The organism is Massilia sp. NBRC 108631 (genome assembly GCF_059704565.1).
In genome coordinates this window covers 1-114052 of sequence record NZ_BAAKJE010000102.1, presented here as the reverse complement: position 1 = coordinate 114052, position 114052 = coordinate 1, and the positions used below count along the sequence as shown (strand labels likewise).

The following is a 114052-nucleotide window of genomic DNA, read 5'->3' as shown; positions in this document are numbered from 1 at the left end:
CATCACGCACTACGAGCGTATCGAGTCGGGCGTGCTGGACGGCCGTCCGGTGAGCCTGGTGCAGTGCCGCCTGTCCACCGGCCGCACCCACCAGATCCGCGTGCACATGGCCCACCTCGGCTTCCCGCTGATCGGCGACTATGTGTACGGCAAGCCGCACCTGACGCACTTCTTCCCGCGCCAGGCGCTGCAGGCGCGCCGCCTGGGCCTGATCCACCCGGCCACCGGTGAGGCCTGCGAATGGCGCGTGCCGCTGGCCGACGATTTTGCCGAGCTGCTGGACAAGGTCGGCATCCACAATCCCGGCCTGGGCGACGTGGGCGGCGACATCGAAGACGACTACCAGGAAGACGACTTCGACTACGGCGACGACGACTGATGACAGTCTTCAGGCCATCCCTCCAATTGCTGGTGCCCGAGTGGCCGGGCCTGCCGCCCAATATCGGCACGCTGGCCACCACGCGGCGCGGCGGCGTCAGCCCGCCGCCTTATGACGACGGCCAGGGCAGCGGCGGCCTGAACCTGGGCATCCATGTCGGCGACCAGCCCCACAACGTGGCGCAGAACCGCGCGCTGCTGGCGGCCGAGTTGCCGGACGAGCCGGTCTGGCTGAACCAGGTGCACGGCGTGGCCGTGGTGGACGCCGGCAAGGTGCGTCCCGGCCAGGTGCCGACGGCCGACGCCAGTATCGCGCGCGTGCCGAATACGGTTTGCGCTATCCTCACGGCCGACTGCCTGCCGGTGCTGTTCTGCGACACCGCCGGCACGGTGGTGGCCGCGGCGCACGCGGGCTGGCGCGGCCTGGCCGATGGGGTGCTGCAGGAAACCACGCGCGCCATGCGCGACGCCGGGGCGGGGGAGATCATGGCCTGGCTGGGCGTGGCCATCGGCCCGGTGCGTTTCGAAGTCGGCAACGACGTGCTGCAAGCGTTCCTGAAGCAGGCCCAGCAAGCGGAGGACGCGGCGGCAGCCGAGGCGCTGGTGCGGGCGGCGTTCGCGCCCATTCCGGCCAAGCCCGGCAAATACCTGGCGGACATGTACGCGCTGGCGCGCGCCATCCTGCGGCGCGACGGGGTGACCCGCGTCGCGGGCGGGGAATACTGCACGGTGTCGAATTCCGGCCGTTTTTATTCCTACCGGCGCGACGGCGTGACCGGAAGGCAAGCGAGTTTGATCTGGATCAAATAACGTGCGGCCGCCTGGCCTTAGGCTTCGGGGGGCTGCTCGGGCGGCGCCGGGCGTGCGTCGCGTTCTGCGCGCGCACGCTTGCGCCGACCCGAACCCGTTAAATAGAATAGTATTCCCAATGGCAACATGCAATACAGCGAAAACGTCATAATCCCGGCAACCACGGTAGGTTCGGTGAACGCCATCAGCAGCACCACGTAGATCCAAGCAACAGCGACAATCAGCATAAGCAGTCTCGGTAAAAAACTCTTTTTATGGACTAAACATGAAATTGCCCGATCCTCAAGCCTTTGCCACCTCCTGGATGTCGCAGTTCAGCGACCCCGGCCAGTGGCAATCCTGGTTCAACATGGTGCCGGACGCCCAGTCCAACCCGGTGGGCGCGATCCTGCGCGACGCCGGCGCCACCATCAAGCCTGACACGATCGAGCAACTGAAAAACGACTACCTCGAGCAATTCGGCGCGCTGTGGCAGGAAGTCCTGTCGGGCAAGGCGCCGTCGCTGAGCGACCGCCGTTTCTCCTCGGCCGCCTGGCAAAGCAACCCGGTAACCGCTTTCAATGCCGCATCATACCTGTTAAACGCGAAGTTCTTGACCGCGATGGCCGATGCCATCGACGCCTCGCCGCACCAGAAACAGAAAATCCGCTTTGCTGTGCAGCAAGTGGTGGATGCCATGTCGCCCGCCAACTTCCTCGCCACCAACCCGGAAGCCCAGCAAAAGCTGGTGGAAAGCAAGGGCGAAAGCCTGACCAAGGGCCTGGCCAATATGTTGGCCGACATGCAGAAAGGCCACATCTCGCTGTCCGACGAGTCCGCCTTCGAAGTGGGCCGCAACCTGGCGCTGACGCCGGGCCAGGTGGTCTACGAGAACGACCTGTTCCAGCTGATCCAGTACACGCCCACCAGCGCCAAGGTGCACGAGCGCCCGCTGCTGATGGTGCCGCCTTGCATCAACAAGTTCTACATCCTCGACCTGCAGCCGGAGAACTCGGTGGTGCGCTACGCGGTGGAGCAGGGCAATACCGTGTTCCTGGTGTCGTGGCGCAATCCGGACCAGTCCATGGCCAAGGTCAGCTGGGACGATTACGTCGAGCGCGGCGTCATCAACGCGGTCGGCATCGTCAAGGAGATCAGCGGCCAGGACAAGATCAACGCCTTCGGATTCTGCGTCGGCGGCACCCTGGTCAGCACCGCGCTGGCCGTATTGGCCGCGCGCGGCCAGCAGCCGGCCGCCAGCCTGACCTTGCTGACCACCTTCCTCGACTTCGCCGACACCGGCGTGCTGAACGTGTTCGTCGACGAAACCCAGGTCCAGCTGCGCGAGCAAAGCCTGAAGCACGGCGGCCTGATGCCGGGGCGCGACCTGGCCACCACCTTCTCCAGCCTGCGTCCGAACGACCTGGTGTGGAACTACGTGCAGTCGAATTACCTGAAGGGCAACGAGCCGGTGCCGTTCGACCTGCTGTACTGGAACGCCGACAGCACCAACCTGCCGGGTCCGATGTTCTGCTGGTATCTGCGCAACACCTACCTGGAGAACAGCCTGAAAGTGCCGGGCAAGCTGACCGTGGCGGGCGAGAAGGTCGACCTGTCGGCCATCGACGCGCCGGCGTTTGTATACGCTTCGCGCGAAGACCACATCGTGCCGTGGACCTCCGCCTACAGTTCGCTCAGCATCCTGAACCCGAAAAAGCCCAAGGCCAACCGTTTCGTGCTGGGGGCGTCCGGCCACATCGCCGGCGTGATCAATCCGGCGTCGAAAAAGAAGCGCAACTACTGGATCAATGACGAGGCCACGCCGAAAACCGCCAAGGCCAAGCGTCCGGAAGCCGAAGAGTGGCTCAGCGGTGCCAGCGAGCATGCCGGCAGCTGGTGGCCGGAATGGGCCAGGTTCCTGGCCGAGCACGGCGGCAAGGATATCGACGCCCCCGCCCAGCCCGGCAACGCCAAATACCGGCCGCTAGAGCCGGCCCCGGGACGCTATGTCAAGATGAAAGCGGACTGAAGGAAAGCGAACTGGGCCGGACTAGTGTTTTAGTTGCGTTGCAATAAAACACGAAAGTTATAAGCCGGAACGTGCTGATGAGATTTTTTCACTCTATAATAGGCTTATAAGGCTTGTGAAAAAGCGGACCTGGTTCGCTTTTTTTTCGGATTAACGCGCTGCGGCGCAATACGTGGACTTGTGATGAGTAGTGCAAAAAAAAATGCGGAACGCTTGATCAAGAAATATCCCAATCGCCGTCTGTATGACACGCAGACCAGCTCCTACATCACGCTGACCGACGTCAAGCAACTGGTGCTGGACAACGAAGAATTCACGGTGGTCGACGCGAAATCGAACGAAGACCTGACCCGCAGCATCCTGTTGCAGATCATCCTGGAAGAGGAGGCCAGCGGCGTGCCGATGTTCTCCACCGGCGTGCTGGCACAGATCATCCGCTACTATGGCCACGCCATGCAGGGCATGATGGGCTCTTACCTGGAAAAGAACGTGGAAGCGTTCACCGACATCCAGCGCAAGTTCACCAGCGCCTCGCTGGACGGCAAGCCGTTCAGTCCGGAAATGTGGACCCAGTTCATGAACGTCCAGGGCCCCATGATGCAGGGCATGATGAATAACTACATCGACCAGAGCAAGAGCCTGTTCGTGCAGATGCAGGAGCAGATGCAGAACCAGAGCAAATCGCTGTTCGGCACCTTCCCCTTCGTTATACCGGTACCTCCTACCGACAAGAAATAATGTCCCCAACCCGGCGCTGCCGGGTTTTTTTTTACGCGGGCGTCTGCTTCGCCACCTCGCTGGCCGGCATGTTAGAGTGGACTATGCCGTTTCCCGTCGGTAAAGGAGCTGAAATATGACGATGCAAGCAGATGCAGGGTTTGACGATCCAGGCTTGGCCGAACGGCTGGAGGCCATGGACGAGGCGGCGCTGGACGCGCTGCAGTTCGGGGTGATCGGCTTCGGCCGGGACGGCCGGGTGCTCCGCTACAATACTTTCGAATCGCAAGCCGCTGGACTGAGCCCAGAGAGGGTGCTCGACAAAGACCTGTTCAGCGTGGTGGCGCCCTGCATGAACAATTTTCTCGTGGCGCAGCGTTTCGCTGACGCGCTTGACGCTGGCGAGGCGCTCGACGACACCATTCCCTACGTGCTGACGCTGCGCATGCGGCCGACCAAGGTCCGGCTGCGGCTGCTGTCCGCCCCGCAGGCGGCGCTCGCTTACGTGCTGGTCCAGCGCCTATGACGGGCCATGAGGCCGACAGCGCCTACGAGAGCCTGATCCAGTTTCTATACAGCGCGCCGGTGGCGCTGATCCAGCTGCAGCCGAACGGCGAGATCGAAATGCTCAATCCGATGGCCTCGCAGTTGCTGATGCCGCTCGCGCCCGATGGGGACTTGAGCAATCTGTTCCATGTGCTGCAACCGTTCGCGCCGGACTTGCAGCCGCTGTGTGCCGGCTTCGGGGGCGCGCACGGCGTGGTCTGCGAAGGCAAGCGCATCGTCCTGCAGCGCGATGCCTTGCGGCCGGATGGCGGGCGCGGCCAGTCCGCGCCTGCCGTGCTGTCGCTGGGCTTGCTGAAGGTGGACGGCAGCCGCCTGATGGCGGTGCTGCTGGACGCCACCCACGAGGTGCTGCGCGAACAGCGCACGCTGGCCACCCGGCTCGCCAGTGCGGCGCGGCAGGATGTGCTGACCCGGCTGCCCAACCGCGCCGGCGCACTGGACCTGCTGCGCGGCATGGTCCGGCGTGCGCGAACGCCGGCCGGCGACCATGGCGCCGTCCTGTCCATCAACCTGGACCGCTTCAAGCAGATCAACGCCACCTTCGGCAACGATGTGGGCGACCAGATCATGGTGCTGGTCGCCGAGCGCCTGCGCGCGACCGTGCGCTCCAGCAGCCGCGTGGCGGCACTGGCTGCTGCTGCCGAAGTGGCGGCCCGCACTGGCGGCGACGAGTTCGTTGTACTGCTGGACGGCCTGCCGGAGCGGGCCACCGCCGAAAGCATCGCCAATCGCTTGCTGGACCGCCTGAGCCGGCCCTACAGCGTGGCCGAGCATGAGCTGACGTGCACCTTCAGCATCGGTATCGTGCTGCTGGACCAGGACCAGGACCAGGATCGGGAGGGCAACGAGGATCCCGACGGGCTGTTGCGTGACGCCGCCATTGCCATGGGCGTTGCGAAGGCACAGGGTGGCGGCCGCTGCGCCTTGTTCCAGCGCCGCATGCGCGAGGAGGCGGTGCTGCGCGGCGGCATCGAGGCGGATCTGCGCAACGCGGTCGAACGCGGCGAGTTGTTTACCGTCTACCAGCCGGTGGTTGGCCTGCTGGCCGGTGGCGCCATCGACCGTGCCGCCGGCGTGGAGGCGCTGGTGCGCTGGCGCCACCCGGTGCGTGGCGTGGTGGGGCCGGTGGAGTTCATCGGCATTGCCGAGGACTGCGGCCTGATCGGCGCCATCGGCGAACAGGTGCTGGCCATGGCATGCGCCGACTTCGTGCGCTGGCAAAAACAGCTGGGAGAAGCGGCGCCGCGCCTGCTGGCAGTCAACCTGTCGCGCGCGCAGCTTAGCCAGGAGGGCTTGTGCGACAGGGTGGCAGCCATGCTCGCCGCCAGCGGCATGGCGCCGCAGAGCCTGCAACTGGAGATCACGGAGAGCCTCGCGGCGCAGGGCGAAAACGTGCGCGACCAACTGCTGGCGCTGAAGGCGCTGGGCATCAAGCTGGCGCTGGACGATTTCGGCACCGGCTATTCGTCGCTCTCGAGCCTGCATCTGCTGCCGGTGGATACGGTGAAGATCGACCGTTCCTTCATCACGCTGGCCGCCACCAGCCGGCACCACGAAGTGCTGATCGAGGCCACGGTGAAGGTGGCGCGCAGCCTGGGCATGAACACGGTGGCCGAGGGCATAGAAACCCCGCAGCAGGCGGCGGTGGTGGCTGCCCAGGGCTGCGACAAGGGCCAGGGCTATCTGTACAGCCGGCCGGTATCCAGTGCCGCCATCGAAGCATGGCTGGGCGGGGCCGGGCAGGGGGCTGGGCCAGCCTGAGATGGGGAAGGCCGGGAGGCGGCAATAGGGTATAATGTTCGATTGGTCTGAACTTTGATTGCTCTTCTATTACCATGCAAGAAATCTCCCGTATTCCCAAGGCTGCAACCGCAGCGGCACCCGCCGGCACCGCTCCCAAGGTCGGATTCGTTTCGCTCGGCTGCCCGAAAGCGCTGGTTGACTCCGAACAGATCCTGACCCAGCTGCGCGCCGAGGGTTACGAGACCGCCAAGTCCTATGATGGCGCCGACCTCGTGATCGTAAACACCTGCGGCTTCATCGACGCCGCCGTGCAGGAGTCGCTGGACGCCATCGGCGAAGCGCTGGCTGAAAACGGCAAAGTGATCGTCACCGGCTGCCTGGGCGCCAAGAAGGACGGCGAAGGCAATGACCTGATCAAATCCATACACCCGAAAGTGCTGGCCGTGACCGGCCCGCACGCGCTGGGCGAAGTGATGGCATCGGTCCACCACCACCTGCCGAAGCCGCACGAGCCCTTCATCGATCTGCTGCCGCCGCAAGGCGTCAAGCTGACGCCCAAGCACTATGCCTACCTGAAGATTTCCGAGGGCTGCAACCACCGCTGCAGCTTCTGCATCATCCCGTCCATGCGCGGCGACCTGGTGTCCCGTCCGATCGCGGAACTGATGCTGGAAGCGGAGAACTTGTTCAAGTCCGGCGTGAAGGAATTGCTGGTCATTTCGCAGGATACGTCGGCCTACGGCGTGGACGTGAAGTTCCGCTCCGGCTTCTGGAACGGCCGCCCCATCAAGACCCACATGACGCAGCTGACCGAAGCGCTGGGCGAGCTGGCCAAGTCTTACGGCGCCTGGATCCGCCTGCATTACGTCTACCCGTACCCGCACGTGGACCAGATCATCCCGCTGATGAGCGGCGGCCATGTGCTGCCTTACCTGGATATCCCGATGCAGCACGCCCACCCCGACGTACTGAAGCGCATGAAGCGTCCGGCCAGCGGCGAGAAGAACCTGGACCGCATCCTGGGCTGGCGCGCGATGAACCCGGAGCTGACCATCCGCTCCACCTTCATCGCCGGCTTCCCGGGCGAAACCGAAGCGGAATTCGAATACCTGCTGGACTTCCTGAAGGAAGCGCAGATCGACCGCCTGGGCTGCTTCGCCTACTCGCCGGTGGAAGGCGCTACTGCCAACGAAATCGCCAATCCGGTGCCGGAAGAAGTGCGCGAAGAGCGCCGCGGCCGTGTGATGCTGCTGCAAGAGGAAATCTCGCGCAAGCGCCTGCAGGCCAAGGTCGGCAAGACCGTGCGCGTACTGATCGACGAGCTGACCCCGAGCGGCGCCGTCGGCCGTTCCGCTGCCGACGCGCCCGAGATCGACGGCGTGGTCTACGTGAAGAAGCCGTACGAGCCGCACAAGAAGCTGAAAGTGGGTGAATTCTTCGACGTCGAGATCACCCGCGCCGACGCGCATGACCTGTGGGGCGATGCGTAAGCATATCGCTGTGCGGTAAAATCCAAAGGCGGACGCGCATCGGCGGTCCGCCTTTTTTCATTTCGAGCCATGACGAATCCAAAATCCCAGCAGACCGCCCTGATCCACACCGACTATGAGGCGCCGTCCGGCTTCGCCGCCTTCCCGACCGCCATCCACCACGCCTCGACGGTGCTGTTCAAAAACGTGGCGGCGCTGCGCTCGGGTGAATGGAAAGAGAAGAACGCCTATACCTACGGCCTGCACGGCACGCCCACCACGTTCACGCTGGAAGCGCGGCTGGCCGAGATCGAGGGCGGCTTGCACTGCCTGCTGGCGCCGAGCGGCCTGGCGGCCATCGCCATGATCGATTTCGCGCTGCTGAAAAGCGGCGACGACGTGCTGCTGCCGGACAACGTCTATAACCCGAACCGCGAACTGGGACGCTGGCTGGCCGACTTCGGCGTCAGCGCGCGCTACTATGACCCGCTGGTCGGCGCCGGCATCGCCGCGCTGATCCAGCCGAACACCAGGCTGGTGTGGACCGAGGCGCCAGGTTCGGTGTCGATGGAAGTGCCGGACCTGCCCTCCATCTGCAAGGCCGCGCACGAGAAGGGCGCGCTGGTCGCGCTGGACAACACCTGGGCCGCCGGACTGGCGTTGCGCGGCTTCGAGCTGGGCGTGGACATCGTCATGCAGGCGCTGACCAAGTACCAGTCCGGCGGCTCGGACGTGCTGATGGGCGCCGTCATCACGCGCGACCGCGCAGTGCACGACCGCATTGCGCAAGCGCACATGCGGCTCGGCATGGGCGTGGGGGCGGACGACACCTATCTGGTGCTGCGCGGCCTGCCGACCATGAAGCTGCGCTTCGAAGCGCACGACCGGGGCGCGCGCAAGGTAGCGGCATGGCTCAAGACCCGCCCCGAGATTACCAAGGTGCTGCACCCCGCCTTCGAGGACTGCCCCGGCCACGAGACGTGGAAGCGCGACTTCAGCGGCGCGGGCGGCCTGTTCTCCGTGCTGTTCGACGCGCGCTACACCGAAGAACAGACCGACCGCTTCGTCGACGAGCTCAAACTGTTCGGCATCGGCTACAGCTGGGGCGGCGCCAACAGCCTCGCGGTGCCATACCGCATCCAGGCCATGCGCCAGGGCTGGCAGCACGGCGGCGGCATCCTGGTGCGCTTCAATATCGGCCTGGAAGAGCCGGACGATCTGATCGCCGACATCGCCCAGGCGCTCGGCAAGCTGTAAGCGCGTGCGCCCGCCAGCCATTGCCGGTTTTATCGGGAACGCCGTCCTGCGGCGGGACAAGATCGGTGAATCGCCGTGCCAGGTGCACAGCTTCAAGCGCGGGAACGACCAGTTTTTCCTGAAGGCTTCCCCGGCGGTATTTGCGCCCACCACGTATAGCGTGCGGCGCGAAGCTGCGATCATGCGCTGGCTTTCCGGGCGGCTGAACGTGCCCGAAGTGGTGCTGGCCGAAAGCAGCGGCAGCCACGAATACATGATTACGCGGGCCGTCCCGGGTGTGCCGCTGTCCGCGCGCATTGATACCGGCCAGCCGGTGATGGCGCTGTTCCTTGAAGCGCTGCGCCAGCTGCAATCCGTGCCTGCCGCCGAGTGCCCGTTCGATGCCGGCGCGCGACTTCGCCTGCGCGAGCTGGACTACCTGCTCGGCAAGGGCCTCATCGACGAGGACTACGATCTTGAGCCGTGGCCCGGTCTCGCCACACCCCAGGACCTCGTCGCGCGCCTGCACGCCACGGTGCCGCAGGAGGACCTGGTGTTCGCCCACGGCGACCTGGGCGACAGCAACGTCCTGGTCGACAAGCGCGACCAGCTGTACTTTATCGACTTCGGCCGGGGCGGGCTGGCCGACCGCTGGATGGACATCGCCTTTGCGCACCGCAACCTGCGGGAAGAGGAGTCCGAGGCGGCGGCGGCACAACTGCTCGTCAGCCTGGGCATGCCCGACGCCGGTGCGAAACGGGAATTCTTCGCGCAGCTCGATGAACTCTTCTAGCGAACCGTCGCGAACTCTGGCCGGCCGCATCCTCAAAGTGAACCACGCCGGCGAGCAAGGAGCCGTGTGCATCTACGCCGGCCAGATCTGCATGGCGCGCTGGACCGCCAGGCCATTGCTGGCAGAGATTCGCTCCTTCAAGGCGCACGAGGAAGGGCACAGAAGCATCTTCCTGGCCGAACTGGAGCGACGCGGAGTAATGCGCTGCAAGAGCTACTGGCTGTGCGCCGTGGGCGGCTATGTGCTTGGTTTGCTTACCGGCCTGCTGGGTGCGCGCGCCATATCGTTGACGACCGTGGCGGTCGAACGCGTGGTGCTCAAGCACTTGCGCCAGCAACTCGTCGCCGTCGCGGACGACGCCCACGCGGTCGCGGCAATCAGCGCCATCCTCCATGAAGAACAGGGGCATCTCGATGCGGCCACCGCGCAGGTACTGGCCGGCGGCGTCTTGAGCCGGATGATAGGGTGGACCGTGTCCAGCGCAACCGAGTCTGTGATCTGGCTGGGCATGCGGCTTTAGCGTTTTCTGCCGGGCTCCTGCGTGGAATTGTGAAAACTGCTACGCTTGCAGGCACGCATATTTGAGGAAGCGCGAATGGAAATGCCTGAGATAGATTTGCCCTTGCTGGAACGCTGGCTGACGGGATGGAGCCTGTCCCGCGGGGTGCCGCTGCCGGTGAATGAGGAGGGTGGCTTGCGCGTTGAGGTGGGCATGCCGCTGCAATTGCGGCGCTATGTCTTTCTTGATGCCGGCCTGGATTTGCAGGCTTGCGCCGACCGGATTCATGCTCCCCACATTTATCTGAAGGCGCCTGTCGATCCCGCTGTGCTGCGGGCCGCGTTGCCCGCGCGCTGGAGCGTGGAATCGCCGGGCTATCTGATGTTGGGCCCGGCTTCGATGTCCGGGCACGTGGCGCTCCCGGCCGGCTATGTCATTGAAAGCTCCGCGGAACATGGCGCCAAGCTGGTGCAGGTCTCGCACGCAAGCGGAGAGCTGGCCGCCTCCGGCCGGGTTACGCTGGACCACGGTACTGCCGTATTCGACCAGATCGTCACGGCCGAATCCCATAGGCGCCTGGGCTTGGGGACCGTCGTCATGCAAGCCCTTGATGCGTTAGCCGCGCAAGCCGACGTGACCGAGCGCCTCCTGGTGGCCACTGACGACGGCAGAAGCCTGTACGCCAAGCTAGGCTGGCAGCTGCTCGCGCCGTGGTCGACGGCCGTGCTGCCGGCGCCAGCGCTGGAGCAAATTTAAACCACGGGAGACTGCCTATGAGCGATCCAGACTGGACTCCGGTCACGCATGCAAGCTGTGGCAATGTGAAAGGGCCGTTCTATCACGGCACCAAATACCGTCTCGAAGCAGGCGACTTGCTGGTGCCGGGTTTCGCATCCAATTTCGAAGAAGGCCGGATTTCCAACAATGTCTACTTCTCGGCCCTGTTGGAGCCGGCGGTCTGGGGCGCGGAACTGGCCACCGCACTCGCCGGCGGCGCAGACCGTGGCTACATCTATATCGTGGAACCCACCGGCTCGTTCGAGGACGATCCCAATCTGACAAACAAGCGCTTCCCCGGCAACCCTACGCAATCTTACCGGACACGCCACCCTCTGAGCATCGTCGGTGAGGTGAAGGATTGGGAAGGGCATCCGAAGGAAGTGCTGCAGCAAATGCTGGACGGGCTCAAAGAGAAAATACGGCAAGGGCTGGCTCCGATAGAGGACTAGTGCCGTCTGTGACAATTTGCCTGTTTGCTCATTAACATTATCGATATACTTGCTTCATTTCAACAGCTAGAGGCACGCCATGACGGTCGTCTGCCCCAAGTGCAGCCACGTGCGGCCATCGCTTGAGCGCAGGCAGAAGGCATCTGAGGGCGACAGCGTTGCCGTCGCAGAGGAGGAGCGCGAGAGCGGAGCCGGCGTGGCGGTCGCCAACGCAGCGCTGCAAGTGTCGGGCGCGGACGCCGGCATGTTGAGGGACTTGTCGGCCGCCTCCGGCCTGATCGATCTTCGCCGGGATGACTCTGTGCTCTCAAACCAGCATAGACTGCTGGGCGAAGATACCGGCCATCGCGCCCTGGGATGATGCCTGGGTGACCGAGGGCAAAAAAGGCGTCGTGAGGTCGCCGGCGGCGTAGATGCCAGGCATGCTGGTTTGGCGACGCTCGTCGACCTTGAGGATGATGCCGGAGGGCGTTTCGACCGTTGCGATGCCCAGTGATGCATGCAGGCTTGCGGACGGCTTGTTGCGCGGATGGGCGAACAGGACGTCGACCGCGACATTGCGGCGGGTATCGAGATTGACGGTGATGATATGGCCGTCCTGATGGGCGATCTCGACGATGCTGCCAAGGGCGACAGGTATGTTGCGGCGCGCCAAATCGGCCTGGATCTCGGGCGGGATGTCATGACCATCGGCGAAGACAGTCAGCTTGTCGGTCCAATCCCGGAATAGCCTTGCAGACTGGTGCGACTGCGGGCCGGACCAGACGAGGCCCCAATGCTGGCCGGCGACTTCAAAGCCGTCGCAATACGGACAGGGCACGATAGACGTACCCCAGCTTTCGGCAAAACCCGGAACATCCGGCATCTGGTCGGTGACGCCATAGCTCAGGATCAGGCGGCGTGCCTTTAGCTGTTCGTTATCGTCTGTGACGACGCAAAAATCGTCGATTGCGCCAGACACGCTCTCGGCTCGGGCATTGACCAGTCTGATCGTTGGATAGCGCGCCAGTTGCTGCCGCGCCTCTTCCAGAATGTCCAGCGGCGGTTTGTGATCATGGCCGAGCAGGCCATGCGAATGGCCGGCAAAGCGGTTGCGCGGGCGGCCGGTATCGAGAACAGTGACCTTGCGGCGAGCACGGCCGAGCTGCAGGGCGGCGGCGAGGCCGGCAAAGCTACCTCCGATGATGATGACGTCATTCATGGTATGGGCTCCGAGTTGCGGATGATGGTTGGGTTGAGGCTGGCTTGTACATTTGAGGTACTGAGTGGTATCATAAATTATGAATTTAAATACTGTCAAGTACTGGAATTGTCATGCCTAAAATTAGCCCAGGCCGTCGCGGGCGCCCCGCCAACGAGGCGCTTCGCCAAACGATAGTCGACGCCGCCTGCGAACTCTTTGTGGAACTGGGTTTTCAAGCGACGACCATGGACAAGGTCGCCCAGCGGGGGAAGATTTCCAAGCTAAGCATCTATCGACATTTCGAGAACAAGGAGGCGCTGTTCAGCGCGGCCATGGCGGCCCATTGCCATCCGTTTGCGCCACAGGCCTTTGTTGAAGGTGTCGACGGTTCGGCCCAAGATCAGCTCATGGCGGTGGGATCATCGCTGCTTCGCACGCTGTTGAGTCCGGACGTCCGCAGTGTCGAAGCCATGGTCTTGGCCGACAAGACGAATCAAAGGTCGTTAAGCAAGCTCCACTACGAAGCCGGGCCGGCCCATGTCATCGCCCAAATCGAGGCCCTGTTGCGTCAGCTGCACGCGAAGGCGGTCCTTAAGGTGCCCGATCCTCTCCGGTCCGCCCGCCTGTTTGCCGCGCTTTTCAAAGGATCTGATCTCCTGCTCATCGCACGTTTTGATGAGGCGAGGGCAGAGGACGAGGATGAAATCGAATCTTATTGCCGGTCGGCCGTCGCCATGTTCATCGCCGCGCACGGTGGCCTCTAAGATGCGCTATCGTGGGTCTGATCTTGCCCCCAGGCTGGGACGATGTCCGCTTAGGGAAAACTTGCCTGTGATGCCGGCCTGGCTACAGGTCCAAGTCCAATATAATTGAATTTCTTTAGACCTACAGAAGACATGATGGCTATCAAAAAGCAACGCGCACTTCAGGCGCTCGGGGTGGTCTTTTCGATTATTGGCCTGTTGTGTGCCTACTCTGCGTTTGTTTATTTTAAAGAAGATAATCATGGTGATGCACTCATCTTCGCAGGCACTGCGCTCAGTTTCTGTGTAATTCCCTATCTGACCTACACCAGAAGAATGTTCACGCAGCCGATGAGCGAGGTTGTCGCTGACGCGGTCCGCAACCCGTTGCCACTGAGGTTGCGGCTTGTGATTGGCCTTTGCTGGTTACTCTTAGTTGGCGGCTTCGTCCTGAAAATTTTCTGGGCCTAGCGGTTGCAGCTAATTCCGGCCCGAGCGAAACGCCAACCCATTGCCGCGCGCGAAGACATCTCGCGATCGCTGGTGCTTCTGTGCGCGTGCGCAGGCTTGGGACAGCAGAGGGCGAGCGGCCTCAAGAGCACGTTAGCGACTGCAAATGCCCCGGCGGCGGGCCGTTGGTCCGATCGTAGCGGGCGATGCAGCGCGATAGCCGGGTGTCGAGTTTTCGGGCCAGCAGTACGGTGGTGTCGCGGTAGGCGCAGCCGATCCAGAATTCGGGCGCTTGCGCGGGATTGAGGCGCCATTGCGTGACCACGCTCTTGTCACGGGAGCTTTCGTCCGGCCTCACTTGCACCTCCCCGCTGGGATGGCCGGAGAAGAGCTGGGCATGCTCGAGCTTGTATTCGGCCGCGCCGCCTACCGGCTCCCAGCCATCGGCCGTCGCCACCGTGGTGGACGCGAGAATGGCGGGCGGGCAGACGATGTCTTGTTTCTCGGCCTGGGTGACATTTCCAACCGCAGCCAACAGCACGCACGAAATTGCCAGCATGTATTTCATGTTGCCTCCCGGTTCCATGAGAACTCCCATGGTAGGCCGTGCCGGGACGACATGCCTAGACGGAGATCAAGCTCCCGTCAGTACATCGGTTCGCCCTTGTCCAGTGCGGCCCGGAAAGCTTGCCAGTCGAGGCGCACCTTGGCAGCGTAGTCGCAGGCAAAGCCGGTCAGCTCGGTGATGAAGCCGCTGCGGCTGGTGACTGCGTCGGTGACCTGCTTGTCGATGCTGACCTGGACCAAATGCGTATCATGGTCCTGGTCGGCCAGTGCGTGGGCGGACGCCAGCGCCATGCCGAGCGTGGCGGCTGCCTTGTTAAGCTCGGCGTCGGTGGCGATGTCGTCGTACTTGAAGTCCTTGTCGGTCGGGGCTTTCTCATGCACATGGAAGGGCATGCCGGCGATCGTTGCGTAGCCGGTCAGCACATCGGCGTTGAGCTGCATGGCCTGCTGGGCGCGGGCGATGCGCTGGCCGTCGTGCCCGCCATGGAATGAGCTCGGCAGCGCGCCAGGGTTGGCCAGTTCGACCGCGCTGGGGATGGCTTGCTTCATCTCCAGCATCACGTTGCCGTCGCCGGTGCCTTGCAGCAGGGCGTAGTAGCGCAGTTTCCCCAGGCTGCCCATGCCGGCGCCGAGGCGCTGGCGCACGTCAAGCACTTGATAGCAGGCGACCGCCTTGCGGCTGGACGGAGCGATCCGGCCCACGTAATCCGGCATTGCGGCAACGACCGCAGCGCGGATGGCATCCGCCACCGGCCGCGTGTCCGGGCCCTTGAACTTGGCCAGGAATTCCTTGCGGTCTGCCTTGGCCGCCTTCCTGATGGATTTCTGAACCAGGCCGCTGGTGTTGTCGCTGGTCAGCCGGAACTTCAGCTCGTCGTTGCTACCCTTGAAGTCGGCCATGCAGGCGAGATACGCCGTGGCCATGGCCGCGATGGCGGCGCGCCGCTCGGACAGGCTGATGTCCTTGGCATAGTCGGCCAGCAGCAGGCTCACGGCCAGGCGCCGCAAGTCCCACAGGTACTGTCCGATATAAGCTTCGTCGAAGTCGCTGACGCCGAAAACTTCCGTGCCGGCGGCGTCGCGCATAGCGCCGAAATTGGCCAGGTGGGCGTCGCCGGCCAGCCAGCAGCGGCCAGTCTGTGCGTTGGTGTACGGTGAGGACGGCAGCGCCGCCATGTCGCGGTAGAACAGGTGCGCGGTCGCTCGGTAGAAGGGAAATACGTGTTCCTTCATGCGCGCGACCTTGGTCACCAGGTCGGTGCTGTTGGTCTCCCGGAACTGGCGGTTGTGCTCCAGGATCTCTTGGGCGACCGTCCTCATTCCGGCATGGCGCGGTTGTCGTTCAAGTCCTTGATGCCGCGCACCAGGCGATAGGCCGACCACAGCCATGCCACCACCCAGATCGGGACGGCCACCACGATGCCGATGAAGGTCGCGGCCAGGATAATGCCGAGCACGAACCACACCAGGTACCACCAGAAGGTGCGGATCTGCCAGCTGTGATGGCTGTAGACGAAGGTACCTTCGGTGGCGGGCCGCTGCACGTAGTTAATGATGAGTATCAGCAACGACAGCGTACCCACGGAGAACACGAAAGCCACGCCATGCAGCAAGTACAGCCACCAGGCCGTGTTCTTGGCCGATTCCAGCCGGGTATCCAAAACGATTTCGCTTGCCATGCTTGCTCCTTGCAAAGTTGATATCGCCAGTGTAACGAATCTTTTGCGCTTTGGGCACACCTGTTAAAGTGCGCGGCATGGCTATCATTAATCTTCTGCGCAAACTGGACCTGACCACGCTGCAGCTGTTCCTGGCAGTGCAGGAGGAGGGCACGCTCACGCGCGCGGCCGAGCGGGAAGCGATCGCGGTCTCGGCCGCCAGCAAGCGGCTGGTGGACCTGGAGCAGGCGGTGGGCGTGGCGCTGTTTTCCCGCAAGGCGCGCGGCATGGAGCTGACGCCGGCCGGCCATACGCTGCTGACCCATGCGCGGCGCATGTTGCTGAGCGTGGAGAAGATGGGCGTCGAGCTGGCCGAACATGCGCAGGGCGTGCGCGGCTATGTACGCATGGTGGCCAACCTGTCCGCCATCGTGGAGTTCCTGCCGGAGGATTTGCGGGCTTTCCTGCAACAGCACGGACAGGTGAAGCTGGACCTGGAAGAGCGTCCCAGCGACAGCGTGGTGCGCGGAGTCGAGGATAGCTGGGCCGATATCGGCATCTGCTCGGGCGACGTGGACACGCGCGCGCTGCACACGGAGCTGTACCGGCGCGACCGCCTGGTGCTGGTGATGCGGGCCGACCATGCGCTGGCGCAGTGCGGCCGGGTGGCCTTCGCCGATACGCTTGACTCGGACCATGTGGGCCTGCATGTGAACAGCTCCATCAACTCGCGCATGCACCTGGCAGCGCGCGAGGCGGGACGGGCGCTGCAGGTGCGCATCCAGGTGCCGGGCTTCGACGCGGTGTGCCGCATGGCGCAGGTGGGCATGGGGCTGGGCGTGATTCCGTTCGAGGTGTTCCAGGCCATCGGCCAGCCGCTCGGGCTGGTGGCGCTGGAACTGGAGGATGGCTGGGCCCAGCGCGAGCTGAGAATCATCGTGCGCGATCCGCACGCGCTGTCGCCGGTGACCCAGGCGCTGCTGGAACACTTGCGCGGAGCCGAGGCGCGCGCGGGCTGAGGCAGCCGTGCCGCGCTGAGCGTTCGCGTTTCGCGAACGCTGCTTGAATTCTTACGGTTGGACGCTCGCGCCGCCGTTCTCTATCCTGACGTTCATTCATCAGGAGGAGACAATAATGAGTGGACCACTCGCAGGCATCAAGGTGATCGAGATCGGCACCCTGATCGCAGCGCCGTTCGCGGCGCGCATGATGGCCGAATTCGGCGCGGAAGTCGTCAAGATCGAGGCGCCGGTGGACGGCGATCCCATCCGCAAATGGCGCAAGCTGCACGAGGGGACTTCCCTCTGGTGGTATCTGCAGTCGCGCAACAAGAAATCCGTTTCCATCAATCTTAAATCGGCCGAAGGCATCGCCATCGTCAAGCAGCTTGCCGCCGGGGCCGACGTGCTGATCGAAAACCTCAAGCCGGGCGCGCTGGAAAAGCTCGGCCTGGGTTGGGACACGCTGCATGCGCTCAATCCCAAACTGACCATGGTGCGCATTTCCGGCTATGGCCAGACCGGCCCTTACAAGGACAGGCCGGGCTTCGGCGCCATCGGCGAGGCCATGGGCGGCATCCGCTACACCACCGGTGAAGCGGACGGCGTACCGGCCCGCGCAGGCGTCAGCCTGGGCGATTCGCTGGCCTCCCTGCACGCGGTGATGGGCGCGCTGATGTCGGTGCTGCGTGTGAAGACCGGGCAGGGCGTAGGCCAGGTAGTGGACGTCTCGCTGGTGGAGAGCGTGTTCAACCTGATGGAAAGCCTGGTGCCGGAGTACGACCTGCTGGGCCATGTGCGCGAGCGCAGCGGCGGCGCCTTGCCGGGCATCGCGCCCTCGAACACCTACCCAACGCGGGACGGCGCCTATGTCGTCATCGCAGGCAACAGCGATCCCATTTTCAAGCGCTTGATGAACGTGATCGGCCGGCCGGACCTGGCGGAAGATCCCGCCTTCGCCCACAACGACGGCCGCGCGGCCCAGTCGGCGCTGCTGGACGCGGTGATCGCGGGCTGGACGTCGGCCAATAGCATGGAAAACGTGCTGGCTGCGCTGGAGGAAACCGGCGTGCCGTCCGGCCGCATCTACTCGGCGGCCGACATCGTGGCCGATCCGCACTACCAGGCGCGCGGCATGATCCTGGACGCCGAGTTGCCGGGCGGCGCGTGCGTGAAGATGCCGGGTATCGTGCCCAAGCTGTCGGATACGCCCGGCGAGGTGCGTTGGCAAGGGCCGGCGCTGGGCGAACATACGGCCGGCGTGCTGGCGGAGCTGGGCATTGCGGCGGCGGACATTCAACGGATGAAAAACGAAGGAGTGGTGCAATGAAAGGCGAATTCATGGTGGTCCAGGAAGTGTCCCCGCGCGATGGCCTGCAGATCGAGCCGGTATGGGTGCCCACCGGAGAGAAGGTGGGGCTGATCGAGGCGTTGTCCGGCGCGGGCTTTTCGCGCATCGAAGCGGGATCCTTTGTCTCGCCCAAGGCCATACCGGCGCTGCGCGACGGCGAAGAAGTATTCCTGCGCATGCGCCGCCAGCCCGGCGTGATCTACGTTGCCCTGGTGCCCAACCTGAAGGGCGCGCAGCGCGCCATCATGGCCGGGGCCGATGAGCTGAACCTGGTGATGTCGGCCAGCGAGTCGCACAACTGCGCCAACATGCGCATGGACTGCAAACAGTCGCTGGCTGCGTTTGCCGACATCTGCGCCCACGCGCGGGACCGGGGCGTGCTGCTGAACGGTACGGTGGCAACGGCGTTCGGCTGTCCGTTCGAGGGCGCGATCGACGAGGGCCGCGTACTGGCGCTGGTGGACCGGTACCTGGACCTGGGCATCACCGGCATCACGCTGGCGGATACCACCGGCATGGCGCAGCCGCGCCAGGTGGCGCAGCTGGTGCGAAAAGTGCGTGCACGGCTGCATCCTTCCGCGCTGACGCTGCACTTCCACAACACGCGCGGCCTGGGCCTGGCGAACGTGCTGGCGGCTTATGAATCCGGTGCGATGCGCTTCGACGCGGCGCTGGGCGGCCTGGGCGGCTGTCCGTTCGCTCCCGGCGCGTCCGGCAACATCTGCACGGAAGACCTGGTAAACATGTGCGAAGAAATGGGCATAGAAACCGGGATCGACCTGCCCAAGCTGATCGCGCTGTCGCGCGGCCTGCCCGCGCTGCTGGGGCACGATGTGCCAGGCCAGGTTGCCAAGGCGGGCCGCAACTTCGACTTGCATCCCTTGCCTGAAACACTGGCGCGCCAAGCTGCCTAGAACCCGCTTTCCCCTCTTTCAAAATCAATGACCGGCCCCTGCGAGGCGGCCGGCAAGGAGACTCGCATGCCCAATCAAAATGCAATGGCAGCCGCTTCGGCTGCCGCGGACGGCGGCCATGGCGCCAGCAGCGACATCAACAGCGTGGACGCTGTTGTGCGCAAGGTGGCGTGGCGCATCATGCCGCTGATTATGATCTGCTATCTGTTCGCCTTCTTCGACCGCATCAACATCAGCTTCGCCAAGTTCCAGCTGCAGGGCGACCTGGGCCTGAGCGACACCGCCTACGGCCTGGGCGCCAGCCTGTTCGTGGTGGGCTATGTGCTGTTCGAAGTGCCCAGCAATATGTTTTTGTACAAGGTGGGCGCGCGGCGCTGGATCGCGCGCATCATGATCTCGTGGGGCGTGGCCACAGCGGCCATGGTGTTCGTCACCAGCGAATGGCAGTTCTACGCGCTGCGTTTCCTGATTGGCGCCATGGAAGCGGGCTTCGCTCCGGGCGTGCTGTATTACCTCACGTTGTGGTTCCCCGCCAAATTCCGTGGCCGCATTACGTCGCTGCTGTTCCTGGCGTCGGCCTTTGCGGGCCTGATCGGCGCACCGGTGTCGGGCCAGATCCTGGCGCACATGGAAGGCCTGTCTGGCATGCGCGGCTGGCATTGGCTGTTCCTGCTGGGCGGGGTGCCGTGCGTGGTCCTTGGCCTGGTGGTACTGAACCAGCTGAAGGACCGCATTGAAGACGCGCACTGGCTGACGTCCGCTGAACAGGCTTTGTTGCGCGGCAGCGTGGAGCAGGCGGCGCCCAAAGAGGGCGGCCACTCGCTGCTGGGCGCCATCAAAACGCCGGGCTTTCTTACCCTGGGCCTGGTTTATTTCCTGATCCAGATTGCGTCGTATGGCTTGAACTTCTGGGCGCCGCATCTGATCCGCAGCGCCGGCACGCAAAATCCGGCCGTCATCGGCATGCTCACGGCGGTGCCGTATGTATGCGGCGCAATCACCATGGTGCTGGTCGGCCGCCTGTCGGACGCCAGCGGCGAGCGCCGCAAGTTCGTGGCGGGCTTGCTGGTGCTCGCTGCGCTGGGCTTCGTCAGCGCGGGCTGGTTCGACAAGAACACGGTGCTGCTGATCGTGGCGCTGGGTGTGATGGGCGCCGGCGTGGTCGCTGCCATCCCTGCCTTCTGGGCGCTGCCTCCGAAGCTGGTGACCGGCGCGGGCGCGGCGGGAGGCATTGCCCTGATCAATACGCTGGGCCAGCTGGGCGGCATCGTCAGCCCGGTGATGGTGGGCCGCATCAAGGACATCAGCGGCAGCACAACTCCGGCGCTGTACGTCATCGCCGGGCTGGCGCTGCTGTGCGCGCTGATTGTCATGGCCGGCTTGCCGCAGGCGCTGCGAAACAGGGAGTAGCCGCCCGTTGCCGCCAAATTAGTCAAATTGTTGACGATTTGCGTGAATTGTTTGCGCCTATTATTGATTGCTCAAGGCGCATTTCACCTTGCTAGCTCACCAAAAAAAACTAAAGGGGACCTACGCATGCGATCGACCAGCAATACCCATTACCTCATCCGTCCCACCATTTGTGCCGCCGCCGTGGCCGGGGCGCTGGCCATGCTGGCCGCGCCAGCGGCCCTGGCCCAGGAAGCGGCGGCCGCCAGCCCCAGTGTCGTGGTCGTTTCCGGCACCCGGCAATCGGTTGCCAGCGCCATCGACCGCAAGAAGAACGCCAGCACGGTGGTCGATTCCATCGTGGCCGAAGACATCGGCGAATTCCCGGACAAGAATGTGGGCGAAGCGCTGTCGCGCGTCACCGGCGTGCAGCTGTCGCGCGACTTCGGCGAGGGCTCGCAGGTCAATATTCGCGGCGTGGAAGCGAATTTGAACCGGATTGAAATCAACGGCCTGTCGGTGCTGAGCACCAACGGCACCGCCGGCCGGGGCGCGGAACTGCGCGAACTGCCCGCTGAGCTGATCAAGTCCATCGACGTATTCAAGGGCGTCACCGCGGACCAGACCGAGGGCGGCATCGGCGGCACGGTCAGCATCAAGACCAATATGCCGCTCGACTTCAAGACCCGCGCGCTGGTGCTCAAGCTGGAAGGGGAGCACAGCACCAACCGGGGCGGCGTGCAACCGCGCGGCAGCCTGCTGTTCGCCGACAAATTCCTTGACGGACGGCTCGGCCTGATGGCCAACCTGGTGTACGACAAGGTGTACACGCAGAACGACTACGTGCGCAACAGTAACTGGCGTTACTTCCGCGACTGGGACCAGTCGCCCGAGAAGACCAACAGCAGCCTCAATCCGCGCGCCGCCGCAGTCGGCTCGAAAGCCGGTTGCGCTGCCCTGAGCGGCGCCGACAAGACCGCTTGCGACAGCCAGTGGTTCGACTACTCGCCCGGCGTGCCGCGCTATGGCATCTGGACCCGCGACCACGAGCGCTCCAGCGCCGAGCTGACCGCGCAGTACAAGGTCGATAACAGCCTGAACGTGTGGGCGCGCTACAACAAGAACAACCAGAAGCAGCAACTCAACGACCGCAACTACGTGACCGACTTTGGCGCCATAAAGCGCTTTTCCACCTCGGGCGTGGCGCCGGTGTACGGCGCCAACGGCGCGCCTCTGAGCACGCCGGCCGCGTCCTGCGCCGAGCCGACTGGCGGCGTCACGCCGGCGGGCATGTCCTTCACCAACCACGTGATGACGTCGTTCAGCGCCGGCAACTGCATCAACGTGCCGGGCGAAGGAGCTTCCTACAACTTCAACACCGCCGCGCGCGACTTCGCGCTGAATATCGATTCCAACTACCGCTCGGGCGGCTTTAACTGGAAGAAGGGCGCCTGGTCTGCCGAAGGCCTGGTGGCGAAGACCAATTCGTTCTACGAACTGCACACCAATAACATCGTGCTGGACGCGAACATCCCTGGCCTGCAGGTAAGCTTCGACGACCAGGGACTGCCGAAGTTCGTCTTCCCTGCCAACTTCGATCCGAACAAGAGCAGCAGCTACACCCGCATCCGCTCGCAATACCAGCCCTCGTTTACCGACAATACGGAAGACCAGCTCAAGCTGGACCTGAAGTACCGTCCGGACATGCCTTTCCTGACCACGCTGCACTTCGGCGGCCAGGGACGCAAGTCCACCTCCGAGCAGTACCGCTGGACCGGCTACCTGGCCAGCGCCGGCGCCAACCCGAACAGCACGGCCGACGATATCATCGTGCGCAGTCCGGAAGTGGTGCATGAGATCATCTTTGATCCGCTCAACACCAGCGGCGTGCTGCGCAACGGCGGCGCCACCATCCCTGGCGCGGGACTGACCGCCAACAACACCACGCGCTACGTGACCGCGCCGCAGATGGCCAACCTGGTGGACGCCATCCGGGTCAACACGCCCGGCACCTTCCTGAACGGCTACGATGGCCTGAGCGGCTATCCGTCGGGATGGATGGCGCCCAGTTTCGCCAATTCGGCGCAGTTCTTCGACCTGGGCCGCTACAACCACGACCTGCTGCGCGAATCGATCGGCAGCGACGGCAAGACCTACCCGATGCCGCCGCAGTTCGCCGTCTCGGAGCGCATCAAGGCCTTCTATGTGCGCGCCGACTTCGAGCACGAGCTGTTCGGCGTGGCGTTCGACGGCAATATCGGCTTGCGCTACGCTGGCACCGAAACCGAGGCGACCGGCCTGCGTTCCTACCGCGCGTACTCGCTCAACCCATCCAGCGGCGCGCGCGTGGAGACGGTGCTGGCGAACGAAATCGTCACGGTGAAGAACAAGTACAGCGACACGCTGCCAAGCTTCAACCTGGCCGGCTGGCTGGTGCCAAATACGCTGGTGGCGCGGCTGGGCTGGGGCAAGGTCATGTCGCGTCCCTTCATCGACCGCCTGACGCCGACCGTCAACTGTATCGCCAACAGCGGCCAGTCACAGTTCGGCGGCGACGGCAGCGCCGACGACTGCACCGGCGGCAACGTGAACCTGAAGCCCTTCCGCGCCACCAACAAGGACCTGAGCGTGGAGTGGTACCCTTCGCGCGACTCGCAGCTGTCGCTGGCGTTCTTCCGCAAGGACATCGCCAGCTACATCCAGAACGATGTGATCCTGCCGGGGCAGGACGTGTTCGGCGACGGCCGGCTGTGGGACCTGAAGACTTCCATCAACAGCGAAGGCGCCGTGACCAAGGGCTGGGAGCTGGCCGGCCGCACTGCGCTGACCATGCTGCCAGGCCTGCTCGGCGGCCTGGGCCTGGACGCCAACTACACCCGTATGTCGTTCGCCTATGCGCCGGGCAAGGAGCTGCTCAACCCGCTGGACAACACGGTGCTGCCGTATCCGGGCATGTCCCGCAACAGCTACAACGTGGGCATCTGGTATGACCTTGGACAGTGGAATGCGCGCTTGGCCTACAACTATCGCGACGCATATTACACCGGCTCGGTGGACGCCAACGCGTCGCTGCCGGTGTACGGCGAGGCGGTGGGCTTCCTGGACGCCAAGATCCAGTACCGCGTAAACGATAACCTGACCATCTCGTTTGAAGGCAAGAACTTGTCGGATGAAGCGCAATACCTGAACTCCGGTTCCACGTCGCGCCGCAACGAGATGGCTTGGTCGGGCCGGCGCTACTTCGTGGGTGCGACCTACAAGTTCTGATGCAGGTAGTTGCGCCTGCTGCTACAGCAGGCGCAATGACTGATTTCACTACATTCGGCCTTTGGCCGCGCGCCTTTCTCTCCGTGCTTCCTCGAACCGGGCGACCACATGGTGGCCAGCCTGCTGCTGATGGCCGTTACCGCCTCGCTGCCGCCGGCGCCTGTGGGCGTGACACGGAGGCCTGGCAGTTAAGCGAGCAGGTTAAGGATGCCGTCCAGGCCGACGAAGTTGAGGGCCACGCTGGCTTGCTCGCGCACCACCGGCTTGGCGCGGAAGGCGACCGACATGCCGGCCACGCTCATCATCTTCAGGTCGTTGGCGCCGTCGCCCATCACGATGGCTTCGCTGGTGCTGACGCCCAGCGAGGCGCAGCAGTGTTCCACTGTGCGCTTCTTGACTTCGGCGTCCACGATCTCGCCCAGCACCTGGCCGGTCAGCTTGCCGTCGATGATCTCCAGCTCGTTGGCCAGCGTGTAGTCCAGGCCCAGTCGCTCTTTCAGGCGCGCGGTGAAGAAGGTGAAGCCGCCCGACACCAGCAGCGTCTTCAGGCCGGCGCGCTTGACGGCGGCCAGCATGTTCTCGGCGCCCGGCGACAACTGCAGGCGCTCGTCGTAGACGCGCTCCAGCGCGGACGCGTCCAGGCCTTTCAGCAGCGCCACGCGCTTGCGCAGGCTGGCGGCGAAATCGAGCTCGCCGCGCATGGCCGCCTCGGTGATCTCGGACACTTGCGGCTTCAGGCCCTGCATGTCGGCGATCTCGTCGATGCACTCGATGGTGATCAGCGTGGAGTCCATGTCCATGGCCACCAGCTTGTACTCGTCGAGCTTGTGCACGCCCATCATGTAGGTGGCGTCCAGCTGGGCCGCGTGGGCGGCCACTTCGATGGTCTGGCGCAGCGCCACCGAGTAGGTGATGCCTTCGCAGCGGATGGCGTTGTCGGAAATGCGGACGATGCGCTGCGGCGCGGTCAGCGCGGCGATGCGCTCCAGGCGCGCCATGCAGTTGCCCAGGCCTTGCAGCACCAGGTTCATCGTGTGGTCGTTTGCGTTCTTCATCAGGCTACCAATTGTTTAATTGCGGTCTTGATTTGCGTAACACGCGCCGACAGATCCGGCATGTTCGCGGTGATCTTCAGTTTATCCTGCCCGTTGAGCTTGATCTGCTTGTTTTTTTGTATCAGCGTAATGATGCGCATCGGGTCGATCGGCGGCTTGGGCATGAACTGCAGCGTGGCTGCCTCGCTGTGTGCGTCGATCTTGACGATCCCGACCGTGGCCGCTGCGATGCGCAGGCGGTGGGTCTCGACCAGGGCCTTGGCCGCCTCCGGCAATTTGCCGAAGCGGTCGATCATCTCTTCCTGCAGGTCGTCGATCTTGTCCTGGGCAGAACAGTTGGCCAGGCGCTTGTAGATCGAAAGCCGCTCGTGCACGTCGCCGCAGAAATCGGCCGGCAGCAGGGCGGGCACGTGCAGGTTGATCTCGGTGGTGGTCGACAGCGGCGCCGCCAGGTCGGGCTCCTTGCCGGCCTTGAGCGAGCGCACCGCTTCATTCAGCATGTCGGTGTAGAGCTGGAAGCCCACTTCCAGCATTTCGCCGGACTGGTTCTCGCCCAGCACTTCGCCGGCGCCGCGGATTTCCAGGTCGTGCATGGCCAGGTAGAAGCCGCTGCCCAGTTCTTCCATTTGCTGGATCGCATCCAGGCGGCGCTGCGCCTGCTTGCTCAGGCTTTGCACGTCGTTTACCAGCAGGTAGGCATAGGCCTGGTGGTGCGATCGGCCGACGCGGCCGCGCAGCTGGTGCAGCTGCGCCAGGCCGAACTTGTCGGCGCGGTGCATGATGATGGTGTTGGCGGTCGGCACGTCGATGCCGGTCTCGATGATCGTGGTGCACAGCAGGATGTTGTAGCGCTGCGCCACGAAGTCGCGCATCACCTTTTCCAGGTCGCGTTCGTGCATCTGGCCGTGCGCCACGGCGATGCGCGCCTCCGGCAGCAGTTCGGTGAGCGCGGCCATGCGGTTCTGGATGGTTTCCACTTCGTTGTGCAGGAAGTAGACCTGGCCGCCGCGCTTCAGCTCGCGCAGGCAGGCCTCGCGGATGATGCCTTCGTTCTCGCTGCGCACAAAGGTCTTGATCGCCAGGCGCTTTTGCGGCGCGGTGGCGATGACGGAGAAGTCGCGCAGGCCTTCCAGCGCCATGCCCAGGGTGCGCGGGATGGGCGTGGCCGTCAGGGTCAGCACGTCCACTTCGGCGCGCAGGGATTTCAGCGCTTCTTTCTGGCGCACGCCGAACCGGTGTTCCTCGTCGATGATGACCAGGCCCAGGCGATCGAACTTCACGTCGTCCGACAGCAGCTTGTGGGTGCCGATGACGATGTCCAGCGTGCCGTCCGACATGCCCTTGATGGCTTGCGCGATCTCTTTGCCGGTGCGGAAGCGGGACATTTCGGCGATGCGCACCGGCCAGTCCGCAAAGCGGTCGGCAAAGGTTTGCGCGTGCTGCTCGGCCAGCAGCGTGGTCGGCGCCAGGATGGCCACCTGTTTGCCGCCCATGACGGCGATGAAGGCGGCGCGCAGCGCTACCTCGGTCTTGCCGAAGCCGACGTCGCCGCACACCAGGCGGTCCATCGGTTTGCCGGAGGTCATATCCTTGAGCACATTGCCGATGGCGGCTGCCTGGTCGGGCGTTTCGTCAAAGCCGAAGCTGTCGGCGAAGCGCTCGTAGTCGTGCGCCGAGTACGCGAAGGCGTGGCCCTGGCGCAGCGCGCGGCGGGCGTAGAGATTGAGCAGCTCGGCGGCGGTGTCGCGCACCTGTTCGGCGGCCTTGCGCTTGGCTTTTTCCCACTGGCCGGAGCCGAGCGAGTGCAGCGGCGCGTCGTCCGGCGAGGCGCCGGAATAGCGCGAGATCACGTGCAGCTGCGATACCGGCACGTACAGCTTGGTGTCCTTGGCGTATTCCAGGTGCAGGAATTCGGTTTCGCCTTCGCCAAGGTCCATGCTGGTCAGGCCCATGTAGCGCCCGATGCCGTGGTTGATGTGCACCACCGGGTCGCCGATCTTCAGCTCGGACAGGTCGCGCACCATGGATTCGACCTGGGTGACGCCCTCCTGCTTCTTCTTGCCTGCGCGGCGGCCGGAGCCGGCGTACAGCTCGGTTTCGGTAATGAATACCAACTGGCCTTTGCCGGCGGACCATTCGAAGCCTGCGTGCAGCGGGGCCACGCCCAGCATCAGTTTCGCATCCGACTGCAGGAAGCCGTCGAAGCCTTCCACCGGCGCCAGCGTGAGATCGAACTCGCCGAAGTACTGCTGCAGCGTTTCGCGCCGCCCGTTCGATTCGGCGCACACCATCACGCGGCGGCCGGATTGCAGCAGGTAGGCGCGCAGGTTGGTGAGCGGATCGTCCAGGTGGCGGTTGACGGCGATGTTGGGCACCGGCGCGGAGATCTCCGAAGCCTGTCCCAACTCTTCGCGGCTGATGCTGATGCGCGCGTGCGGCTTGGCCAGCGTGAAGAACTGCTCGTCGCCGAGGAAGATGGCCTCGGGCGCCAGAATGGGGCGCTCACGGTCCGACTTCAGGAAGCGGTAGCGCGACTGCGTATCGAGCCAGAAGCGCTTGATGGCGGCGTCGATGTCGCCCACCATGGCCAGCGTGGAGCCTTCGGGCAGGTAGTCGAACAGCGTGGCCGTCTGGTCGAAGAACAGCGGCAGGTAGTACTCGATACCGGCCGAGGCGATCCCGCTGCTGATGTCCTTGTAGACAACGGAGCGCGAGGGATCGCCCTCGAACTGCTCGCGCCAGCGGCTGCGGAAGGTGGTGCGGGCCGTTTCGTCCATCGGGAATTCGCGCCCGGGCAGCAAACGCACTTCGCTGACCGGGTACAGCGAGCGCTGGGTGTCGGCGTCGAAGGTGCGGATGGTCTCGATGGTGTCGCCGAACAGGTCCAGGCGGTATGGCAGCGCGGACCCCATGGGGAACAGGTCGATCAGGCCGCCGCGCACCGAGTATTCGCCGGGCGACATCACCTGCGTCACGTGGGTGTAGCCGGCCAGCGTGAGCTGGGACTTCAGCTTGGCCTCGTCCAGCGACTCGCCCTTCTTGAAGAAGAAAGTGTAGGCGGCCAGGAAGGACGGCGGCGCCATGCGCACCAGCGCGGTGGTGGCCGGGACGATCATCACGTCGCACTGGCCGGTCTGGATCTCGTGCAGCGTGGCCAGGCGCTCGGACACCAGGTCCTGGTGCGGCGAGAAGGCGTCGTAGGGCAGGGTTTCCCAGTCGGGAAGCAGGTGGCAGCGCAGTGCCGAGTCCGCGCCGTCGCCGGCAAACCAGGGGATTTCGTCGAGCAGGCGTTGACCGTCGCTGGCGTTGGCGACGATGACGGCCAGCATTTGGCCGCGCGCCTTCAGTTCAAGCGCGGCTTGTGCCAGCGCGCAGGCGTCGGCGGAACCATGCAGGGTAGGGAGCGCAAAGCGGTTGCCAGGCTTCGGAAGTGCTTTTTTTAAGTCAAAGGACATCGATGACATCTATGAATTGTTGAGCGCGCGGGAAGGGTCTCCGCGCGCTGCGGACATTATAGACGATGCCACTGTTTGGCGGGTTACGCCGCGGCGCAGCCAAGCCGCCCTACGGCCTTCCCGGCTTTCAGGTGCCGAGCTTCAGCTGCAGGCCGCTATCTGTATAGACAGGTTCGGCCTTGAAGCCGGGTACCGTGATGCTGTCGAACTTGCCTTTCAGGCCGGCGGCGGAGATCACGTTGAGCGTGTCGCCTGCGGCCGGCTTGTAGCCGTTCTGGAAGCTCACCGTGAGGGTGCCGCCCGCCACCGTCATCGTTCCCGCCACGGCCAGGCGGCCTTGCATGCCGCTGCCCAGCTTGAGCTCCAGGGCGCCGCTGGCCAGTTGCGTGTAGCCCCCGGCCAGCGCCAGGCTGGCCGGCGCGTTGCTGACCAGCGTGCCGCCGCTGACGTAGACATCGCCCTTGCCGAACGCGCCGGCGCTGTTGCCCTCCAGGCGGCCGCCTTCCAGCACGGTGCCGCCGGTCCAGCTGTTGTTGCCGCCCAGTTTAAGGGTGCCGCTGCCTTGCTTGGTCAGCTTGCCGCTGCCCGAGATGTCGTTGCGCCAGCGGTCGACGGCATGGAAGCCGCCCTTGGCCGCGTCCATGGCCACCACCACGTTGCCGCTGAAGACGCCGTAGCCATCGGCCGCGGCGAACAGGTTCAGGCGCCCCCAGCCTTCGGCGTCGTCCAGGATCGGATAGCCGGACGGCAGGGCGGTGGTTTTCAGCACCACGCGGCGCTGCGCTTCGCTCAGGTAGGGCAAACGGGTTTCCAGCAGCACTTCGGCACCCTTCGGCACCACGGCCGGCGCGTTGGTGGGCCCCGTGGGCGCGAAGCCGAAGGTCAGGCGGCGGAGGTAGGCGGCCTTGGTGGCCGCGTAGTCCGCAAAGCGGTCGTTGGCGGCCGTGCCGGCATGGGCATAGTCGTAGAACGTGTCGGCGGTGGTGCCGGTCTTGAGCATCAGCGTGGCGCGCGCCTGCGCCACGGCGGCTGACTTGGTGGCTGCCATGGCAGGGTCCAGCAGGTTGGCTGCCGCGACGGCCTGGGCCTGCACGCGGCCGCTGATCACGTCCAGCGGCGAGTGCATGCCGGCCAGGATGCGGTTTTCACCCAGTTCCAGGCCGCGCGCGATGATTTCCTGGTAGCGCTCCGGCAGCGCGTAGGCCATGCCCAACGCGCCGCGCACCGCTTCGGCAGAGTGACCGCTGGTGAAGCCGCCGTCGGTGGTGGGGGTGCTGCTCTTGGCCGGGACCAGCGCCGGCACCACCACCACGCTGCTGCTCCAGCGGTAAGGGCGGGCATATTTATAGAAGCGCTTGGCCGGTTCGGTCGAGCCGTTGTTGCCCATGGCGTTGACCAGCGCGACCACGTTGCCGAATTCGGCGTTAGCGCTACCGGCGACGCCTGTATTATTGCCGCTGTCGTTGTACAGCACCGTGGTGGCGTCGGCCGGGATGCCGGTGATGCTGGTGGTCTGGCGTGCGGCGCTGCGCCAGGCTTCGGTCAGCGGGCCCATGCCGTCAGTCAGGCTGTAGCCCTTGCCGCGCCGGTCGTCGAGGTAGGCAGCCAGTTCCTGCGCAGGGGTGCGGCTGGCGGTGGTTTTGACCACGTAGTCGATGTTGGCGTTGTGGACGGCGGCGTTGACGATGGTACCGCCCGGCGTGCCGTCGTTCGGCAGGCCGGTCCAGGCCGACGCGACAACGGCCGGGAAACCGGCGGCGGCCGGCGCGGTCTGGCCGGCATCGACGATTTCGGTAAGCGGCTTCCAGATGTCGAGCATGCCGATCAGAACGCGTACGCCGGCGTTGGTGGCGGCGGTGGCGTAGCGCGCGTCGCCGCGCTGGTTGCTGGCGACGTTGTCGACAAAGGCGGGCACGTTGGCCGGGACGGGCGCCGTATCGGCGGCGCCCTGGTCTGCCGGGGCGGCAGGGATGGCCAGGAGCTGCGGCGGGTTGTTGTCCGAGCCGCCGCAGGCGGCCAGCGCCAGGGCGGCGCTCACCGCAAGTGCCAGCGGAAGGCGGCGCAACAGATTCAGGTCTTGCATGGGATTCCTTGGGTAGTTAAGACAGGGCTAAAAAAACTACCCGCATGCTACCCATGCAATATGACGACCTTGTGACCGCTAACATTGCTTCCGGGGTGCTTAGTCCAGCACCGGCCGGCCGTTTAGCGCCTGCACCGGGCGGTTGTTCGGATGGTGGATCACTTCGGCGAACTCGGCCACCTGCGCTTTCGATACCGTCACCGGGTTCTTCATCACCAGCCAGCGCACGCCTTCGGAGCACGGCGGCGTGGTCAGCGAGCCGCTGAAGCGGTAGTAGGCATGCTTGGCGGGCAGCAGGGCCGCGGCCGACAGCGGTGTCGCCAGCGCGGTTTTCAGGCCGGCTTCCTTCGGCAGTTGCGGCCACAGCGCGGCCAGCGCCTTGTTCTCCGCGCCTTCCTTGAACATCACGGCCACCACGGCCAGGTTGCCGTCCTTGTCGGCATGCACCAGGTGCACTTCCAGCGGATAGGACACGCCGGCGATCAGGTTTTCGCTGGGGGCGTGGAAGTGGTACTGCTTCAGCTCGAAACGTTCGCCGTCCAGCCACAGCGCGCTGCCGGGCGTGAAGCCTACTTGCAGCGTGTGGCCGTTGTTCAGGACTTCATTGCCGCCTGCCTTGTAGTCCATCTTCAGCGGCTTGAGCGCCGCATGGATGCTGCCTTTCAGGTCCACCGGCGACTGGTTCTTGCCGCTCTGGCAGGCGTAGTTGTCCGGCGACAGCTTGGCCCACTGCTCCGGGCCTTCGGCGCCGGCGTAGCCCCAGTGGCCGGCGTCGGCTGCGAATGCGGTGTGGCCGATGCATGCCATCAGGGCCGCGAGTGCGAATCGTTTCATTTGTAAAGCTCCATGGTTTGATTGCGCCTTCTTATTTTGGTAGAGGCGTGCTGACGAATATACGCGGAAAGTTGCCGCTGGTAATTACGCCAGCCTTAAGAAGGTGCTAAACCTGTGCCGGATTCGCAACGCCGAAAGGCACGTGCACCATGGGGATGGTGCCGCCCTCGGACTTCAGGTGGCTGAGCTGGTCGTCGAAGAAGATGTGGGGCTTGAGGATGGACAGCACGCGCGCCTTGTCCATGCCGCCCAGGAAGAACGTTTCGTTGGCCGACACGCCCCAGTTCTTCAGGGTGGTGACCACCCGTTCGTGCGAAGGTGCGCTGCGGGCCGTGATGATGGCGATGCTCAGGATGCGCTTGTACGCCGGGTCGCTGCGCGCCAGCACGGCCTCGTAGCGCTGCATCACGTGCAGCTTGCGAAACAGGTCCGCCAGCGGGCCGGGACGGTGCGGGATGGCCACGCGCTCGGTTTCGTGGGCGTGAAATTCCAGCACGTCGTGGTTGCGTTTGTAGACGGTTTCGGATTCGTCGTCGGCGATCACGCCGTCGAAGTCGAAGGCCACGCGCAGCTCCATGTCGTCCTCGTCGTCCTCGATCAGGGACGGCAGCACCAGGCCGGCGGGATAGTTGTTGTCCAGCGCACTGCGCACGTCGGCCGCGTTCGCGCTCAGGAACAGCGAGGTGTTGAACGCGGGCAGATAAGTGTAGGGCGACTTGCCGGTGACGAAGGCGGCGCGCGAGATGTCCAGGCCGTAGTGGGCGATCGACTTCATCACGCGCAGGCCGGTTTCGGGCGAGTTGCGCGACAGGAGCACCACCTCCACCGGCATCTGGCCGGGGAAGTGCTTGTTGATGTTGAGGAAGCGCCGGATGAAGGGGAACGCCACGCCCTTGCCCAGTATCGTGTCGATGTGGGCTTCCTGGTACTTGCGGTATTCCTCTTCGCCGCTGTCGACATACACCTGGTGCGAGGCGCTCAGGTCGAACAGGGCGCTGGAGGCGATGCCGATCACCAGCTTGTTGTGGATGGGGTAGGACATCAGGGCTTCCGCAGCACGCCGCTGACCTGGAAGCGGATTTCGCCGTCCGCACCGGGCGTGGTGGTGATGTGCAGCTCGCTGATGCCGTGCTGCGCGGCGGCCAGCAGCAGCGGGCTGACGGCGTTGGCGATCAGCGCCTGCTCGACGCTGGGTTGCGCAGGGATGGGGGCGCGCGCCGGCCTGGCGACGATGGTGGCGTCGACATCCACCTCTGCCTGCTCATCGGCAGCGGCCAGGCCGGCAGGGCCTGGGACTGGCGCCGGAACTGCGGGCGAGGGCACGGAGGCCGGCGCGGTCGGCGCGGCGCGGGCGGCGGGCGGCGGCAGGGTGTCGGCCGGCGAGGCATCCGCCGCGCCGAAGAACTGGTTCACCATCCAGCCGAATTCGCGCCGCGTGGTTACGCAGTAGATCGGCGTGGCTTGCGGGAACACGCGCTGCACCGCGCCGCTGGCTTTGAGCTGGTCCGGGTCCACCGCCAGGATGAAGATGCCGTGCCTTCCTTCCTCGATCGGCATCCACTGGTTCTGCACCACGAATTCGCGGTTGAAACTGTCCAGCAGGCCTTGCGGGCGGCGCCGGTCCACCTGGAACATGAAGTAGGGCACGCCGAAGAAGTCGGCCAGCGCACGGCCCACCAGCGCCGGCTTGATCGCCAGTTCGTCCAGCAGGACGTCTTCGATATCGACATTGCGGGCCGCCGCGCTGCGCAGCGCCTGTTCCAGCTGCACGCGCGGCAGCGCCGCTTCGGACAGCATGGCGGCGAAGCGGCTGCGCTCGCGCGTGGGCGCCTTGTGGCGGTGCGCGAAGGCGATGGCGATCGAGTCGCACAGGTGCTGCACGCCTTCCTCCACCATGGCGTCGAAGGCGCCGCCCTTGTGGTTGTTGATCAGCTGGAGCACGCCCAGCACCGCGCCGTCGTCGGCCAGGATGGGCGCCACCAGCATCTGCTGCGTGCGGTAGCCGGTGCGCCGGTCCACGCCCTGCTGGAAGCACAGGGCGTCGTCGTGGCGCCGCAGTTCGGCCTCGTCGTACACGTCCAGCAGGTTGAGCGTCTTTTTCGACAGCGCGGCGTAGCCGGCGATGCTTTGCGCCGAGATGGGCAGCTTGAGCTGCTTGAACGAGGCCAGCCCGGTTTTCACCTTGGACACCATGCTGGCCTTGTCGTCCGACAGGGCGTAGACGGTGAGCCGGTCGCCGCTGAACAGCTCGCACAGCTCGGCCGACATCTCCAGCATGATGTCGTCGATGTCCTGCGTGGCGTGGATCTTGTTGGTCAGCAGCTGCAGGCGCTTGAAGAAGTGCAGCCGGTCTTCGGCCGAGCTAATTGCCGCGCTCATTGGCGCTTACCGCCGGGGCGGATGCCGGGTGGCGTGGTGACCACGGTGGCGTCCTGGTCCTGCGCGCCTGGCAGCGGCAGGCCCACGCCGGAGACCTGGGTGGCGTCCGGGTCCGCGCCGGGATCGCCGCGGGTGGCAGCCGGGGCGCCGCCCGGCTGGAACGGCGGCGGCATGGTGCTGTACGACTGGGCGCCTGGGGCCGGGGACAGGAAGGAGTTTGCCACGCGCGCCTGCGGCGGCATGGTGTCGTCCAGGCCCACTTCGTCGCCGTTCAGGGCGCGTTTCAGGTCTTCCTTGAAGCTGCGCGCGCTGGCATAGCGGTCTTCCGGGCGCTTGGCCAGGGCGCGCAATACCACGCGGTCGAACATGGGGCTGATCAGGGGATTGAGGGTGCTGGGCAGCGCCGGCTGCTCGTAGACGATCTTCTGCTGCACCTCGAACAGGCCCTTGCCGGTAAACGGCTTTTCGCCGGTGAGGAACTGGTACAGCACGATGCCGGCGGCGAAAATGTCCGAGCGCGGCCCGACCGCCTGGCCGGTGATCTGCTCGGGCGACATGTAGCTGGGCGTGCCGACCATGGTGCCCGCTTCGGTGTGCTTGGCGTTTACGTCCTGCATGCGCGCCACGCCGAAATCGGTCAGCTTCACCCGCAGCTGCCCGCTGAGCATGATGTTGGCCGGCTTGATGTCGCGGTGGATGATGCCTTGCTGGTGGGCGTAGTCCACCGCATCCAGCAGTTCGCACGTCATGCGCACCGAATCCTCCAGCGTGAAGTCGAGCGAGAACACCTGGCTGTCGTCGAAATAGCTGCCCAGCTCTTCGCCGGCGATCAGTTCCATCACCAGGTAGGCTTCGCCGTCTTCCTCGCCGAAGTCGTACACGGTGACGATGTTGGGGTGGTTCAGGCGCGCGACCGCCTGCGCCTCTTGCGTGAAGCGCGCGGAGTACTCGGCCCGCATGGCCGGATCGTTGATCCGGCCCATGTGGATGACTTTGATGGCGACCCGGCGGTTCAACTTGGGATCGACACCCTCATAGACCAGGCCCATCGCGCCGCGCCCAAGCACGCGCAATAATTGATACCGGCCCAGCTGCTTCAGTTCATTCATGTGGCTATGTGTGGTGTGGGACAAACGAAAGATTCAGTTTATAGCAGAAACGTCTCGTCGTATGATAAGCGAATGACAACCTTGTTATCCAGCGCCCATGCAAATAAATATCGGTAGCGTGGTGCCGGGCCATTCCGGCGGCTACCTGCTGCGGCGCGCGCTGGCCCCGGGCGTGTGGCTGGCCGACAGCCCGGAAGGCCGGCAGGTGGCGCTGAAGCTGGCGCCGCCGCCTGCTTTTCCGCCTGTCGGCGTGCGCCATCCCTGCATTGTGGCGGTGCTGGAGGCCGGCGCCGGCCTGGGCGGCGCGCACGCCGTTCCTTATATCGCCCTCGAGTATATGGATGGGCCGTCGCTGCCCGCGCTGCTGCAAGCCGGGCCGCTGCCGCCGGTGCGCGCCGTGGCGTGGATGGCACAGTTGCTCGACGGCTTGGCGTATGCGCACGGCCACGGCGTGGTGCATCGCGACATCAAGCCTTCGAACCTGCTGCTCGATGCCGGGGGCAAGCTGAAGATCTCCGACTTCGGCCTGGCCAGCCCGGCCGGCGCCGGCAGCGCGCACGGCACGCCCGGCTACATGGCGCCGGAGCAGATGCGCGGCCAGGCCGACTGCCGCAGCGACCTGTTTGCCGCCGCCGTGGTGCTGTACCAGATGCTTGCCGGCCGCCGGCCCTACGAAGGCACGCCGTTCCAGCTGATGCAGCAAGTGCTGCTGGAAGCGCCGCCGCCGCTGCCGCCGGCGCTGCGCGCTTTCGAGCCGGTGCTGGCGTGCGGACTGGCTAAAAACCCGTCCGGCCGCTATCAGCATGCGAGCGAATTCCGGGACGCCATCCTTGCGATGACTTATGCATAACGCGGCGCATCTTGCAATATATTTAGACCAACAAATGCGTGACAAAAAAGAATTATTTTCTGCAATATTTTTTGGAAATTCTAGTATAGTCGTGGTCGAAAACTGGACTGATTGCCAAGGGTGGTGGAGTGGATATTGATTCTTTGCTGGTGGACGTGGAGGCGGATGCGCCCTGCGGTCCCAATCTCGAGTACGACCCGGAATTCCTGGAGCTCGAACAGGCCATCCTGGGCAAACCCGAGGTTCAGTATGGCGACACCATCACCCCGGCCGTGCCTCCCGAATGGAAGGTGGTCAAGCGCCTGGCTGCCGGTTTGCTGGAGCGCAGCCGCGACCTGCGGCTGGCGGTGTCGCTGGCGCGCGCGCTGCTCGCGCTTGAGGGCATGCCCGGCCTGGCCAACGGCCTGGCGCTGATCGAGCGGCTGCTGGAGCAGCGCTGGGACAGCGTCCATCCCCAGCTCGACCCCGACGACGGCATGGACCCCATGCTGCGCATTAACTCCCTGGCCACGCTGGCCGACAACGCCTTCCTGCGCGAAGTGAAAGAGGCCACGCTGCTGATGCTGCCCGGACTGGGGCCGCTGTCGCTGCGCACGCTGGAAGTGGCCAACGGTGAACTGCAGCCAGCCGAAGGCGAGAGCAAGGTCGAGCTGCATTCGATTGCCGCCGCGCTGCAGGACGCCGATCCCGAACGGGTGGCCGCCAGCAGCGCCGGCCTGGCTGCCGCCTGCGACAGCGTGACGCAGATCGAGGTGACCCTGGTGCGCCAGGTGGGCAGTTCGCAGGCGCTGAACCTGGATGCCCTGGTGCGCCTGTTGCGGCGCGGCCGCGATTTCTTCGCCGGGCAGGGCGGCGGCGAGCGCGCCGGAGGCGCTGCTGCCGAGGGCGAAGCGGAAGGCGAGGATGCCGACGCAGTCTCCGGCGGCGCAGCTGCCGGCAAGGGCGGCACGCGCGCCGCCGCCATCAGCGGCGACGTCACCAGCCGGGCCGATGTGATCCGCATGCTCGACAAGATTAACAAGTATTACCAGCAGTACGAGCCGTCCAGTCCCGTACCTTTGTTGCTGGAGCGCGCCAAGCGCCTGGTTCCGAAGAACTTCTTCGAAATCATGGAGGACCTGGCGCCGGACGGCATGACGCAGCTGCTGGTGGTCAGCGGCCCGCGTGAAGAAGAATCACAGCAGAGCGAATATTAAATTCGAGAGTACCAGGCAGCAAACCGGGTCGTTTCTATCACTAGGAGGAGTAAATCGTGGGCAAAGAAAGTAGCCAGAAGTTCATCGCGCGCAACCGCGCGCCGCGCGTGCAGATCGAATACGACGTGGAAGTCTACGGCGCGGAAAAAAGCGTGCAGTTGCCCTTCGTGATGGGCGTGCTGGCCGACTTGTCCGGCCAGCCGGCCGATCCGCTGGCGCCGGTGGCGGACCGCAAATTCCTGGAGATCGACGTCGACAACTTCGACGAACGCCTGAAATCGATGAAGCCGCGCATCGCGGTGCAAGTGCCCAACACGCTGACCGGCGAGGGCAATATGGCGGTCGACATGACCTTCGAGAGCATGGACGACTTCACCCCGGCCGCCGTGGCGCGCAAGGTGGAATCGCTGAACAAGCTGCTCGAAGCGCGCGGCCAGCTGTCCAACCTGCTGACCTATATGGACGGCAAAACCGGCGCCGAAGAGCTGATCGGCAAGCTGCTGGCCGAACCGGCCCTGATGCAGGCCCTGACCTCGGCACCGAAGCCGCAAGAATAATCGACGGAGGAATTGATGGCACAGATCACTGAAGCACAACAAGGCGCCACCGGCACCCTGGAAATGAGCGACTTCGGCAGCTTGCTGCAGAAGGAGTTCAAGCCGCAATCGGACAAGGCCAAGGAAGCGGTCGAGAACGCGGTCAAGACGCTGGCCGAGCAGGCGCTGAGCGGCACCAACCTGATTTCGAACGACGTGCTGGGCACCATCGAGGGCCTGATCGCGGCGCTGGACAAGAAGCTCACCGAGCAGATCAACCTGATCATGCACACCGACGAGTTCCAGAAGCTGGAAGGCGCCTGGCGCGGCCTGCACCACCTGGTCAACAACACCGAGACCGATGAAACGCTGAAGATCCGCGTGATGAACATCTCGAAGAGCGACCTGGGCAAGACGCTGAAGAAGTTCAAGGGCACGGCCTGGGACCAGAGCCCGATCTTCAAGAAAATGTACGAAGAAGAGTTCGGCCAGTTCGGCGGCGAGCCGTTCGGCTCCATCGTGGCCGACTACTACTTCGACAACAGCGCGCCCGACGTCGAGCTGCTGTCCGGCATGGCGAAGATCGCCGCGGCCGCGCACGCGCCGCTGATCGCCGCTGCCGCACCGTCGGTGATGCTGATGGAATCGTGGCAGGAGCTGTCGAACCCGCGTGACCTGACCAAGATCTTCCAGACCCCGGAACATGCCGCCTGGCGTTCGTTCCGCGAGTCCGAGGATGCGCGCTACGTCGGTCTGGCCATGCCGCGCTTCCTGGCGCGCCAGCCTTACGGCGCCAAGACCGACCCGGTGGAAGCGTTCGACTTCGAGGAAGACACTTCGGCCGCCGGCAGCAAGAACTACACCTGGGCCAACGCGGCCTACGCCATGGCGGTCAACATCAACCGCTCCTTCAAGGAATACGGCTGGTGCTCGCGCATCCGCGGCATCGAGTCCGGCGGCGCGGTCGAAGGGCTGCCGGTGCACAGCTTCCCGACCGACGACGGCGGCGTGGCCATGCAATGCCCGACCGAGATCGCCATCTCGGACCGCCGCGAAGCGGAGCTGGCGGCCAACGGCTTCATGCCGCTGGTGCACAAGAAGAACACCGATTTCGCCGCCTTCATCGGCGCGCAGTCGCTGCACAAGCCGGCCGAGTACGACGACCCGGACGCCACCGCCAACGCCAACCTGGGCGCGCGCCTGCCGTACCTGTTCGCCACCTGCCGCTTTGCGCATTACCTGAAATGCATCGTGCGTGACAAGATCGGTTCCTTCAAGGGGCGCGATGAGATGGAACGCTGGCTGAGCAACTGGATCAACCGTTACGTCGACGGCGACCCGGCCAACTCCAGCGAAGGAACCAAGGCGATGAAGCCATTGGCGGCGGCCGAAGTGATCCTCGAGGAAGTGGAAGGCAATCCAGGCTACTACACCTCCAAGTTCTTCCTGCGCCCGCACTACCAGCTGGAAGGCCTGACCGTGTCGCTGCGGTTGGTGTCCAAGCTGCCGTCGGCCAAAGGCGGTTGATTTTTACAGTTTGTAGTCCACACACACTAGGAGAATAAAAATGGCAGTAGACATGTTCCTGAACCTGGGCGCCACGATCAAAGGCGAAACCCAGGATAGCGCGCAAAAAGCAGCCGGCGATATCGACGTGCTGGCATGGAGCTGGGGCGCGTCCAACTCCGGTTCCTTCCACGCCGGCGGCGGCGGCGGCGCAGGCAAGGCCAACTTCCAGGATATCTCGATCACCAAATACCTGGACAAGGCTTCGCCGGCCCTGCTGATCGCGCTGGCCAAAGGCGCGCACATTCCGGTGGCCAAGCTGCTGGTGCGCAAAGCCGGCGAGGGACAGCAGAAGTACCTGGAACTGACCATGACCAAGGTGCTGGTGACCTCGGTATCGACCGGCGGCAGCGGCGGCGAGGACCGCCTGACCGAGAACGTCAGCCTGAACTTCGCTGAAGTGAAGTTCGAGTACTTCCTGCAGAACGAAAAAGGCGTTACCGCTTCGGGCGGCGTGTTCAACTGGGACATCGCCGGCAACATCGCCAAGTAATCGCAAGCTGCCGGGGCCTGTGCGCCCCGGCTTTTTTCTCCTCTCGTTTTATCTCAGGGCTCCTTATGGACGCGCAACAGCTCATTTCCGAAGGCCGGCTTGGCGAGGCGCTCACCGCGCTGCAAGGCCAGATCCGTAAAGACCCCTCCAACGCGAAACTCCGAACTTTCCTGTTCCAGCTGCTCTGCGTGCAGGGCCAGTGGAACCGCGCACTGACGCAACTGAACGTGGCCGCCGAGCTGGATGCGGCCACCTTGCCGATGGCGCAAACCTACCGCGAAGCGATCCAGTGCGAGGCGCTGCGCGATGAAATCTTTGCCGGCAAACGCGTGCCCGTGGTGTTCGGCGAACCGGTGGCGTGGATCGCCCTGGTTGCCGAGGCGCTCAAGCTGGAAGGCGAGGGCAATGCCGCCGCCGGCGCGCAGGCCCGCGCGCGCGCCTTCGAGGACGCACCGGCCAGTGCCGGCCGCATCAACGGCGAAGCCTTCGCCTGGCTGGCCGACGCCGACGCGCGCATCGGCCCGGTGCTGGAGGTGATCATGAACGGGCGCTACATCTGGGTGCCGGTACAGCATGTGAGCCGCATCGAAATCGAAGCCCCGGCCGACCTGCGCGACAAGGTGTGGATGCCGGCCACCTTCACCTGGACCAACGGCGCCAGCACGGTCGGGCTGATCCCGACGCGCTACGCCGGCACGGTGCGCGAGGGCGCCGACGACGCGCTGCTGCTGGCGCGCCGCACCGAATGGCGCGAGGACGGCGTGGGACTGGGCCAGCGCATGTTCGCCACCGACGCGGCCGACTACGCGCTGATGGACGTGCGCAGCATCGAACTCGACGGCGTTGACGGCGCCGCCGGCGGCAATGGCTGAACTGGCGCCACGCGAGCGGCTCCAGCCTTCGCTGCTGGACCGCCTGACCGACGACGAGCCGGAGAGCAGCGTCGAGTCGCGCGAGCGGCGCGTGCTGTCGCTGCGCACGCTGCGCGAGAGCGTGCTGCGCGACCTGGCCTGGCTGCTCAATACCACCAATCTGCTGTCCGTCACCGAGCACCAAAAGCTGCCGCACGTGGCCAACTCCGTGGTCAACTACGGCATGCCGGACATCTCCGGCATCTCCGTGGCGGGCATGAACCTGACCGAGCTGGAACGCGGCATCCGCCAGGCCATCTGGGACTTCGAGCCGCGCCTGATACGGGCCTCGGTGACCGTCAAGGCGGTGCCGGCCGAGTCGGACCGCAACACCATCATGTTTGAAATCGAAGGCGATATGTGGGCGCAACCTTACCCGGAACGGCTGTACCTGAAAACTGAACTGGACGTGGACCGCGCCAGCATCCGCGTGACGGAGAACACTTCCGGCAAGGGATCGGCGGCATGAATCCGCGCCTGCTGCGCTATTACAGCCAGGAACTGCAGCACCTGCGCGAAGTGGGCGGCGAGTTCGCCAAGGAGTATCCCAAGATAGCCGGCCGCCTGGGCCTGGAAGGCTTCGACTGCGCCGACCCCTACGTGGAGCGCCTGCTGGAAGGCTTCAGCTTCCTGGCCGCGCGCGTGCAGATGAAGATCGACGCCGAGTTCCCGCGCTTTACGCAGCACATGTCCGAGCTGGTGTACCCGCACTTCCTGGCGCCCACGCCGTCGATGGCGGTGGTGCAGCTGCAGCCGGACCTGGGCAATCCCGCGCTCAAGCAGGGCTACGTGGTGCCGCGCGGCACCGCCATGCGCAGCGTGCTGGGCAAGGGCGACACGACCGCCTGCGAATACCGCACCGCGCACGACGTGACCATGTGGCCGGTGGAACTGCTGGAAGCCAAGTTCTTCACGCACAGCGGCGCATTGTTCGGCGCTGGTGCCGGGAACGGCGCGGCGCTGCCGGGCAGCGTCAAGGCCGGCATCCGCCTGAAACTGCGCACGGCCGGCGGCGTGCCGTTCCGCGCCTTGCCGCTGGATCGCCTGGCACTGAACCTGCGCGGCAGCGACGAGATGCCGGTGAAGATTTATGAACGCATCCTGGGCAGCGTGGAAGGGGTGCTGGTGGCCTCGGCCAGCGCCAGTACGCTGCTGCCGAGAAGCGCCGTGGCGCCGCTGGGCTTCAGCGAGGACGAGGCGCTGCTGCCGAGCGGGCGCCGCACCTTCCAGGGCTACCGCCTGCTGCAGGAGTATTTCGCCTTCCCGCAGCGCTTCCAGTTCGTCGAGCTGCGCGGCCTGCAGCAGGCGCTGGGCCGTTGCGCGGAAACCGAGGTGGAACTGGTGATCCTGCTCAACAAGGGCGACGCGCTGCTGGAGCAAATGCTGGACGCGTCCAACTTCGCGCTCAACTGCACGCCGGCCATCAACCTGTTCCAGCGCCGCGCCGACCGCATCAACGTCAGCGGCGACGAGTTCGAGTACCACGTGCTGGTGGACCGCACCCGGCCGATGGACTTCGAGGTGTTCCAGATCGACGAGGTGACCGGCTACGGCACCGGCCCCAACGCCGAGCAGGCGTTCCGGCCTTTCTACACCGCCAAGGATATCGGCGGCCTGCACCAGGACAAGGCCTTCTACCATGTGCGGCGCGAGCCGCGCCTGATCTCGCAGCGCCAGCGCAAGGTCGGTCCGCGCTCGAGCTACATCGGCAGCGAAACCTTCATTTCCATCGTGGACGCGGCCGAGGCGCCGTACCGCAGCGACCTGCGCCAGCTCGGCCTGTCGGTCTGGTGCACCAACCGCGACCTGCCGCTGTCCATGCCGCTGGGCGTGGGCAAGACCGATTTCATCCTGGAATCCGGCGCGCCCGTCACGGCGGTGCGCTGCCTGGCCGGCCCCAGCCAGCCGCACGCCTCGTTCGCCGAAGGCGCGGTGGCTTGGCGCCTGCTGAACCACCTGTCGCTCAACTACCTGTCGCTGACCGACAGCGACGCGCGCCAGGGCGCGGTGGCGCTGCGCGAAATGCTGTCGCTGTACTGCCATGCGGGCGACCTGAACGGACAGCGCCAGATCGAAGGCGTGCAGTCGATCGGCACCGCCAGCATCACGCGCCGCATGCCGTCGCCGGGCCCGATCACCTTCGGGCGCGGCCTGCAGGTGACCGTCACGCTGGACGACGCGGCCTTCGAGGGCACCGGCGCCTTCCTGCTGGGCGGCGTGCTGGCGCAGTTCTTCGCGCAGTATGTGTCCATCAACTCCTTCACCGAGACGGTGGTGCGCACCATCGGGCGCGGCGAGATCATGCGCTGGCCGGCCAAGGGGGGCGCATGCGCGATCCTGTAGAAACCGAGCTGGAACTGGAGCGCAAGGCTGCGCGCATGGACTTTTTCCAGGTGCTGCGGCTGATCGAGAATGCGCACCCGGAGCTGCCGCGCATCGGCGCTTCGCTGCGCCCGCGCGACGACGCGGTGCGCTTCGGCCAGGACCCGTCGCTGACCTTCCACCCCGGCGCGCTGGGGCAGTTCCTGCGCGGCGGTTCGAACGGCGCCGACGCGCGCGCGCGCCTGGCGGTGAATTTTTTTGGCCTGCTGGGCGCCAACGGCCCGCTGCCCATCCACATCACCGAATACACGCGCGACCGCCTGCGCAACGGCGGCGACGGCACCTTGCTGGCCTTTTTCGACGTGTTCCACCACCGCATGCTGTCGCTGTTCTACCGCGCGCGGGCGCAGGCGGAACCGGCCATCAACCTGGACCGCGAGGACGGCGACCGCTATGCGGAGTTCGTCGGCAGCCTGTTCGGCATCGGGGCGCCGGCCTTGCGCCAGCGCGACGACATCGGCGACTTCGCCAAGCTGCATTTCGCCGGCCTGCTGGCCAATAATGCGCGGCCCGCCTCCGGCCTGGTGTCCATCCTGCGCGAGTATTTCAAGCTGCCGGTGGCGGTGGAGCAGTTCACCGGCCATTGGATGCGGCTGCCGCCGGAGATCCAGTCGCGCATCGGCCGCGCCGAGGACGGCAACCGGCTGGGCGTGTCCACCGTCCTCGGTTGCAAGGTATGGGACTGCCAGAACAAATTCCGCATCGTCATCGGCCCGATGGGCTTTGCCGACTATGAACGCATGCTGCCCGGCGGCGACAGCATGAAGCGCCTGCTGGCCTGGGTGCGCAATTACGCCGGCACGGCCCTGGACTGGGACGTGCGCCTGATCTTGAAAAAAGAAGAAACCCCGCCGTTGCGGCTGGGCGCCGGGGCCGGCAGCGGCCTGCGGCTTGGCTGGAGCACCTGGCCAGCCGGCGCCGCGCCACTCCGCAATCCGGATCAATTGCTCATCAACCCAAGCGCCCATGCGGGCTAAGGAAAATCACCATGGCAGAAATCAGTCGCGTCGCCCTGTTCGGGAAATTGAACTCGCTGTGCTACCGCGCCATCGAAAGCAGCACCGTCTTTTGCAAGCTGCGCGGCAACCCCTACGTGGAACTGGTGCACTGGATGCACCAGATCCTGCAGTTGCAGGATTCCGACCTGCTGCGCCTGGTCAAGCACTATGAGCTGGACGCGGCCGGCCTGGCGCGCGACCTGACGGCGGCGCTAGACCGCCTGCCGCGCGGCTCCACCTCGGGCATCGACCTGTCCTCGCAGCTGGAGGAATCGGTGGAGCGCGCCTGGGTGTATGGCACGCTGATGTTCGGCGAATCGCAGATCCGCTCCGGCCATATCGTGGTTGGCATGCTCAAGACTTCCAGCCTGCGCAACGCGCTGTATGGCATGTCGCCGCAATTCCAGAAGATCAAGGCCGACGACCTGAGCGAGAAGTTTGCCAGCCTGCTGAAGGAATCGCCGGAAGCGCAGATGGCGGCCACGGACGGCTTCCAGGCCGGCGGCGGGGCCGCGCCGGGCGAGGCCTCCGGCGCCATCGCGCCTGCCGCCATGGGCAAGCAGGAAGCGCTGAAGAAGTTCACCGTGGACCTGACCGAGCAAGCCCGCAGCGGCAAGATGGACCCCATCGTTGGCCGCGACGACGAGATCCGCCAGGTGGTCGATATCCTGATGCGCCGCCGCCAGAACAATCCCATCCTGGTGGGCGAGGCCGGCGTCGGCAAGACGGCCGTGGTGGAAGGCTTCGCGCAGCGCATCGCCCGTGGCGACGTGCCCCCCAGCCTGAAGGACGTGCAGCTGCTGACGCTGGACGTGGGCCTGCTGCAGGCCGGCGCCAGCATGAAGGGCGAGTTCGAGCAGCGCCTGCGTTCGGTGATCGACGAAGTGCAGGGCAGCCCGAAACCCATCATCCTGTTCATCGACGAGACGCACACGCTGGTGGGCGCGGGCGGCGCGGCCGGCACCGGCGATGCGGCCAACCTGCTCAAGCCTGCGCTGGCGCGCGGCACGCTGCGCACCATCGGCGCCACCACTTTCGCCGAATACAAGAAGCACATCGAGAAGGACCCGGCGCTGACCCGCCGCTTCCAGACCGTGCAGGTGGACGAGCCGAGCGAAGAGCGCGCCATCCTGATGATGCGCGGCGTGGCTTCGACCATGGAAAAACACCACAAGGTGCAGATCCTCGATGAAGCGCTGGAGGCGGCGGTCAAGCTGTCGCACCGTTACATCCCGGCGCGCCAGTTGCCGGACAAGTCGGTCAGCCTGCTCGACACGGCCTGCGCGCGCGTGGCCGTGAGCCTGCACGCCACGCCGGCCGAAGTGGACGATGCGCGCAAGCGCATCGAAGCGCTGGAAACGGAACTGGGCATCATCGGCCGCGAAAGCGCCATCGGCATCGACATCGGCAAGCGCAAGAGCGAGGCGGACGACCTGCTGGGCGCCGAACGCGAGCGCCTGGCCGGGCTGGAGACGCGCTGGAACGCGGAGCGCGAGCTGGTGGACGAGCTGCTGGCCCTGCGTGCCAAGCTGCGCGACGGCGCGCAGCCGGTGGAGGGCACCGGCAGCAGCCTGGAGGCGGGCGCCGAAGCTGCGGCCGCCACCGCCGCCACCGCACCTGCCATCGCGCCGGAAGAACGCGTCGCGCTGATGGAGCAGCTCAAGGCCGTGCAGGCCAAACTGAGCGCGCTGCAAGGCGAAACCCCGCTGATCCTGCCGACCGTGGACTACCAGGCGGTGGCCGCCGTGGTGGGAGACTGGACCGGCATCCCGGTCGGCCGCATGGCCAAGAACGAGATGGAGACCATCCTCAAGGTGGCCTCGCTGCTGAGCCAGCGCGTGATCGGCCAGGACCACGCGATGGAGATGATCGCCAAGCGCATCCAGACTTCGCGCGCGGGCCTGGACAATCCGAGCAAGCCGATCGGCGTGTTCATGCTGGCTGGTACCTCCGGCGTCGGCAAGACCGAAACCGCGCTGGCCCTGGCCGAGGCGCTGTACGGCGGCGAGCAGAATCTGATCACCATCAACATGAGCGAGTACCAGGAGGCGCACACCGTCTCCACGCTGAAAGGCGCGCCGCCCGGCTACGTGGGCTATGGCGAGGGCGGCGTGCTGACCGAGGCGGTGCGCCGCAAGCCATACTCGGTGGTGCTGCTGGACGAGGTGGAGAAGGCGCACCCGGATGTGCACGAGATGTTCTTCCAGGTGTTCGACAAGGGTTTCATGGAAGACGGCGAAGGCCGCTTCATCGACTTCAAGAACACGCTGATCATCCTCACCACCAACGCCGGCACCGACCTGATCGCCGGCCTGTGCAAGGACCCGGACCTGATGCCCGACCCGGACGGCATGGCCAAGGCCCTGCGCGCGCCGATGCTGAAGGTGTTCCCGCCGGCGCTGCTGGGCCGCATCGTCACCATCCCGTACTACCCGCTGTCGGACCAGATGCTGGGCCAGATCGTCAAGCTGCAGCTGAACCGCATCAAGAAGCGCGTCGAGGCGCGCTACAAGATCCCGTTCCAGTACAGCGAAGAGGTGGTCAAGCTGGTGGTGTCGCGCTGCACCGAGGGCGAGTCCGGCGGCCGCATGATCGACGCCATCCTGACCAACACCATGCTGCCCGATATCAGCCGCGAATTCCTGAACCGCATGATGCAGGGCGACGCCATCGCCGGCGTGCAGGTCGAGGTCAAAGAAGGGGAGTTTGCCTACAGTTTTGATTGAAGCCCGGCAGTGCCCACCAGGGAGGCAGCATGCGCTACGTGTTCACACTGAAAGCGAAGTCGAACTTTAGCTGGCTGTTGCGGAGCGCCGGCAAGCGATTGCCCCGCAGCCGCTTCAACCAGGCGACGCCGATCTACAAGCTTGCATATTGGCTGAACCTGCCGAGCCTGGGCAGCGGATCGAGCCTTGAGAACATGGCGCTGGTTGGTGCAGCCGGTGGGCTGGAGAAGTTCTTGATGGGGCTCATCTCGCAATCGCTGGGCTCCTATAGTTTCCTGACCAATGCCCTGCTGCGCCAGCAGAAGACCAAGCTGACGACCTACAACCACTGGTGCGGATTCCTGTGGGGGCAGGGCGCCATTTACCGCGGCAGGGAGACTGACCAGCGGCGCCTGATCGGCGCGATCATGCGCGGGGCCGGGTTTGGTTCGCCGAAGGAAGGCGCGTGGACCGTGGTAGCCACGGCGGCGACGATTATCGGGCTCATGTTCGTGAAAAACTGGTGGGTCACCTGCAAGGACAAGCCGGCTCCCGAACTGGCGCCTCCCGACGTGCCGCCCGCGCCACGCAAGCCCGGCGGATCGATGCCGACCCTGAACGTGGAGGCGCGGCGCCGGAAAACGCTGCGCGACCTGGTGATCTACGGCCTGATGTCGATGGGGATGAGTGAGGCCGGCGCCAACAAGCTGGTGGATGGCGAGATGATCTACGGCGCGGATGCGGATGTCTACCGAAGGATCTGCTCGTTGATCTTTATCCGCTGCACGGTATGCGACAGCATGGCGGCGATCGAGCACACGGAGCTGATGCACGCGGTGCTGTATTTCGATGAAGATGACATGGTGGTGAGCTATTGCCCGGAATGCCAGAGCTTTTGCGAAGCCGATGTGACGGCGATCGACAATGGCCGCGCGGTGCATTTGCACAGCTAAGCGGGATGGCGGGCCTTTTTTGAATGCCAGGAGCAGGTGAAAAATGATCAGTTACTACGATTTAGGCCCGGACAAGAAACTCAACGAGGTCGTCATGGCGGGTAGCCATGACGCCGGCGTCACCATGGGCGACGCAAACACGCAGACCCAGGATCTCGATATCTTCGACCAGGCCGTGGCGGGGGCGCGGCTGTTCGATATCCGCATCACCGGCGCGCTGGTCAAGAAGGGCGGCGCCGACAAGGTGGTGGCGCTGAAGGCCTACCACGGCAAGGGCCCGGAGAGCAAAACCACCGGCGTGGATATCCGCACGGGCGGGTTGGCGACCGCCAAGGTGAAAAGCATGTGGGGCGGCGAATATGGCCTGACGCTGACCAAGATCCTGAGCGACGCGTCCCGTTTCGTGACCACCTACGCTACCGAGTTCGTGGTGCTCAAGTTCGACCACTGCCACAACTGGGAGATGATCGCGGCCGCTTGCGTGGAAGTGTTGGGCGACAAGATCTACAAGGGCGGCGGCAACCTCAATACGCGGACGCTGCGCCAGCTGCAGGGCAAGGTGATCGTGCTGTTCGCGTCGGACGGGCTGCAGCTGGTGCGGGCGAGCTATAGTGCCGCGCAAGGCATCCTCGGCATCAAGAACCTGAGCAAGGCCGGCAGCACCTACGACGAGCGCTACGAAGGCCTGCAGTACTTCGGCAAGGGCGGCACCAGCGTCGGCAAGCCATTCGGCAAAATCGAACAGAACATCAAGAAGCAGAGCAAGCTGATGGCGCGCGGCGGCGACGGCAATCCCAACGTGGTCGGCATGATGTACTGGACCACGACGGGCGTATTCGAGAGCATCCGCGACCGTAACAGCGGCATGTGGACGGCGCCCAACGTGGCGCGGCTAAAGGATATGTGGAGCAACGGCCTGGACGCGGCCATCACGTCGCGCATGAACAAGTTCGCCAAGATCGACGGCTTCGCCAGCGGCACGCTGCTCAAGGCCTTCATGCCCAACTTCGTGATGATCGATTTCGTGGACGAGGCGAAGTGCAAGCATATTTTGGAACTGAACACCATTCCACCCACTTTCCTGGTGAAGAACATCAATAACTTCATGCGCACGGACCACTGATCGATGCCGTTGATCTTGCTGCTCAAGCTGCTCCTGGTTCCGAGCTTGATCTATGCTGTAACGCTGGTGGGCCGGAGATGGGGGCCGGGCGTGGCGGGCTGGATGTCCGCCTTTCCCATCGTCTCCGGGCCCATTCTGCTGACGGTGACGCTGGAGCAGGGCGCCGCGTTTGCCGCGCGCGCCGCCGAAGGCACTTTGCTGGCGGTGATCGCTGTGCTGGTGTTTAGCATCGCCTACGCCTGGACGGCGGAGCGTTTCGGCATGGCCGTGTCGATGCTGGGCGCGCTGCTGGCCTGGGCGCTGGCGGTGGCCGGCTTGCAGGCGGTGCAACTGCCGGTGGCAGCGTGCTTCGCGATGGTGGTGGGCGCCTTGCTGATCGCACCGAAGCTGTTTCCGCGGGTGCGGCCGGACGGCTCGGACCAGGCATTGGCATCCGCGCGGCCCGTAGCCGGCGCCGCCCCGGCCAGCGATCTGCCATGGCGCATGCTGGCCGGGGCGGCGCTGGTGCTGGCCGTGAGCTACGGCGCAGCCGCGATAGGCGCGCGCCTGAGCGGCTTCTTCGCCATGTTCCCCGTGATGAGCACCGTGCTGGTGGGTTTCTCGCACGTGCGTTCCGGCCGCGCGTTCGCGGTGGCGCTGTTGCGCGGCATGGTGTTCGGCTACTTCGCTTTTGCGACTTTTTGCCTGGTGCTGTCGCTGTTGCTGCGCGAAAGTTCGGCCGCCGCCGCATTCGGCGCGGCCTTTGCAGGCGCGCTGGCGGTGCAGCTGGCTGTCAAGCGTCTGATGGCCAAGCCGGCCGTATCGGCCGGCGCGCCACTGGCCAGGCCTGCGGCAGGCAAAAGCCGCTCCTAGCCGCCCTTGCGCGCCCCCACCAGCAGGCCTGCAACCGGCCGGCTGGCTTCCTGGCGCAGCGTGACGCGGCGCAGTTCGCGCACTTCCAATCCGGCATCGGCCAGCATCGCGCGCACGTAGGCTTCCGTGTGGCTGTAGCGGCCGTGCGCATGCAGCAGGAATTGCGGCGCAGCGGCGCTGTCCACGGTTTCCTCGACTGTGAACACCAGGTGGGCACCGGGGCGCAGCGCGGCGCCGGCGGCCGGGATCAGCACGTCCAGCGCACCGAAATAGCACAGCGTATCGGCCGATACCACCAGGTCGTACGCGTCCGGGCGGGAGCGCAGCCACGCGGTCAGTTCCGCTTCGCGCAGCGTGTCGTAGCCGCCGCGCTCTGCCGCCTTGGCCAGCATGCCGGCCGACAGGTCCACCCCTTCCAGGTGGCGCGCGTAGGGCTTGAGCAGCGGGCCGCACAGGCCGGTGCCGCAGCCGGCGTCCAGCACGTGCAGCGCCGGCCTGGCGGCGGGGGCGGGGCCCAGCAGGGCCGTCACCATCTCGCCGCACATGGCGGGCGCGCAGTAACCCAGCTTGGCCAGCACCTCGTCGAAGCTGTTGGCAAAGCGGTCGAAGACGGACTGCACGTAGGAGTCCGACGCGCGCTCCGGCGCAGCTGCGCCCTGGCAGGCGGCGATGTGGTGCTGCACCACGGGATTGTCCGGTTCGACCTTTTCCCATTGCCGGTACACTTCCAGCGCCTCCGCATCGCGCTGTTGCGATATCAGGGCGCGCGCCAGGCTGCGGTAGACGTCCGGATTGTCGGGCGTGATCAGCACGGCGTTGCAGTAGCAGCTCAGCGCTTCGTTGAAATCGCTGGTTTTCTTCAGCACATTGCCGAGGTTGATCCAGCCTTGCGCGAACTTCGGCGACAGCTCGACGGCACGGCGGTATGCCGCCGCCGCTTCGTCCAGCCGGTCCTGCGCACGCAGCACCACCCCCAGGTTGTTGTGGGCCAGTGCGAAGTCGGGCCTGGCCTCCAGCACCGCGCGGTAGGACTGCTCGGCGTCCGCGTGGCGGCCCATCTCCTTCTGCACGTTGCCCAGATTGTTGCGCGCATCGACGTAGTCCGGCGCCACCTCCAGCGCGCGCCGGATCAGGTTGACCGCGCCGTCGTGGTTGCCCAGGTGGTGCTGCGCCAGGCCCATATAGTGCAGCGCGTCCGGATGGCCGGGCGCCACTTGCAGGATGGCTTCGTAATGTTGCGCGGCCAGGCGCGGCTTGCCTTCGCGGTGCACCGAGACCGCCAGTTGCAGCGCGTCGTCGAGGGAAATCTTCTGGCCGGTTTTCTTCTTCGTGCTCATTTTCTGCTCTTGCTGGTACTGACTCAGGAATTCCAGGGGCCGGACAAGGCCCGCGCGGGGAAGGATACGGACTGGCTGCGCAGCAGGCGCGCCGCGTTGCGGTTCTTGAAACTGAGCAGCGGCATCAGGCCGTGCTCCAGCAGCGCGGTGGCGGTGCGCTCGGTCAGGAAGGCCTCCGCGCAGGCCTGCATATGGGCTTCGCCGTCGCGCCGCACGATGTGGGCCGGCAGATCGTCCAGCTCGAGGACGTCGCCGGGCGACATGTCCCAGGCGCCGGCCTCGAAGGCGCGGCCCAGCAGCAGGGCGATGGCCAGGCAGGCGTGGCCCCACAGGTAGTCCTGGTGTGCGTGTCCTGCGTCCGCTTCTTCGAAATCGAATTGTTCGATGCTGTCGGTGGCCTTGCCGTAGGGCAGGCGCAGCAGCACACGCGGCAGCGCCAGGCCCAGCCAGCCGGCTTGCGGGCTGGTGCGCAGCGCCCGCCAGCGTGCCGCCGCGTCGCCGTCCAGCCCTTGCCAGCCGGAGGCGTCGGGCGTGGCGGCAAGGGAGGCGGCGCCTGCCAGCGCATCGCCAGCGTTCGCGATAAACGGCGCGTGCGCGCGGGCCGCCAGTTCGCCCAGGGCCGCCAGCAGTCCGATGTCGGCCGCGCCGGGGCCGAAGCTGTAGGCGCCGCACAGCACCGACCAGGGCGCGGCGTCGGCGCCCGTGCGCGGCTGCTCGACCAGCAGCCGGTGCAAAGCGCACGCCTCCAGGCTGCCCGCGGCGGCATCGATATCGGCTTGCAAGGCGTCCTTGCCGGCGTCGAGGACATAGAGCTGCAGGTCCTGGCCCAGTTCCAGGCCGGTGACCAGTTGCCGCAGGCCGCGCCAGATGGCTTCCAGCGCCTGGAACTGCGGCGCGTGCAGCACGGCGCGCATGCGCTGGCCGATGACGGCATCCACCGCCGCCACGTATTCGGCCTGGCGCGGATCCGGGCCTGGCGGCATGGCGCCGACGATCTGGCGGACGAGCTGGTCGATCGACGGCACGCCGGCCGGCGAAGCCGGCGCGCCGTGGCCGGCGCGGCGCACCTGTCCGCCCAGCAGGCTGGCGAAGTCTCCGGCGTGTTCGGCTGCCGCGCCGTTGGCGCCGGCGCCGCCGCCTTCGTGCGCGGCATAGCCACCGGCGCCGGATTGCAGCGCAGCGGCAGCGGCGGCAAAGGTGGCCGGGTTGCGCAGGCGCTGCCGCTGGCCGCGCAGCGCTTCAAATGCGTCTGATTTTTGATACAGCCGATCCGGATGAAAATCCTCCAGTTCGCTGAAGCTGAAACTGTATGGCGCGCCGTCCAGCGCGACTTGCACGCTGGGCGCGAACTGCGCCAGCAATTGCTCGAAGTTGTCGAGATCAACCCGGCGCGGCGTGCCCATGGTGCTCTGCGCCCGGCCGCTGAAGTCTCCCATGACCAGAATCCGCATGGGCTGGCCGCCTTCGCCTGGCTCGTATGGATCGGCGGCGGCAAAGCCGAATTCAAATGTCAGCGATGTGGCCATGACTGTCCTCGTCGATATGCTGTGATGATCGGCAGCTTATCCTAAAACCTTACCTTTAAGACAGTCTTTTCAGTCATAATAGCCGCAGGAGGGGATATGCCAAATCAGGTAGTGATGGGAGCGATGATGACTTGCACGTTCGGCGCGGCGCCGTCGTCGCTGGTTGTGCTTCCGGCGAACAAAGTGCTGGCCGAAGGGCCGCCTGCCGCCAACATCATGGATCACCAACCCATGGTGAACATCATGCCGTTCGGCGTGTGCAATTCCATGGCCAACCCCACGGTGGCCGCCGCCACTGCCGCCGCGCTGGGCGTGCTCACGCCCATGCCTTGCATACCGGCGACGTTCGCGCCGTGGGTGCCGGGCGCGCCGACAGTGCTGATCGCGAACATGCCGGCGCTGGACAACATCTCCAAGTGCCTGTGCAACTGGGGCGGCGTGATCGCCTTCAGCAACGCCGGCACCACCAAAACCATGATCCCCTGAGCCGAAGCCGTTATGCCTCTTACGCAAGCCAACCGTGAAGTAAATGTTACCAGCGCCCTGGCGGACGACGTCCTGCTGTTCGACCGCATGAGCGGCTCCGAGCGCCTGGGCCAGTTGTCCGAATTCCGGGTGCAGCTGCTGAGCACCAAGCCGGACCTGAAAATAGCCGACGTGCTGGGCCAGCCCATGGGCGTGCACATGGATCTGCCGGACGGCTCGGTGCGGCATTTTCACGGCATCGTGACGCGCTTCGCCAGCAGCGGCTGGTACGGCAGCTTGAGCCGGTATGAGGCCACTGTCCATCCCGGCTTGTGGCTGCTCACGCGCGCCTCCAATTGCCGCATTTTCCAGGACAAGAACGTCATCGACATTGTCAAGGCGGTGTGCCAGGACGCGTCCTATGGCGGCGCCATCGACCTGAACGTGAGTGCGCTGAGCGGCACCTATGACCCGCTGCCGTATTGCGTGCAGTACCGCGAGACCGATTTCAATTTTGTCTGCCGCCTGCTGGAGAATGCCGGGATCTACTTTTACTTCACGCACACGGCCAACAAGCACACCATGGTGCTGGCCGATTCCTATGGCGCGCACCAGGCGGTGCCCGGCTACGCCAGCGTGGAGTTCTCCGGCGAGGAGGGGCGCCGCATCGTGGACCAGGAAGCGGTGTACGGCTGGGCCGCTTCGGGCATGATACAGGCCAGCAGCTACTCGCTGAACGACTTCGACTTCGAAAAGGCTGCCTCAAGCACCGCGGGCGGACTGAGGGTGAAGTCCACCGTTGCCGCCGCGTTCAGCCAGCAGGCCTACGAGATGTACGATTATCCCGGCCTCTACACCGTGGCGGCCACCGGCACCGCGCTGGCGAGGGGGCGCATGGAGGGCCTGCATGGGCAGTGCGAAGAAATCGCGGCCGACACCAGCGCGCGCGGCCTGTTCCCGGGCGGGCTGTTCAAGCTGAAGAACCATCCGCGCGAGGACCAGAACCGCGAATTCCTGGTGACCGGCGCGCAATACGAAATCGTCGGCGACGACTATGCCACCGGCGGCGACACGCCGCTGGACTTCAAATGCGTGTTTCATGCCATCGGCAAGGAGCACAGCTACCGTGCGCCGCGCACGGCGCCCAAGCCGGTGGTGCAGGGGCCGCAAACTGCGATGGTGGTTGGCAAGGCGGGCGAGGAAATCTGGACCGACCAGTATGGCCGCATCAAGGTGCAGTTCCACTGGGACCGCGACGGCAAGGAAAATGAGCTCAGTTCGTGCTGGGTGCGGGTGCAGCAGGCGTGGGCCGGCGCGGGCTGGGGCAGCATGTTCATTCCGCGTATCGGCATGGAGGTGGTGGTGAGTTTCCTGGAAGGCGACCCGGACCGGCCGCTGGTCACCGGCTGCGTCTACAACAGCGACGCCATGCCGCCGTATCCCCTGCCTGCCGAGCAGACCAAGTCCACCGTCAAGTCCAACACGTCCAAGGGCGGCGGCGGCTTCAACGAGATCCGCTTCGAGGACAAGAAGGACTCCGAAGAGATTTTCGTCCAGGCGGAGAAGGACTACAACCGCGTGGTGAAAAACAACGATACGCTGAAAGTCGGTTTCGAGAAGAAGGACAAGGGCGACCAGACCATCGCGATCAAGAACGACCGCAGCCTGGACGTTGGGCACGACCACAAGGAGCACGTGGTGAACGACCACACGGTGACGGTGGATCATGACCAGATCATCACGGTGACCAACGACCAGAACCTGAAGGTGGACAATAACCAGACGGTCAAGATCGCGGTCGACCAGAAGCTCGACGTGGGCGGCAACCAGACCGTGGCCATTACCGGCGACCAGAAGGTGACCGTGTCCAAGACCATCGTCATCGAGGCCACCACCTCGATCGAGCTGAAGGTGGGCGGCACCAGTATCAAGATGGAACCGGCCAAGATCACCATCAAGTCGCCGGATGTGACGGTGCAGGCCGACGGCATGGCCACGCTCAAGGCGGGCGGCATCATGACCATAGGCGGTTCGCTGGTGAAAATCAACTGACACGGCAGATTGTGTTTTGCGCAAGCGCGACCTTATAATGTCCAGTTCAACCAGCAGCCATAGAGCCATAGCGAGCCGATGTTTTTAACTCTGCGGATACAGTCATACAGAAAGCAAGCTCCGGCTGCCCCCGTGGAGCGCCGCTTCGATCAATTGGGCGGCACCATAGGCCGCGCCGCGGGCAATGACCTGGAGCTGCCCGATCCGGGCAAGTACATTTCGCGCAACCACAGCAAGATCGATTTCGCCGACGGCAAATATACGCTGATGGACCTGGGGGCCAATCCCAGCTGGATCAACGACCGCCCGGTGGGCGCCGGCAAGAGCGCGGTGCTGGAGGACGGCGACCGCCTGCTGATCGGCGACTATGTGCTGGAAGTGGCGGTGGGCCAGGGTGCGTCCCAGGCGCCGGCCATTCCCGTATTCCAGCCCGAGACGTCGGACGCCTTGCCGTTCCAGGCGCAGCCGGCCGCCGCGCCGTCGCCGTACGAGGGCAGGTCCTTCGACGAGATGCGCGACACGCTGGCCGGGGTGAAAATACTGGAACTGAGCGGCGGACACGATCCGCTGGCCGCGCCGTCGGCCAACGATCCGCTCGGCCTGAACCTGCTCAACGATGCGAACGCCGCGCACGCCGCGCCGCCGGTTGCCTTCCGCGGCTCGGAGCCCGACCATGCGCCGCCGCAGTGGATGCCGATGCCGGGCGTAGTGCTGCCCGGCGCTGCGTACCCGCCGCAAGCGCCATATCCGCAGCAAACGCACTATCCGCAGCAATCGCCGGCGCAGGTACCCGAGCCCACGGTCCTGACGGTGCGCGCCGCGCCGCAGATTGCGCCGGCGCCCGTTGCGGCGCCGCCGGCAATGCTGATCCCGGACGATTACGACCCGCTTGCCGACTTCCTGCCGCCACGCGTCTCCACGCCGGCCGCACATTTTGCCCCAGCCACCCCAGCCGCATCGCCTGCGCAGCCTTCGGCCGGGCCGATTGCTTACGCGCTTCCGCCTCAGCAAGGCTACGCCGCTCCGGCAAGCGCGGGGCAGGGCGGCGATGAGGTGATGCAGGCGCTGCTGCGCGGCCTGGGCCTGAGCGGCCTGCGCACCACGAAGTCTCCCGCCGAAACGGCCGAACTGGTGGGCGCCATGCTGCGCGAGGCCACTTCCGGCACCATGGCGGTGCTGATGGCGCGCGCCATGACCAAGCGCGAGAGCCGGCTTGAAATGACGGTGCTCGGCGCCCAGGCCAACAACCCCCTGAAGTTCTTCCCCGACGCGGAAAGCGCGCTGTCGCAGATGCTCACCAACGCCATGTCGGGCTATATGCCGCCGGTGAAGTCCATCGGCAGCGCTTTCGAAGACCTGAAAGCCCATGAACTGGCGGTCATCGCCGGCATGCGCGCCGCGCTCGACGGCGTGCTGGCGCGCTTCAACCCCGCGCTGATCGAGGCGAAGGAGCCCGAGGGCGTGATGGACAAAATGATGGCCACCACCCGCAAAGCCCGCATGTGGGAGCGCATGGTGGCGCTGTACGACGACATCCTGCGCGAAGCCGACGACGACTTCCAGCACCTGTTCGGCGAAAAATTCTCTGCCGCCTACGAAGACCAGATCGGCCGGCTGCACCGCAAATAATTCCTATCGAGTGAGACACCATGGCGTGGAACCGTAAAGTCATCTGGTCCGAAGGCATGCTGCTGCAGCCGCAGCACCTGCAGCAGCACGACCGCTATCTGCAAACCCAGCTTGAAAGCCGTGTTTCCCGGCTGCGTCCCTATTCCTGGGGCTTTTCGTCGCTGAAGATCGATGAGCAGCAGCTCGCGCTGGGCAAGCTGGCGATCATGTCGTGCAGTGCCGTGCTGCCGGACGGCACGCCGTTCAACCTGCCTGCGGACGACGACCTGCCGCTGCCGCTGGATATCCCGGAAGACGCGCGCAATGTGCTGATCGTGCTGGCGCTGCCGCTGCGCCGTCCCGGCATCGCCGAGACCGGCGACAGCCCGGCGCCGGATAACTTCGCGCGCCACGGCACCGTGGACCACGAAGCGTGGGACAGCAACGGCATCGACAACAGCGCGCTGATGCAAGTGGGCCGCCTGCGCCTGCGGCTGGCGCTGGAATCGGATGTGGCCAACGCCTACGCCTGCATCGGCGTGGCGCGCGTGATCGAGCGGCGCCCGGACAACCGCGTGGTGCTGGACCCCGAATACTGCCCGCCATGCCTGGACTTCCGCGTGGCCCAGCGCCTGGGCGGCTTTGCCGACGAGGTGGTGGGCCTGCTGCACCAGCGCGGCGACGCGCTGGGCAACCGCCTGTCGCAGCCCGGCGCGGCCGGAGCGGCGGAGATCGCCGACTTCCTGTTGCTGCAACTGGTGAACCGCGCCGAGCCGCTGTTCGCGCACCTGGCCGGCATGACCGGCCTGCACCCGGAAGAATACTACCGCGAGGCGGTGCAGCTGGCCGGCGAGCTGGCCACCTTCAGCCCGAACAACAAGCGCGCCATCCAGTACCCGGTGTACCGCCATGAGCAGCTGCGCGAGACCTTCCTGCCGGTGATGGAGGACTTGCGCCAGTCGCTGTCGATGGTGATGGATGCGCACGCCGTGCCTATCCCGCTGGAGGAGCGCCAGTTCGGCATCCGCGTGGCGGTGATGCGTGATCCGGAGCTGGTGAAGTCGGCCACTTTCGTGCTGATGGTGAACGCGCACATGCCGCCCGAGACGGTGCGCAACAGTTTCCCGCGCCAGGTGAAGATCGGTTCGGTGGAGAAGATCCGCGACCTGGTCAACCTGCAGCTGCCCGGCATCGCGCTGCGGCCGCTGCCGGTGGCGCCGCGCCAACTGCCGTTCCACGCGGGCTACACCTACTTCGAGCTCGACAAGGGCAGCGATTACTGGCAGCAGCTGGCTACCTCGGCCGGTTTCGCCATGCATGTGGCGGGCGAATTCCCCGGACTGCAAATGGAGTTCTGGGCCATCCGGAAGTAAGCCAAGATGAGCCAGGAAGAGTTGCCCGATTCGGACCGTACCATTCTGGTCCCCAAGCCCGGCGGCCGGCGCGGTGCGCCTGCGCCGGTGCCGGGCCTGGGCGGCGCTGCCGGCGGCCCGGCTGCGGGCGGCGCGGGCGCGGACGCCTTTGCGCCTGGCGCGGCCGGTTTGGGAGCGGGGACGGACGGCTCTGCCGCCATGGGCGCTGGCGCCGCCGCATGGCCCCATGGCCAAGGCTCGGGCCCGGCCGCCGGCGGTTTCGAGCGGCCGGCCGTTGGCCACACCAACTACGATGCCACGCTGGCGCCGCTGACGGCCGGGCCGCGCGCCCACCTGAACGGCGTCAATCCGCTGGTCGGCGCCGCCAACGCCTTGCTCGACCTGGTGGTCCCGCTGCGCATCATGGCCACGCACCCCAGCGTGGAAGGCCTGCGCAGCCAACTGGTGGCGGCCATCAAGAAATTCGAGCACGACGCCAAGGCGGCCGGCTGCGAGCAGGAGGCCATCGCCGTGGCGCGCTATTCGCTGTGTACCTTCCTCGACGAGACCATCTCCAGCACCCCTTGGGGCGGCAGCGGCGTGTGGGCCAGCCGCAGTTTGCTGGTGGCCTTCCACAACGAGGCCTTCGGCGGCGAGAAATTCTTCCTGATCCTGCAAAAACTCAGTCAGCAGCCGCGCGCCAACCTGCACGTGCTGGAGCTGATGTACCTGTGCCTGGCGCTGGGCCTGGAAGGCCGCTATCGCGTCATGGACGGCGGCCGCGTCCAGCTGGACCTGCTGCGCGAGCGGCTGCAGCAGCTGATCCAGAAAGAGCGCGGCCCGTTCGAGCCCGACCTGTCGCTGCGCTGGAAGGGCTCGAGCGAAAAGCGCCCCGGCCTGCTGCGCCTGATTCCGGTTTGGGTGATCGCGGCCGCCGCGGGCCTGGTCCTGCTGTGCATCCACCTCGGCTTCAGCTTCCTGCTCAACCGCCAGTCCGACCCCGTGTACGCCGCCCTGCAGCGCATCCGACTGGTGGCGCCCGCGCCGCCTGCGCCGCCGATGGCCAATCCGCCGGTGCGCGTTGCGCGCTTCCTTGCGCCCGAGATCGAGCGCGGGCTGGTGAGCGTGACCGAAACGCCGGACCGTTCCACCATCGTGCTGCACGGCGACGGCGTGTTCAAGTCCGGCAGCGCCGAAGTGCAGCCATCGTATGATGGACTGCTGCAGCGCATCGGCGAAGCGCTCAAGCCGGTGCCCGGCAAGGTCATCGTCATCGGCCACACGGACGACGTGCCGGGAGGCTCGTCGCGCTATCCGTCCAACTGGGCGCTGTCCAAGGGCCGCGCCGCCACCGTGGTGGAGCTGCTGGCCAAACAGGCCGGCCCCGCCGCGCGCTATAGCGTGGAAGGGCGCGGCGAGACCGAACCGCTGGTGCCGAACGACAGCGCCGCCAACCGCGCACGCAACCGCCGCGTGGTGATTATCGTGTTGACCCCATGATCAAACGCTTTTTCAACTGGCTCATCAAGCCGCCCGTGCTGGCCTTCTTCGGCGTGCTGCTGCTGTCCCTGATCTTCTGGTTCGAGGCGCCGTTGCTGGCTTTCGACGGCAAGGAGCCGTTCGCCGCGACCGGCGTGCGCTGGTTCTTCATCGCGCTGCTGTTCCTGGCCTGGGCGCTCTACTTCGGCTGGAAGCTGCTGCGCGCGCGCCTGGCCGAACGCCGCCTGATGAAAAGCGTGGCCGGCGATCCCGCCGCGGCGCCGGCCGTGGCGCCGGGCCAGAAGGAAAGCGCCGCCGAAATGGCGGTGCTGGCCAAGCGCCTGCAGGACGCCATGGCGGTGCTGCGCAAATCGAAAGCGGGCAGCCGCTTTGGCGGCGGCGGCCTGTACCAGCTGCCGTGGTATATGTTCGTGGGCGCGCCCGGCAGCGGCAAGACCACGGCCCTGGTGCATTCCGGCCTCAAATTTCCGCTCTCGGACACGCATGGCAAAGGCGCCATCGGCGGCGTGGGCGGCACCCGCAATTGCGACTGGTGGTTCACCGACGAAGCCGTGCTGCTTGACACGGCCGGCCGCTACACCACCCAGGACAGCTACACCGAAGTGGACCAGGCCGCGTGGAAGGGCTTCCTGCAACTGCTGCGCAAGCATCGCCGCCGCCGTCCCATCAACGGCGTGATCGTTGCACTCAGCGTGGCGGACCTGCTGCAGCAAGGCGAGGGGCAACGCCGCGTGCAGGCGCTGGCGATCCGCGCGCGCATCAAGGAACTGCACGAGGAGCTGGGCATCCGCTTCCCGGTCTATGTCATCGTCACCAAGTGCGACCTGCTGGCCGGTTTCGTCGAGTTCTTCGACAACCTTGGCCGTGACGAACGCACGCAGGTCTGGGGCGTCACCTTCCCGCTGGCCTCGGCGGAGCAGGCGGATGCCGGCCTGAAAGCCTTCCCGGCCGAATTCGATGCGCTGCAGGCGCAGCTGCAGGCGCGCCTGTTCGAACGCATGCAGCAGGAGCGCGACATCCAGCGCCGCGCGCTGATGTACAACTTCCCGCAGCAGTTCGCCGCCATCGGCGACGTGCTGGAAGCCTTCCTCACCGACGTCTTCGAATCCACCTCCTACGAGGAGGCCGCGCTGGTGCGCGGTGTGTACTTCACCAGCGGAACCCAGGAAGGCAGTCCGATCGACCGTGTCATGTCCACGCTGGCCGCCAGTTTCGGCCTGGACCGCAAGGTGCTGCCGGCCAATGCCTTCGGCGGGCGCAGCTACTTCATCACGCGGCTGCTGCGCGACGTGGTGTTCCAGGAGAGCGAACTGGCCGGCGCCAACCTGCGCCTGGAACGCAACCGCCGCTGGCTGCAATGGGGCGCGTACGCGCTGACCGCCGCCGTGCTGCTGCTGGTATCGGCAGGCCTGCTCACCAGCTATGTGCGCAACCAGGGCTATGTGAACGACGTGGCGGCGCGCACGGCGGAAATCGACCAGCTGGCGCGCGCCTTGCCGAAAGATCCGTCGCCGGTGGCCGCGCTGCCGTTACTGAACGCGCTGCGCGACATTCCCGGCGGCTACCGCAGCCAGGGCCAGGAAGTGCCGTTCCTGATGGGGCTGGGCCTGTACCAGGGCGGCAAGCTGGGCGAAGGCGCGCAGGGCGCCTACCAGCGCGTGCTGCGCGAGGCGCTGCTGCCGCGCATCCTGGACCAGATGGAGACCCAGCTGCGGCGCGGCACCGCCAACAATCCCGAGTACCTGTATGAACTGCTGCGCGTCTACATCATGCTGGGCGAACGCAATCGCCTGGACCCGGAAGCGGTGCGCGCCTGGCTGGATTACGACTGGAGCCGCAACCTGCCGGAAGCGAATGAGTTGCAGCGCCAGGATCTGTCGCAGCATGTGGCCGCGATGCTGGCGCCGTCCAGCCAGGCCGAGGCGCCGCCGCAGCTGGACCGGGCGCTGATCGCCCGGGTACGTCTCAGCCTGGCCAAGTTGCCGATGGGCGAGCGCGTCTACACCCGCCTGAAGCGCAGCCTGGCCAGTGCGGGCGTGCCGGATTTCGACGTTACTGCCGCCGCCGGGCGCGACGCCGGCGTGGTGCTGGCGCGCCAGAGCGGCTTGCCGCTCACGCGCGGCATTGCCGGCTCCTTCACGCTGGCGGGCTACAAGAAATTCACCGAGCAGATCGACGGCGCCATCGCGGACGTGGTGAAGGACAGCTGGGTGCTGGACCAGCGCGAAGCGGTGGACAGCCTGGAGAGCGCGGCGCAAATGAAAGCCGTGGTGCAGCAGATGTATTTCGAGGAGTACATCCGGCTGTGGGACGGCCTGTTGGCGGACGTGACGCTGGTGCCGTTTACCAGCCTGGACCAGGCGGCGCGCGTGATCAACAGCGTGTCCAGCCAGGAGTCGCCGCTGCGCAAATTCCTGCAGGCGGCTGCGAAACAGACCCGGCTGGACAAGCTGAAGACGGCCAAGTCCAGCGTGGACGCCGCCACCGACACCGTCAAGCAGCTCAGCGACGCGGCCAAGCGGCGCCTGGAGTCCGCGCTCAGCGACGGCGCACAGGACGTGCTGCCGGCCGACGTGCGGCCCGTGAACCCGGTCGACATCCATTTCGCGCCGTTGCACAAGATGGTGGAGGCGGGCGGTGGGACCCTCGGCGCCGCCGGCGCCGCCGGTCCGTCCGGCCTGGATGGCGTGCTGCTCAAGCTGAAGGACGTGGCGGTTTACCTGGACGCCGCCAACGCCGCGCGCGCCGCCGGCCAGCCCGCGCCCCCGGCGGACGCGCTGGCAAAATTGAAGCGCGAGGCGGACAGCCTGCCCGCCCCGCTCGGCGCGCTGGTGCGCAGCGTGGACACGGCCGGCACCGGCCTCACGCTGGGCACGGAGCGCGACCGCCTCGATGCGTTGTGGAAGACCGGCCCCGCGCTGTTCTGCCGCGCCGCCATTGCCGGCCGCTACCCGCTGGTGCGCAAGGCCGTGCAGGAAGCCACGCCGGACGACTTTGGCCGCTTCTTCGGCCCTGGCGGCCTGGCCGACGAGTTCTTCCAGAAGCACCTGGTCAACTACGTGGACACCAGCGGCGCGCAGTGGCGCTGGCGCGTGGTCAACAACATGGACCTCGGCATGGACCAGGAAGTGCTGACCCAGTTCCAGCGCGCCGCGCAGATCCGCGACAAATTCTTCGGCAATGGCGGCAAGCAGGCCTCCGTGCGTTTCGACCTGAAGCCGCTGGCGGCCGATGCGGCGCTGACGAAAGTGGTGCTGGATGTGGATGGCCAGCAGCTGGCGTTCGCGCCGAAGGCGGCGCAAGGCGCGGCCAGTTTCCAGATCCCGAGCGGCAAAGGCGTCAACGCGGTGCGGTTCGACGTCGCGCCCGCCACCACGGCCGAGCTGCGCACCGAGGGCGCCTGGGCCTGGTTCCGCATGCTGGACAAGGGCATGCTGGAACCCTCCGCGCAGGGCGAACGCTACAAGCTGACCTTTGACCTGGACGGCCGCAAGATGATCTACGAACTGACCGCCAACAGCGTCAACAATCCATTCAGGCGGGATGGGGTGGAGCAGTTCCGCTGCCTGGAGTCGCTGTGATGGAAGAACCCGAACTGGCGCCCGGCTTCTTTGGCAAGGTGAGTACGCACGGCGACTTTGTGTCGCGGCGCCTGCCGCCGTCGCTGCTGGGCGTGTGGGACGCATGGCTGCAGGCATCCATCCAGGGCAGCCGCGAGGCGCTGGGGCCGCGCTGGCTGCAGACCTATCTCACCAGCCCGGTGTGGCGCTTCGCGCTGGCGCCCGGCGCATGCGACCGCAATGCCTGGGCCGGGTTGCTGATGCCCAGCGTGGATCGGGTGGGGCGGCATTTTCCGTTGACGATAGCGGCCGGTGCGCCGGGCGGCGGCGGCTTGCTGGACTGGGTGGCCAACGGCAAGCCGTGGTTCGACCAGCTGGAGGCGCTGGCCCTGTCCTCGCTGGATGAGCGCTTCCAGCTCGAGCCGTTCGATGGCTTGCTGCAAGCGATGCCGCCGCTCAGCGATGCGCCGCTGGCCGGCCAGCTGGGCGGCGCGGGTTGCCGCCTGCCGCTCGCGTCGCTGGACGCAGTGGGCGCGCAAGTGCCCGCGCTGGCTGCCGCGGCGCTGCGCGGGCAAAGCGTGTGGTGGACCGATGGATCGGCGGAAGTGGAACCGAGCTTGCTGCTGTGCCGCGGCTTGCCTGCACCGGCCGCCTTCGCCGGCATGCTCACGGGGACTTGGCTGCAGACCGGCTGGGGCGCCTGAGCGCTGGCCGGTTACGGGGCTGCGCCGCGATTGCGTCCCACGGCGTGGCTGGTCCTCGCGCAGGACGGCTTACGCGTCCTTGCAGCGCACGATGACGGCGGTGATGTTGTCGCGGCTGCCGTCGCGCTTGGCCATGGCCACCAGCTCGGCGCAGCACTCGCCCAGGTTATCGTCGCGCACGCGTGCCAGCGTGGCGGCGATGGCTTCCGGCGGCGAATTGCCGTACAGGCCGTCGCTGCACAGCAGATAAACGTCGCCCGGCGCGACCGCTTGCGTTTGCAGGTCCGGCTTGATCAGCGGCGCCGGTCCGAGCGCCTGCAGCAGCAGGTTGCGCGCGGGGAGCGGTTCCGGCATGCCCGCTTCCAGCGCCTGCTGGTACAGCGTCTGGTCGCGCGTGAGCTGGCTCAGGCGGCCCTGGCGGAAGCAGTACAGGCGGCTGTCGCCGATGTGGAAGATGAATACCGGCCCATCCTGCGCCACCTGCCACATGCCGGTCAGCGTGGTGCCCATGCCGGCGCCGTCGGCCTGGTCGTTCGCGGTGTTGGTCTGGTACATGCGCTCGTTGGCGAATTCAACCGCGTCGTGCAGCGTGATCATGGCGCGCATGGTGGCGTCGGTCCAGGTGGCGTCGGGATCGGCCTGCACCGGGTCGAAGGCGCTGGGGTGGAAGGCCGGGATGGTGGCGTCGCTGGCGGCACCAGCCTCCCCGGGCGTGGCCTGCTGGCCGCCGTGCGCGGCGCAGATAAAGCTGTGCAGCAGGTTGATGGCGTCGGCGCTGGCGATTTCCCCCGCCTCGTGGCCGCCCATGCCGTCGGCCACGACCACCAGGCCCAGGTCCGGGGCGATGAAGAAATTATCCTGGTTGGACTCGCGCACCGTGCCCACATCGGTCAGGCCGTAGGCCAGTCCCAGGTCCAGGCGGTGCAGCGCCGACGGTGATAATTGCTTCCAGTTCCCCAAGATGTCTCCAGTCGTTGAAATTGTCGCCAAGGCTTTGCCACAAAGGCTATAACTGCATGCTAGCATGCGCAATGCGCTCTATGGCGCGAGCTAATAAAAAATGAATGGCGGGATGAGGCATGGACGATAGCGAACAGCGCGGGCAGCGGGACGGATCAGGGGACGACGGAGGGCAGGCGGATAGTGCCGATTCCGGCCGCAACGCCGCCGCCGAGGCGCGTGCCGCCATCCTGGCGCGCCGCGTGGCTGCGCTGGAAGCCGTGGTCGCCGTCGAGCGCCGCATGCGGGACGTGCAGGAAATGACTGCACGCGCCGCAACCGACCAGCTGGCCGCGCGCGACGGGCAGACCGACATCACCGTGCCGCGCCCGCACGGCGCGCAGCATGCCTACGATGACGACGCCACCATACCGGTGCCGCACTACCGGCCGGACGGCACCCGCGAACCGACGCGGCGCGAGGCGCTGCAGGCGCGGCACGGGCAGCATGGCCAGCTTACTCAACCAACCCAGCCAACCCAGCCCACGCGGCCCACCACGCCCACGCTGGGCCGCTCTGCTCCGCGCTCGCAGCCGGTGCGCTCCCAGCTGCCCGCCTTGCCCGCCGCGCCGAACCGCTCCATCGGCCCGGGCATTTCCACGCCGCTGGCGCTGGCGCCGGGCTTCGAGCTGTTCGAGTACCGCATCGACGCGGTGCTGGGGCAGGGCGGCTTCGGCATCACCTATCTGGCAACCGACGTGAACCTGAACGTACGGGTGGCCATCAAGGAGTACCTGCCAGCCGATTTCGCCACCCGCGCCAGCGACCGTTCCGTGTCGCCGCGCTGGCCCGAGGATAACGAGTTCTACCTGAACGGCCTGGAGTGCTTCCTGATAGAGGCGCGCACGCTGGCCACCTTCCGGCACTCGAACATCGTGCGCGTGGCGCGCTTCTTCGAAGCGCACCGCACTGCCTACATGGTGCTGGAATACGAACGCGGCCAGCCGCTCAAGCAGTGGTGGGACAAGCACAAGGACATGGGTGAGCAGCAACTGCTGTCGCTGGTGCAGCCGCTGCTCGACGGCCTGTCGCTGGTGCATGACTCGGGCTATCTGCACCGCGACATCAAGCCCGACAACGTCTATGTGCGCAAGGAAGACGGCAGCTGGGTGCTGCTCGACTTCGGCGCGGCGCGGCTGACCGTGGGCGGGATGCAGGCCATGGCCGACGTGGTCACGCCGGGCTATGCGCCGCTGGAACAGTACCAGGGCGGCGAGCAGGGGCCGTGGACCGATATCTACGCCGTCGGCGCCACCTTGTACTGGATGGTCACCGGCGCCAAGCCGGCGCCGGCGCCCGAGCGCCACAGCGGCGTGGCCGAGTACATTCCTGCGGTCCAGGCCGGCCAGGGCCGCTATAGCGAGGAATTCCTGGCCGCGGTCGACTGGGCGCTGGCGGTCGATCCGGCACAGCGGCCGCAGAGCATTGCGGAGTTGTCGCAGCGGCTGTTCGCCTCGCACGCCGGCAGCCTTGGCTTGCAGGAAGCGCTACGGGTGGGCGAACAGGATGGCCAGCGCCGGCTGAAGAAAGGCGTGCGCAAGCTAGGCAAGGCCATCTGGCGCCCTGCATCGTGGCCGCTGGTGGTGAAAATGACCATCGCCATGATGCTGGCCGCGCTGCTGCCGATGACCATCACCGCCTACTACAACCTGAATGGATCGGTGGCCGCCGTGTCGGCCAGCGAACTGCGCAATCTCGAGAGCCTGGCGCAGGCAACGGCCGGCCGCATCTCGCAGCTGATACTGGACAGCCGCTACCAGGCCAGCTACCTGGCCACCGACGCGGCCTTCATCGACTACCTGCGTGCGCCCAGCGCAGCGAAACGGGAAGTGGTGAGCGCCAAACTGGCCAACCTGATCAAGACCAACCCGGACGCGCACCTGATCTTCCTGATGGATAAGGAGGGCACCGCGCTGGTGTCCAGCGAACCCGGCGTGGCCGGCGTGAATTTCAAGTTCCGCGAGTACTTCCAGGAAGCGATGAAGGGCCGCCCTTTCATGACCGGCGTGATCATCGGCGCCACGGCGGGCAAGCCTGGCGTGTACTACGCCAATCCTGTCTTCGACGACAGCAAAAAGGTGATCGGCGTGGTGGTGATGCGCATCAAGGGCGGTACCATCTCGGCCATCCTGGACGAAGCGAGCGCAGGCGGGAACGAAACCAGCAAGCGGGTGCCGTTCATGATAGACGGCGACGGCATCCTGGTGCACTACCCGGACCAGAACCAGCTTTACCGCAGCCTGGCGCCGCTGCCCAAGGCCACGCTCGGCCGCATCATCGCCGATCAGCGCTTCCGGCGCCACCGCATCGAGAGCGTGGACATGCCGGAACTGGCCAAGGTGCTGATCGGTGCGAAGACCGCCGGCAATATCAGCTTCCACTCGACCCTGACCGGGCGCGACGAGCACGCCGGCTACGCGCCGGTGCAGGGCCACAACTGGGTGGTCGGCGTGACCGAGTCGCGCGCCCGCTTCGAGGAGCCGCTGCAGCGCCTGTTCGTCAATGTGCTGTACAGCGTGGCGGCGGTCGGCCTGGTGTTTCTGATACTGGCGGTGCTGTTTGCGCGCACCATCACGCGCCCGGTGGTGCGGCTGACCGAGGCGGCCAATGCGCTCAAGGACGGCGACTATGACCGCGCCAGCATCAAGGTGACCAGCACCGACGAGATCGGCCGGCTGGCGCGCACTTTCAACGTCATGATAGACGTGCTGCGGCAGCGCGAGCGCGAGAAGCAGCGGGGAAAACTGGGACATCAACCAAAAGGAGCGGAACGGGATGACGAGTAACACCGGGGAATTGCACGTGCGGGCACGGACACAGGTACAGGACAGCGTGGCGAGCGGGCGGCGCCGCTTTTTACAGACCGGGGCTGCGGGCGCGCTGGGCGCCGCGGCGCTCAGCCTGGCGCCCGCCGCGGTGCTGGCCAGGCCGGCGCTGAAGCTGGGGCCGGACGGGCTGCGCGCATTGGCGCGGGACTTCGACGGACGCCTGATCCTGCCGGGCCAGGATGGCTATGCGCTGGCGGCCTGGCCGAACAACGCGCGCTATTCGGGCGTGCTGCCGCAGGCGGTGGCCATGTGCGCCAACCAGCGCGACGTGCAGCGCTGCATTCGCTGGGCCGGCGACAGCGGCATGCCGTTCGCCATCCGTTCCGGCGGCCACAACTATGCGGGCTTTTCCACCACTGCCGGGCTGCTGATCGACGTGAAAGCGATGAACAGCGTGACGGTGGACTTGAAGAATGAGACCGCGTGGGTGCAGGGCGGCGCCAACAACAACGACGTGGCCGCCGTGCTGCGCAACTATCCGTATGCGATTCCGTCCGGCCGCTGCCCGACCGTGGGCACCAGCGGCCTGGTGCTGGGCGGCGGCTGGGGCTTCGCCGCCACGCACGACGGGCTGACCTGCGACAGCTTGCTGGGCACGGAACTGGTGCTGGCCAGCGCCGAGGCGCGCAGCATCGATGCGAGCAGCCACAAGGAGCTGTTCTGGGCGGTGCGCGGCGGCGGCGGCGGCAATTTCGGCGTGCATACCGGCTTCACCTTCAAGCTGCACAAGGTGGACAAGGTCACCACCTTCAACCTGAGCTGGGCGCCGGGAAAGCAGATCGAACTGCTGCGCGCCTTGCAGGCCTTGCAGTTGACCTACCCAACCATGATTTCCACGCGCAGCAAGGCGCTGCCAATGGCGGCTGGTGCGCGGCCCGCGCGCGACTCGCTGTACGTGCAGACGCTGGGCCAGTTCTGGGGCGGCGAGAAGGAACTGCGCGAGATGCTGGCGCCACTGTACGCGGTCGCCGTGCCGCAGACGGCCGACATCTACGAGGTGGACTACTGGCGCGGCCGCGACTACCTGCTGACCGATGACCCGAACGGCCTGTACGACATCCGCTGCAGCTTCGTGAAGACGGCGCTGAGCGAGGCCGCCATGGACAATATGCTGACGTGGATGACGCGCTGGCCAGGCGGCTCGGTGCTGCAGGAGAACATGGGCATCCTGTTCGCCATCGGCGGCCAGGTGAAGGCGGTGCCCAGCAACGCCACCGCCTATGTGCACCGCGATTCGAACTTCATCTTCGAGATGGAAGCGTCCTGGGGGCCGATCGACAAACCGGAGACGGTGCAGCGCCAGCGTGCCTGGCTGAAGGACTACTACGACGACATGCAGCGCTTCCTGCAGCCCGAGTCCTATGTCAACTTCCCCAGCCGCGACCTGAAGAACTGGGCACAGGCTTACTACGGCAGCAACCTGGGCCAGCTATCCGACGTGAAGCGCCGCGTCGATCCGGGCAATCTGTTCCGTTTCGAGCAAAGCATTCCGCTAGCGCCCAAGCGCTAGGCCGTACTCCACGAACCAGTGTTCGTGCTCGTCCTGCCAGCAGTGGAAACCCTGCAGGCCATCGGCCAGTGCGCGCCGGTGGCCTGCGTGGTCGCCATGGGCAATGCGGCGGGCAGCGGTCCACTCCTGCGCCGGCAGCAGCAGGTCGCGCTGCACCAGCAGGCGCGCCAGGCCGCCATAGACGATGGCGTAGCCGCGCACGGTGAATCCTTCCAGCAGCAGGCCGCGCAGGCTGCGCATGTTTTCCGGCGCGACCGTGGCCGTCACCAGCGAGCGCCCCAGCTCGCGGCCCAGCGCCATGCGCTCCTCGATGGCGGCACAGTGCAGGCGCCGCCCGCGCCATTCCGGCAGCGATGCCGCGCCGTCCAGCACGCACATGCGGGCGCGGTCGGCAGGACTGGCGCCCAGCAGTTCGGCCATATGGTCCACCGCGTCCGAGTCCAGTCCCAGCACGCCGTAGGCCACCAGTTCACCGTCCGCGTAGCAGCACAGGATACGGCCCTGCGTAGCGGCGTGCCGCTCGAAATGGGCCAGTTCATCGGGCCGCACCATGCCCGGCGGGACGTGCGCCAGCGCGGCACGGTGCAGCCGGTGCACCAGAGCGGCCTCGCCGGCGCGCATCAGGCGCCAGCTGAAGGCCGGGTCGTTGTTGCAAATGGCGGGGGACGCGTCGATCATTTCAGCAGTTCCGCGTAGTTGAGCACCTTGAGCGGTGGATAGAGGTCGAGCTGCGCCGCCACCGGCATGTTGACGAGGTAGGAGAAGCGCGCCAGCGTTTCGATCGGAATGGCGGCCGGCGCCATGCGCTGGCGCAGGATCTGCTGCGCCTTGTGGGCGGTGAGCCGGCCCACGCTCTCATAGCCGGAAACCAGGCCGAACAGGGCCTTGCCCTCGCGCAGGGCGATTTCCGTGGCCGAGAAGGCCGGCAGGCGCGCGGCCAGTGCCGCCTCGGTGAGCGCCTTGCGGTTGGCGGCAAGGAAGCTGTCCGGCCCGATGTAGAGCAGTTGTGCATTCTGCTGCGCCAGTTCGGCCACCATGGCCGGCAGCGCGCCGGCCAGCGGCAGGCCCTTGGCGTCCAGCGGCACCTGCCGTTCCAGCAGCTGGAAGCGCGCGCTGGCGGCCACCGCGCGCAAATCCTTCACGTTCTGTACCGAGTTGGGTTCGGCCGGGTTGTAGATGATGGCCAGGCGCTCGAAGCGGCGGTAGGCGCGGATGGCGCTCAGCTGCTGCGCCGGCGGCACCACATGGCAGGCGCCGGTGATGTTGCGTCCCGACGAGGCCAGCGACTTGACCAGGCCCGAGCCTTGCGGCGAGGCCACCATGGTGAACACGACCGGGATGTCGGTGACGTGGCGGAATGGATCGACCGCGCCTTCCTTGCCGGCCACCGCCAGCGTGATGGGGGTGCCCCAGGTGTAGATCAGGTCTGCCTTCATGGCGCGTGCTTCGGCGACCAGCTGCGGCACCTTGCCCACATCCAGCGCGACGTCGCGCACGATCAGCTCCACCGGCATGCCGTTGACGGCGAAGTAGTCGCGGAAGCCTTTTTCGACGGCGGTCTCGCCCCGGAACAGGATCATGTAGATGCGCGGCGGACGGCTGCTTTGCCGTATCGCCGATTGCTGCGCCCATGCGCGCGGCAGGCCGCTGCCCAGGGCCAGCATGGCCGCCGCACGGCAGAGTGCGCGCCGCTTCATGCCGCCACCTCGGGAGCGTCCCCGCCGCGGCCGGCGGCCCGCCTGTCGCATGCACCGGCCGCCGCGAACACCAGCGAGAACAGCAGCGAGGCCGCCAGCGCGAACACGCCGAGGCAGGCCATGGCCTGCGCCGCCCCGTAGCGTGCCGCCAGCATGCCGGTGACGACCGGCCCGGCCGCCGCGCCCAGGCGTTCGAGCAGACGGAACAGGCCGACGATGGGACCGGTGCCCGCATCCTGCGCTTCCTTCCGGGTCACGCGCGCCACCAGCACCAGCTGGGCGGAGATGCTCATCGACTGGCCCACTCCCAGCGCACCGATGCCGAGCATGACCAGGCCGCCGCTGGCGCCCCAGGCCACCGGCAGCATTCCCAGCCCGGTCAGCAGGCCGCCGGCCGCCACCAGCGGCGTGTAGGCGTTGTAGCGGTCCGCCAGGTGGGCAAACAGCGGCGCCAGCGCCAGTGAGCTCAGGCCGTACAGCATGGTATAGCGGCCAATTTCAGACTTGGACAGTCCCAGCCCGGACAGCAGCACCGGCACCAGGAAAATGAGGAAGCCGGAGTAGAGGAACTTGGCGGGCACGCCGGACAGGATGGACAGCGCCAGGAAGCGCTTGTTGCGCGCCAGCCGCGCGAGCAGCGGCGCGCCGCGCCCGGCGTTCAACGCAGCGGGCTGCCCGGCTGCCAGGCCATCGGACGGCGCCGCGGGCTGCAGCGAGGACGGCGCACCGGCCTGGCCGTCGGCGGCGCCCTTGCTCAGCACCGCCGCCGCAATGGCGGCCGCCAGCAAGGCCACGGCGGCGCCCAGCAGGAACACCATGCGGTAGCCGACGCGGTCGGCCAGGATGCCGCCCACCGCCGGCGCGCAGATTTCCGCCACCATGATGGCGCCCACAAACAGCGCCATGCCTTTGCCTCGGTTGCTGCTGTCGGTATGGTCGAACACATAGCCCTGGCAGGCCATGAACATGATCGCGTAGCCCATGCCGGTGACGGCGCGTGCGCTTACCAGCGCGTAGTAGTCGGGCACCAGCCCGGTGACGGCCAGGCCGGCCATGACGGCCAGCGCGCCGGCGACGTAGCTGCTGCGCCGTCCCAGCCTGTCCGACCAGTGGCCTGCGAACGGCATGGTCAGCGCTACCCCGAGCAGGAAGGCGGTGACCGGAAGGCTGGCGTGCAGCGGGCCCGCCACGGCGCCTGAAGGCAGCGAGGCGGCATATACCGGCAGAAAGGGGCGCGACAGCATTTCCGCGAACATGAACAGGAAACTGAGTACGCGCACCAGCACGATGCGGGGCTGCTGCGCCGTATCGATGCCGCTGTCGCCACCCAGGCCGCCGCCCGCGTGGACGCCGGCGGCGTCTCCGAACCGGTACGCCTGGCGCAGGCGCTGCAGCAGCGGCTCGGCGTGCGCCGCCTGTTGCGGGCTGGCCTCGCGCAATGCGGATGCGCTGCGCACCAGTTCGCTGAACCCCTGGTTGATGCGCGCGGTGAGGGCGTGCAGGCGGGCGGCGATGGCCGCGCCCGGAGGCGGCGCCGCCCGCTGGCGGAAGTCGCCGGCAGCCATGCTGCTCATCAGCGCCAGGATCTGGCGCATCGGCGCGGTGAAGGTCAGCGTCACCACGAACCACAGGATCTCGAAGGCGATCAGCAGGCTGGTGATGAGCACAATGCCGATGTCGTAGCGCAGTTCGCGCACGCGCGCCGCGATGTGGTTCTTGTCCACGCCCACGTGCAAATGGCCGGCCACGCGGCCCTGGTGCAGCAACGGCAGCGCGGTGTCGTAAAACTGCTCGGGCGCACTGCTGTCGGCCTGCGTGCTGCCGTACAGCGCGGCCCCGCTGCTGTCGGCAATGCGCAGGTAGGCCAGGTCGCGGTTCTGCTTCAGTACATCGGCGAAGAATTCCGGCACGCCCTCCAGGCGCTGCAGCGGAATGCCATGCTCCAGCGCGCGCGCCAGCTGTGCGGACAGCGCCGCGCCGGTGGTTTGCGCCTTGCGCCCGAACTCCGGCAGCAGCGCGCGCTCGGACAGCGACCACGCATACAGCGACAGCGCCAGCTGCACCGCCAGCAACAGCGCCAGCGCGAACACGAACAGGCGGCGCACCGGCCGCGTGTACAGGCGTTCTTCGTGGCTATCGGAAGGGGCCAAGGCAAGGCTCATAGCTTTTCGCCCGCCACGTCCTTGCTGGTGATGGCGCGCCGCGCCTGCTCCAGGTCGCGCAAGGCCCGGCCGGCGCTGCCTGCCGCCTGCTCGGCCAGCGCGACCGCGTGCCGGTCCGGCCTGGCCACCGGCGGCGCACTGGCGTCCAGCGTGTGTTCGATGCTGCCCAGCGTGCGGCCGATGCGGCGCACCCACAGTTGCGTGCCGAGCACCGCCAGCAGCGTGGACAGGACGGTGGCGAGCAGGCCGGCCAGCAGCAACTGGCGCGAAATGCCGGCGATGAAACGGTCGTGGCTGCGCCGCGAGTAATGCAGCTCGATGGCGCCGACCGTGACACCCAGGTTGTTGGAGAGCGGTGTGCTGAGGACGATGCTGTCGCTTTGCGCCGGCCGCCCGGTGCTGAAGGCCGCGCGGCCCTTGTCGTCCTTGACAATCAGGGCGACGATATCCGGGTCCTGCCGTGCTTCGAGTTCCATGGCGGCCTGCGCGTTGCCCAGGCTGCGCACCGGCAGGCCCAGGTCCAGCCCCGTTTCCAGGTTCTGGCGCAGCACGTTGATGGTGAAACGCAGGCGGGAGTCTTCCAGTTCGCCCAGCGTCCGGTCAAGCTTGCCCACGTTGAGAAATACCGTCAGGCCGATGGCAAGCGCTGAAATCAGCGCAATGGGTGCGGTAATCGTAATACTGAGTCTTGACATCGCCATACGTGGTCGTCCGTAGCCATCCGCCGATATTGAACTCGCATGAGTTTAGCACTGTTGAGCTCGGTCAATATCGGTTTTTGGCTATTCGTATGCACCCAGGCGACGCTGCTCCTCGGGCTTGAAATAGGCATCGCGCAGGGCCTGCGCCCGGTGCGGCGAGGGACCGGCGGCGGCTGCCGCCAGTTGGCGGCGTTCGGCCTGGTAGAGCGCGATGCGGCGCTTCCAGTCCGCGTCTTCGCGGTCCACTTCCGCCAGGCGGGAGGCGGCTTCGGGCGACAGGGCGGCCGAGCGCAGGCGGTAGATTTCATTGTCCCCCGCCCCTTGCGCGCGCAGCTGCTGCACTGATTGCTCCAGCCGCAGCACGCGCGTGGGTGCGGCGCGCTGTTCGCGCAGCGCCGGCGGCAGTTGCTGGTCCAGCGCCGCCACGCGGGCCTGGCGCTCGGCTTCGGTCAGGCTGCGGTCGGCGGCCAGCTCCAGCCGCGCAATGGTGTCGGCCGCTTGCGCGTCCGCGCCGCCGAACAGGCCGGCGATTTGCTGCGGCGTGAAATAGTGCGGACGCAGTTGCTGCATGGCGGCCAGCCGGGCGCGCGCGCCGGCGGCCATGTCGGCACTGTTGGGCATGCGGCCTTCCACGTCCGCCAGCGCGCGCTTGTAGGCCAGGTAGCTGGCCAGCAGCCGCTTGGCTTCGGCGGCAGGCGCCGGGCGCAGGCGGCGGTCCAGTTCGCGTTCGATCTCGGTGCGCACCGCCAGCAGGTCCTTCTCACCCAGGCCGGCCAGGTAGTAGTCGAACAGGTAACCCAGTTCGGCGTCCACCAGCAGCCGCTCGGCGCTGTCGGTCTTGACCTGGCCGTCCGGCCGGGTGCCTTCCATGGAGCGCACGAACGCGAAATGGTCGGCCTGCGGCGGCGCCGGCGCGGGGCCGGCTGGCCGCTGCGGCGGCCAGGCCAGGTACAGCACGGCCAGCATTGCCCCGGCAGCTGCGGCAGGACGGAGGAACTTGCGCAGGCGGGAGCGTGTCGCGTTCATGGCGGCGCTCCTTACAGGCCCTGGCCCTGCAGGCGGTTGGCGTGCTGGCGGAACAGCGTGACCGGATTGGTCTCAAACAGGTTGGTGATGCCGATCAGCTGGTTTACCTCGTCCAGGTGGTTGAGCGCGTAGTCGTCGCGGATCACGCGGCCCAGGCGGCTCGAGCAACTGCCAACCAGGCCATCGTTCTTCTCGCCGTTGAAGGCCAGGCCGGTCACGGCCAGGAAGGGATCGGCCGCGTCGAGCGCGTTGGTCCATGGCTTGGCGCCGCTCCAGGAATAGTAGTGCACGCCGTTGACCTGGTAGGCGCCTTCGCCGCAGGCCGAAGTTGGCACCCCCTGCGGATGGCGCGCATTGAAGGCCAGCGTGCCGGCGGTGCTGAGCGACTCGGCGGCGGCGCGCGAGCTTTGCGGCAGGGTGGGGCTGCCGGACAGGAGGCTGATCAGGCCGGACAGCGCATTGGCCAGGTCGTAGGTCACGTTGGGCACCGCGCCGACCAGCACATCGGCCACCTTGGAGCCCTTGTTTACGCCGCCCACGCTGGAGACCGAGGCCACCAGGTCGGGCCGCACCGAGGCCACGTAGCGCGAGGTGGGGCCGCCGTGGCTGTGGCCGATCAGGTTGACCTTGGCGGCGCCGGTGGCGGCCAGGATCTGCTTGACCTGCAGCAGCAGCTGTTCGCCGCGCACTTCGGTGCTGTTGGATGCCGAAACCGAGGTGACGTAGACCCTGGCCCCGCCGCTGCTCAAGCCGGAGGCGATGCCATAGAAATAGTCCACCGGGCCCAGGCTGTCAAAGCCGAACAGGCCGTGCACCAGCACGATGGGATACTTGGTCTGGGTGTAGCCTTGGGCCCAGGACGGTGCGGGCAGGGCCATGAGGGTGATCAGGAACAGCGCAAGCGACTTCCAGTAGCGTTTCTTCATTTTGTCTCCGATTCGATTGATTTTTATGTGGCCGGAAATGTAAAACCGGGCCTGGGCCCGGTTCAAAATGTAGCATTGCGGTTGGGGGTGCACTTGGGTGCATGGCCGTGCCGATCCGGTTTGGCTCGCCAGGCCATGTGCTTGGCCCGGCAAGCCGGCGGAACGTTGTTTTTTGTGCCAGCGTTGCGGGCCATTCCTCCGTTACGGTTGTACCGGCGTGGGCTGGACGTTGGTGGCGCCCGGTTCCTGCACCGGCGCCGGCGGCTGGCCATCGAGGTCGATGGTACGCACCGAATTGTCGTTGAGGTATTCGGCGTAGATCCAGGAACCGTCTTCGGCCTGCACCACGCCTTCGGGCACGGGGCGTTCGCGCGGCGGCGCCTTTTGCAGCGCCACGCGCATGTAGTCGATCCAGATCGGCATGGCCAGGGTGGCGCCGAACTCGCGCCCACCCAGCGACTTCGGATCGTCGTAGCCCATCCACGCGACCCCGACCACGCCGCCGCCGTAGCCGGCGAACCAGCCGTCCACCGCGTCGTTGGTGGTACCGGTCTTGCCGGCCAGGTCGGCCCGGCCCAGGCGCGCGCCGGCTTGCGCGCCGGTGCCGCTGCGTACCACTTCGCGCAGCATGGTGTCGGTGATGAAGGCGTTGCGCGGGTCGAGCACGCGGTTGGCTTCCTGCGCCGCCTGCTGCGGCCTGGTCTCGGACAGCACCTTGCCGTTGCCGTCGACGATGCGCGAGATCAGGTAAGGCTGCACCTGGTAGCCGCCGTTGGCGAACACCGAATAGGCGCCGGCCAGTTGCTGCGGCGTGACGGCGCCGGTGCCCAGCGTCATGGTCAAATTGGTCGGATGCCTGGACGGCGTGAAGCCGAACTTGTCCAGGAAACCGTGCGCGTAGGGCACGCCCACCGCGCGCAGCAGGCGCACCGAGGTGACGTTCTTCGACTTGGCCAGCGACACGTGCATGGAGATGGGACCGTCGTAGACGTTGTCGTCGTTCTGCGGGTCCCAGCCGCCGGTGTCCACGCCGGTGTCGGACAGTTTCACGTCGTTGATCAATGTGCCGGGGAAGTAGCCCTTTTCCAGCGCCGACGAATAGACGAAGGGCTTGATCGAGGAGCCGGGCTGGCGCCAGGCCTGGGTAACGTGGTTGAACTGATGCAGGTTGAAGTCGAAGCCGCCCACCATGGCGTGGTAGGCGCCGGTGGCCGAATCCAGCGACACGAAGGCCGCCGCGACTTGCGGCACCTGGGTGATCGCCCAGCGCTTCTTATCCACTTGCGATACGCGCACGATGGCGCCGGGCCGCAGCCTGAGGCCGGCCTTGGCCTTCTCGCCCAGGCCGGGCGCCGCCAGCTTCAGGCCGTCGCCGGTGATCTCGTGCTCCTCGCCGTCGATGGTCTCCACCGTCACGCTCTTGGGCGATGCGGCCAGCACCACGGCCGGGATCAGCCGGTCGCTGCTGCGGCGCTTCTGCAGCGCTTCGTCGATGGCGTCCTCGCGCTCATCCGGATCAGAAGGCAGGTCGATGAAGGCTTCCGGGCCGCGGTAGCCGTGGCGCTGGTCGTAGTTCAGCACGTTGCGGCGCACCGATTCATAGGCCGCCTCCTGGTCCGCCTTCAGGATGGTGGTGTAGACGCTGATGCCGCGCGAGTACGACTCTTCCTTGTATTGTTCGTACACCGCCTGGCGCGCCAGCTCGGCCACGTATTCGGCGTGCACGTCGAACTCCTGGCCTTTCGGATTGATGTGCAAGGTTTCCTTCAGCGCCTGCTCGTACTGCGCCGCGGTGATGACGCCCTGGTCGCGCATGGCCTTCAGCACCAGGTGCTGGCGCAGGCGCGCGCGCTTGGGATTGGCCACCGGGTTGTTGCGCGCCGGATTTTGCGGCAGGCCGGCCAGCATCGCCGTTTCCGCAACCGACAGCTCTTTCAGCGACTTGCTGAAATAGGCCTGCGAGGCGCTGGCGAAGCCGTAAGAGCGCTGGCCCAGGTAGATCTGGTTCAGGTACAGCTCCAGGATCTTGTCCTTGCTGAGCTCTCCTTCCAATTTATAGGACAGCATGACCTCGGTCATCTTGCGGCCCAGTTTCTTGTCGCGCGTCAGGTAGAAGTTGCGCGCCACCTGCATGGTGATGGTGGAGCCGCCCTGGCGGAAGCTGCCGCGCAGGTTGGACTTGAGCGCGCCCATGGCGCGTATCCAGTCGATGCCGCCGTGGTCGTAGAAGCGCTTGTCCTCGATGGCGAGGACGGCTTTCTTCATCAGCTCCGGCACGTCCTTGATGGCGACGAAGTCACGGTGTTCTTCGCCGAACTCGCCGATCAGGGCATTGTCTGCCGTGTAGATGCGCAGCGGGATCTTGGGCTGGTAATCGGTGACGGCGTCCAGCTCGGGCAGGTTGGGGCCGATGAACAGCACCATGTAGGCGCCCAGCAGGACGGCGCCCGCCGCGGCGGCGATGCCGCCCACGGCGGCGGTGCGGATAAGATTGCGGCGGTTGAGCCACTTCGGCAATGCAGGAGTGTTGGCAGTCAAAACAGGTACTCATGGTTGCGCAGCTTATGCGGATGCGGGCAATTATAGTCCAACGGGGAGCGCGCCCATTCGCATTCGATGGTACTTATGCTACGCTTGCCGCTCGTTAAACTTTACGGGAATGTATCCATGCGCGCCAAGTCTGCCCTGGGTCTGCTGCTGTTGTTGAATGGTGCCGTTGCCGGCGCCGCCGTCCAAACCGTCGATTGCGGCCGCCTGCTGGACGTCAAGGCCGGCGTCTGGCGCGAGCGCGTCAGCGTGGTGATCGACAACGGCGTGGTCAAGTCGGTGGCGCCCACCGGCGCCGCCAAGGGCGATATCGATTTGAGCGGCCAGTCCTGCCTGCCCGGCCTGATCGACATGCACGTGCACCTGACGGGCGAGTCGCACAAGGAGGTGGAAACGCTGCGCATGAAGCTGAGCCAGGACGTGGCGGACGACGCCTACCGTTCGGTGGCCTATGCCGAGCGCACGCTGAAGGCCGGCTTCACCACGGTGCGCGACCTGGGCGCCGGCGACGGCTTGAACGTGTCGCTCAAGCGTGCCATCAACAGCGGCGCCATTCCCGGCCCGCGCATGTACACCTCAGGCACCGCCATTGCGACCACCGGCGGCCACGGCGACGGCACCAACGGCCTGTCGCGTGAACTGGGCAAGGCGGTCGGCCATCCGACCCCGTACGACGGCGTGATCAACGGTCCGGACCAGGCGCGCGAAGCGGTGCGCGCGCGCTACAAGGAAGGCGCGGACCTGATCAAGATTACCGCCACCGGCGGGGTGCTGAGCCAGGCCGCCAGTGGCCAGAATTCGCAGTTCACGGACGAGGAATTGAAAGCCATCGCGGCCACCGCCAAGGACTATGGCTTCCGCGTGGCGGTGCACGCGCACGGCGTGGAAGGCATCAAGCGTGCGCTGCGTGCCGGGCTGGATTCGATCGAGCATGGCAGCTATATGGACGACGAGGCCATCGCGCTGTTCAAGAAGCACGGCGCGTACTACGTGCCCACCATCAGCGCCGGGCGCTACGTGGCGGAGAAGGCCAAGGACCCGGAATTCTTTTCACCGATGGTGCGGCCCAAGGCGGCGGCCATCGGGCCGCTGATCCAGGCCACCTTCGGCAAGGCCTACAAGGCCGGCGTGAAGATCGCCTTCGGCACCGACGCGGGTGTCTTCCCGCACGGGGAGAACGCCAGGGAATTCGCCTACATGGTGGAAGCGGGCATGCCGGCGCTGGAAGCGATCCGCTCGGCCACGCTGAACGCGGCCGAGCTGCTGAACCAGGGCAGCCGCCTGGGCTCCGTGGAACCGGGCTACGCCGCCGACATCGTCGCCGTCAGCGGCGACCCGCTGAAGGACATCCGCGTGCTGCAGCAGGTGCAGTTTGTGATGAAGGACGGCGTGGTCTTCAAGCGCTGAGCCCAGCGCTGAACTCCCCGTCCTGGGTCAGGCCATGCAGGCATCCTGCGGCTGGGCGGACGGCGCCAGCCGAACGTTGACCGCGCCGGCCGGCAGGCCGCACACCAGCTCCGGCTGCAGCTGGTGGATGGCCAGGTCCAGCCAGCCGGCGGTGTCGCCGAAGCGGTAGCCCAGGCTGGCGGCGCGCGCCGTGTCCATGACGAAGGGGAAGGGATAGTCGAACGGACTCAAGCCCGCCTGCGTGGTGAGCGGCAGCGCGCGCACCTTTTCGCCCAGCACCGCGCCCACGCGGCGGTGCAGGTCCAGCGCCGACAGGGCGCCGTTGCCGGCCGCGTTCACCGGGCCGAGGAAGTCCTGCAGGCCGGCCCACAGCAGGAAGTCGCCGGCCGCGTCCGCGCTGATAAAGGAGCTGGCCGCGCTGGCGTTGGCGTACAGCAGCGCCTGGCCCGATTGCGCCAGCGCCACGTAGTACGCCAGGCGGCCGGTGAAGTCGTCGCCGCCCAGCACGTGGCCGAAGCGCACCGTCACCACCGGCAGCTTGCCGCTGCGGTACAGCACCGCTTCGGCCTGGCGTTTGCCCTCGGCGTAGTTCTCGTCGGCCACCAGCGGGTCGTTCCACGGGCAGTCCAGGTCGACGCGCACGGTGCGCAGGTCCAGGTCCAGCTCCGTCAACGGGTCTTCCTGGCGGCCCAGCAAGCGCCGGTACACCTCGATGGTGGACGCCATCACGTAGCGCTCCACCTTGCCTGCAAAGACTTCGACGGCAATAGCGGCGTCCAGCGGGGTGTAGCACAGCTGGTCATACACGATATCGTAGCCTTGGCTGCCGGCAAAGGCGGCGCGCATGGCGGCATGGTCGCGGCGGTCTATCAGGATACGCTGGACGCGGCTGCCGAAGCTGTCCGCAGTGCGGCCGCGCGTGGCCAGCGTGACACGGTGGCCGGCCGCCAGCAGCTTCTGGACCAGCAATTTTCCGAAATAGCGCGTGCCGCCGATCACCAAGATATTCTTGTGCATGATAATCTCCTGTTAGTGTGGAATCATTGTCGCGCCTGGCGGATGGGCGATCAAACGAGAAAATTGCCAGTCTGAGAACAAGTTAAACTAATTCATGGAGTTTGCATGGCCAAGCCGCTGCGCAGCCTGTCGGGGTTGATCGACCTGGAGTCCGCCGCCCGCTGGGGCAGTTTCAAGCTGGCGGCGGAGGAGCTGCACAAGACCCCGGCCGCCGTCAGCCAGCAGATCAAGAACCTGGAGGAGGAACTGGGCTTCGCGCTGTTCCTGCGCCACCCGCGCCACGTGGCCCTGACCGAGAAAGGGCGCGATTTTTCGGCCACCGTGGCGCGCGTGCTGGGCGAGCTGCGCACCAAGGCGGCGGCGCTGCAGAAGAGTGGGGAGGAATGCGTGCTGCGTATCTCCAGCACCCATTCGTTCGCGCTGAAATGGCTGGCGCCGCGCTTGACCCACTTCACGCGGCTGCACCCGGACCTGGACATCCGCCTGCACGCCAACGACCGCAACGTGAGCCTGGAAGACGACAGCGTGGACGTGGCCATCCGCTATGGCGCCTACGAGCCGGGCGATCCCACCATCCTGTTCGATGAGCGGCTGGTGGCGGTCTACAGTCCGGACATCCTGCCGCCCGGGCGCAGCGAGTTTACGCTGGCCGATTTGCGCACCCTGCCTTTGCTGGACGAGGGCAGCAATGTGCACTGGGACCGCTATGTGGCCGCCAACGGACTGCCCCGGGGCGGCTACAGCGTCTCGCGCGGCTATAGCCACTGGGGCGTGCTGGCGCAGGCGGCCGTGGCCGGGCAGGGCGTGGCGCTGGCCGCGTTCAGCATCGTCTACGAGGACTTGCGCAAGGGCGACCTGCACATGATCGCCGGCCGGTCCATCAGCTACCATTCCGGCTACCGCTTCCTGGTCAACATCAACAAGGAGCGCCTGCCCAAGATCGAGCGTTTCCGCGCCTGGCTGGTGGACGAGATGGCAGAGATGCAGCGCGCGCTGACAGCCTGTTCGTGTGGCGCCGGCGGGAGCATGTAGAGCGGATATGCATATCAGGGGTTGCCAGATTCTTCATAAATGGCGTATCTTTATCCTACGCAACACATCGGATGACTAGGCAATGACGGCTGTGCGGTACGACATGGAGTGCGATCTGCTGGTGATAGGCGGCGGCATCAATGGCGCCGGGATAGCGCGCGACGCTGCGGGGCGCGGCCTGTGCGTGGTGCTGTGCGAGAAGGACGACCTGGCGTCGCACACCTCCTCCGCGTCCACCAAGCTGATACACGGTGGCCTGCGCTACCTCGAATATTATGAATTCTCGCTGGTGCGCAAGGCGCTGATCGAGCGGGAAGTGCTGCTGCGCGCCGCCCCGCACATCATGCGCCCGCTGCGTTTTGTCATGCCGCACGCGCCCGGCCAGCGGCCTGCGCTGCTGATACGCGCCGGCCTGTTCCTGTACGACTTCCTGGCCAAGCGCGAGCTGCTGCCCGGCTCCAGCGGCATCCGCCTGGGCTGCCATGTGGCGGGGCGGCCCCTCAAGCCCGAGTTCAAACGCGGTTTTGTGTATTCGGACGGCTGGGTGGACGACGCCCGCCTGGTGGTGCTGAACGCCATGGACGCCTGCATGCACGGCGCCGCCGTCAAGACCCGCACCGCCTGCACCGCGCTGCGGCGCAGCGAGGACGGCGGCAGCTGGTACGCCACCCTGCGCGGCCCGGACGGTGCGGAAACCGAAGTGCGCGCGCGCGGCGTGGTCAACGCGGCCGGTCCCTGGACCGCCAGCCTGCTGGGCCAGGCGCTGCCGCAGCGGCGCAGCCAGCACCTGCGGCTGATCAAGGGCAGCCATATCGTGGTCAAGCGCATTTTCGAGCACGACCACGCCTACATCTTCCAGAACCGCGACGGCCGCATCGTGTTCGCCATTCCCTACGAGCAGGACTACACGCTGATCGGCACCACCGACCTGGATTACAAGGGCGACCCGAACCGGGTCGCGATCGACGCCGAAGAGGTGTCCTATCTGTGCGAGCTGGTCAGCCAGTATTTCAAGGCGCCGGTGCGGCCGGAGCACGTGGTGTGGAGCTACGCGGGCGTGCGGCCGCTGGTGGAGGACGAGGCGCAGGACGCCAAGGCGGTCACGCGCGACTACCGGCTGGAAATGGACAGTGGCGATGGCGCTGGGCAGGCCCCGCTGCTGAGCATCTTCGGCGGCAAGATCACCACCTACCGCAAGCTGGCCGAGGAAGCGGTGGACCTGCTGTGCAAGGCGCTGGACAACCGCAAGCCGGGATGGACGGCCAAGGCCTGCCTGCCGGGCGGCGACCTGTACGGCGACACGCCGCAAAATTGCGCCGTGCTGCGCTACGACGAGTGGCGCGACAAGCTGCTGCAGCAGTACCAGTGGCTGCCGCGTACCCTGGTGGCGCGCTACGCGCGCGCGTACGGCACGCGCATCCACACCTTGCTGGCCGGGCGCGTGAAGCTGGAGGACATGGGGCCGGAACTGGAGCCGGCGCTGTACCAGGCCGAAGTGGACTACCTGCGCCGCTACGAATGGGCCGCGACGGCCGATGACATCCTGTGGCGGCGCTCCAAGCTCGGGTTGCACGTGCCGCCCGGCGCGGGCGCGCGGCTGACGGAATGGATGGCCTTGCATCCCTTGCAGGCATAAAAAAACGGCAGCCTGGGCTGCCGTTTCTCATGGTGCGTGGAAATTCAAACCACGCTTACTTCACGCCGTGCATCAGTTTCTGGATCAGCGGTGCGATCAGGAACAGCAGCACGCCGCCAGCCATCAGGATCCAGAAGCCCTGGGTATAGGCCGACAGTGCAGTGGTGACCGACATGCCGCTTTCGCCGGAGGCGTGGGAAGCGAAGATGCCCGACAGGTTGTTGCCGATGCCGGTGGACAGGAACCAGCCGCCCATGCCCAGGCCTACCAGGCGGGTAGGGGCCAGCTTGGTGACCATGGACAGGCCGATAGGCGACAGGCACAGCTCGCCCACGGACTGGATCACGTACACCATGAACAGGGTCCAGAACGGGATCTTGCTGTCGGCGCCAACCAGCGAGGACAGCGAGAACCACAGCAGGCCGAAGGCGGCTGCATTGAACAGGATGCCCAGGCCGAACTTACGCGGGATGGACGGATTGGCGTTCTTTTTGGCCAGCATCACCCAGGCGGTGGCGACAATCGGCGCACAGGCGATGATGGCGATCGAGTTCACGGTCTGGAACCAGGCGGTCGGGAAGGTCCAGCCGCCGAAGTCGCGGCGCACGATGTTATCGGCCAGGAAGGTGAAGGAACTGCCGGCCTGCTCGAAGAACATCCAGAACATGATGTTGAAGGTGAAGATCACCATCATGGCGATGACCTTGTCGCGCGCCACGGCGCCGTTGCGGAAGCCTTCGATCATCAGCATGGCGGCCAGGATCAGGAACAGCACCGTCAGCACCACTTGCAGCTTGGCGGCGCCCACTGCCAGCAGCAGGTAGACCACCGGGATCACGGCCAGGGCGCCCAGCACCACGTACAGCACGCGGCCCATGCCCATGGCGGCAGGATCGGGCGCACCGATGCCTTTCAGCTGTGCGCGGCCGATGAAGAACCAGATCAGGCTGATGATCATGCCCACGCCGGCGGCCATGAAGACTACCTTGTAGGAAGGCATGCCGTCGACGCCGAACACTTGCTCGGCCAGCACCTGGGTCAGCACCGGGGCGATCAGCGCGCCGGTGTTGATGCCCATGTAGAAGATGGTGAAGCCGGAATCGCGGCGCGGATCGGCTACGCTGTACAGCTTGCCGACCATGGTCGAGATGTTCGGTTTGAACAGGCCGTTACCGACGATGATGGTGGCCAGGCCGATCTTGAAGATGGTGTCGTCCGGGATGGCGATGGCGAACAGGCCGGCCGCCATGAACACGGCGCCTACCAGGATCGAGCGCTGGTAGCCGAGCACGCGGTCGGCCACGTAGCCGCCGAACAGCGCCGCCGCGTACACCAGGGCCAGGTAGGAGCCGTAAGTGAGGTTGGCGCTGGCCTGGCCGGCGGCGTCGCCACCGAAGAACTGGGCCACGATGTACAGCACTAATGCCCACCGGATGCCGTAGAACGCGAAGCGCTCCCAGAACTCGGTCATGAATAGCATCCACAGCGGGGCCGGATGGCCCAGGATCTGTTTGAACTCGGGAAGGTTGACTTCCGGGCTCTGCGTAGTTGCACCGCTCATGCGGCTTCTCCTGAAAAATTTTTTGATTAGATAAAAAAATATGGGACCGGACTAAGCAAGCGCGCTTGTAGCGTGGTTGCCGGTGGTCCGAGTCCCAACAGGGCGCCATTTTAATCTACCGCGCACTTATGTCCAGCAATTAGCTTGCTGCGCCGCAGCAATATGGCTAAACTCGCAACGAGCGCGGGCTAAGCGATAGGCGTTCCCTATCAAACTCCGGCCCCAAAGCGCTGGAGTTGTCGTATATTGGTGTCGCAAGCTCAAGAGTTGCGTTGTAGATTTGTTGTGTGGATCTAGAAAAGGAATGGCACCATGGAACATGACGTTGTCGATACCCTCATTTCCCCTGAAGGCATGCTGGAAGTGCTTTCCAAGGCGGAAGTCATAAAGTTGCTCGATTCCGGCAAGGGCGGGCTGTACAACATCTTCCGCAACTGCGCCCTGGCGGTGCTGAACTGCGGTAGCACTATCGACGATGGAAAGGAATTGCTGGAGCGTTACAAGTCGTTCGACATCAACATCATGCAGCGCGAGCGCGGTATCAAGCTCGACATCAAGGGCGCGCCGGCCATCGCCTTCGTCGACGGCAAGATGATCAAAGGCATCCACGAGCATTTGTTTGCGGTGCTGCGCGATATCGTTTTTGTCAGCAATGAAGTGACGGACAATCCGAAGTTCGACCTGAGCCGCACGGACGGCATTACCGACGCGGTATTCCACATCCTGCGCAATGCCAACGTGCTGAAGCCACACCTGAACCCGAACCTGGTGGTGTGCTGGGGCGGCCACTCGATCAACCGTGCGGAATACAATTATTCGAAAGAAGTGGGCTACCAGATGGGCTTGCGCGGCCTGGACATCTGCACCGGCTGCGGTCCCGGTGCGATGAAGGGGCCGATGAAAGGCGCCACCATCGGCCACGCCAAGCAGCGCACGCACCAGGGCCGCTACCTGGGCATTTCTGAGCCGGGCATTATCGCGGCCGAGTCGCCCAACCCCATCGTCAACGACCTGGTCATCATGCCGGACATCGAGAAGCGGCTGGAGGCGTTCGTGCGCGCCGGCCATGGCATCGTGGTGTTCCCGGGCGGCGCCGGTACGGCGGAGGAGATCCTGTACATCCTCGGCATCCTGCTGCACCCGGAGAACGCGGATATTCCGTTCCCGCTGGTGTTCACCGGTCCGGAAACCTCGCGCGAGTATTTCGTGCAGATCAACCAGTTCATCGCCGACACACTGGGCCCCGAGGCGCAGAAGCGCTACAAGATCATCGTGGACGACCCGGAACTGGTGGCGCGCGAAATGCAGGCCGGCATCAAGGAAGTGCGCGAATTCCGCAAGGCGCGCAGCGACGCTTATTACTTCAACTGGGCGCTGAAAATCGACCAGGAATTCCAGAAGCCGTTCGCGCCGACGCACGAGAACATGCGCAACCTGAGCCTGCACAAAAACCAGGCCACGCACCTGCTGGCGGCCAACTTGCGCCGGGCGTTTTCGGGCGTGGTGGCTGGCAATGTGAAGGACGAGGGTATTCGCGCCATCGAGAAGTACGGCCACTTCGAAATCCACGGTGACCCGTCCATCATGGGGCCGATGGACTCGCTGCTGGCGTCCTTCGTGGCGCAAAGCCGGATGAAGCTGGCCGGCAAGGCATACACGCCTTGCTACCGCATCGTCCAGTAACAGCTGCCTAAGGCCCGGGCGCGCGCCGGTTCCGCTGGCGCGCGCGCTCGGCCCTTTCTTCCGCGAAGCGCGCGTCCAGGCTGGCGTCGATGCGCGCGAATTCCTCGCGCTGCTTGACGCCCAGGCGGGCAAACTCCTCGCGCTGCCTGGCTTCCAGGCGCGCAAAGTCCTCGCGCTGCTTCAGTATCATCTGGTTGAATTGCGCATCCTGCTCCACCATGCGTTGCCCGAGCTTGGTGTACATGGCGCCCAGTTCCTCGCCCTTGTCGAGCCCGGCCAGCATGCCGGTGAACACCGTCGCGTTGATGGCGCCCACGCCGAGGATGATGGTGAGCGTAGAGGTGATGGCCGTGATGATCATGGCCTTGTACAGGGCGGCGAGCTTTGCGTCGAGTTTCGGCTCGAGTCTTGCTTCGAACGCCGCAAGTCTCACATCCATTTCCGCCTTGAACGCGCTTAGCTCTGTTTCCATGCGAGTGCAGCGTGCGTCCATGCGGGCAAAGAAGACCTCGGCGGACATGCGAACATTGTCCAGCTTGGCGTCGATCTCTTCCCTGGTGGGCGGCCCGTTCATTGCCCCATGCTGCGCCGCGCCCTGTCGTGCGTCAAGCGAACCCGGCTGCCTGCTGAGACGGCGCAAACGGACGCAAAAAAAGCCGCCGGGCTTGCTGGCCGGGCGGCTTCTTGCGTGCGTCGGAAGATCGGTCCCCGATCAGTCTTCCTTGCGCAGGTGCGGGAACAGCAGCACGTCGCGGATGTTCGGCGAATCGGTGATGATCATCATCAGGCGGTCGATGCCGATGCCGCAGCCGCCGGCCGGCGGCATGCCGTATTCCAGCGCGCGGATGTAGTCCGCGTCGTAGAACATGGCTTCGTCGTCGCCGGCTTCTTTGGCGGCAACCTGCGCCAGGAAGCGCGCCGACTGGTCTTCCGCGTCGTTCAGCTCGGAGAAGCCGTTGGCGATCTCGCGGCCCACCATGAACAGCTCGAAGCGCTCGGTGATGCCTTCGCGGGTGTCCGAGGCGCGCGCCAGCGGCGACACTTCAACCGGGTAGTCGATGATGTAGGTCGGTTCCCACAGCTGCGACTCGGCGGTCTCTTCGAACAGCGCCAGTTGCAGCGCGCCCAGGCCCGAGTGCGCGTGCGGCTTGACGCCGAACTTCTTCAGTTCCGCCTTGATGAATTCCGCGTCGTTCAACTGCGCCTCGGTGTAGCCCGGCGCGTACTTGTTGATCGCTTCCACGATGGTCAGGCGGTGGAACGGCTTGGCCAGGTCCAGCTCGCGGCCGCCGTAGGTCAGGGTGGCGGTGCCGTGCGCGTCGACGGCGGCCTGGCGGATAACGGCTTCGGTGAAGTCCATCAGCCACTTGTAGTCGGTGTAGGCCGCGTAGAACTCCATCATGGTGAATTCAGGGTTGTGACGGATCGACACGCCTTCGTTGCGGAAGTTGCGGTTGATCTCGAATACGCGGTCGAAGCCGCCCACCACCAGGCGCTTCAGGTACAGCTCGGGCGCGATGCGCAGGTACATCTGCATGTCCAGCGCGTTGTGGTGGGTGATGAAAGGCTTGGCTGCGGCGCCACCTGGAATGGTGTGCAGCATCGGCGTTTCCACTTCCATGAACTCGTTCTTTTCCATGAAGCGGCGGATCGACGACATGGCGGCGGTGCGGGCCTTGAAGGTGCGGCGGGTTTCCTCGCTCATGATCAGGTCCACGTAGCGCTGGCGGTACTTGGTTTCCTGGTCGGCCAGGCCGTGGAACTTGTCCGGCAGCGGGCGCAGCGACTTGGTGATCAGGCGCAGTTCGCTGACCTTGATGGTCAGTTCGTCGGTCTTGGTCTTGAACAGGGTGCCGGTCACGCCCAGGATGTCGCCCAGGTCGTAGTGGTGCAGCGCAGCCATGGCCGCTTCGCCCGTCAGGTCCAGCGTGGCGTAGATCTGGATGCGGCCGTCGGCCTTGGCGCCGGAGGAGTCCTGCAGCGTGGCGAAGGCAGCCTTCTTGCCGGCTTCGCGCTTGAGCATCATGCGGCCGGCCAGCACCACTTCCACCGGAGTGGCTTCCAGCTCTTCGCGGGTCTTTTCGCCGTACTGGATGTGCAGGTCCGCAGCCTTGTGCTGCGGCTTGAAGTCGTTCGGGAAGGCCACGCCCTGTTCGCGGATGGCGGCCAGCTTGGCGCGGCGCTCGGCGATGATCTTGTTCTCGTCCTGCGGGGCGGCTGCTTGTTCTTGGTTATCCGTAGTCATGATTGTATTTAGTAGATTAATTAATTTCAGCTGCAAAGAGTTCAGCGATATTGAGCTCGCTGAAGTCGCGCGCCACGCAGATCACGTTGTCGAATTCGGCAAAGGCCCCGGCCGGCAGGGTGGTGGTCAGCACCACCGCGCGCATGCCGGCGCGGCGTGCCGCTTCCACGCCCAGCGGCGCGTCCTCGAACACGATGCAATGCTCGGGCGGCACGCCGCAGCGCTCGGCCGCCAGCAGGAACACGTCCGGATTCGGCTTGCCGCGCGCCACGTCGGCTGCGCCGACCACAGTGTTGAAATGCTTGCGCAGATCCAGCCCGTCCAGCGTGAAGACGATGTTGTCGTTCGGGGCCGCGGTGGCCACGGCCAGCGCCACGCCGCCGGCCTTGGCGCCTGCGATCAGCTGGTCGAATCCGGGCACGGTTGCCAGGTGCGGGCCGTACAGCTCGCGGTACAGCGCTTCTTTCTCTGCATCCAGCTCCGCGCTGCTTTCCTTGGTGATGTGCTCGCCGAGGTAGCTGCGCATGATTTCATGGCCCTGGCGGCCCGCCGTGGCGCGGAAGAACTCGTCCGCGTCCAGCGCGTGGCCGCGCCGCTCGAAGAAGGCCAGCCACGACTTGGTGTGGAAGGCCATGTTATCGACGATGGTGCCGTCCATGTCGAAGATGAACGCGCGGGATGCCTGAGCCATTAGACGCCTTGCTTGAGGGATGCCGAGATGAACTCGTCCAGGTCGCCGTCCAGCACGCCCTTGGTGTTGCCGGTTTCGAAGCCGGTGCGCAAGTCCTTGATGCGCGACTGGTCCAGCACGTAGGAGCGGATCTGGTGGCCCCAGCCGACGTCGGTCTTGGAGTCTTCCAGCTTCTGCTGCTCGCTCATGCGCTTGCGCAGTTCCAGTTCGTACAGCTTGGCTTTCAGCATGTCCATCGCCTCGGCCTTGTTGCGGTGCTGCGAACGGTCGTTCTGGCACTGCACCACGATGCCGGACGGGCCGTGCGTCAGGCGTACCGCGGAGTCGGTCTTGTTGATGTGCTGGCCGCCGGCGCCGGACGCGCGGTAGGTATCGATGCGCAGGTCGGCCGGGTTGATCTCGATGTCGATCGAATCATCCACTTCCGGGTACACGAACAGCGACGTAAACGAGGTATGGCGGCCGTTGGCCGAGTCGAACGGGGACTTGCGCACCAGGCGGTGCACGCCGGTCTCCGTGCGCAGATAGCCGTAGGCGTGGTCGCCCTCGACCTTCAGGGTGGCGGTCTTGATGCCGGCCACCTCGCCGTCGGACTGTTCCATCACCTCGACCTTGAAGCCCTTGCGCTCGCAATAGCGCAGGTACTGGCGCAGCAGCATGGAGGCCCAGTCCTGGGCTTCGGTGCCGCCGGCGCCGGCCTGGATGTCGATGAAGCAGTTGTTCGGGTCCATCGGATTGTTGAACATCCGGCGGAATTCCATGCCCTCGATGACGGCCTTGATCTCTTCGGTGTCGGCGATGACCGCTTCCAGCGTGTCGTCGTCGCCTTCTTCCTTGGCCATGGCGAACAGGTCGGCCATGTCTTTCAGGTCGGCGTCAGCCTTGGTCAGGGTGTGGACGATGGCTTCCAGCGCCTTCTTTTCGCGGCCCAGGTCCTGGGCGCGTTTCGGGTCATTCCAGACGCTGGGGTCTTCCAGTTCTTCGTTTACTTGCTCGAGTTTCTCCGACTTGACAGTGAAGTCAAAGATACCTCCGAAGTTCGGCTTCGCGGGTCGTCAGATCGGCGAGCAGGGCGGAGAGGGCGTTGATGCGTTCGGCTTCCATGATCTTGGTCTTCTAGTGGTGTAATCAAACCTTGGATTATACCCTAGAGGACGCAAGCCCTTATAGCGCATTTCACTGCGCGCGCCGCCGCCGGCACGGGCTTGGCCGCCGTGCCGCGCAGGGCGCTGCCTCAGATGGTTTCTTCGGTTCTCATTTGCATGATGAGCTCATTGGCAAATTGGCAATAATGACGAGTGTATGCCCCTGTCACGGCACAAGGAGCACGTCAGGTCTGGCATTGATGCTCAGCCCCAGCAGCAGGCGGGACAGCAGCAGCTTGGTCGCATCTCCCCTTAGTCGTGGCTACGCGTGTTGTCCGCCATGCCGGGCCGGCATGTAGATCATTTCGAGCAGGGTGCCGCGCAGATGGCGGGTAAGCTCTTCGCCCGGCTCGCACAGCACCGCAAGCAGGTTTTCCTGCAGTTGCTGCTCGAAACGCTGTTTCGTAGCGCGCAGCAGGTGGTGCAACTTCTCCTGGGAGACTGTCAGGAACTGGTTCGAGCGCACGATGGCCGCACGCACGGCATGGAAGAGAATGGCGCCGCCTTGATTCATGCCGCATCGGGCGAAGAACACGGGAACCATTGCGAGCGAACTGGGCGGCGCGTATCATCGGTCGCTTCTGAAACCCTTGCTTTGCCCGCCCAGCCGCCATGCGCCGACTCCTGCCTTCATTTGTGTTCATTCAACTGGCCGCTTGCGCCACGCCGCCGGGCGGTTCGCATGCCGGATTGCCGGCCGCCGCGCCGGACGGCGCGCAGGCCACGCTGGCACTGCTGGAGACGTCGGACCTGCATGCCAACGTGCTGAGCTACGACTATTACAAACTGGCGCCGGATGCGTCGCTGGGTGTCGAGCGCACGGCCACGCTGATCCGGCAGGCGCGCGCGGAGTTCCCGAACACGCTGCTGCTCGACAACGGCGACACGATCCAGGGCACGGCGCTGGCCGACTACCAGGCGCTGGCGGCGCCGGTGGGCTGCGGCGAAACGCTGGCGGTCTACAAAGCCTTGAACCGGCTGGGTGTGGAAGGCGGCGGGCTGGGCAACCACGACTTCAATTATGGCCTGCCGTACCTGAGCCAGGTGACCGGCGCCCGCTTCGACGTGGAAGGCGTGGATCCTGCCGCCCCGCGCTGCGCAGGCGCCTCGTTTCCGCTGGTGCTGGCCAATATCTACAGTGCCAAGACGAAGCGGCCGCTGTTCCAGCCATTCGCCATCCTGGACAAGCGCATTGAGGCCACCGGTGCGGACGGCAAGCCGCTGCAGGCGCGCGTGAAAGTCGGCATCATCGGCTTCACGCCGCCGGGCATCCTGGGCTGGGACAAGCGCTGGCTGGAGGGGCGCGTGTATGCCGAGGGCGTGCGCGAGTCGGCGCTGAAGTACGTGCCGCAGATGCGGGCGCAAGGCGCCGACATCGTGGTGGCGATCCTGCACGGCGGGCTGGATGGTGCGCCGTACACGCCGCAGATGGAGAACGCCGGCCTGTACCTGGCCCAGGTGCCGGGGATCGACGCCATGCTGCTCGGGCATGCGCACGAGGCGTTTCCGAACCCGGCCAGCAGTTCGGCGCCGTTCAACCTGCCCGGCGTCGACAAGGCGAAAGGGACGGTGCATGGCGTGCCGACCGTGATGGCCAGCCTGTGGGGCAAGCACCTGGGCGTGATCGGCCTGCGCCTGAAGCGCGACGGCCAGCGCTGGCTGGTGGACAAGGCGCAGACCACGGTAGAGGCGCGCAGCACGCTGCTGCCGGCGCAGCCGGCGCCGGCCTCGGGCGAAATGGCTGGCGGCGCTGCGGCGAAGCGCTACGTAGCGGCCGATCCGGCCATCGCCGAACTGGTGGCGGCGGAGCATGCGGCCACCATCCGCTATGTGCAGACCCCGCTCGGCAGCACCGATTTCCCAATGACTTCCTATTTCGCGGACGTGGGCGACGTGAGCGCGGTGCAGGCCGTCAACGAGGCGCAGGCCGCCTATCTTGCCGACTATGTGCGCGCCAACCTGCCGCAGTACGCGCAGCTGCCGGTGCTGTCGGTTTCCGCGCCGTTCAAGTCCGGCGCCGCCGGCCCGGGTGACTATACGGACGTGAAGCAAGGCGCCATCGCGCTGAACAATGCGGCAGACCTGTACCTGTATCCGAATACGCTATCGGGCGTCAAGGTGGACGGCGCAGGGCTGAAAGCCTGGCTGGAGAAGGCTGCCAGCCGTTTCAACACGATCGATCCGTCGCAGACTGCACCGCAGGAGCTGGTCAATTCCGGTTTCGCCGGCTACAACTTCGACATGCTGACCAGCCCCGACGTGAGCTACCGCATCGACGTGACGCAGCCCCAGGGCCGCCGCATCCGCGACTTGAGCTACCGGGGCAAGCCGGTGCGGGACGCGCAGGAGTTCCTGGTGGCGACCAACAACTACCGCGCATCGGGCGGCGGCGGTTTCCCCGGCGTGGACGGCAGCAGCACCGTCTTCGCCTCGCCCGACGCCAACCGCGACGTGCTGATCGCCTACGTCCAGCGCACCAGGTCGCTCAAGCGCGCGAGCCACGGCGCGGCGCGCAGCTGGCGTTTCGCGCCGGTCAGGACCCAAGGCCCGGTGGTGTTCCACTCGGCGCCCGGCAAGTTCGATCTGGCGCGCGCGGCGGGGCTGGACAATGTCACCCAGTTGCAGGCCGACGATGGCGCCGGCAAGGGGCTGGCGCTGTACGGCATTGATTTGTCGCGGCCATGAGCGGCGGCGAAAACCGGCTGGCGGGGGCCGCCTCCCGGCCGGTGAAGCTGGATGGCGTGCCAGGCCTGGCGCTGTGCCTGGCGCTGGCAGCCGCTTCCGCCAACGGCGCCGGGCAGGTGCCGGAGCGCGCAGCGGGCGCAAGCCCGCACACCGCATTGCCGCGCGCGGCCACGCTGTCCACGCCGACCGGCGAAGTGCAGGGCACGCTCATGGTGCCTTTGCCGCTGGGCTGCGTACCGGCCGCGCTGATTATCGCCGGTTCCGGGCCAACGGACCGTGACGGCAACAGCAAGCTGCTGCCCGGCGCTAACAACAGCCTGAAGATGCTGGCGCAGGCGCTGGCCGAGGCCGGCATTGCCAGCGTGCGCTACGACAAGCGCGGCATCGGCGCGAGCGTGCGCGCAGGGGCGAACGAGGCGCAGTTGCGCTTTGAATCCTATACGGAGGACGCCGCCGCCTGGGTGAGGCAGCTAAGGCAAGAGGGGCGCTATGCGTCGGTTACCGTGATAGGCCACAGCGAAGGCTCGCTGATCGGCATGCTGGCGGCGCGCCAGGCAGGCGCCGATGGCTTCATCTCGCTATCCGGCCCTGCCGAACGCGCATCCACGCTGCTGCGCGGCCAGCTTGATCCCAAGCTGCCGCCCGAGCTGGCCCGGGCCAACGACAAGATACTCACGGCGCTCGAACGGGGCCGGCGGCCCGGCAAACTGCCGCCGCAGCTCCAGGCCTTCTACCGTCCCGGCGTGCAGCCCTACATGGCGTCGTGGTTCAAGTATGTGCCGGCACAGGAATTCGCCAGGCTGAAGATGCCGCTGCTGGTGGCGCAAGGCACGACGGATATCCAGGTCGATACCCGGCAGGCCGCAATGCTGGCAAAAGCCAATCCGGCTGCGCGGCTGCTGATGGTGGACGGCATGAACCATGTGCTGAAGCAGGTGCCTGCGGACCCGGCCCGGCAGATGGCTTCCTATTCGAACCCGGCGCTGCCGCTGGCCCCGGCGCTGGCCGGGGCGGTGACGGAATTCATCCACGCGCTGCCGCACCGGCCTTGCCACTGATTTGCTACTGGCGCAGGAATGCCGCCAGCGCATCGAGTACCGCGTCGGGCTGCTCGGACATTAGCGAGTGGCCCGCGTCAACCTGCACCACCTGGCCATGCGGGATGGCGGCGGTGAGCAGCCTGGCGGATTTCGGCGGCGTCATCACGTCCTTGCCGCCGAAGATGAACAGGGCAGGGCAGCGCACCGCCTGCGCCGCCGGTTCGCCGTTGGCGTAGGCGTTGCAGGCGTAAAAGTCCGTGTAGAACAGCTGCTCGGGGTTCAGTGCCGACATGCGCTGCATCAGCCGGCGCGCGCCGCCCATCACCGAAAAGCCGGGGCCGGGGCAGGAGGGCTTTTGCGCCATGCTCGAATGCGAGTAGATGTTCACCATGTCGATGGCGGCCTGCTCGTTGTCGCGCGAAGTATCCAGCAGCGCGTCCGATACCTTCATCGGGTAGGCCGTCCCCAGCATGGCCAGCTTGGCGACGCGCTGCGGCGCGCGGTGCGCCAGCTCCAGCGCGATCAGCGACCCCATGCTGTGTCCCACCAGCGCGGCCTGCGCCGCGCCGGCCGCGTCCAGCACCGCCAGCAGCCAGTCGGCCATCTCCTCCACGCTGCGCTTGGCCGCACCCTTGCTGCGGCCATGGCCGGGCAGGTCCACCGCCAGCACGCCGTAGCCGTGGTGCGCCAGGTAGCGGCTCTGCAGCGCCCATACCGAATGGTCGTTCTGCGCGCCGTGGATGAAGACCACGGCGGGCAGGGCCGCGTCGAAGGTTTTGCCTCCGGTGTAGCAGTAGGCTGCCGCGCCATCGATTTGAAGCAGCATCTCAGCCTCCTTTCTGCGACAGCTTGAGGCCGCGCGCCAGGTCTTCGATCAGGTCGTCCACGTCCTCCAGGCCCACCGACAGGCGCATGGTGCCTTCGGCGATGCCCGATGCGGCCAGTTGCTCGGCCGGCACGCGGAAATGCGTGGTGGAAGCCGGGTGGATGACCAGCGACTTGGCGTCGCCGACGTTGGCCAGGTGCGAGAACACCTTCAGGCTGTCGACAAAGCGCCGTCCTGCCGCGCGGTCGCCCTTGATGGTAAATGAGAATACGGCGCCGCAGCCCTTCGGCAGCAGCGTCTTGGCCAATTCGTAGTCCGGGTGGGATTCCAGCTCGGGATAGGACACCGACTCCACCGCCGGATTCGATAGCAGGAACTGGACCACCTTGCGTGTATTGGCCACGTGCCGTTCCATGCGCATGCCCAGCGTCTCTATGCCCTGCAGCACGGCAAAGGCGTTGTGCGGGCTCATGACGGCGCCGAAGTCGCGCAGGCCCTCGCGCCGGGCCCGCAGCGCGAACGGCGCCACGCTGGATTCCTCGGCGAACACCATGCCGTGGAAGCCCTCGTACGGCTCGCACAGCTCGGCGAACCGGCCGGTCTTGTCATAGGCGGCTTGCCAGTCGAAAGTGCCGCCGTCCACCAGCAGGCCGCCGATGGCAGTGCCATGCCCGCACAGGAACTTGGTGGCCGAATGGAACACCAGGTCGGCGCCGTGGTCGAAGGGTTTCAACAGATACGGCGTGGTGAAGGTGGAGTCCAGCATCAGCGGCAGGCAATGCTTGTGTGCCAGCGCCGCCACGGCCGGCACGTTCAGCACATCCAGCCCCGGATTGCCCAGCGTTTCGGCGAACAGCACTTTGGTTGCGGGCCGGATGGCGGCGCGCCAGGCGTCGAGGTCGCGCGGATCGACGAAGCTGGTCTCGATGCCGAAGCGCTTGAGCGTGTAGCCCAGCAGGTTGTGCGAGCCGCCGTACAGCGCGCGCGAGGCCACGATGTGCGAACCGGCGCCGGCGATGGTGGCCAGGCCGAGGTGCATGGCGGCCTGGCCGCTGGCGGTGGCGATGCCCGCCACGCCGCCCTCCAGCGCCGCGATGCGTTCTTCCAGCACGGCGTTGGTGGGGTTGGAGATGCGGGAGTAGACGTGGCCCGCGCGCTCCATGTTGAACAGCGCGGCGGCATGGTCGGAATCGCGGAAGGCAAAGGACGAGGTGAAATGGATCGGCGTCGCGCGTGCGCCGGTGGCCGGGTCGGGCGCGGCGCCTGCGTGAAGGGCAAGCGTATCGAAGCCAGGGTAGTGGGGACCGCTCATGGATGTCTCGTTTTGGGTTATTGAGGTGGCAAGATCGTACCGCGCACACCAGACGCGCACAACATGCAATATTTGATATTGCGCAACACTGGATTTTTCTCCGGGCATACGCTACATTCGCAGTAAGGCTTACAATAACTACAAATCCCATTCACACGGACAGGACGGCCCAAAATGAAAGTCTCCGAAATTCTTCAAGTCAAAGGCAACATCCTCTATACCATCAAGCCCGACCAGCCCTTGTCTGAAGCGGCGAAAACCATGGCCGAGAAAGACATCGGCTCGCTGGTGGTGATGGAGTTCGGCGACCTGGTCGGCATGCTGACCTTCCGCGAAGTGCTGAAGGCGCTGCACGAGAACGACGGCTCGGTCGGTGGCGGCACGGTGCGCAAGCACATGGAAGACCACCCGATCACGGTGACACCGGACACGGAAGTCAACGAAGTGCGCCGCATCATGCTGGAAAAGCATGCGCGCTATCTGCCGGTGATGAACGCGAAAACCCTGCTGGGCGTGATCTCGTTCTACGACGTGGCGCGCGCGGTGCTGGAAGCGCAGAGCTTCGAGAACCGCATGCTCAAGGCGTATATCCGCGACTGGCCGGCAGAGGAAGAACAGCCGGCCGACTGAATCCGGCGGCCACAACGAAGAACGCTATCCATCGGATAGCGTTTTTTTATTCAAGCCACGCCTTCGAGGGCGTCGTTGTTGAGCCACCCGTTCAGGGCCTCCGCCGTCATTGGGCGGGCAAACAGGAAGCCTTGCGCCAGCGGGCAGCCCAGCGATTGCAGGATCTGCGCCTGCCGCTCGTCCTCCACCCCTTCCGCAATCACTGCCAGGCCCAGGTTGCGGCCCAGCTGGATCACCATCTCGGCGATGCTGCTGCCACGCGCCGAACCGGTGATCTCGGTGACGAAGGCGCGGTCTATCTTCAGGCGGTCGATTTGCAGCCGCTGCAAGTAGGACAGCGAGGAGAAACCGGTGCCGAAATCGTCGATTGCGATGCTGACGCCGGTTTGCTTGATCTGGCCCAGCATCTTGATCAGCAGGTCCGGCTCTTCCATCGCCATCGATTCGGTGATCTCCAGCTCCACGAATTCCGGCGGCGCCCCGGTGTCGGCCAGCGCTCGGCGCAGCATCTCGAGGAAGTAGGGGTGGCGGAACTGCACCTGCGAGACGTTGATCGACATGGTGAAGTTGTCGTGGCCGGCCGCGCGCAGCGTCACCAGTTCGCGGCAGGCGGTGCGCATTACCCATTCGCCCAGGTCGATGATCAGGCCGGAGTACTCGGCAATCGGAATGAAGCGGTCCGGCGAGATGAACTTGCCGTCCGGCGTCTGCCAGCGCAGCAGCGCTTCGCAGCCCACCGGGCGGCGCGTGGCCAGATCGATCTGCGGCTGGTACACCACGAACAGCTGGTTCTGGCCGAAGGCGGTGCGCAGCGCGTGCATCATGCGCACCCGTTCGCGGATCTCCACGCCCATGCTGCGGGAGAAATAGAAGTGGCCGGCGCGCTGCTGGGTCTTGGCGCGCTTGAGGGCGATGTCGGCATCCTTCAGCGCGTCGGCGCCGCTGCCGTCGTGCTCGGCCAGGCGTACCAGGCCCAGCGTGGCGGACAGCTGCACGTCCTGGCCGTCTATGCTGAACGGCACCTGGAACAGCGCCAGGATCATGGCCGGATTCACTTGCGCCGCGTCGCCCAGCACGCAGAAGATGTCGCCGCCGATGCGCGCCACCGTCAGTTGCTGTCCCAGGTTGGTTTGCAGGCGGTCGGCCACGGCCAGCAGCAGCAGGTCGCCGAACTGGTGGCCGAGCGCGTCGTTGGTTTCGGCAAAGTGGTCCAGGTCCACCAGCGCCACGCTGGCGTCCTGCTTGGCCGGACCGGCCAGCGTGGCGTCCAGGATCTCCACCAGGCGGGTGCGGTTGGGCAGCTTGGAGAGCTGGTCGTAAAAGGCCGCGTTGTGCAGGTGCGACACCAGCTCGACGTTGTCCAGCCCCACGGCGACGTTGCTGCAAAAGACTTCCAGCAGCCGCTCTTCCAGTTCGGTCACCGGGCGGTCCACCAGCATAAAAGCGACAAAGGCGCGGCTGGCCTTGCCGGCGAAGTACAGCGTGATGCAGCCGTTGCCGTAGTGGTTGCGGCGCTCGTCCAGTGAGCGTTCCATGGCTTCGGTCACGCGCGGCTCGTTGCGCACGGTCAGCTGCTGCCCATCCAGGTTGGCGTAGCTGCCGGCGGCGGCCATGGCCATCAGCTCGTGGCAGCCGCTGTCCGGGCATTCCTGTACGCACAGCACACCGTTGGCCGGCTGGCGCAGCAGCGAGGCGATCTGGGCCAGCACGCCGGCGGCGAAATTGTGCACGCCGTGCAGCGACATCAGCTCGGTGCTGGCGTGGACGATCTGGTCCAGGCCGCGCCGGCTGTTGCTGATCTTGCGGATCTGTTCGTAGGAGCGGATCGCCGCCGTCACCGTGGTGAACAGCTTGATGCGGGTCAGCTCGGACTTGGTCTTGTAATCGTTGATGTCGTAGTCGCGGATGGCGTCGATTTCCGGCGCGTAGCCGGGCTGGCCGGTGCGCAGGATGATGCGCACGTCGGCAAGCTTGAGCGTTTCGCGGATGTAGCGCACCAGGTGCAGGCCGGCGTCGTCCTGTTCCATCACCACGTCGAGCAGGATGACGGCGATGTCGTGCTCGTGCTTGAGCATTTCGCGGGCCTGGCTGGCGGAATAGGCGTGGACGAACTCCAGCGGACGCTGCTGCATGTCCAGGTTGCCGAGCGCAAACGTGGTGGTGGAATGGACGTCTTCGTCGTCGTCGATGATCATCACGCGCCACACCTCGCGGGAAGCGTGCGCTGCCGGTTCCGCCGGATGTTCCTCCAAGAATACCAGATCGTCCTGATCGTCCTTGTTTGGGTCAAGGGGCGTGATCGATGGGGGCATGTGTCGCTTCTCCAGATATCTCGGTGTTCTTGATTTCAAGTATATAGGGAATTGTTAGGCAGAACGATCATTTCAGTGCTTTCCTGTCACCAATAACGACATTTTAATAGTACTGATAAGTACTATTTCGGCATGCTTGCCACGGCCGGCGCGGGGGACTGGTAGAATTGAGAGATTCCCTCAGTCTACTCACTCTGCTCCCTATGTCCGGTAATTCCTTTGGCAAGCTGTTTTCTGTTAGCACTTTCGGCGAATCGCATGGTATTGCGATCGGTTGCGTCATCGATGGCTGCCCTCCGGGCCTGCCGCTGAGCGAGGCCGACATCCAGCCCGAGCTGGACCGCCGCAAGCCCGGCACGTCGCGCCACGTCACCCAGCGCCAGGAACCGGACCGGGTCGAAATCCTGTCCGGCGTGTACCAGGGCGTCACCACCGGCACCCCGATCGCACTGCTGATCCGCAACGAAGACCAGCGCAGCAAGGACTACGGCAATATCACGGAAAGCTTCCGCCCCGGCCATGCAGATTACACCTACTGGCACAAGTATGGCGTGCGCGATCCGCGCGGCGGCGGCCGCTCCTCGGCGCGCCTGACGGCGCCCATCGTCGGCGCGGCGGCGGTGGCCAAGAAATGGCTGCAGCAGCAGTACGGCACTGTGTTCAAGGGCTGCATGAGCCAGCTGGGCGACATCCCGGTGCCGTTCGAAGCCTGGGAGCACGTACCGAACAATCCCTTCTTCGCCGCCAGCGGCGACGCAGCGCTGATTGCGCGCATGGAAGACGCGATGGACGCGCTGCGCAAGGAAGGCGACTCGATCGGCGCGCGCATCGACGTGGTGGCGCAGAACGTGCCGGTGGGCCTGGGCCAGCCCATCTACGACAAGCTGGACGCCGATATCGCCTACGCGATGATGGGCATTAACGCGGTCAAGGGCGTGGAGATCGGCGCCGGCTTCAAGTCGGTGGCGCAGAAGGGTTCCGAGCATGGCGACGAGCTGACCCCGGAAGGCTTCGTCGGCAACAACGCCGGCGGTGTGCTGGGCGGGATCTCGACCGGCCAGGACATCACCGTCTCCATCGCCATCAAGCCCACCTCGTCGATCCGCACGCCGCGCCGCTCGATCGACAAGGAAGGCAACCCGGTGATGGTGGAAACCTTCGGCCGCCACGACCCGTGCGTGGGCATCCGTGCCACGCCGATCGCCGAAGCCATGCTGGCGCTGGTGCTGATGGACCACGCACTGATGCACCGAGCGCAATGCGGCGACGTCAGCGTGGCCACCCCGGATATCGCGCGCAGCAAGTAAGGTTCTTCACTCCAGCCCGGCCTTTCCCGCCCTGCGGGGGAGGCCATCGCCATGCCCACCCAGTTCTTCAGCTTCGGTACCTTCCTCTTCTTTTACTACGCGCACGCGGGTACTTTCTCCACGTACGCCAGCCTGTTCTTCGCCGACCAGGGCATGACGGTGGCGCAGATCGGCGTGCTGATGTCGCTGATCCAGGTGCTGCGCATTTTCGGGCCCAACCTGTGGGGCTGGGTGGCCGACCACACGGAGCGCCGCGTGGTGGTGCTGCGCCTCACCGGCCTGGCCGCGCTGACGGCATTCTCCGGCTTCTTTATCGGCAGCACGTTCGCCCACTTCTTCGCGGCCATGGTGCTGCTCAACCTGTTTACCAGCGCGCAGGGGCCCATCTGCGAGGCGTTGATGCTGTCCGAGATGCGCGGCGACTTGACCTACTATGGCCGCATCCGCCTGTGGGGCTCGGTCGGATTCATCGTGGCCGCCATGCTGACCGCCTGCGCGCTCGACTACTGGGGTACGCGCGCCTTGCCGTGGGCAGCCGGGGCGCTGCTGGCGTGCGTGGTGGGCGCGGCGTTCCGCATGCACGAGGCGCCGCGCCAGCAGCACGCCGGTGCGCGCCCGGCCTTGCTGGCGGTGCTGCGCCGGCGCGAGGTGCTGGCCTTCTTTGCCTCCAGCGCGCTGATGGTGTCCGCCCATACTTCGCTGTACACCTTCTATTCGCTGTATCTGGAGCGCGCCGGCTACAGCAAGACCGTGATCGGCGCCATGTGGTCGCTGGGCGTGATGGCGGAAGTGATGTTGTTCTACTTCCAGGCGCCGCTGCTCAAACGCTGGGGCGCGCAGGCCATGCTGATGCTGGCTTTCGGCGTTGCCGTGCTGCGGTTCGCCATGATAGGGGCGGGCGCGCACTGGCTGGCGCTGCTGGTGCTGGCGCAGCTGCTGCACGCGGCCACGTTCGCGCTGCACCACTCGTCGTCGGTGCTGGCGATGCAGCGCTGGTTCGCCGGACCTTTGCAGGCGCGCGGACAGGCGCTCTACATCAGCATTTCCTATGGCGTAGGCGGAACGCTGGGCGGGCTCGGATTGTCGCAGTGCTGGGAAGGGCTGGGCCCCGAATCGGTCTACTACGTGGCGGCCACCCTGGCGGCGGGCGCCGCGGGAGCGGCGGCGCTGTCGTTCCGCTGGACCGCGGGGCGGGCCTAGCCCACCCGGTTGCCCACCGCTTCCAGCTGGTGGCGCCGCTCGACCGCCTTGACCACCAGCGCGCGCATATCGTTCAGCAGGCCGAACTCGGTCTGGCTGAGCTGGATGGGCGGGAAGGACTCGTCCCAGTCGCCGTAGATGAAGCCGGCCGGCTGCAGGTTCGACAGCAGCGGCAGGATGACGAAGCTGCGCGCCTCGGACAGCGTGGCTTTCCACCAGGCCGGCAGCTTGGCGGCGAATTTCGGGTCGCGCGCGTTCTCGATGAAGATCACGCGGTCGCTGTTCAGTGCGGCATGGAACACGTTCGGCTCATACGCGTCGTCGAACACCATTTCGCCCAGCTTTTCCTTCACGCCCTCGCCGAAGCACATCTTGGCGGCGTAGCGGCCCTCGCGGCGGTTGCGCACAAAAGCGACCGCGCGGGAGAAGTCCAGGCCCTGGTACACCGTCTCGAGCGCAATGGACACCATCTGGCCCGGGCTGGCCGAATCGACCAGGTCGCGCATGTCGGCCAGGCCGCTGAGCAGGATCTTGTTGCCGGCGGCGCGCTGGCGCGTCTTGGCCAGCGCCTTGGCGCGCCGTTCGGCCGGCTTGGACAGCGGTGCGATCGACAGGTCGTTGACCGCCGCTTCGCGCGCCTTTTCTATCGCTTCGCCCATCTGTTCCGGCGCCACGCCCAGCATGCCCGAATAGCTCTCGGTGATGCGCTTGACTTCCAGCGCGCCGGCCTCGTCGTCATGCCACAGCGATTCGGCGCAGCGGGCCGACATGGTCGACAGGCCGGCGATCCAGTCGGCGTGGCTCACTTCCGCGCCGGGTTCGGCAGGCGCCACGATGCGCATGCCACTGATCAAATTCTTCGGCAGGCCCCAGTGCGTGGCGGCGGCGCTGCCCACTTCCTCCATCGTCAGGCCCAGCACCTGCGGCGCGGCCTGGTCTTCCTTGTCGACGCCGGCGATTTCCTGCATCTGGCTCCAGCGCTCCGGCATGTAGAAGGTAATCATCATGCGGCCAAGCGAGTGCAGCAGCGAGCAGACCACGGCTTCCTCGGCGTGGCGGCTGTTGGCGCTGCTGGCCACTTGCTGCGCCACCATGCCGGCCAGCACCGCCTTTTCCATTTCGATGTGGGCGCTGGACGAGCCCGCGCCCGCGCCGGCCACCGACAGTTCCTCGATCAGTTTCAGCCCCAGCGCCAGGTGACCGATGGCTTCGGTGCCCAGCACCAGCACCGCCTTGCTGACGGTGTTGACGTGCTGGCCGAAGGCCGAGTACATGCCGCTATTGGCCAGCCGCAGCACCTTTTGCGTCAGCACGGGGTCCGACAGCACGGTCTGAGTCATGTTGAAATCGCTCTCGTCCTCGCCGCGCATGGCGCCCAGGATGGAGGAGATGGCCTTGGCAAAGCCGGGCATGTCGCCCTGCATGCGGGTGCGGTCCCACAGCTGGGACAGTGTCTTGCTGCCGTCGGCTTGCGGCGCCTGCTCGGGTGTCAGCGCGGGCTGCAGGCCTGGAGCCAGGCCGGGGGCGCTGTTCGGCGCAGGGCTTGGCGCCATGTTGAATGCGGAATTCATGCCTGCACCTGCCTCGCCTCGGCCCGGGTTTCCAGTTTCACCTCGGCCGGCACCAGGTTGGCGTAGGTGCGCTCGCGCAGCGCCGCCATGGCCACATGGGCGGCCATCGGTTTGCCGGTCAGGTAGCCCTGGATGTACTGGCAGCCGCGTTCCTGCAGGTGCGCCAGCTGTTCTTCGGTTTCCACGCCTTCGGCCACCACCGACAAGTCCAGGTGCTTGGCCAGGTCCAGCACGGCGTTGCAGATGGCGCCATCCTTCTGCGAGCCGGGCAGGTCGCGGATAAAGGCGCGGTCGATTTTCAGGACCGAGATGGGGAAGCGCTTCAGATAGGCCAGCGAGGAATAGCCGGTGCCGAAATCGTCGATGGCGATGCGCGCCTTGCGTTCCGCCATCCGGGTCAGGATGGTTTCGGCATGGGCCGGATCAATCATCAGGGTGCCTTCTGTAATTTCTAATACCAATTGCTCACCCGGGAGGCCGGAGAACGCCATCGCGTCGTCCAGCACGTCAAGGAATTTGTCGTTGCGGAATTGCCGAGGGCTAATGTTAACAGAAATATACAGCGGCCGCTTGGCGACCTCTTCAAACTGCTTGAGCTGGACGCAAGCCGCCTTCAGCGCCCAGGCGCCGAGCAGGTTGATCAGGCCGTTGGTTTCGGCTATCGGAATGAAACGCACCGGCGGCACCATGCCCAGGGTAGGGTGCTTCCAGCGCATCAGCGTTTCAAAGCCCTCGATCTCGCGCGTGCGGGCGTCGACGATGGGCTGGTAATACAGCATGAACTCGCCCTCGCGCACGGCCTGGAACATGGCCGCTTCCAGCGAAATGTCGTGTTCCGGCGGGCCCCCGTGGCGCGGGCTGTAGACCACGCAGCGCGCCTTGCCGGTTTCCTTGGCGCGCGACATGGCCGCGTCCGCCAGTGCCACCAGCCGCACCTCGTCCTCGGCGTGCTGCGGATAGACCGACACGCCGACCGAGGCGCCCAGGTAGATGGTATGGGTGTCGATTTCGAACGGCGCCTGCAGCGTCGCCAGCAGGCGGCCGGTGACCAGCTTGATCTGCGCTTCGCTGGCCGTGCCGGGCAGCACCGCCACGAATTCGTCGCCGCCGACGCGGGCCAGGGTGTCCGAATCGCGCAGCGTCTTGCGCAGGCGCGCGGCGGCCATGCGCAGCACCGCGTCGCCGACCGGGTGGCCGAGGCCGTCATTGACCTTCTTGAAGCCGTCGATGCCCACCGTGGCCACCGAAAAGCCCTGGCCGGAACGGCGCGCCTGGGCAATCGTCATGCGGATGCGGTCGGACAGCAGCAGGCGGTTGGGCAGCTCGGTCAAGGCGTCATGGGTCGCCATGTGGCGCAGGCGTTCTTCGGTGCTGTGCTGGACCGTCAGGTCGCGGCCCACCACCAGGATGCCGCCGGCATTGCCTACGCCCGATCGTCCATAAACCGATAAGCGCAATTCGAACCAGACTTCGCATTGCTCGCCTTTGAGGCGCACTTCGACGCGGGCGGCAGTGCCGGACTGTCGCAGCTCGGCCAGGGAGGCCTTCAGGGCCGGCTGGTCGGTGTCGCTGGTCAGTGCCGCGAGGCTGGTGCCGAGCAGGCTGTCCAGGCCGGACAGCGCCAGCGCGTGCTTGCTGGCGAACAGCACCTCGCCTTGCAAATCGAGCCGAAACACCACGTCGCCAGCCTCCTCGAGAAGGCTGTCCATGTCGTTGTGGCTGGAGCGCACGGGCGTTGTAGGGGCACTGGATAGCATCGTGTCGGTCTACTCTTTCAGAACTATTGTTGCAAAACCAGAACGAAATGTATCACTGTTGGAGCCTGAAAAACATGAAAAACGACAACATCTATGCATGTTTTGCAAAAAAGGATTGATGAGCGTCAGAAAAGCACCTCTATAGAGTAGCAGACGGGCAAAGTTGCCGCCCAAACTGGCAGCCCCCGGCTAAGCCGGGGGAGGGGACAATAATTTCAGTGAAACCATTCCACCGGGCCTGGATGGCTGGGATAATGCGGGTTATAACCGATTAGATATGAGTTCCCTATGAAACAAGATCCGCGCTTCCCCAACCTGTTCATCACCGACCACCCGCTGATTCAGCACAAGCTGAGCCACATGCGCGACAAGGCGACCTCGACCCGCACCTTCCGCGAGCTGCTGAAGGAAATCACTTTGCTGATGGGCTACGAGATCACCCGCGACCTGCCGCTCGGCACGCGCGTGATCGAGACCCCGCTGATGACGATCGACGCGCCCGTCATCGCAGGCCGCAAGCTGGCCATTGTGCCTATCCTGCGCGCCGGCATCGGTATGAGCGACGGCCTGCTGAGCCTGGTGCCATCGGCCCGCGTCGGCCACATCGGCGTGTTCCGCGATCCGGATACCCACCAGCCGGTCGAGTACCTGGTGCGCCTGCCTGACTTGGCCGAGCGCACCTTCATCCTGTGCGATCCGATGGTGGCCACCGGCAATTCGGCGGTGCACGCGGTGGACGTGCTGAAAAAGCGCGGCGTCACGGACGAGCAGATCATCTTCCTGGCCCTGGTGGCCGCGCCGGAGGGCATTGAAGTGTTCCAGAAGGCCCATCCGGGCGTGAAGATCTACTGCGCCGCGCTGGACAGCCATCTGAACGAGCACGCCTACATCGTGCCGGGCCTGGGCGACGCGGGCGACCGCATCTTCGGCACCAAATAAGAGGAGCGGCGCGTGGCGACCCTGGCCGATCCGAACTTCCGCGCACGCCTCAGTGCGCTCGGCGACAAGTATGCGGCCGGCATACCCGCTACGCTGCAAGCGATTTCCGCCGCCTTGTCTCATTGCCGCAACGCCGATTCGGACGCGGAATCGCTGGAAAAACTGCACGCCTTGCTGCACGGCGTGGCCGGTTCGGCGGCCACTTTCGGCTTCGCCGCTTACGGCGCCGAAGCGCGCCGTATCGAGCAGGAACTCCTGCCGTTGCTGGGGAAACGGCCCGCCGAGGTGGATGGATGGGAGGCGCTGGCGGGGCAGGTGGAACGCTACCTGTCCTGGGCAGCGCGGGACCCGAAAGCAGCGGTTTACGCCGGCTGAAACCGAAGTTTATTTGCGCACTTTTGATATTCCTCAAGCGCGATCACCGGATCTTGTCTATAGTGACACACATGCCGCGCGAATTTGTGCTCGGGAGATCTGGCTAGATGGCTACACCACCAAAGTCACATCCTTGCATTTATTTTCGTGAAAACGAGATTTTTTCGTTTTATTCGGTATAATGCGGGATCGTTAGATTCAAGAGTAGTGCAGTTTGTCTGTCATTTCTTACTTGCTTCAAACGATATCACGGGCGCAAGCCCAACTTAACTGAAATAGGAATTGTAATGGCAACTGGTATCGTAAAATGGTTCAATGATTCGAAGGGTTTTGGCTTCATTACCCCTGACGAAGGCGGCGAAGATCTGTTCGCTCACTTCTCGGCTATCCAATCGGCTGGCTTCAAATCGCTGCAAGAGAACCAGCGCGTTTCGTTTGAAGTAACCGCCGGCCCTAAGGGCAAGCAAGCTTCGAACATTCAGCCACTGTAATACGCTGAATCTTACGAGATGAAGAAATCCTCGGTTTCCGAGGATTTTTTTTTGTCTGTACGTTCCGTGCATGGCGGCTTGGGAGCGCAGCGGCGTAAGCCGCTAATGCGGTCACGCGGCAACCTTCTCCTTGCGCCAGTAGCCCGGCTGCGCGTACGTGCGCCGCAGGAAGTCTACGAAGGCCCGTATCCTCAGCGGCAGGTGGTTGCGCTGTGCGAACACTGCGTAGATGTCGTTGCCCGGCGCGGCGTACTCGTCCAGCACCGTGCGCAGGCGGCCCGCCTCGATATCGCCACCCACCTCCCACATCGACCGCCAGGCCAGGCCTTTCCCCGCCAGCACCCAGTCGTGCAGCACCGCGCCGTCGTTGCAGCCCATGTTCCCGCCCACTTTCAGCGTGACGATCTTGCCCTCGTGCTTGAAGGTCCAGCCGCGCTGCGAACCATCGCTGCTGATGGCCAGGCAGTTGTGCTTGTGCAGGTCGTCCAGCGTGCGCGGCATGCCGTGCCGTTTCAGGTAGGCCGGCGTGGCCACCAGCACGCGCTGATTGTCGGCCAGCTTGACGCCGACCAGGTTGGAATCGGACAGCGAGGCGATGCGGATGGCCACGTCCACCCCTTCGCCGATGATGTCCACCACGCGGTCGTTCAGGTTCAGCGTGGCGCGCACATCGCGGTGTTCGGACAGGAAAGAGGGCAGCAGCGGCGCCACGTGCTGCCTTCCAAAGCCAGCCGGGGCCGACACCAGCAGGTGGCCTGTTGCGCGCGCGCTGCGTTCGGCCACCGCTGCTTCCGCATCTTCCAGCTCGGTCAGGATGCGCTGGCAGTCCTCCAGGAAAGCCGCACCCTCGTTGGTCAAGGCCAATTTGCGGGTGGTGCGCTGCAGCAGCTTGACGCCCAGCCGCTGTTCCAGCGCATCCAGCCTGCGCCCAATAACGGCGGGCGCTATGCCTTCCGCGCGGGCTGCGGCCGAGAGGCTGCCCTTGGCTACCACCTCGACGAAAGTGGAGATTTGTCTGAACTGACCCATAAGAGTTTTCCTAGTACTTGTGCAAAAAACGCATAGATGAAGTGATTTTTAGTCTTGTTTGCATAACTATTTAGTGAATATACTGCAAAAAACATGTAGACGCCCAGCGCCTATACTGAGGATTCACACTACCCACCATCGGAGATCTCATGACGCAAGCCACCATCACTCTGCCAGCAGGCATGGAAATTACCGGCGCCATCAAGCCCGGCTACGAAACCGTACTGACGCCGGATGCGCTGGCCCTGGTGGCCAAGCTGTCGCGCGCGTTTGAACCGCGCCGCCAGGAGCTGCTGGCCGCCCGCGTGGCACGCGCCAAGCGCCTGGACGAGGGCGAGCGTCCGGACTTCCTGAAAGAGACCGCGCACATCCGCGCCGGCGACTGGACCATCGCACCCATTCCCAAGGCGCTGGAATGCCGCCGCGTGGAAATCACCGGCCCGGTGGAGCGCAAGATGGTGATCAATGCGCTGAACTCGGGCGCCGACAGCTACATGACCGACTTCGAAGACTCGAACACGCCGAACTGGGACAACCAGATCAGCGGCCAGGTCAACATGATGGACGCCGTGCGCAAGACCATCGCGCTGGAACAGAACGGCAAATCGTACAAGCTGAACGACAAGACCGCCACCCTGGTGGTGCGTCCACGCGGCTGGCACCTGGACGAGAAGCATGTGCTGGTGGACGGCAAGCGCATCTCCGGCGGCATCTTCGACTTCGCGCTGTTCATGATCCACAACGCGAAAGAGCAGCTGGCGCGCGGCGCCGGCCCCTACTTCTACCTGCCGAAGATGGAATCGCACCTGGAAGCGCGCCTGTGGAACGACATTTTCGTGATGACCCAAAACGAACTGGGCCTGCCGCAGGGCACCATCAAGGCCACCGTGCTGATTGAAACCATCCTGGCAGCTTTCGAGATGGACGAAATCCTGTACGAGTTGCGCGAGCACAGCTCGGGCCTGAACGCCGGCCGCTGGGACTACATCTTCTCCTGCATCAAGAAGTTCAAGCTGGACAAGGACTTCTGCCTGGCCGACCGCGCCAAGGTCACCATGACCGCGCCGTTCATGCGCTCGTACGCGCTGCTGCTGTTGAAGACCTGCCACAAGCGCAACGCGCCGGCCATCGGCGGCATGGCCGCGCTGATTCCGATCAAGAACGATCCGGAAAAGAACGAAGTGGCGATGGGCGGCGTGCGCAACGACAAGGCGCGCGACGCGACCGACGGCTACGACGGCGGCTGGGTAGCGCACCCTGGCCTGGTTGAGCTGGCCATGGGCGAGTTCACCAAGGTGCTGGGCGATGCGCCCAACCAGATCAGCAAGCAGCGCCCGGATGTGGAAGTGACTGCCGCCGACCTGCTGAACTTCCAGCCGGAAGCGCCGATCACCGAAGCGGGCTTGCGCTACAACATCAACGTCGGCATCCACTACCTGGGCAGCTGGCTGGGCGGCAACGGTTGCGTGCCTATCCACAACCTGATGGAAGATGCGGCCACCGCCGAGATCAGCCGTTCGCAAGTGTGGCAGTGGATTCGTTCCACCAAGGGTACGCTGGAAGACGGCCGCAAGGTGACCGCTGAAATGGTGCGCGCCATGATCACCGAAGAACTGCCCAAGGTAAAAGCCTCGGCCCCGGACGGCAGCAGCATGAACTATGAACGCGCCGCCGAGATCTTCGAAGAAATGTCGACTGCCACCGCGTTCGCCGAGTTCCTGACCCTGCCGCTGTACGAAGAAATTTAAGCGACGTGCGTTGGCGGGTGAGCGGGGCGCGCCCCGCGTCACCCGCCAGCGTCACGTTGGCTTGCGCTGGGCCAGTGCAGGCCGTTCCAGAAAGGCGTGCAAGGCGGCCTCGTCGATGCTGTTGCCTGCCAGGCGCCATAGCAAGGAATCGATGCGGTCCGCACCCCAGAAGAACTCCCCCTCGTACTCAAAGGTAGGCACGCCAAACACGCCCGCGCCTATGGCCCGCTCGGTGGCCGCCGCCAGCGCTTGTTTGACCTCCGGCGTGCCGGCGGCCTGCACCAGCGCCTTGCCGTCCAGTCCGCATTCGTCGGCCAGCCCGGCCAGCACTGCCATATCCGAGACATCCGCCCCGCGCTCCCAGGAGGCCGCATACAGCGCCACCACGAAGCGCTTGCGCGCCGCTGCATCCGCAATCGCGGTGCTGACGCGCAAGGCGGGCAGAGGGTTGAAGGGGTGGCCCGGCGGCCCAGTGAAGCGCAGTCCTTTCGCCGCCGCCAGCCGCATCGCATCGCGGAAGGTGTGCACGCGCTTGGCGGGGATTTCCGCCGGCCCCTTGTTGCCGTGCGCATTGAGCATGGCCGCGAACAGCACCGGCACGAATTCGACCGTGCAGCCGGCCGCCTCGATGCGGCCGATTTCCTTGGTGGCCAGCCACGCGAACGGGCTGATCGGATCGAAATAGCATGTCACCTGTTTCATTGAACCCCGCTTAAAAGCTGTTTTTCCATTGCCGCAGGGCCGCGAATACGGCCACCGGCGCTTCGCCGCCTTGCAATTTGCCCGCCGCCACCAGCTGCGCGGCGATCTGCGGTTCGGCGTACCGCAGGAAGGGATTGGTGTTGCGCTCCATGCCCACGGTGCTCGGCACGGTCGGCACGCCGCGCGCGCGTTTGGCCGTGTCCGCCTCCACGCGTGCCTGCAGCGCGGTGTTGCCGGGCTCGACCGCGCTAGCGAAGCGCAGGTTGGACAGCGTGTACTCGTGGGCGCAGAACACCTTGGTGTCGGCGGGCAGGGTGGCCAGCTTATTGAGCGAATCGACCATCTGCGACGGCGAGCCCTCGAACAGGCGGCCGCAGCCGCCGGCAAACAGCGTGTCGCCGCAGAACAGCCAGGGTTCATCGCCGGTGCGCACATAGGCGATGTGGCCCAGCGTGTGCCCCGGCACTTCCAGCACGCTCAGCTGCAGGTCCAGGCCCGGTACGTCCACCGTATCGTCCTCGGACAGCGGCCTGGTGACCGTGGCGATGCCGTCATTGCGAGGTCCGTACACCGGCACCGCGTAATGCTGTAATAATGTTGGGACACCGCCCGTGTGGTCAGCATGGTGGTGCGTGAGTAGAATGGCGGTAAGTGTCAGCCCATGGGCCTTCAGCGCGGCCAGGATGGGCTGCGCGTCCCCGGGGTCGACCACGGCGGCGTTGACGCCGTCATGGATGAGCCACAGGTAATTGTCATTGAAGGCGGGAACGGTGAGGACGGCAAGCGTGCGGTCAGAGGTCATAGAGAAAGAGCGGCATGGATAGCGCGGCATCCGAAAAATCCATTATAGCGCTGGACAGCTGGCTGCAAACGCCGCCGGGCGCCTACGTGCGCGCCTGGGAGCAGGCGCGCCTGGACGAGCTGACGGCTGACATCTTCGGCTTTAATGCGGTGCAGATCGGCATGCCGCAGATCGACACGCTGGCGGCCAACCGCATGCCGCGCAAATGGCTGGCCGACACCCGTCCGCGCCCGCTGCGCATGGCCAACGGCAGCGAACTACGCCAGGTGGCCGTCACGCTTGACTATGCCGAGCTGCCGTTCGCCTCGCAAAGCCTGGATCTGGTGGTGCTGCCACACGTGCTGGAATACGCCGCCGAGCCGCACCAGGTGCTGCGCGAGGTGGAGCGCGTGCTGCGGCCGGAGGGCCAGCTGATCATCTGCGGCTTCAATCCGGCCAGCTTGTGGGGCTTGCGGCACGTGACCGCGCGCATCACCGGCAACCATTTCCTGCCGCGTGACGGAGAATTCATCTCTATGCCGCGCCTGAAAGACTGGTTAAAATTATTGAATCTGGGCGCCACGCAAAGCCACTTCGGCTGCTACGCGCCCGCTTGCCGCACCGATAAATGGCTGCAGCGCTACGCCTTCATGGACAAGGTGGGGAAGCGCTCGTGGCCGTATTTCGGCGCGGTGTACATGGTGCAGGCGGTCAAGCGCGTCAAAGGCATGCACCTGATCGGTCCGGCATGGACCAAAAAATCGGCCACGGCCCCAACGGGCGTGCCGGCAACGAACAAAAGGCGGGAACAGCAGGATGGATAAGGTTGAGATTTTTACCGACGGCGCATGCAAGGGCAACCCCGGCACCGGTGGCTGGGGAGCATGGCTGCGCGCCGACGGCGCCGAGAAGGAAATGTTTGGCGGCGAACTGAATACGACCAACAACCGCATGGAATTGCGCGCCGTGATCGAGTCGCTCAACGCGCTCAAGCGGCCCTGCGAAGTGGTGCTGCACACCGACAGCCAGTATGTGCAGAAGGGCATCAGCGAGTGGATCCACGGCTGGAAGAAGCGCAACTGGATGACCTCGGCCAAGGAACCGGTGAAGAACGCCGACCTGTGGCAGGCGCTGGACCAGGCGCAGGCCGTGCATAAGGTGGACTGGCGCTGGGTGCGCGGCCACAACGGCCATCCCGGCAACGAGCGGGCCGACCAGCTGGCCAACAAGGGCGTGGAAACGGTGCGCAGATAAGCGCCGCAAACCCGGTCCGCCCGGCCGGGCTTTGTTATACTGCCCGGCTTGCTCCTAGTCTTTCCTGAAGAAATCCATGCGTCAAATCGTCCTCGATACTGAAACCACCGGCATCAACCCCAAGCTCGGCAACCGCGTCATTGAAATCGGCTGCGTCGAGCTGGTCAACCGCATGCTGACGGGGAACAACTTTCACGTCTACATCAACCCGGAACGGGAGTCGGAAGAGGGGGCGCTGAACGTCCACGGCCTGACCACCGAATTTCTGCGCGACAAGCCGCGCTTCTTCGAGATCGCCGACAAGTTCCGCGACTACATCCAGGGCGCCGAGCTGATCATCCACAACGCGCCGTTCGACATGGGCTTCCTGAACCACGAGTTCCGCATGCTCAACATGCCGCCGGTGGACGACCACATTAACGGCGTGATCGACACGCTGTCGGTAGCCAAGGAAATGCGTCCCGGCAAGCGCAACTCGCTGGACGCGCTGTGCGACTTCTTCGGCATCTCCAACGCCCACCGCAAGCTGCACGGCGCGCTGCTCGATGCCGAGCTGCTGGCTGACGTCTACCTGTCGATGACACGCGGCCAGAACAGCCTGGGCATGGACGTGGAAGAAGAAGTGCAGGAAGGCGGCGTGCTGCTGGAGCCGGTGCCTCTGGCCGAGGTTATCGTGCTGGCAGCCGACGATGAGGAGCTGGCGGCGCACGAAGACACGCTGAACGGACTGGACAAGGCCGTGAAAGGCAACTGCATCTGGCGCGCGGCCCTGGCCGTTCCCGCCGCGTAAGGATTTTTCGCGTTGGCCCTTTTACAAACGTGATCGGTGCGCTATAATGCTCGCACTCAACGGGAGGTTAGCTCAGGGGTAGAGCACTGCATTCACACTGCAGGGGTCGCAAGTTCGAAACTTGCACTTCCCACCAAGAATTCTGAAAAAAATCAAAGGCTTGCGAAAAACATTCGCAGGCCTTTCTTGCGTTTGGGGAATAGGTACGGAAAAAGTACGGAATAGTCCGAAAATTGCCTGAAAAAAATATCTTATCGAAGTCCGCAATCGCCAATCAAAATTCGGGGCTTTTCGGCTTTCGACATACGACGTTTAAATAGCAGATTGGCGTCGAGTTGTTGCGTCCAACGAACAGTCATGGGGACGTGCAGGGGGAGCGGGCGGGGCCTTATTGAGGCAATTGCAGCGCGTCGCGCCGAGGATGATGCCTCTATGGCTTGGTGTTCAGGCGTCGATTGGCCGACTATCTTGGCGCCTGCAGATTGCCCGACGCAAAAGGCCTGCCATGCGTGCGCCGAGCTGTGGGTTTTTACGCCGAACGTCAACCACGTTCGTCCATTCCACGCCCTGGACGCGAATCGCGGACGGGTGTGGGACGCGGGGCCGACTGTCGCGCCGAAAGCGCGCTGCCGCGACCGATGGAGTATGGCTGTGTTGGCGCCTGGTCTCGTTCCTTCTTGCGCTCCTCGAGCCACTGTTCAATTTCATTTCTCGACCAGCCTGCCGAGCGTGACGCGAGCTTCAGTTGACGAGGGAAAAGTCCTTTCCTGATTTCCTTATAGATTGCAGAGCGTGACTTGCCGCAAATTGCCATGACGTGCTGTATTTTCAGCATGAACCGGACCGGAAATCTGGGAGGCTCCAACATCTGAGAGAATGGAGCCATGAAACGAAAATCCACGAAGTTTTCCCCCGAAGTGATGGAGCGCGCTGTGCG

Annotated in this window: 95 protein-coding genes and 1 tRNA gene (1 of these 96 cut by a window edge); 58 read left to right on the top strand and 38 right to left on the bottom strand. The window is 65.6% G+C overall.

Going from position 1 to position 114052, the window contains the following annotated elements; all coding sequences use genetic code 11:
- Together AC6H42_RS11510 and pgeF are read left to right on the top strand one after the other, a co-directional pair.
- Nucleotides 1–379, top strand: the 3' end of a protein-coding gene (locus AC6H42_RS11510) for an RluA family pseudouridine synthase (protein ID WP_057154770.1). 695 nt of this gene lie to the left of the window's left edge; the window shows 379 of its 1074 coding nt (coding positions 696–1074); its start codon lies off the left edge, out of view; the stop codon is at nucleotides 377–379.
- A complete protein-coding gene (gene pgeF, locus AC6H42_RS11505; RefSeq protein WP_057154655.1) occupies nucleotides 379–1188 on the top strand; it encodes a peptidoglycan editing factor PgeF in 810 nt (269 codons plus the stop codon). The genes AC6H42_RS11510 and pgeF overlap by 1 nt, the downstream gene beginning before the upstream one ends.
- A gap of 17 nt (nucleotides 1189–1205) precedes the next feature.
- Here pgeF and AC6H42_RS11500 read toward each other — a convergent pair whose 3' ends face one another.
- Nucleotides 1206–1415 carry a hypothetical protein gene (locus AC6H42_RS11500; protein WP_057154654.1) on the bottom strand — a complete coding sequence of 70 codons (210 nt, stop codon included), beginning with the start codon at nucleotides 1413–1415 and terminating at the stop codon, nucleotides 1206–1208.
- A gap of 38 nt (nucleotides 1416–1453) precedes the next feature.
- On the opposite strand from AC6H42_RS11500, the gene phaC reads away from it, so the two are divergent.
- The 10 genes from phaC to arr all read left to right on the top strand — a co-directional run bounded on the left by phaC (nucleotide 1454) and on the right by arr (nucleotide 11449).
- A complete protein-coding gene (phaC, locus tag AC6H42_RS11495) occupies nucleotides 1454–3196 on the top strand; it encodes a class I poly(R)-hydroxyalkanoic acid synthase (protein WP_497548085.1) in 1743 nt (580 codons plus the stop codon).
- A gap of 183 nt (nucleotides 3197–3379) precedes the next feature.
- The gene (gene phaR / locus AC6H42_RS11490) at nucleotides 3380–3934 is read left to right on the top strand and encodes a polyhydroxyalkanoate synthesis repressor PhaR (protein WP_057154652.1); all 555 of its coding nucleotides are present in this window, start codon (nucleotides 3380–3382) and stop codon (nucleotides 3932–3934) included.
- A 115-nt stretch (nucleotides 3935–4049) separates the two neighbouring features.
- Nucleotides 4050–4439: a PAS domain-containing protein gene (locus AC6H42_RS11485; RefSeq protein WP_057154651.1), complete on the top strand. Its 390-nt coding sequence runs from the start codon at nucleotides 4050–4052 to the stop codon at nucleotides 4437–4439.
- Nucleotides 4436–6241: a putative bifunctional diguanylate cyclase/phosphodiesterase gene (locus AC6H42_RS11480; protein WP_497548084.1), complete on the top strand. Its 1806-nt coding sequence runs from the start codon at nucleotides 4436–4438 to the stop codon at nucleotides 6239–6241. Before AC6H42_RS11485 ends, AC6H42_RS11480 begins: the two co-directional genes overlap by 4 nt.
- Nucleotides 6242–6315: 74 nt before the next feature.
- Nucleotides 6316–7713 (top strand): 30S ribosomal protein S12 methylthiotransferase RimO, encoded by a 1398-nt coding sequence (gene rimO, locus AC6H42_RS11475; protein ID WP_057154649.1) that lies wholly within the window; start codon nucleotides 6316–6318, stop codon nucleotides 7711–7713.
- Between the two features lie 69 nt (nucleotides 7714–7782).
- The gene (locus tag AC6H42_RS11470; RefSeq protein ID WP_057154648.1) at nucleotides 7783–8949 is read left to right on the top strand and encodes a cystathionine beta-lyase; all 1167 of its coding nucleotides are present in this window, start codon (nucleotides 7783–7785) and stop codon (nucleotides 8947–8949) included.
- Nucleotides 8950–8953: 4 nt separating this feature from the next.
- A complete protein-coding gene (locus AC6H42_RS11465) occupies nucleotides 8954–9721 on the top strand; it encodes an APH(3') family aminoglycoside O-phosphotransferase (RefSeq protein WP_497548083.1) in 768 nt (255 codons plus the stop codon).
- Nucleotides 9708–10241 carry a demethoxyubiquinone hydroxylase family protein gene (locus tag AC6H42_RS11460; protein WP_057154646.1) on the top strand — a complete coding sequence of 178 codons (534 nt, stop codon included), beginning with the start codon at nucleotides 9708–9710 and terminating at the stop codon, nucleotides 10239–10241. The genes AC6H42_RS11465 and AC6H42_RS11460 overlap by 14 nt, the downstream gene beginning before the upstream one ends.
- Before the next feature lie 75 nt (nucleotides 10242–10316).
- Nucleotides 10317–10976 (top strand): GNAT family N-acetyltransferase, encoded by a 660-nt coding sequence (locus AC6H42_RS11455; RefSeq protein WP_229418131.1) that lies wholly within the window; start codon nucleotides 10317–10319, stop codon nucleotides 10974–10976.
- A 17-nt stretch (nucleotides 10977–10993) separates the two neighbouring features.
- On the top strand, nucleotides 10994–11449 hold the full coding sequence (gene arr / locus AC6H42_RS11450; protein ID WP_057154645.1) for an NAD(+)--rifampin ADP-ribosyltransferase: 456 nt from the start codon (nucleotides 10994–10996) through the stop codon (nucleotides 11447–11449).
- Nucleotides 11450–11756: 307 nt separating this feature from the next.
- On the opposite strand, the gene AC6H42_RS11445 is transcribed toward arr, so the two are convergent.
- A complete protein-coding gene (locus tag AC6H42_RS11445; protein WP_057154644.1) occupies nucleotides 11757–12650 on the bottom strand; it encodes an NAD(P)/FAD-dependent oxidoreductase in 894 nt (297 codons plus the stop codon).
- A gap of 113 nt (nucleotides 12651–12763) precedes the next feature.
- On the opposite strand from AC6H42_RS11445, the gene AC6H42_RS11440 reads away from it, so the two are divergent.
- On the top strand, nucleotides 12764–13396 hold the full coding sequence (locus AC6H42_RS11440) for a TetR/AcrR family transcriptional regulator (RefSeq protein ID WP_057154643.1): 633 nt from the start codon (nucleotides 12764–12766) through the stop codon (nucleotides 13394–13396).
- A gap of 132 nt (nucleotides 13397–13528) precedes the next feature.
- Nucleotides 13529–13846 carry a hypothetical protein gene (locus AC6H42_RS11435; protein ID WP_497548082.1) on the top strand — a complete coding sequence of 106 codons (318 nt, stop codon included), beginning with the start codon at nucleotides 13529–13531 and terminating at the stop codon, nucleotides 13844–13846.
- Between the two features lie 121 nt (nucleotides 13847–13967).
- On the opposite strand, the gene AC6H42_RS11430 is transcribed toward AC6H42_RS11435, so the two are convergent.
- The 3 genes from AC6H42_RS11430 to AC6H42_RS11420 all read right to left on the bottom strand — a co-directional run bounded on the left by AC6H42_RS11430 (nucleotide 13968) and on the right by AC6H42_RS11420 (nucleotide 16071).
- The gene (locus AC6H42_RS11430) at nucleotides 13968–14393 is read right to left on the bottom strand and encodes an STY0301 family protein (RefSeq protein WP_157200881.1); all 426 of its coding nucleotides are present in this window, start codon (nucleotides 14391–14393) and stop codon (nucleotides 13968–13970) included.
- A 77-nt stretch (nucleotides 14394–14470) separates the two neighbouring features.
- The gene (locus AC6H42_RS11425) at nucleotides 14471–15712 is read right to left on the bottom strand and encodes a DUF2252 domain-containing protein (RefSeq protein WP_497548081.1); all 1242 of its coding nucleotides are present in this window, start codon (nucleotides 15710–15712) and stop codon (nucleotides 14471–14473) included.
- Complete coding sequence (locus tag AC6H42_RS11420; protein WP_057154639.1) at nucleotides 15709–16071, bottom strand: DUF4870 family protein; 363 nt, start codon at nucleotides 16069–16071, stop codon at nucleotides 15709–15711. Before AC6H42_RS11420 ends, AC6H42_RS11425 begins: the two co-directional genes overlap by 4 nt.
- Before the next feature lie 77 nt (nucleotides 16072–16148).
- Here AC6H42_RS11420 and AC6H42_RS11415 point away from each other — a divergent pair, with 77 nt between their 5' ends.
- The 5 genes from AC6H42_RS11415 to AC6H42_RS11395 all read left to right on the top strand — a co-directional run bounded on the left by AC6H42_RS11415 (nucleotide 16149) and on the right by AC6H42_RS11395 (nucleotide 23969).
- Nucleotides 16149–17069: a LysR family transcriptional regulator gene (locus tag AC6H42_RS11415; RefSeq protein WP_057154638.1), complete on the top strand. Its 921-nt coding sequence runs from the start codon at nucleotides 16149–16151 to the stop codon at nucleotides 17067–17069.
- Nucleotides 17070–17184: 115 nt separating this feature from the next.
- Nucleotides 17185–18378 (top strand): CaiB/BaiF CoA transferase family protein, encoded by a 1194-nt coding sequence (locus AC6H42_RS11410; protein ID WP_497548080.1) that lies wholly within the window; start codon nucleotides 17185–17187, stop codon nucleotides 18376–18378.
- The gene (locus AC6H42_RS11405; RefSeq protein ID WP_497548079.1) at nucleotides 18375–19313 is read left to right on the top strand and encodes a hydroxymethylglutaryl-CoA lyase; all 939 of its coding nucleotides are present in this window, start codon (nucleotides 18375–18377) and stop codon (nucleotides 19311–19313) included. The genes AC6H42_RS11410 and AC6H42_RS11405 overlap by 4 nt, the downstream gene beginning before the upstream one ends.
- A gap of 84 nt (nucleotides 19314–19397) precedes the next feature.
- A complete protein-coding gene (locus tag AC6H42_RS11400) occupies nucleotides 19398–20723 on the top strand; it encodes an MFS transporter (protein ID WP_157200887.1) in 1326 nt (441 codons plus the stop codon).
- A 126-nt stretch (nucleotides 20724–20849) separates the two neighbouring features.
- Nucleotides 20850–23969: a TonB-dependent receptor gene (locus AC6H42_RS11395; RefSeq protein WP_497548078.1), complete on the top strand. Its 3120-nt coding sequence runs from the start codon at nucleotides 20850–20852 to the stop codon at nucleotides 23967–23969.
- Nucleotides 23970–24157: 188 nt separating this feature from the next.
- Here the strand turns inward: AC6H42_RS11395 and serB are convergent, their stop codons facing one another.
- From serB to AC6H42_RS11360, 7 genes are all read right to left on the bottom strand, one after another.
- On the bottom strand, nucleotides 24158–25024 hold the full coding sequence (gene serB / locus AC6H42_RS11390) for a phosphoserine phosphatase SerB (RefSeq protein ID WP_497548077.1): 867 nt from the start codon (nucleotides 25022–25024) through the stop codon (nucleotides 24158–24160).
- Complete coding sequence (gene mfd, locus AC6H42_RS11385) at nucleotides 25024–28479, bottom strand: transcription-repair coupling factor (protein WP_497548076.1); 3456 nt, start codon at nucleotides 28477–28479, stop codon at nucleotides 25024–25026. The genes serB and mfd overlap by 1 nt, the downstream gene beginning before the upstream one ends.
- Nucleotides 28480–28606: 127 nt before the next feature.
- On the bottom strand, nucleotides 28607–30562 hold the full coding sequence (locus AC6H42_RS11380) for a phosphatase PAP2 family protein (protein ID WP_057154633.1): 1956 nt from the start codon (nucleotides 30560–30562) through the stop codon (nucleotides 28607–28609).
- A gap of 99 nt (nucleotides 30563–30661) precedes the next feature.
- Nucleotides 30662–31396, bottom strand: a complete 735-nt coding sequence (locus AC6H42_RS11375) for a carbonic anhydrase (RefSeq protein WP_057154632.1) — start codon at nucleotides 31394–31396, stop codon at nucleotides 30662–30664.
- Nucleotides 31397–31502: 106 nt separating this feature from the next.
- Entirely contained in the window at nucleotides 31503–32438 is a 936-nt protein-coding gene (locus tag AC6H42_RS11370; RefSeq protein WP_497548075.1) for a 5'-nucleotidase, read from the bottom strand.
- The gene (locus AC6H42_RS11365) at nucleotides 32438–33775 is read right to left on the bottom strand and encodes a GAF domain-containing protein (RefSeq protein ID WP_497548074.1); all 1338 of its coding nucleotides are present in this window, start codon (nucleotides 33773–33775) and stop codon (nucleotides 32438–32440) included. The genes AC6H42_RS11370 and AC6H42_RS11365 overlap by 1 nt, the downstream gene beginning before the upstream one ends.
- Nucleotides 33772–34884 (bottom strand): serine/threonine protein kinase, encoded by a 1113-nt coding sequence (locus tag AC6H42_RS11360; RefSeq protein WP_497548073.1) that lies wholly within the window; start codon nucleotides 34882–34884, stop codon nucleotides 33772–33774. The genes AC6H42_RS11365 and AC6H42_RS11360 overlap by 4 nt, the downstream gene beginning before the upstream one ends.
- 97 nt (nucleotides 34885–34981) lie before the next feature.
- Between AC6H42_RS11360 and AC6H42_RS11355 the strand changes: the two genes are divergently transcribed.
- The 13 genes from AC6H42_RS11355 to AC6H42_RS11295 all read left to right on the top strand — a co-directional run bounded on the left by AC6H42_RS11355 (nucleotide 34982) and on the right by AC6H42_RS11295 (nucleotide 49449).
- On the top strand, nucleotides 34982–35734 hold the full coding sequence (locus AC6H42_RS11355; RefSeq protein WP_497548072.1) for a serine/threonine-protein kinase: 753 nt from the start codon (nucleotides 34982–34984) through the stop codon (nucleotides 35732–35734).
- Between the two features lie 128 nt (nucleotides 35735–35862).
- Entirely contained in the window at nucleotides 35863–36930 is a 1068-nt protein-coding gene (gene tssA / locus AC6H42_RS11350) for a type VI secretion system protein TssA (protein ID WP_200953943.1), read from the top strand.
- Nucleotides 36931–36986: 56 nt separating this feature from the next.
- A complete protein-coding gene (tssB, locus tag AC6H42_RS11345; RefSeq protein ID WP_057154627.1) occupies nucleotides 36987–37487 on the top strand; it encodes a type VI secretion system contractile sheath small subunit in 501 nt (166 codons plus the stop codon).
- 15 nt (nucleotides 37488–37502) lie between these two features.
- Nucleotides 37503–38993 (top strand): type VI secretion system contractile sheath large subunit, encoded by a 1491-nt coding sequence (gene tssC / locus AC6H42_RS11340; protein WP_497548071.1) that lies wholly within the window; start codon nucleotides 37503–37505, stop codon nucleotides 38991–38993.
- Between the two features lie 40 nt (nucleotides 38994–39033).
- Nucleotides 39034–39525, top strand: a complete 492-nt coding sequence (locus AC6H42_RS11335) for an Hcp family type VI secretion system effector (RefSeq protein WP_057154625.1) — start codon at nucleotides 39034–39036, stop codon at nucleotides 39523–39525.
- A gap of 65 nt (nucleotides 39526–39590) precedes the next feature.
- On the top strand, nucleotides 39591–40397 hold the full coding sequence (locus tag AC6H42_RS11330) for a type VI secretion system accessory protein TagJ (RefSeq protein WP_057154624.1): 807 nt from the start codon (nucleotides 39591–39593) through the stop codon (nucleotides 40395–40397).
- Nucleotides 40390–40905 carry a type VI secretion system baseplate subunit TssE gene (gene tssE / locus AC6H42_RS11325; RefSeq protein ID WP_057154623.1) on the top strand — a complete coding sequence of 172 codons (516 nt, stop codon included), beginning with the start codon at nucleotides 40390–40392 and terminating at the stop codon, nucleotides 40903–40905. Before AC6H42_RS11330 ends, tssE begins: the two co-directional genes overlap by 8 nt.
- A complete protein-coding gene (gene tssF, locus AC6H42_RS11320; protein WP_497548070.1) occupies nucleotides 40902–42779 on the top strand; it encodes a type VI secretion system baseplate subunit TssF in 1878 nt (625 codons plus the stop codon). Before tssE ends, tssF begins: the two co-directional genes overlap by 4 nt.
- Entirely contained in the window at nucleotides 42764–43795 is a 1032-nt protein-coding gene (gene tssG / locus AC6H42_RS11315; protein WP_057154621.1) for a type VI secretion system baseplate subunit TssG, read from the top strand. Before tssF ends, tssG begins: the two co-directional genes overlap by 16 nt.
- Nucleotides 43796–43806: 11 nt before the next feature.
- On the top strand, nucleotides 43807–46542 hold the full coding sequence (gene tssH / locus AC6H42_RS11310) for a type VI secretion system ATPase TssH (RefSeq protein WP_497548069.1): 2736 nt from the start codon (nucleotides 43807–43809) through the stop codon (nucleotides 46540–46542).
- Nucleotides 46543–46571: 29 nt separating this feature from the next.
- Nucleotides 46572–47474, top strand: a complete 903-nt coding sequence (locus tag AC6H42_RS11305; protein ID WP_057154619.1) for a hypothetical protein — start codon at nucleotides 46572–46574, stop codon at nucleotides 47472–47474.
- A 43-nt stretch (nucleotides 47475–47517) separates the two neighbouring features.
- Nucleotides 47518–48597: a PI-PLC domain-containing protein gene (locus AC6H42_RS11300; RefSeq protein ID WP_497548068.1), complete on the top strand. Its 1080-nt coding sequence runs from the start codon at nucleotides 47518–47520 to the stop codon at nucleotides 48595–48597.
- 3 nt (nucleotides 48598–48600) lie between these two features.
- A complete protein-coding gene (locus tag AC6H42_RS11295; protein WP_497548067.1) occupies nucleotides 48601–49449 on the top strand; it encodes a hypothetical protein in 849 nt (282 codons plus the stop codon).
- On the opposite strand, the gene AC6H42_RS11290 is transcribed toward AC6H42_RS11295, so the two are convergent.
- On the bottom strand, nucleotides 49446–50786 hold the full coding sequence (locus tag AC6H42_RS11290; RefSeq protein ID WP_497548066.1) for a class I SAM-dependent DNA methyltransferase: 1341 nt from the start codon (nucleotides 50784–50786) through the stop codon (nucleotides 49446–49448). The two genes, AC6H42_RS11295 and AC6H42_RS11290, sit on opposite strands and share 4 nt — an antisense overlap.
- A 23-nt stretch (nucleotides 50787–50809) precedes the next feature.
- On the bottom strand, nucleotides 50810–52312 hold the full coding sequence (locus AC6H42_RS11285) for a type VI secretion system contractile sheath domain-containing protein (protein WP_497548065.1): 1503 nt from the start codon (nucleotides 52310–52312) through the stop codon (nucleotides 50810–50812).
- Nucleotides 52313–52408: 96 nt separating this feature from the next.
- On the opposite strand from AC6H42_RS11285, the gene AC6H42_RS11280 reads away from it, so the two are divergent.
- The 7 genes from AC6H42_RS11280 (at nucleotide 52409) to tagF (ending at nucleotide 63553) form a co-directional block, all read left to right on the top strand.
- Complete coding sequence (locus tag AC6H42_RS11280; protein ID WP_057154614.1) at nucleotides 52409–52798, top strand: DUF4280 domain-containing protein; 390 nt, start codon at nucleotides 52409–52411, stop codon at nucleotides 52796–52798.
- A gap of 12 nt (nucleotides 52799–52810) precedes the next feature.
- Entirely contained in the window at nucleotides 52811–54829 is a 2019-nt protein-coding gene (locus AC6H42_RS11275) for a type VI secretion system Vgr family protein (protein ID WP_497548064.1), read from the top strand.
- Nucleotides 54830–54961: 132 nt separating this feature from the next.
- Nucleotides 54962–56458 carry a type VI secretion system-associated FHA domain protein TagH gene (gene tagH / locus AC6H42_RS11270; RefSeq protein ID WP_497548063.1) on the top strand — a complete coding sequence of 499 codons (1497 nt, stop codon included), beginning with the start codon at nucleotides 54962–54964 and terminating at the stop codon, nucleotides 56456–56458.
- 20 nt (nucleotides 56459–56478) lie between these two features.
- A complete protein-coding gene (gene tssK / locus AC6H42_RS11265; protein WP_057154611.1) occupies nucleotides 56479–57810 on the top strand; it encodes a type VI secretion system baseplate subunit TssK in 1332 nt (443 codons plus the stop codon).
- A gap of 6 nt (nucleotides 57811–57816) precedes the next feature.
- Nucleotides 57817–59289: a type IVB secretion system protein IcmH/DotU gene (gene icmH / locus AC6H42_RS11260; RefSeq protein WP_497548062.1), complete on the top strand. Its 1473-nt coding sequence runs from the start codon at nucleotides 57817–57819 to the stop codon at nucleotides 59287–59289.
- A complete protein-coding gene (gene tssM, locus AC6H42_RS11255) occupies nucleotides 59286–62870 on the top strand; it encodes a type VI secretion system membrane subunit TssM (protein ID WP_497548061.1) in 3585 nt (1194 codons plus the stop codon). The genes icmH and tssM overlap by 4 nt, the downstream gene beginning before the upstream one ends.
- A complete protein-coding gene (gene tagF, locus AC6H42_RS11250) occupies nucleotides 62870–63553 on the top strand; it encodes a type VI secretion system-associated protein TagF (RefSeq protein WP_082551714.1) in 684 nt (227 codons plus the stop codon). Before tssM ends, tagF begins: the two co-directional genes overlap by 1 nt.
- 69 nt (nucleotides 63554–63622) lie before the next feature.
- Here tagF and AC6H42_RS11245 read toward each other — a convergent pair whose 3' ends face one another.
- On the bottom strand, nucleotides 63623–64513 hold the full coding sequence (locus AC6H42_RS11245) for a PP2C family protein-serine/threonine phosphatase (RefSeq protein ID WP_497548060.1): 891 nt from the start codon (nucleotides 64511–64513) through the stop codon (nucleotides 63623–63625).
- 119 nt (nucleotides 64514–64632) lie between these two features.
- Here AC6H42_RS11245 and AC6H42_RS11240 point away from each other — a divergent pair, with 119 nt between their 5' ends.
- The gene (locus AC6H42_RS11240) at nucleotides 64633–67338 is read left to right on the top strand and encodes a protein kinase domain-containing protein (RefSeq protein WP_497548059.1); all 2706 of its coding nucleotides are present in this window, start codon (nucleotides 64633–64635) and stop codon (nucleotides 67336–67338) included.
- The gene (locus tag AC6H42_RS11235; RefSeq protein WP_497548058.1) at nucleotides 67328–68890 is read left to right on the top strand and encodes an FAD-binding oxidoreductase; all 1563 of its coding nucleotides are present in this window, start codon (nucleotides 67328–67330) and stop codon (nucleotides 68888–68890) included. The genes AC6H42_RS11240 and AC6H42_RS11235 overlap by 11 nt, the downstream gene beginning before the upstream one ends.
- Here the strand turns inward: AC6H42_RS11235 and AC6H42_RS11230 are convergent.
- From AC6H42_RS11230 to AC6H42_RS11200, 7 genes are all read right to left on the bottom strand, one after another.
- Entirely contained in the window at nucleotides 68873–69568 is a 696-nt protein-coding gene (locus AC6H42_RS11230; protein WP_057154605.1) for a hypothetical protein, read from the bottom strand. The genes AC6H42_RS11235 and AC6H42_RS11230 overlap by 18 nt on opposite strands.
- Entirely contained in the window at nucleotides 69565–70587 is a 1023-nt protein-coding gene (locus tag AC6H42_RS11225) for an ABC transporter substrate-binding protein (RefSeq protein ID WP_497548057.1), read from the bottom strand. The genes AC6H42_RS11230 and AC6H42_RS11225 overlap by 4 nt, the downstream gene beginning before the upstream one ends.
- A complete protein-coding gene (locus AC6H42_RS11220; protein WP_497548056.1) occupies nucleotides 70584–72737 on the bottom strand; it encodes an MFS transporter in 2154 nt (717 codons plus the stop codon). The genes AC6H42_RS11225 and AC6H42_RS11220 overlap by 4 nt, the downstream gene beginning before the upstream one ends.
- Before the next feature lie 8 nt (nucleotides 72738–72745).
- On the bottom strand, nucleotides 72746–73450 hold the full coding sequence (locus tag AC6H42_RS11215) for a hypothetical protein (RefSeq protein WP_057154602.1): 705 nt from the start codon (nucleotides 73448–73450) through the stop codon (nucleotides 72746–72748).
- 81 nt (nucleotides 73451–73531) lie between these two features.
- Nucleotides 73532–74476: a lipase secretion chaperone gene (locus AC6H42_RS11210; protein ID WP_497548055.1), complete on the bottom strand. Its 945-nt coding sequence runs from the start codon at nucleotides 74474–74476 to the stop codon at nucleotides 73532–73534.
- Nucleotides 74477–74487: 11 nt separating this feature from the next.
- Nucleotides 74488–75402, bottom strand: coding sequence for a lipase family alpha/beta hydrolase (locus tag AC6H42_RS11205; protein WP_057154600.1), 915 nt, complete (start codon nucleotides 75400–75402; stop codon nucleotides 74488–74490).
- A 201-nt stretch (nucleotides 75403–75603) separates the two neighbouring features.
- Nucleotides 75604–77940 (bottom strand): penicillin-binding protein 1A, encoded by a 2337-nt coding sequence (locus AC6H42_RS11200; protein WP_057154599.1) that lies wholly within the window; start codon nucleotides 77938–77940, stop codon nucleotides 75604–75606.
- A gap of 129 nt (nucleotides 77941–78069) precedes the next feature.
- Between AC6H42_RS11200 and AC6H42_RS11195 the strand changes: the two genes are divergently transcribed.
- Nucleotides 78070–79356 carry a metal-dependent hydrolase family protein gene (locus AC6H42_RS11195; RefSeq protein ID WP_057154598.1) on the top strand — a complete coding sequence of 429 codons (1287 nt, stop codon included), beginning with the start codon at nucleotides 78070–78072 and terminating at the stop codon, nucleotides 79354–79356.
- 27 nt (nucleotides 79357–79383) lie between these two features.
- On the opposite strand, the gene AC6H42_RS11190 is transcribed toward AC6H42_RS11195, so the two are convergent.
- Complete coding sequence (locus AC6H42_RS11190; protein ID WP_082551710.1) at nucleotides 79384–80373, bottom strand: NAD-dependent epimerase/dehydratase family protein; 990 nt, start codon at nucleotides 80371–80373, stop codon at nucleotides 79384–79386.
- Between the two features lie 105 nt (nucleotides 80374–80478).
- Here AC6H42_RS11190 and AC6H42_RS11185 point away from each other — a divergent pair, with 105 nt between their 5' ends.
- Nucleotides 80479–81405: a LysR substrate-binding domain-containing protein gene (locus AC6H42_RS11185; protein ID WP_057154597.1), complete on the top strand. Its 927-nt coding sequence runs from the start codon at nucleotides 80479–80481 to the stop codon at nucleotides 81403–81405.
- Between the two features lie 82 nt (nucleotides 81406–81487).
- Complete coding sequence (gene glpD / locus AC6H42_RS11180; RefSeq protein ID WP_497548054.1) at nucleotides 81488–83041, top strand: glycerol-3-phosphate dehydrogenase; 1554 nt, start codon at nucleotides 81488–81490, stop codon at nucleotides 83039–83041.
- Nucleotides 83042–83096: 55 nt separating this feature from the next.
- On the opposite strand, the gene AC6H42_RS11175 is transcribed toward glpD, so the two are convergent.
- Entirely contained in the window at nucleotides 83097–84602 is a 1506-nt protein-coding gene (locus tag AC6H42_RS11175; protein WP_057154595.1) for a peptide MFS transporter, read from the bottom strand.
- Nucleotides 84603–84914: 312 nt separating this feature from the next.
- Here AC6H42_RS11175 and ppnN point away from each other — a divergent pair, with 312 nt between their 5' ends.
- Complete coding sequence (ppnN, locus tag AC6H42_RS11170; RefSeq protein WP_057154594.1) at nucleotides 84915–86285, top strand: nucleotide 5'-monophosphate nucleosidase PpnN; 1371 nt, start codon at nucleotides 84915–84917, stop codon at nucleotides 86283–86285.
- Nucleotides 86286–86292: 7 nt separating this feature from the next.
- Here the strand turns inward: ppnN and AC6H42_RS11165 are convergent, their stop codons facing one another.
- The 5 genes from AC6H42_RS11165 to AC6H42_RS11145 form a co-directional block, all read right to left on the bottom strand.
- Nucleotides 86293–86859 carry a hypothetical protein gene (locus AC6H42_RS11165; protein ID WP_497548053.1) on the bottom strand — a complete coding sequence of 189 codons (567 nt, stop codon included), beginning with the start codon at nucleotides 86857–86859 and terminating at the stop codon, nucleotides 86293–86295.
- Nucleotides 86860–86997: 138 nt separating this feature from the next.
- Nucleotides 86998–88530: a lysine--tRNA ligase gene (gene lysS / locus AC6H42_RS11160; RefSeq protein WP_497548052.1), complete on the bottom strand. Its 1533-nt coding sequence runs from the start codon at nucleotides 88528–88530 to the stop codon at nucleotides 86998–87000.
- A 16-nt stretch (nucleotides 88531–88546) separates the two neighbouring features.
- Nucleotides 88547–89221: an HAD family hydrolase gene (locus tag AC6H42_RS11155; RefSeq protein ID WP_497548051.1), complete on the bottom strand. Its 675-nt coding sequence runs from the start codon at nucleotides 89219–89221 to the stop codon at nucleotides 88547–88549.
- A protein-coding gene (gene prfB / locus AC6H42_RS11150; protein WP_157200879.1) for a peptide chain release factor 2 occupies nucleotides 89221–90325 on the bottom strand; the annotation gives its coding sequence in 2 pieces (ribosomal slippage) (nucleotides 89221–90243 and nucleotides 90245–90325; 1104 coding nt in all). Before prfB ends, AC6H42_RS11155 begins: the two co-directional genes overlap by 1 nt.
- A 303-nt stretch (nucleotides 90326–90628) precedes the next feature.
- A complete protein-coding gene (locus tag AC6H42_RS11145) occupies nucleotides 90629–90880 on the bottom strand; it encodes a hypothetical protein (protein WP_497548050.1) in 252 nt (83 codons plus the stop codon).
- A 98-nt stretch (nucleotides 90881–90978) separates the two neighbouring features.
- On the opposite strand from AC6H42_RS11145, the gene AC6H42_RS11140 reads away from it, so the two are divergent.
- A complete protein-coding gene (locus AC6H42_RS11140; RefSeq protein WP_057154589.1) occupies nucleotides 90979–93051 on the top strand; it encodes a bifunctional 2',3'-cyclic-nucleotide 2'-phosphodiesterase/3'-nucleotidase in 2073 nt (690 codons plus the stop codon).
- Complete coding sequence (locus AC6H42_RS11135; protein WP_082551708.1) at nucleotides 93048–94109, top strand: alpha/beta hydrolase; 1062 nt, start codon at nucleotides 93048–93050, stop codon at nucleotides 94107–94109. Before AC6H42_RS11140 ends, AC6H42_RS11135 begins: the two co-directional genes overlap by 4 nt.
- A 4-nt stretch (nucleotides 94110–94113) precedes the next feature.
- On the opposite strand, the gene AC6H42_RS11130 is transcribed toward AC6H42_RS11135, so the two are convergent.
- Nucleotides 94114–94917 (bottom strand): alpha/beta fold hydrolase, encoded by an 804-nt coding sequence (locus tag AC6H42_RS11130; protein ID WP_057154588.1) that lies wholly within the window; start codon nucleotides 94915–94917, stop codon nucleotides 94114–94116.
- A 1-nt stretch (nucleotide 94918) separates the two neighbouring features.
- A complete protein-coding gene (locus tag AC6H42_RS11125; protein WP_497548049.1) occupies nucleotides 94919–96229 on the bottom strand; it encodes an O-acetylhomoserine aminocarboxypropyltransferase in 1311 nt (436 codons plus the stop codon).
- A 174-nt stretch (nucleotides 96230–96403) separates the two neighbouring features.
- On the opposite strand from AC6H42_RS11125, the gene AC6H42_RS11120 reads away from it, so the two are divergent.
- Nucleotides 96404–96859: a CBS domain-containing protein gene (locus tag AC6H42_RS11120; protein ID WP_056389356.1), complete on the top strand. Its 456-nt coding sequence runs from the start codon at nucleotides 96404–96406 to the stop codon at nucleotides 96857–96859.
- A 50-nt stretch (nucleotides 96860–96909) separates the two neighbouring features.
- Here the strand turns inward: AC6H42_RS11120 and AC6H42_RS11115 are convergent, their stop codons facing one another.
- On the bottom strand, nucleotides 96910–99171 hold the full coding sequence (locus AC6H42_RS11115; protein ID WP_057154586.1) for an EAL domain-containing response regulator: 2262 nt from the start codon (nucleotides 99169–99171) through the stop codon (nucleotides 96910–96912).
- Between the two features lie 203 nt (nucleotides 99172–99374).
- On the opposite strand from AC6H42_RS11115, the gene aroC reads away from it, so the two are divergent.
- The gene (aroC, locus tag AC6H42_RS11110; protein ID WP_057154585.1) at nucleotides 99375–100478 is read left to right on the top strand and encodes a chorismate synthase; all 1104 of its coding nucleotides are present in this window, start codon (nucleotides 99375–99377) and stop codon (nucleotides 100476–100478) included.
- A 51-nt stretch (nucleotides 100479–100529) separates the two neighbouring features.
- Nucleotides 100530–101678 (top strand): MFS transporter, encoded by a 1149-nt coding sequence (locus tag AC6H42_RS11105; RefSeq protein ID WP_057154584.1) that lies wholly within the window; start codon nucleotides 100530–100532, stop codon nucleotides 101676–101678.
- On the opposite strand, the gene AC6H42_RS11100 is transcribed toward AC6H42_RS11105, so the two are convergent.
- Nucleotides 101675–103102 (bottom strand): HDOD domain-containing protein, encoded by a 1428-nt coding sequence (locus tag AC6H42_RS11100; protein WP_373888169.1) that lies wholly within the window; start codon nucleotides 103100–103102, stop codon nucleotides 101675–101677. The genes AC6H42_RS11105 and AC6H42_RS11100 overlap by 4 nt on opposite strands.
- Nucleotides 103103–103245: 143 nt before the next feature.
- Nucleotides 103246–104958 carry a putative bifunctional diguanylate cyclase/phosphodiesterase gene (locus AC6H42_RS11095; protein WP_497548048.1) on the bottom strand — a complete coding sequence of 571 codons (1713 nt, stop codon included), beginning with the start codon at nucleotides 104956–104958 and terminating at the stop codon, nucleotides 103246–103248.
- Nucleotides 104959–105294: 336 nt separating this feature from the next.
- Between AC6H42_RS11095 and upp the strand changes: the two genes are divergently transcribed.
- From upp to AC6H42_RS11080, 3 genes are all read left to right on the top strand, one after another.
- Complete coding sequence (gene upp / locus AC6H42_RS11090; RefSeq protein WP_057154582.1) at nucleotides 105295–105945, top strand: uracil phosphoribosyltransferase; 651 nt, start codon at nucleotides 105295–105297, stop codon at nucleotides 105943–105945.
- 12 nt (nucleotides 105946–105957) lie between these two features.
- Nucleotides 105958–106320, top strand: coding sequence for an Hpt domain-containing protein (locus AC6H42_RS11085; protein WP_057154581.1), 363 nt, complete (start codon nucleotides 105958–105960; stop codon nucleotides 106318–106320).
- Between the two features lie 287 nt (nucleotides 106321–106607).
- Complete coding sequence (locus AC6H42_RS11080) at nucleotides 106608–106811, top strand: cold-shock protein (protein ID WP_008448165.1); 204 nt, start codon at nucleotides 106608–106610, stop codon at nucleotides 106809–106811.
- 111 nt (nucleotides 106812–106922) lie between these two features.
- On the opposite strand, the gene AC6H42_RS11075 is transcribed toward AC6H42_RS11080, so the two are convergent.
- Entirely contained in the window at nucleotides 106923–107840 is a 918-nt protein-coding gene (locus AC6H42_RS11075) for a LysR family transcriptional regulator (RefSeq protein WP_057154580.1), read from the bottom strand.
- Between the two features lie 149 nt (nucleotides 107841–107989).
- Here AC6H42_RS11075 and aceB point away from each other — a divergent pair, with 149 nt between their 5' ends.
- Complete coding sequence (gene aceB, locus AC6H42_RS11070; RefSeq protein WP_057154579.1) at nucleotides 107990–109588, top strand: malate synthase A; 1599 nt, start codon at nucleotides 107990–107992, stop codon at nucleotides 109586–109588.
- Between the two features lie 51 nt (nucleotides 109589–109639).
- On the opposite strand, the gene AC6H42_RS11065 is transcribed toward aceB, so the two are convergent.
- Together AC6H42_RS11065 and gloB are read right to left on the bottom strand one after the other, a co-directional pair.
- Nucleotides 109640–110290 (bottom strand): 2-hydroxychromene-2-carboxylate isomerase, encoded by a 651-nt coding sequence (locus AC6H42_RS11065; RefSeq protein ID WP_057154578.1) that lies wholly within the window; start codon nucleotides 110288–110290, stop codon nucleotides 109640–109642.
- Nucleotides 110291–110300: 10 nt separating this feature from the next.
- Entirely contained in the window at nucleotides 110301–111092 is a 792-nt protein-coding gene (gene gloB / locus AC6H42_RS11060) for a hydroxyacylglutathione hydrolase (RefSeq protein WP_057154577.1), read from the bottom strand.
- Between the two features lie 14 nt (nucleotides 111093–111106).
- Here gloB and AC6H42_RS11055 point away from each other — a divergent pair, with 14 nt between their 5' ends.
- The 4 genes from AC6H42_RS11055 (at nucleotide 111107) to AC6H42_RS11040 (ending at nucleotide 113251) form a co-directional block, all read left to right on the top strand.
- Nucleotides 111107–111895, top strand: a complete 789-nt coding sequence (locus AC6H42_RS11055) for a class I SAM-dependent methyltransferase (RefSeq protein WP_057154576.1) — start codon at nucleotides 111107–111109, stop codon at nucleotides 111893–111895.
- Nucleotides 111888–112325 carry a ribonuclease HI gene (gene rnhA / locus AC6H42_RS11050; protein ID WP_057154575.1) on the top strand — a complete coding sequence of 146 codons (438 nt, stop codon included), beginning with the start codon at nucleotides 111888–111890 and terminating at the stop codon, nucleotides 112323–112325. Before AC6H42_RS11055 ends, rnhA begins: the two co-directional genes overlap by 8 nt.
- 76 nt (nucleotides 112326–112401) lie before the next feature.
- Nucleotides 112402–113115, top strand: a complete 714-nt coding sequence (gene dnaQ / locus AC6H42_RS11045; protein ID WP_057154574.1) for a DNA polymerase III subunit epsilon — start codon at nucleotides 112402–112404, stop codon at nucleotides 113113–113115.
- A 61-nt stretch (nucleotides 113116–113176) separates the two neighbouring features.
- Nucleotides 113177–113251: transfer RNA gene (locus AC6H42_RS11040), tRNA-Val, on the top strand.
- Nucleotides 113252–113656: 405 nt separating this feature from the next.
- Here the strand turns inward: AC6H42_RS11040 and AC6H42_RS11035 are convergent.
- A partial coding sequence (locus AC6H42_RS11035; protein WP_497548047.1) for a helix-turn-helix transcriptional regulator occupies nucleotides 113657–114052 on the bottom strand: 396 nt, incomplete at its 5' end.

What these genes read in the sequence shown, in the direction of transcription:
- AC6H42_RS11075 (WP_057154580.1), bottom strand. Translation starts at nt 107,840, where the DNA reads ATGGGTCAGTTCAGACAAATCTCCACTTTCGTCGAGGTGGTAGCCAAG.
- AC6H42_RS11470 (WP_057154648.1), top strand. Translation starts at nt 7,783, where the DNA reads ATGACGAATCCAAAATCCCAGCAGACCGCCCTGATCCACACCGACTAT.
- aroC (WP_057154585.1), top strand. Translation starts at nt 99,375, where the DNA reads ATGTCCGGTAATTCCTTTGGCAAGCTGTTTTCTGTTAGCACTTTCGGC.
- AC6H42_RS11305 (WP_057154619.1), top strand. Translation starts at nt 46,572, where the DNA reads ATGCGCTACGTGTTCACACTGAAAGCGAAGTCGAACTTTAGCTGGCTG.
- tssC (WP_497548071.1), top strand. Translation starts at nt 37,503, where the DNA reads ATGGCACAGATCACTGAAGCACAACAAGGCGCCACCGGCACCCTGGAA.
- AC6H42_RS11380 (WP_057154633.1), bottom strand. Translation starts at nt 30,562, where the DNA reads ATGCAAGACCTGAATCTGTTGCGCCGCCTTCCGCTGGCACTTGCGGTG.
- tagF (WP_082551714.1), top strand. Translation starts at nt 62,870, where the DNA reads ATGGAAGAACCCGAACTGGCGCCCGGCTTCTTTGGCAAGGTGAGTACG.
- AC6H42_RS11400 (WP_157200887.1), top strand. Translation starts at nt 19,398, where the DNA reads ATGGCAGCCGCTTCGGCTGCCGCGGACGGCGGCCATGGCGCCAGCAGC.
- AC6H42_RS11105 (WP_057154584.1), top strand. Translation starts at nt 100,530, where the DNA reads ATGCCCACCCAGTTCTTCAGCTTCGGTACCTTCCTCTTCTTTTACTAC.
- AC6H42_RS11425 (WP_497548081.1), bottom strand. Translation starts at nt 15,712, where the DNA reads ATGAGGACGGTCGCCCAAGAGATCCTGGAGCACAACCGCCAGTTCCGG.
- AC6H42_RS11280 (WP_057154614.1), top strand. Translation starts at nt 52,409, where the DNA reads ATGCCAAATCAGGTAGTGATGGGAGCGATGATGACTTGCACGTTCGGC.
- AC6H42_RS11185 (WP_057154597.1), top strand. Translation starts at nt 80,479, where the DNA reads ATGGCCAAGCCGCTGCGCAGCCTGTCGGGGTTGATCGACCTGGAGTCC.
- rimO (WP_057154649.1), top strand. Translation starts at nt 6,316, where the DNA reads ATGCAAGAAATCTCCCGTATTCCCAAGGCTGCAACCGCAGCGGCACCC.
- AC6H42_RS11295 (WP_497548067.1), top strand. Translation starts at nt 48,601, where the DNA reads ATGCCGTTGATCTTGCTGCTCAAGCTGCTCCTGGTTCCGAGCTTGATC.
- icmH (WP_497548062.1), top strand. Translation starts at nt 57,817, where the DNA reads ATGAGCCAGGAAGAGTTGCCCGATTCGGACCGTACCATTCTGGTCCCC.
- AC6H42_RS11215 (WP_057154602.1), bottom strand. Translation starts at nt 73,450, where the DNA reads ATGGCGATGTCAAGACTCAGTATTACGATTACCGCACCCATTGCGCTG.
- AC6H42_RS11435 (WP_497548082.1), top strand. Translation starts at nt 13,529, where the DNA reads ATGATGGCTATCAAAAAGCAACGCGCACTTCAGGCGCTCGGGGTGGTC.
- AC6H42_RS11300 (WP_497548068.1), top strand. Translation starts at nt 47,518, where the DNA reads ATGATCAGTTACTACGATTTAGGCCCGGACAAGAAACTCAACGAGGTC.
- AC6H42_RS11275 (WP_497548064.1), top strand. Translation starts at nt 52,811, where the DNA reads ATGCCTCTTACGCAAGCCAACCGTGAAGTAAATGTTACCAGCGCCCTG.
- AC6H42_RS11480 (WP_497548084.1), top strand. Translation starts at nt 4,436, where the DNA reads ATGACGGGCCATGAGGCCGACAGCGCCTACGAGAGCCTGATCCAGTTT.
- AC6H42_RS11125 (WP_497548049.1), bottom strand. Translation starts at nt 96,229, where the DNA reads ATGAGCGGTCCCCACTACCCTGGCTTCGATACGCTTGCCCTTCACGCA.
- AC6H42_RS11175 (WP_057154595.1), bottom strand. Translation starts at nt 84,602, where the DNA reads ATGAGCGGTGCAACTACGCAGAGCCCGGAAGTCAACCTTCCCGAGTTC.
- AC6H42_RS11375 (WP_057154632.1), bottom strand. Translation starts at nt 31,396, where the DNA reads ATGAAACGATTCGCACTCGCGGCCCTGATGGCATGCATCGGCCACACC.
- arr (WP_057154645.1), top strand. Translation starts at nt 10,994, where the DNA reads ATGAGCGATCCAGACTGGACTCCGGTCACGCATGCAAGCTGTGGCAAT.
- aceB (WP_057154579.1), top strand. Translation starts at nt 107,990, where the DNA reads ATGACGCAAGCCACCATCACTCTGCCAGCAGGCATGGAAATTACCGGC.
- AC6H42_RS11285 (WP_497548065.1), bottom strand. Translation starts at nt 52,312, where the DNA reads ATGGCCACATCGCTGACATTTGAATTCGGCTTTGCCGCCGCCGATCCA.
- AC6H42_RS11365 (WP_497548074.1), bottom strand. Translation starts at nt 33,775, where the DNA reads ATGAGCGCGGCAATTAGCTCGGCCGAAGACCGGCTGCACTTCTTCAAG.
- dnaQ (WP_057154574.1), top strand. Translation starts at nt 112,402, where the DNA reads ATGCGTCAAATCGTCCTCGATACTGAAACCACCGGCATCAACCCCAAG.
- AC6H42_RS11080 (WP_008448165.1), top strand. Translation starts at nt 106,608, where the DNA reads ATGGCAACTGGTATCGTAAAATGGTTCAATGATTCGAAGGGTTTTGGC.
- AC6H42_RS11155 (WP_497548051.1), bottom strand. Translation starts at nt 89,221, where the DNA reads ATGGCTCAGGCATCCCGCGCGTTCATCTTCGACATGGACGGCACCATC.
- AC6H42_RS11195 (WP_057154598.1), top strand. Translation starts at nt 78,070, where the DNA reads ATGCGCGCCAAGTCTGCCCTGGGTCTGCTGCTGTTGTTGAATGGTGCC.
- AC6H42_RS11130 (WP_057154588.1), bottom strand. Translation starts at nt 94,917, where the DNA reads ATGCTGCTTCAAATCGATGGCGCGGCAGCCTACTGCTACACCGGAGGC.
- AC6H42_RS11355 (WP_497548072.1), top strand. Translation starts at nt 34,982, where the DNA reads ATGCAAATAAATATCGGTAGCGTGGTGCCGGGCCATTCCGGCGGCTAC.
- AC6H42_RS11290 (WP_497548066.1), bottom strand. Translation starts at nt 50,786, where the DNA reads ATGAGCACGAAGAAGAAAACCGGCCAGAAGATTTCCCTCGACGACGCG.
- lysS (WP_497548052.1), bottom strand. Translation starts at nt 88,530, where the DNA reads ATGACTACGGATAACCAAGAACAAGCAGCCGCCCCGCAGGACGAGAAC.
- AC6H42_RS11095 (WP_497548048.1), bottom strand. Translation starts at nt 104,958, where the DNA reads ATGGACAGCCTTCTCGAGGAGGCTGGCGACGTGGTGTTTCGGCTCGAT.
- AC6H42_RS11165 (WP_497548053.1), bottom strand. Translation starts at nt 86,859, where the DNA reads ATGAACGGGCCGCCCACCAGGGAAGAGATCGACGCCAAGCTGGACAAT.
- AC6H42_RS11415 (WP_057154638.1), top strand. Translation starts at nt 16,149, where the DNA reads ATGGCTATCATTAATCTTCTGCGCAAACTGGACCTGACCACGCTGCAG.
- tssM (WP_497548061.1), top strand. Translation starts at nt 59,286, where the DNA reads ATGATCAAACGCTTTTTCAACTGGCTCATCAAGCCGCCCGTGCTGGCC.
- phaR (WP_057154652.1), top strand. Translation starts at nt 3,380, where the DNA reads ATGAGTAGTGCAAAAAAAAATGCGGAACGCTTGATCAAGAAATATCCC.
- AC6H42_RS11140 (WP_057154589.1), top strand. Translation starts at nt 90,979, where the DNA reads ATGCGCCGACTCCTGCCTTCATTTGTGTTCATTCAACTGGCCGCTTGC.
- rnhA (WP_057154575.1), top strand. Translation starts at nt 111,888, where the DNA reads ATGGATAAGGTTGAGATTTTTACCGACGGCGCATGCAAGGGCAACCCC.
- AC6H42_RS11240 (WP_497548059.1), top strand. Translation starts at nt 64,633, where the DNA reads ATGGACGATAGCGAACAGCGCGGGCAGCGGGACGGATCAGGGGACGAC.
- tssF (WP_497548070.1), top strand. Translation starts at nt 40,902, where the DNA reads ATGAATCCGCGCCTGCTGCGCTATTACAGCCAGGAACTGCAGCACCTG.
- AC6H42_RS11115 (WP_057154586.1), bottom strand. Translation starts at nt 99,171, where the DNA reads ATGCCCCCATCGATCACGCCCCTTGACCCAAACAAGGACGATCAGGAC.
- mfd (WP_497548076.1), bottom strand. Translation starts at nt 28,479, where the DNA reads ATGTCCTTTGACTTAAAAAAAGCACTTCCGAAGCCTGGCAACCGCTTT.
- AC6H42_RS11190 (WP_082551710.1), bottom strand. Translation starts at nt 80,373, where the DNA reads ATGCACAAGAATATCTTGGTGATCGGCGGCACGCGCTATTTCGGAAAA.
- AC6H42_RS11360 (WP_497548073.1), bottom strand. Translation starts at nt 34,884, where the DNA reads ATGAATGAACTGAAGCAGCTGGGCCGGTATCAATTATTGCGCGTGCTT.
- AC6H42_RS11210 (WP_497548055.1), bottom strand. Translation starts at nt 74,476, where the DNA reads ATGAACGCGACACGCTCCCGCCTGCGCAAGTTCCTCCGTCCTGCCGCA.
- gloB (WP_057154577.1), bottom strand. Translation starts at nt 111,092, where the DNA reads ATGACCTCTGACCGCACGCTTGCCGTCCTCACCGTTCCCGCCTTCAAT.
- AC6H42_RS11445 (WP_057154644.1), bottom strand. Translation starts at nt 12,650, where the DNA reads ATGAATGACGTCATCATCATCGGAGGTAGCTTTGCCGGCCTCGCCGCC.
- tssE (WP_057154623.1), top strand. Translation starts at nt 40,390, where the DNA reads ATGGCTGAACTGGCGCCACGCGAGCGGCTCCAGCCTTCGCTGCTGGAC.
- tssK (WP_057154611.1), top strand. Translation starts at nt 56,479, where the DNA reads ATGGCGTGGAACCGTAAAGTCATCTGGTCCGAAGGCATGCTGCTGCAG.
- AC6H42_RS11055 (WP_057154576.1), top strand. Translation starts at nt 111,107, where the DNA reads ATGGATAGCGCGGCATCCGAAAAATCCATTATAGCGCTGGACAGCTGG.
- AC6H42_RS11370 (WP_497548075.1), bottom strand. Translation starts at nt 32,438, where the DNA reads ATGTCCTACCCCATCCACAACAAGCTGGTGATCGGCATCGCCTCCAGC.
- AC6H42_RS11485 (WP_057154651.1), top strand. Translation starts at nt 4,050, where the DNA reads ATGACGATGCAAGCAGATGCAGGGTTTGACGATCCAGGCTTGGCCGAA.
- AC6H42_RS11430 (WP_157200881.1), bottom strand. Translation starts at nt 14,393, where the DNA reads ATGAAATACATGCTGGCAATTTCGTGCGTGCTGTTGGCTGCGGTTGGA.
- AC6H42_RS11065 (WP_057154578.1), bottom strand. Translation starts at nt 110,290, where the DNA reads ATGAAACAGGTGACATGCTATTTCGATCCGATCAGCCCGTTCGCGTGG.
- AC6H42_RS11100 (WP_373888169.1), bottom strand. Translation starts at nt 103,102, where the DNA reads ATGCAGGGCGACATGCCCGGCTTTGCCAAGGCCATCTCCTCCATCCTG.
- AC6H42_RS11235 (WP_497548058.1), top strand. Translation starts at nt 67,328, where the DNA reads ATGACGAGTAACACCGGGGAATTGCACGTGCGGGCACGGACACAGGTA.
- AC6H42_RS11230 (WP_057154605.1), bottom strand. Translation starts at nt 69,568, where the DNA reads ATGATCGACGCGTCCCCCGCCATTTGCAACAACGACCCGGCCTTCAGC.
- AC6H42_RS11455 (WP_229418131.1), top strand. Translation starts at nt 10,317, where the DNA reads ATGGAAATGCCTGAGATAGATTTGCCCTTGCTGGAACGCTGGCTGACG.
- upp (WP_057154582.1), top strand. Translation starts at nt 105,295, where the DNA reads ATGAAACAAGATCCGCGCTTCCCCAACCTGTTCATCACCGACCACCCG.
- AC6H42_RS11120 (WP_056389356.1), top strand. Translation starts at nt 96,404, where the DNA reads ATGAAAGTCTCCGAAATTCTTCAAGTCAAAGGCAACATCCTCTATACC.
- phaC (WP_497548085.1), top strand. Translation starts at nt 1,454, where the DNA reads ATGAAATTGCCCGATCCTCAAGCCTTTGCCACCTCCTGGATGTCGCAG.
- AC6H42_RS11440 (WP_057154643.1), top strand. Translation starts at nt 12,764, where the DNA reads ATGCCTAAAATTAGCCCAGGCCGTCGCGGGCGCCCCGCCAACGAGGCG.
- AC6H42_RS11460 (WP_057154646.1), top strand. Translation starts at nt 9,708, where the DNA reads ATGAACTCTTCTAGCGAACCGTCGCGAACTCTGGCCGGCCGCATCCTC.
- AC6H42_RS11330 (WP_057154624.1), top strand. Translation starts at nt 39,591, where the DNA reads ATGGACGCGCAACAGCTCATTTCCGAAGGCCGGCTTGGCGAGGCGCTC.
- AC6H42_RS11205 (WP_057154600.1), bottom strand. Translation starts at nt 75,402, where the DNA reads ATGAAGAAACGCTACTGGAAGTCGCTTGCGCTGTTCCTGATCACCCTC.
- AC6H42_RS11225 (WP_497548057.1), bottom strand. Translation starts at nt 70,587, where the DNA reads ATGAAGCGGCGCGCACTCTGCCGTGCGGCGGCCATGCTGGCCCTGGGC.
- glpD (WP_497548054.1), top strand. Translation starts at nt 81,488, where the DNA reads ATGACGGCTGTGCGGTACGACATGGAGTGCGATCTGCTGGTGATAGGC.
- AC6H42_RS11410 (WP_497548080.1), top strand. Translation starts at nt 17,185, where the DNA reads ATGAGTGGACCACTCGCAGGCATCAAGGTGATCGAGATCGGCACCCTG.
- pgeF (WP_057154655.1), top strand. Translation starts at nt 379, where the DNA reads ATGACAGTCTTCAGGCCATCCCTCCAATTGCTGGTGCCCGAGTGGCCG.
- AC6H42_RS11420 (WP_057154639.1), bottom strand. Translation starts at nt 16,071, where the DNA reads ATGGCAAGCGAAATCGTTTTGGATACCCGGCTGGAATCGGCCAAGAAC.
- tssH (WP_497548069.1), top strand. Translation starts at nt 43,807, where the DNA reads ATGGCAGAAATCAGTCGCGTCGCCCTGTTCGGGAAATTGAACTCGCTG.
- AC6H42_RS11135 (WP_082551708.1), top strand. Translation starts at nt 93,048, where the DNA reads ATGAGCGGCGGCGAAAACCGGCTGGCGGGGGCCGCCTCCCGGCCGGTG.
- tssG (WP_057154621.1), top strand. Translation starts at nt 42,764, where the DNA reads ATGCGCGATCCTGTAGAAACCGAGCTGGAACTGGAGCGCAAGGCTGCG.
- ppnN (WP_057154594.1), top strand. Translation starts at nt 84,915, where the DNA reads ATGGAACATGACGTTGTCGATACCCTCATTTCCCCTGAAGGCATGCTG.
- serB (WP_497548077.1), bottom strand. Translation starts at nt 25,024, where the DNA reads ATGAAGAACGCAAACGACCACACGATGAACCTGGTGCTGCAAGGCCTG.
- AC6H42_RS11405 (WP_497548079.1), top strand. Translation starts at nt 18,375, where the DNA reads ATGAAAGGCGAATTCATGGTGGTCCAGGAAGTGTCCCCGCGCGATGGC.
- AC6H42_RS11335 (WP_057154625.1), top strand. Translation starts at nt 39,034, where the DNA reads ATGGCAGTAGACATGTTCCTGAACCTGGGCGCCACGATCAAAGGCGAA.
- AC6H42_RS11500 (WP_057154654.1), bottom strand. Translation starts at nt 1,415, where the DNA reads ATGCTGATTGTCGCTGTTGCTTGGATCTACGTGGTGCTGCTGATGGCG.
- AC6H42_RS11145 (WP_497548050.1), bottom strand. Translation starts at nt 90,880, where the DNA reads ATGAATCAAGGCGGCGCCATTCTCTTCCATGCCGTGCGTGCGGCCATC.
- AC6H42_RS11395 (WP_497548078.1), top strand. Translation starts at nt 20,850, where the DNA reads ATGCGATCGACCAGCAATACCCATTACCTCATCCGTCCCACCATTTGT.